General features: G+C 44.0%; 101 protein-coding genes, 6 tRNA genes, 2 pseudogenes and 1 riboswitch (1 of these 110 running past the window's edge). Of the genes and pseudogenes, 73 read left to right on the top strand and 36 right to left on the bottom strand.

The window, feature by feature from the left end; all coding sequences use genetic code 11:
• Both uvrD and CWC29_RS17565 read right to left on the bottom strand, forming a co-directional pair.
• On the bottom strand, positions 1–1,884 hold the 5' portion of the coding sequence (gene uvrD, locus CWC29_RS17560; RefSeq protein ID WP_128725636.1) for a DNA helicase II. 282 nt of this gene lie to the left of the window's left edge; only the first 1,884 of its 2,166 coding nucleotides appear in the window; it begins with the start codon at positions 1,882–1,884; the stop codon falls past the left edge of the window.
• 145 nt (positions 1,885–2,029) lie between these two features.
• On the bottom strand, positions 2,030–2,974 hold the full coding sequence (locus tag CWC29_RS17565) for a chemotaxis protein CheV (RefSeq protein WP_138524618.1): 945 nt from the start codon (positions 2,972–2,974) through the stop codon (positions 2,030–2,032).
• Positions 2,975–3,096: 122 nt separating this feature from the next.
• Here CWC29_RS17565 and CWC29_RS17570 point away from each other — a divergent pair, with 122 nt between their 5' ends.
• Together CWC29_RS17570 and CWC29_RS17575 are read left to right on the top strand one after the other, a co-directional pair.
• Positions 3,097–4,176, top strand: coding sequence for a potassium channel family protein (locus tag CWC29_RS17570; protein ID WP_128725634.1), 1,080 nt, complete (start codon positions 3,097–3,099; stop codon positions 4,174–4,176).
• On the top strand, positions 4,176–4,358 hold the full coding sequence (locus tag CWC29_RS17575; RefSeq protein WP_095728599.1) for a hypothetical protein: 183 nt from the start codon (positions 4,176–4,178) through the stop codon (positions 4,356–4,358). The genes CWC29_RS17570 and CWC29_RS17575 overlap by 1 nt, the downstream gene beginning before the upstream one ends.
• On the opposite strand, the gene CWC29_RS17580 is transcribed toward CWC29_RS17575, so the two are convergent.
• A complete protein-coding gene (locus CWC29_RS17580; protein ID WP_128725633.1) occupies positions 4,355–4,816 on the bottom strand; it encodes an EVE domain-containing protein in 462 nt (153 codons plus the stop codon). The genes CWC29_RS17575 and CWC29_RS17580 overlap by 4 nt on opposite strands.
• 153 nt (positions 4,817–4,969) lie before the next feature.
• On the opposite strand from CWC29_RS17580, the gene tesB reads away from it, so the two are divergent.
• The 5 genes from tesB (at position 4,970) to CWC29_RS17605 (ending at position 8,752) form a co-directional block, all read left to right on the top strand.
• Positions 4,970–5,827, top strand: coding sequence for an acyl-CoA thioesterase II (tesB, locus tag CWC29_RS17585; protein ID WP_128725632.1), 858 nt, complete (start codon positions 4,970–4,972; stop codon positions 5,825–5,827).
• A 337-nt stretch (positions 5,828–6,164) separates the two neighbouring features.
• Complete coding sequence (locus tag CWC29_RS17590; protein WP_128725631.1) at positions 6,165–6,833, top strand: CsgG/HfaB family protein; 669 nt, start codon at positions 6,165–6,167, stop codon at positions 6,831–6,833.
• 35 nt (positions 6,834–6,868) lie between these two features.
• Positions 6,869–7,213, top strand: coding sequence for a DUF4810 domain-containing protein (locus CWC29_RS17595; protein WP_128725630.1), 345 nt, complete (start codon positions 6,869–6,871; stop codon positions 7,211–7,213).
• Between the two features lies 1 nt (position 7,214).
• Positions 7,215–7,874: a DUF799 domain-containing protein gene (locus CWC29_RS17600; protein ID WP_128725629.1), complete on the top strand. Its 660-nt coding sequence runs from the start codon at positions 7,215–7,217 to the stop codon at positions 7,872–7,874.
• 77 nt (positions 7,875–7,951) lie between these two features.
• Entirely contained in the window at positions 7,952–8,752 is an 801-nt protein-coding gene (locus CWC29_RS17605; protein WP_128725628.1) for a VOC family protein, read from the top strand.
• Here CWC29_RS17605 and CWC29_RS23820 read toward each other — a convergent pair.
• Positions 8,749–9,477 (bottom strand): transporter substrate-binding domain-containing protein, encoded by a 729-nt coding sequence (locus CWC29_RS23820; protein ID WP_138524620.1) that lies wholly within the window; start codon positions 9,475–9,477, stop codon positions 8,749–8,751. The genes CWC29_RS17605 and CWC29_RS23820 overlap by 4 nt on opposite strands.
• A 157-nt stretch (positions 9,478–9,634) precedes the next feature.
• Here CWC29_RS23820 and CWC29_RS17615 point away from each other — a divergent pair, with 157 nt between their 5' ends.
• The 3 genes from CWC29_RS17615 (at position 9,635) to CWC29_RS17625 (ending at position 13,092) form a co-directional block, all read left to right on the top strand.
• Positions 9,635–10,300, top strand: a complete 666-nt coding sequence (locus tag CWC29_RS17615) for an SDR family oxidoreductase (protein ID WP_128725626.1) — start codon at positions 9,635–9,637, stop codon at positions 10,298–10,300.
• Positions 10,301–10,386: 86 nt separating this feature from the next.
• Positions 10,387–10,758 (top strand): hypothetical protein, encoded by a 372-nt coding sequence (locus CWC29_RS17620; RefSeq protein WP_010374501.1) that lies wholly within the window; start codon positions 10,387–10,389, stop codon positions 10,756–10,758.
• Complete coding sequence (locus tag CWC29_RS17625) at positions 10,759–13,092, top strand: fatty acid cis/trans isomerase (RefSeq protein ID WP_138524622.1); 2,334 nt, start codon at positions 10,759–10,761, stop codon at positions 13,090–13,092.
• 39 nt (positions 13,093–13,131) lie between these two features.
• Here CWC29_RS17625 and CWC29_RS17630 read toward each other — a convergent pair whose 3' ends face one another.
• The gene (locus tag CWC29_RS17630; protein WP_069023437.1) at positions 13,132–13,758 is read right to left on the bottom strand and encodes a peroxiredoxin-like family protein; all 627 of its coding nucleotides are present in this window, start codon (positions 13,756–13,758) and stop codon (positions 13,132–13,134) included.
• Between the two features lie 114 nt (positions 13,759–13,872).
• Here CWC29_RS17630 and CWC29_RS17635 point away from each other — a divergent pair, with 114 nt between their 5' ends.
• A complete protein-coding gene (locus tag CWC29_RS17635) occupies positions 13,873–14,493 on the top strand; it encodes a dUTP diphosphatase (RefSeq protein WP_017219351.1) in 621 nt (206 codons plus the stop codon).
• Here the strand turns inward: CWC29_RS17635 and yrfG are convergent.
• Complete coding sequence (gene yrfG / locus CWC29_RS17640) at positions 14,490–15,149, bottom strand: GMP/IMP nucleotidase (RefSeq protein ID WP_045989426.1); 660 nt, start codon at positions 15,147–15,149, stop codon at positions 14,490–14,492. The two genes, CWC29_RS17635 and yrfG, sit on opposite strands and share 4 nt — an antisense overlap.
• Positions 15,150–15,210: 61 nt before the next feature.
• Here yrfG and nudE point away from each other — a divergent pair, with 61 nt between their 5' ends.
• The 4 genes from nudE (at position 15,211) to CWC29_RS17660 (ending at position 17,140) form a co-directional block, all read left to right on the top strand.
• Complete coding sequence (gene nudE / locus CWC29_RS17645) at positions 15,211–15,774, top strand: ADP compounds hydrolase NudE (RefSeq protein WP_017219353.1); 564 nt, start codon at positions 15,211–15,213, stop codon at positions 15,772–15,774.
• A 1-nt stretch (position 15,775) separates the two neighbouring features.
• Positions 15,776–16,579, top strand: coding sequence for a 3'(2'),5'-bisphosphate nucleotidase CysQ (gene cysQ, locus CWC29_RS17650; protein WP_128725622.1), 804 nt, complete (start codon positions 15,776–15,778; stop codon positions 16,577–16,579).
• Between the two features lie 241 nt (positions 16,580–16,820).
• Positions 16,821–16,897 (top strand) — tRNA-Met (locus CWC29_RS17655).
• A gap of 166 nt (positions 16,898–17,063) precedes the next feature.
• Positions 17,064–17,140: transfer RNA gene (locus tag CWC29_RS17660), tRNA-Met, on the top strand.
• A gap of 460 nt (positions 17,141–17,600) precedes the next feature.
• Here CWC29_RS17660 and CWC29_RS17665 read toward each other — a convergent pair.
• Positions 17,601–17,813 (bottom strand): hypothetical protein, encoded by a 213-nt coding sequence (locus tag CWC29_RS17665; protein WP_138522513.1) that lies wholly within the window; start codon positions 17,811–17,813, stop codon positions 17,601–17,603.
• Between the two features lie 205 nt (positions 17,814–18,018).
• Here CWC29_RS17665 and CWC29_RS17670 point away from each other — a divergent pair, with 205 nt between their 5' ends.
• Complete coding sequence (locus CWC29_RS17670; protein ID WP_138522515.1) at positions 18,019–19,608, top strand: methyl-accepting chemotaxis protein; 1,590 nt, start codon at positions 18,019–18,021, stop codon at positions 19,606–19,608.
• A 94-nt stretch (positions 19,609–19,702) separates the two neighbouring features.
• On the opposite strand, the gene CWC29_RS17675 is transcribed toward CWC29_RS17670, so the two are convergent.
• The 6 genes from CWC29_RS17675 to CWC29_RS17700 all read right to left on the bottom strand — a co-directional run bounded on the left by CWC29_RS17675 (position 19,703) and on the right by CWC29_RS17700 (position 25,185).
• Positions 19,703–20,887: a dipeptidase gene (locus CWC29_RS17675; RefSeq protein ID WP_138522517.1), complete on the bottom strand. Its 1,185-nt coding sequence runs from the start codon at positions 20,885–20,887 to the stop codon at positions 19,703–19,705.
• Positions 20,888–20,991: 104 nt separating this feature from the next.
• Positions 20,992–21,237, bottom strand: a complete 246-nt coding sequence (locus tag CWC29_RS17680) for a YheU family protein (RefSeq protein WP_010607914.1) — start codon at positions 21,235–21,237, stop codon at positions 20,992–20,994.
• Position 21,238: 1 nt separating this feature from the next.
• Positions 21,239–22,246 carry a hydrolase gene (locus CWC29_RS17685; protein ID WP_128725618.1) on the bottom strand — a complete coding sequence of 336 codons (1,008 nt, stop codon included), beginning with the start codon at positions 22,244–22,246 and terminating at the stop codon, positions 21,239–21,241.
• A gap of 247 nt (positions 22,247–22,493) precedes the next feature.
• On the bottom strand, positions 22,494–22,640 hold the full coding sequence (locus CWC29_RS17690; protein ID WP_010374526.1) for a hypothetical protein: 147 nt from the start codon (positions 22,638–22,640) through the stop codon (positions 22,494–22,496).
• 173 nt (positions 22,641–22,813) lie between these two features.
• A complete protein-coding gene (locus CWC29_RS17695; protein WP_138522519.1) occupies positions 22,814–23,263 on the bottom strand; it encodes a TIGR02444 family protein in 450 nt (149 codons plus the stop codon).
• Positions 23,257–25,185 carry an ATP-binding cassette domain-containing protein gene (locus CWC29_RS17700; RefSeq protein ID WP_138522521.1) on the bottom strand — a complete coding sequence of 643 codons (1,929 nt, stop codon included), beginning with the start codon at positions 25,183–25,185 and terminating at the stop codon, positions 23,257–23,259. Before CWC29_RS17700 ends, CWC29_RS17695 begins: the two co-directional genes overlap by 7 nt.
• Positions 25,186–25,315: 130 nt before the next feature.
• Between CWC29_RS17700 and CWC29_RS17705 the strand changes: the two genes are divergently transcribed.
• Positions 25,316–25,516 carry a YheV family putative zinc ribbon protein gene (locus tag CWC29_RS17705; RefSeq protein WP_010374531.1) on the top strand — a complete coding sequence of 67 codons (201 nt, stop codon included), beginning with the start codon at positions 25,316–25,318 and terminating at the stop codon, positions 25,514–25,516.
• Between the two features lie 28 nt (positions 25,517–25,544).
• Here the strand turns inward: CWC29_RS17705 and CWC29_RS17710 are convergent, their stop codons facing one another.
• Positions 25,545–25,757, bottom strand: coding sequence for a SlyX family protein (locus CWC29_RS17710; protein ID WP_010374533.1), 213 nt, complete (start codon positions 25,755–25,757; stop codon positions 25,545–25,547).
• Entirely contained in the window at positions 25,754–26,767 is a 1,014-nt protein-coding gene (locus CWC29_RS17715; protein WP_128725615.1) for a WD40 repeat domain-containing protein, read from the bottom strand. Before CWC29_RS17715 ends, CWC29_RS17710 begins: the two co-directional genes overlap by 4 nt.
• 268 nt (positions 26,768–27,035) lie before the next feature.
• Here CWC29_RS17715 and fkpA point away from each other — a divergent pair, with 268 nt between their 5' ends.
• On the top strand, positions 27,036–27,788 hold the full coding sequence (fkpA, locus tag CWC29_RS17720; RefSeq protein WP_193554554.1) for an FKBP-type peptidyl-prolyl cis-trans isomerase: 753 nt from the start codon (positions 27,036–27,038) through the stop codon (positions 27,786–27,788).
• 75 nt (positions 27,789–27,863) lie between these two features.
• On the opposite strand, the gene rsd is transcribed toward fkpA, so the two are convergent.
• Positions 27,864–28,334, bottom strand: a complete 471-nt coding sequence (rsd, locus tag CWC29_RS17725) for a sigma D regulator (RefSeq protein WP_138522523.1) — start codon at positions 28,332–28,334, stop codon at positions 27,864–27,866.
• A 466-nt stretch (positions 28,335–28,800) separates the two neighbouring features.
• Between rsd and hemE the strand changes: the two genes are divergently transcribed.
• The gene (gene hemE / locus CWC29_RS17730) at positions 28,801–29,865 is read left to right on the top strand and encodes a uroporphyrinogen decarboxylase (RefSeq protein ID WP_010374544.1); all 1,065 of its coding nucleotides are present in this window, start codon (positions 28,801–28,803) and stop codon (positions 29,863–29,865) included.
• A gap of 71 nt (positions 29,866–29,936) precedes the next feature.
• Here the strand turns inward: hemE and CWC29_RS17735 are convergent, their stop codons facing one another.
• Complete coding sequence (locus tag CWC29_RS17735) at positions 29,937–31,784, bottom strand: M1 family metallopeptidase (protein WP_138522525.1); 1,848 nt, start codon at positions 31,782–31,784, stop codon at positions 29,937–29,939.
• 180 nt (positions 31,785–31,964) lie between these two features.
• On the opposite strand from CWC29_RS17735, the gene murB reads away from it, so the two are divergent.
• The 10 genes from murB to CWC29_RS17785 all read left to right on the top strand — a co-directional run bounded on the left by murB (position 31,965) and on the right by CWC29_RS17785 (position 39,979).
• A complete protein-coding gene (gene murB, locus CWC29_RS17740; protein WP_138522527.1) occupies positions 31,965–32,984 on the top strand; it encodes a UDP-N-acetylmuramate dehydrogenase in 1,020 nt (339 codons plus the stop codon).
• On the top strand, positions 32,971–33,963 hold the full coding sequence (gene birA / locus CWC29_RS17745) for a bifunctional biotin--[acetyl-CoA-carboxylase] ligase/biotin operon repressor BirA (RefSeq protein WP_138522529.1): 993 nt from the start codon (positions 32,971–32,973) through the stop codon (positions 33,961–33,963). The genes murB and birA overlap by 14 nt, the downstream gene beginning before the upstream one ends.
• Positions 33,960–34,652 (top strand): type III pantothenate kinase, encoded by a 693-nt coding sequence (locus CWC29_RS17750; RefSeq protein ID WP_138522531.1) that lies wholly within the window; start codon positions 33,960–33,962, stop codon positions 34,650–34,652. Before birA ends, CWC29_RS17750 begins: the two co-directional genes overlap by 4 nt.
• A gap of 124 nt (positions 34,653–34,776) precedes the next feature.
• A tRNA-Thr gene (locus tag CWC29_RS17755) sits at positions 34,777–34,852 on the top strand.
• Between the two features lie 48 nt (positions 34,853–34,900).
• A tRNA-Tyr gene (locus tag CWC29_RS17760) sits at positions 34,901–34,985 on the top strand.
• 44 nt (positions 34,986–35,029) lie between these two features.
• Positions 35,030–35,104, top strand: a tRNA-Gly gene (locus CWC29_RS17765).
• A 13-nt stretch (positions 35,105–35,117) separates the two neighbouring features.
• A tRNA-Thr gene (locus CWC29_RS17770) sits at positions 35,118–35,193 on the top strand.
• Between the two features lie 137 nt (positions 35,194–35,330).
• Positions 35,331–36,515, top strand: coding sequence for an elongation factor Tu (gene tuf, locus CWC29_RS17775; RefSeq protein ID WP_039494551.1), 1,185 nt, complete (start codon positions 35,331–35,333; stop codon positions 36,513–36,515).
• A gap of 320 nt (positions 36,516–36,835) precedes the next feature.
• Positions 36,836–37,852 carry a TAXI family TRAP transporter solute-binding subunit gene (locus tag CWC29_RS17780; protein ID WP_138522986.1) on the top strand — a complete coding sequence of 339 codons (1,017 nt, stop codon included), beginning with the start codon at positions 36,836–36,838 and terminating at the stop codon, positions 37,850–37,852.
• 36 nt (positions 37,853–37,888) lie between these two features.
• Positions 37,889–39,979 carry a TRAP transporter permease gene (locus CWC29_RS17785; RefSeq protein WP_138522988.1) on the top strand — a complete coding sequence of 697 codons (2,091 nt, stop codon included), beginning with the start codon at positions 37,889–37,891 and terminating at the stop codon, positions 39,977–39,979.
• 49 nt (positions 39,980–40,028) lie between these two features.
• On the opposite strand, the gene plsB is transcribed toward CWC29_RS17785, so the two are convergent.
• The gene (plsB, locus tag CWC29_RS17790; RefSeq protein WP_138522990.1) at positions 40,029–42,455 is read right to left on the bottom strand and encodes a glycerol-3-phosphate 1-O-acyltransferase PlsB; all 2,427 of its coding nucleotides are present in this window, start codon (positions 42,453–42,455) and stop codon (positions 40,029–40,031) included.
• Between the two features lie 471 nt (positions 42,456–42,926).
• Here plsB and rpsJ point away from each other — a divergent pair, with 471 nt between their 5' ends.
• The 16 genes and pseudogenes from rpsJ (at position 42,927) to CWC29_RS17875 (ending at position 56,399) form a co-directional block, all read left to right on the top strand.
• Positions 42,927–43,238 (top strand): 30S ribosomal protein S10, encoded by a 312-nt coding sequence (gene rpsJ / locus CWC29_RS17795; protein ID WP_010376390.1) that lies wholly within the window; start codon positions 42,927–42,929, stop codon positions 43,236–43,238.
• 27 nt (positions 43,239–43,265) lie between these two features.
• A complete protein-coding gene (rplC, locus tag CWC29_RS17800; RefSeq protein ID WP_010376387.1) occupies positions 43,266–43,901 on the top strand; it encodes a 50S ribosomal protein L3 in 636 nt (211 codons plus the stop codon).
• 17 nt (positions 43,902–43,918) lie between these two features.
• Positions 43,919–44,521, top strand: coding sequence for a 50S ribosomal protein L4 (gene rplD, locus CWC29_RS17805; RefSeq protein ID WP_088529602.1), 603 nt, complete (start codon positions 43,919–43,921; stop codon positions 44,519–44,521).
• Complete coding sequence (rplW, locus tag CWC29_RS17810) at positions 44,518–44,820, top strand: 50S ribosomal protein L23 (protein WP_095728987.1); 303 nt, start codon at positions 44,518–44,520, stop codon at positions 44,818–44,820. The genes rplD and rplW overlap by 4 nt, the downstream gene beginning before the upstream one ends.
• 17 nt (positions 44,821–44,837) lie before the next feature.
• Complete coding sequence (rplB, locus tag CWC29_RS17815) at positions 44,838–45,662, top strand: 50S ribosomal protein L2 (protein ID WP_010607737.1); 825 nt, start codon at positions 44,838–44,840, stop codon at positions 45,660–45,662.
• 16 nt (positions 45,663–45,678) lie between these two features.
• Positions 45,679–45,957, top strand: a complete 279-nt coding sequence (gene rpsS, locus CWC29_RS17820; RefSeq protein ID WP_010376377.1) for a 30S ribosomal protein S19 — start codon at positions 45,679–45,681, stop codon at positions 45,955–45,957.
• 12 nt (positions 45,958–45,969) lie between these two features.
• Complete coding sequence (gene rplV / locus CWC29_RS17825) at positions 45,970–46,302, top strand: 50S ribosomal protein L22 (protein ID WP_010376375.1); 333 nt, start codon at positions 45,970–45,972, stop codon at positions 46,300–46,302.
• Between the two features lie 12 nt (positions 46,303–46,314).
• Positions 46,315–47,016 (top strand): 30S ribosomal protein S3, encoded by a 702-nt coding sequence (rpsC, locus tag CWC29_RS17830; RefSeq protein WP_010376374.1) that lies wholly within the window; start codon positions 46,315–46,317, stop codon positions 47,014–47,016.
• Between the two features lie 13 nt (positions 47,017–47,029).
• On the top strand, positions 47,030–47,443 hold the full coding sequence (gene rplP / locus CWC29_RS17835) for a 50S ribosomal protein L16 (RefSeq protein ID WP_010376373.1): 414 nt from the start codon (positions 47,030–47,032) through the stop codon (positions 47,441–47,443).
• Complete coding sequence (gene rpmC, locus CWC29_RS17840) at positions 47,443–47,634, top strand: 50S ribosomal protein L29 (RefSeq protein WP_010376372.1); 192 nt, start codon at positions 47,443–47,445, stop codon at positions 47,632–47,634. The genes rplP and rpmC overlap by 1 nt, the downstream gene beginning before the upstream one ends.
• Complete coding sequence (rpsQ, locus tag CWC29_RS17845; protein ID WP_010607740.1) at positions 47,634–47,891, top strand: 30S ribosomal protein S17; 258 nt, start codon at positions 47,634–47,636, stop codon at positions 47,889–47,891. Before rpmC ends, rpsQ begins: the two co-directional genes overlap by 1 nt.
• 301 nt (positions 47,892–48,192) lie before the next feature.
• Positions 48,193–48,340: pseudogene (locus tag CWC29_RS17850) on the top strand (small ribosomal subunit protein uS17); the annotation flags it as partial.
• A gap of 301 nt (positions 48,341–48,641) precedes the next feature.
• Positions 48,642–48,789, top strand: a pseudogene (locus CWC29_RS17855) (small ribosomal subunit protein uS17); the annotation flags it as partial.
• Between the two features lie 476 nt (positions 48,790–49,265).
• Positions 49,266–50,117: a glycosyltransferase gene (locus tag CWC29_RS17860; RefSeq protein ID WP_128725888.1), complete on the top strand. Its 852-nt coding sequence runs from the start codon at positions 49,266–49,268 to the stop codon at positions 50,115–50,117.
• A 773-nt stretch (positions 50,118–50,890) separates the two neighbouring features.
• Entirely contained in the window at positions 50,891–52,843 is a 1,953-nt protein-coding gene (locus tag CWC29_RS17870) for a HAMP domain-containing methyl-accepting chemotaxis protein (RefSeq protein ID WP_128725887.1), read from the top strand.
• Positions 52,844–52,940: 97 nt separating this feature from the next.
• Complete coding sequence (locus CWC29_RS17875) at positions 52,941–56,399, top strand: PAS domain-containing hybrid sensor histidine kinase/response regulator (protein ID WP_128725886.1); 3,459 nt, start codon at positions 52,941–52,943, stop codon at positions 56,397–56,399.
• On the opposite strand, the gene CWC29_RS17880 is transcribed toward CWC29_RS17875, so the two are convergent.
• Both CWC29_RS17880 and CWC29_RS17885 read right to left on the bottom strand, forming a co-directional pair.
• Complete coding sequence (locus CWC29_RS17880; RefSeq protein ID WP_128725885.1) at positions 56,400–57,065, bottom strand: response regulator; 666 nt, start codon at positions 57,063–57,065, stop codon at positions 56,400–56,402.
• Between the two features lie 97 nt (positions 57,066–57,162).
• Positions 57,163–59,445 carry a TonB-dependent receptor gene (locus CWC29_RS17885; protein WP_128725884.1) on the bottom strand — a complete coding sequence of 761 codons (2,283 nt, stop codon included), beginning with the start codon at positions 59,443–59,445 and terminating at the stop codon, positions 57,163–57,165.
• Positions 59,446–59,693: 248 nt separating this feature from the next.
• Here CWC29_RS17885 and CWC29_RS17890 point away from each other — a divergent pair, with 248 nt between their 5' ends.
• The 6 genes from CWC29_RS17890 (at position 59,694) to CWC29_RS17915 (ending at position 66,568) form a co-directional block, all read left to right on the top strand.
• Positions 59,694–60,998 (top strand): GntP family permease, encoded by a 1,305-nt coding sequence (locus tag CWC29_RS17890; protein ID WP_128725883.1) that lies wholly within the window; start codon positions 59,694–59,696, stop codon positions 60,996–60,998.
• A gap of 15 nt (positions 60,999–61,013) precedes the next feature.
• Positions 61,014–62,192 carry an E22 family MetX-like putative esterase gene (locus CWC29_RS17895; RefSeq protein WP_128725882.1) on the top strand — a complete coding sequence of 393 codons (1,179 nt, stop codon included), beginning with the start codon at positions 61,014–61,016 and terminating at the stop codon, positions 62,190–62,192.
• 13 nt (positions 62,193–62,205) lie between these two features.
• On the top strand, positions 62,206–62,961 hold the full coding sequence (locus CWC29_RS17900) for a 3-hydroxybutyrate dehydrogenase (protein ID WP_039494664.1): 756 nt from the start codon (positions 62,206–62,208) through the stop codon (positions 62,959–62,961).
• Between the two features lie 8 nt (positions 62,962–62,969).
• Entirely contained in the window at positions 62,970–63,674 is a 705-nt protein-coding gene (locus CWC29_RS17905) for a CoA transferase subunit A (protein ID WP_138522992.1), read from the top strand.
• Positions 63,674–64,333, top strand: coding sequence for a 3-oxoacid CoA-transferase subunit B (locus CWC29_RS17910; protein WP_128725880.1), 660 nt, complete (start codon positions 63,674–63,676; stop codon positions 64,331–64,333). The genes CWC29_RS17905 and CWC29_RS17910 overlap by 1 nt, the downstream gene beginning before the upstream one ends.
• 888 nt (positions 64,334–65,221) lie before the next feature.
• Positions 65,222–66,568: an LTA synthase family protein gene (locus tag CWC29_RS17915; RefSeq protein WP_235956606.1), complete on the top strand. Its 1,347-nt coding sequence runs from the start codon at positions 65,222–65,224 to the stop codon at positions 66,566–66,568.
• Between the two features lie 168 nt (positions 66,569–66,736).
• On the opposite strand, the gene CWC29_RS17920 is transcribed toward CWC29_RS17915, so the two are convergent.
• On the bottom strand, positions 66,737–67,384 hold the full coding sequence (locus CWC29_RS17920; RefSeq protein ID WP_095728998.1) for a DUF2959 domain-containing protein: 648 nt from the start codon (positions 67,382–67,384) through the stop codon (positions 66,737–66,739).
• 136 nt (positions 67,385–67,520) lie between these two features.
• On the opposite strand from CWC29_RS17920, the gene CWC29_RS17925 reads away from it, so the two are divergent.
• From CWC29_RS17925 to dtd, 3 genes are read left to right on the top strand one after another with little or no spacing between them, the layout of a single operon-like run.
• Positions 67,521–68,423: a virulence factor BrkB family protein gene (locus tag CWC29_RS17925; RefSeq protein ID WP_442793313.1), complete on the top strand. Its 903-nt coding sequence runs from the start codon at positions 67,521–67,523 to the stop codon at positions 68,421–68,423.
• A gap of 43 nt (positions 68,424–68,466) precedes the next feature.
• The gene (locus CWC29_RS17930; RefSeq protein ID WP_138522994.1) at positions 68,467–69,411 is read left to right on the top strand and encodes an alpha/beta fold hydrolase; all 945 of its coding nucleotides are present in this window, start codon (positions 68,467–68,469) and stop codon (positions 69,409–69,411) included.
• A gap of 19 nt (positions 69,412–69,430) precedes the next feature.
• Positions 69,431–69,871: a D-aminoacyl-tRNA deacylase gene (gene dtd, locus CWC29_RS17935; RefSeq protein ID WP_138522996.1), complete on the top strand. Its 441-nt coding sequence runs from the start codon at positions 69,431–69,433 to the stop codon at positions 69,869–69,871.
• 32 nt (positions 69,872–69,903) lie between these two features.
• Here dtd and CWC29_RS17940 read toward each other — a convergent pair whose 3' ends face one another.
• A complete protein-coding gene (locus CWC29_RS17940; RefSeq protein ID WP_128725876.1) occupies positions 69,904–70,593 on the bottom strand; it encodes a spermidine synthase in 690 nt (229 codons plus the stop codon).
• A gap of 173 nt (positions 70,594–70,766) precedes the next feature.
• On the opposite strand from CWC29_RS17940, the gene CWC29_RS17945 reads away from it, so the two are divergent.
• Complete coding sequence (locus CWC29_RS17945; protein ID WP_010607756.1) at positions 70,767–71,666, top strand: bifunctional GNAT family N-acetyltransferase/hotdog fold thioesterase; 900 nt, start codon at positions 70,767–70,769, stop codon at positions 71,664–71,666.
• A 73-nt stretch (positions 71,667–71,739) separates the two neighbouring features.
• Here CWC29_RS17945 and CWC29_RS17950 read toward each other — a convergent pair whose 3' ends face one another.
• From CWC29_RS17950 to dapA, 5 genes are all read right to left on the bottom strand, one after another.
• Positions 71,740–72,762, bottom strand: coding sequence for a phospholipase A (locus CWC29_RS17950; protein ID WP_128725875.1), 1,023 nt, complete (start codon positions 72,760–72,762; stop codon positions 71,740–71,742).
• 212 nt (positions 72,763–72,974) lie between these two features.
• Positions 72,975–74,087: a succinylglutamate desuccinylase/aspartoacylase family protein gene (locus CWC29_RS17955; protein WP_128725874.1), complete on the bottom strand. Its 1,113-nt coding sequence runs from the start codon at positions 74,085–74,087 to the stop codon at positions 72,975–72,977.
• 2 nt (positions 74,088–74,089) lie between these two features.
• On the bottom strand, positions 74,090–75,295 hold the full coding sequence (locus CWC29_RS17960) for a PLP-dependent decarboxylase (RefSeq protein WP_128725873.1): 1,206 nt from the start codon (positions 75,293–75,295) through the stop codon (positions 74,090–74,092).
• Positions 75,295–76,035, bottom strand: coding sequence for a 2,3,4,5-tetrahydropyridine-2,6-dicarboxylate N-succinyltransferase (locus CWC29_RS17965; RefSeq protein ID WP_128725872.1), 741 nt, complete (start codon positions 76,033–76,035; stop codon positions 75,295–75,297). The genes CWC29_RS17960 and CWC29_RS17965 overlap by 1 nt, the downstream gene beginning before the upstream one ends.
• Before the next feature lie 10 nt (positions 76,036–76,045).
• The gene (gene dapA / locus CWC29_RS17970; protein WP_128725871.1) at positions 76,046–76,930 is read right to left on the bottom strand and encodes a 4-hydroxy-tetrahydrodipicolinate synthase; all 885 of its coding nucleotides are present in this window, start codon (positions 76,928–76,930) and stop codon (positions 76,046–76,048) included.
• A 115-nt stretch (positions 76,931–77,045) separates the two neighbouring features.
• Positions 77,046–77,223: riboswitch (Lysine riboswitch) on the bottom strand.
• A gap of 142 nt (positions 77,224–77,365) precedes the next feature.
• Between dapA and CWC29_RS17975 the strand changes: the two genes are divergently transcribed.
• On the top strand, positions 77,366–79,090 hold the full coding sequence (locus tag CWC29_RS17975; RefSeq protein ID WP_128725870.1) for a response regulator: 1,725 nt from the start codon (positions 77,366–77,368) through the stop codon (positions 79,088–79,090).
• Here CWC29_RS17975 and CWC29_RS17980 read toward each other — a convergent pair.
• Positions 79,076–79,693 (bottom strand): DUF4097 family beta strand repeat-containing protein, encoded by a 618-nt coding sequence (locus CWC29_RS17980; RefSeq protein WP_128725869.1) that lies wholly within the window; start codon positions 79,691–79,693, stop codon positions 79,076–79,078. The genes CWC29_RS17975 and CWC29_RS17980 overlap by 15 nt on opposite strands.
• A gap of 158 nt (positions 79,694–79,851) precedes the next feature.
• On the bottom strand, positions 79,852–80,727 hold the full coding sequence (locus tag CWC29_RS17985) for a TraB/GumN family protein (protein ID WP_128725868.1): 876 nt from the start codon (positions 80,725–80,727) through the stop codon (positions 79,852–79,854).
• A 528-nt stretch (positions 80,728–81,255) separates the two neighbouring features.
• Here CWC29_RS17985 and ilvG point away from each other — a divergent pair.
• From ilvG to can, 8 genes are all read left to right on the top strand, one after another.
• The gene (gene ilvG, locus CWC29_RS17995) at positions 81,256–82,917 is read left to right on the top strand and encodes an acetolactate synthase 2 catalytic subunit (protein ID WP_128725867.1); all 1,662 of its coding nucleotides are present in this window, start codon (positions 81,256–81,258) and stop codon (positions 82,915–82,917) included.
• Entirely contained in the window at positions 82,914–83,156 is a 243-nt protein-coding gene (ilvM, locus tag CWC29_RS18000; protein ID WP_010376329.1) for an acetolactate synthase 2 small subunit, read from the top strand. The genes ilvG and ilvM overlap by 4 nt, the downstream gene beginning before the upstream one ends.
• Positions 83,157–83,176: 20 nt before the next feature.
• Positions 83,177–84,100 (top strand): branched-chain amino acid transaminase, encoded by a 924-nt coding sequence (locus CWC29_RS18005; RefSeq protein ID WP_102055914.1) that lies wholly within the window; start codon positions 83,177–83,179, stop codon positions 84,098–84,100.
• A 92-nt stretch (positions 84,101–84,192) separates the two neighbouring features.
• Positions 84,193–86,049, top strand: coding sequence for a dihydroxy-acid dehydratase (gene ilvD / locus CWC29_RS18010; RefSeq protein WP_128725866.1), 1,857 nt, complete (start codon positions 84,193–84,195; stop codon positions 86,047–86,049).
• A 2-nt stretch (positions 86,050–86,051) separates the two neighbouring features.
• Positions 86,052–87,593 carry a threonine ammonia-lyase, biosynthetic gene (gene ilvA / locus CWC29_RS18015; RefSeq protein WP_128725865.1) on the top strand — a complete coding sequence of 514 codons (1,542 nt, stop codon included), beginning with the start codon at positions 86,052–86,054 and terminating at the stop codon, positions 87,591–87,593.
• 68 nt (positions 87,594–87,661) lie between these two features.
• Positions 87,662–88,714, top strand: coding sequence for an ABC transporter substrate-binding protein (locus tag CWC29_RS18020; protein ID WP_128725891.1), 1,053 nt, complete (start codon positions 87,662–87,664; stop codon positions 88,712–88,714).
• Between the two features lie 27 nt (positions 88,715–88,741).
• The gene (locus CWC29_RS18025) at positions 88,742–89,938 is read left to right on the top strand and encodes a methyltransferase (protein WP_128725864.1); all 1,197 of its coding nucleotides are present in this window, start codon (positions 88,742–88,744) and stop codon (positions 89,936–89,938) included.
• On the top strand, positions 89,938–90,606 hold the full coding sequence (gene can / locus CWC29_RS18030) for a carbonate dehydratase (RefSeq protein ID WP_128725863.1): 669 nt from the start codon (positions 89,938–89,940) through the stop codon (positions 90,604–90,606). The genes CWC29_RS18025 and can overlap by 1 nt, the downstream gene beginning before the upstream one ends.
• A gap of 66 nt (positions 90,607–90,672) precedes the next feature.
• Here can and ubiK read toward each other — a convergent pair whose 3' ends face one another.
• Positions 90,673–90,942: a ubiquinone biosynthesis accessory factor UbiK gene (gene ubiK, locus CWC29_RS18035; RefSeq protein WP_010376312.1), complete on the bottom strand. Its 270-nt coding sequence runs from the start codon at positions 90,940–90,942 to the stop codon at positions 90,673–90,675.
• Between the two features lie 191 nt (positions 90,943–91,133).
• Between ubiK and rep the strand changes: the two genes are divergently transcribed.
• Positions 91,134–93,149: a DNA helicase Rep gene (gene rep, locus CWC29_RS18040; RefSeq protein WP_138522998.1), complete on the top strand. Its 2,016-nt coding sequence runs from the start codon at positions 91,134–91,136 to the stop codon at positions 93,147–93,149.
• On the opposite strand, the gene CWC29_RS18045 is transcribed toward rep, so the two are convergent.
• The 3 genes from CWC29_RS18045 to elbB form a co-directional block, all read right to left on the bottom strand.
• A complete protein-coding gene (locus tag CWC29_RS18045) occupies positions 93,135–95,705 on the bottom strand; it encodes a sensor domain-containing diguanylate cyclase (RefSeq protein WP_128725861.1) in 2,571 nt (856 codons plus the stop codon). The genes rep and CWC29_RS18045 overlap by 15 nt on opposite strands.
• Before the next feature lie 218 nt (positions 95,706–95,923).
• On the bottom strand, positions 95,924–96,316 hold the full coding sequence (locus tag CWC29_RS18050; protein WP_128725860.1) for a c-type cytochrome: 393 nt from the start codon (positions 96,314–96,316) through the stop codon (positions 95,924–95,926).
• 245 nt (positions 96,317–96,561) lie between these two features.
• The gene (gene elbB, locus CWC29_RS18055) at positions 96,562–97,212 is read right to left on the bottom strand and encodes an isoprenoid biosynthesis glyoxalase ElbB (RefSeq protein WP_128725859.1); all 651 of its coding nucleotides are present in this window, start codon (positions 97,210–97,212) and stop codon (positions 96,562–96,564) included.
• Positions 97,213–97,644: 432 nt separating this feature from the next.
• Between elbB and polA the strand changes: the two genes are divergently transcribed.
• The 3 genes from polA to CWC29_RS18070 all read left to right on the top strand — a co-directional run bounded on the left by polA (position 97,645) and on the right by CWC29_RS18070 (position 102,103).
• Positions 97,645–100,401, top strand: a complete 2,757-nt coding sequence (polA, locus tag CWC29_RS18060) for a DNA polymerase I (protein WP_138523000.1) — start codon at positions 97,645–97,647, stop codon at positions 100,399–100,401.
• Positions 100,402–101,016: 615 nt separating this feature from the next.
• The gene (locus tag CWC29_RS18065) at positions 101,017–101,586 is read left to right on the top strand and encodes a YceI family protein (protein WP_128725857.1); all 570 of its coding nucleotides are present in this window, start codon (positions 101,017–101,019) and stop codon (positions 101,584–101,586) included.
• Positions 101,573–102,103 carry a DUF1285 domain-containing protein gene (locus CWC29_RS18070; RefSeq protein ID WP_128725856.1) on the top strand — a complete coding sequence of 177 codons (531 nt, stop codon included), beginning with the start codon at positions 101,573–101,575 and terminating at the stop codon, positions 102,101–102,103. The genes CWC29_RS18065 and CWC29_RS18070 overlap by 14 nt, the downstream gene beginning before the upstream one ends.
• Before the next feature lie 24 nt (positions 102,104–102,127).
• Here the strand turns inward: CWC29_RS18070 and yihA are convergent, their stop codons facing one another.
• Positions 102,128–102,766 carry a ribosome biogenesis GTP-binding protein YihA/YsxC gene (gene yihA, locus CWC29_RS18075; protein WP_128725855.1) on the bottom strand — a complete coding sequence of 213 codons (639 nt, stop codon included), beginning with the start codon at positions 102,764–102,766 and terminating at the stop codon, positions 102,128–102,130.
• A 453-nt stretch (positions 102,767–103,219) separates the two neighbouring features.
• Between yihA and CWC29_RS18080 the strand changes: the two genes are divergently transcribed.
• The 4 genes from CWC29_RS18080 (at position 103,220) to CWC29_RS18095 (ending at position 106,269) form a co-directional block, all read left to right on the top strand.
• Positions 103,220–103,852: a c-type cytochrome gene (locus tag CWC29_RS18080; protein ID WP_128725854.1), complete on the top strand. Its 633-nt coding sequence runs from the start codon at positions 103,220–103,222 to the stop codon at positions 103,850–103,852.
• Between the two features lie 636 nt (positions 103,853–104,488).
• Positions 104,489–105,142: a class I SAM-dependent methyltransferase gene (locus CWC29_RS18085; RefSeq protein ID WP_128725853.1), complete on the top strand. Its 654-nt coding sequence runs from the start codon at positions 104,489–104,491 to the stop codon at positions 105,140–105,142.
• Between the two features lie 24 nt (positions 105,143–105,166).
• Positions 105,167–105,754: a Der GTPase-activating protein YihI gene (yihI, locus tag CWC29_RS18090; protein WP_128725852.1), complete on the top strand. Its 588-nt coding sequence runs from the start codon at positions 105,167–105,169 to the stop codon at positions 105,752–105,754.
• Positions 105,754–106,269, top strand: coding sequence for a DUF2489 domain-containing protein (locus tag CWC29_RS18095; protein WP_138523002.1), 516 nt, complete (start codon positions 105,754–105,756; stop codon positions 106,267–106,269). The genes yihI and CWC29_RS18095 overlap by 1 nt, the downstream gene beginning before the upstream one ends.
• Before the next feature lie 156 nt (positions 106,270–106,425).
• Here the strand turns inward: CWC29_RS18095 and CWC29_RS18100 are convergent, their stop codons facing one another.
• Positions 106,426–107,112 carry a 4'-phosphopantetheinyl transferase family protein gene (locus CWC29_RS18100; protein ID WP_128725850.1) on the bottom strand — a complete coding sequence of 229 codons (687 nt, stop codon included), beginning with the start codon at positions 107,110–107,112 and terminating at the stop codon, positions 106,426–106,428.
• A 121-nt stretch (positions 107,113–107,233) separates the two neighbouring features.
• Positions 107,234–107,800: an NADPH-dependent FMN reductase gene (locus CWC29_RS18105; RefSeq protein ID WP_128725849.1), complete on the bottom strand. Its 567-nt coding sequence runs from the start codon at positions 107,798–107,800 to the stop codon at positions 107,234–107,236.
• Positions 107,801–107,904: 104 nt separating this feature from the next.
• Between CWC29_RS18105 and CWC29_RS18110 the strand changes: the two genes are divergently transcribed.
• The coding region (locus CWC29_RS18110) for a LysR family transcriptional regulator (RefSeq protein ID WP_193554557.1) at positions 107,905–108,794 on the top strand (890 nt) is incomplete at its 3' end.

Here is a 108,794-nt window from a genome sequence, read left to right on the forward strand (position 1 = left end):
TGAAGGGCTGTGATGTTTTTCTTGACCATACAAGCGGCGGCTTTCTGCGTGGCTAATGTAAAGCTTATCCATGGCACGCGTCATACCGACGTAGCACAAGCGGCGCTCTTCTTCCAAGCGGCCCGACTCTTCATTACTTTGCTGCGATGGGAACATGCCTTCTTCCACCCCAACCATAAAGACCAGTGGGAACTCGAGACCTTTGGCTGAGTGCAGCGTCATCATTTGTACTGCGTCTTCATGCTCGTCAGCCTGGCCTTCGCCTGCCTCCAAAGAGGTATAGGCTAAAAAGCCTTGTAATGGTGAGGTAAAGTCTTCATCGATAGGAAGCTCATACTGACCACAAGCACTGATCAATTCTTCCAAGTTCTCCACTCGAGCGCGGCCTTTTTCGCCTTTTTCGGCTTGATACATTGCCATGAGACCTGACTGCTCAATGGCTGTCTGTGCTTGCTGTGCCAGTTCAAGTTCTGCAATTTTATCGTCGAGCTGCTCGACTAGTTCAATAAATTTTGTCACCGCTGTAGCAGCTCTTCCTGCTAAATGCTTTTGTGCAAGCACGGCTTTGGCTGCATCCCAAAGTGAGAGTGATTCGTGACGCGCACAATCGCGAATATGGCTTAACGTTTTATCGCCAATACCACGGGCAGGCGTGTTTATCACACGCTCAAATGCTGCGTCATCATTGCGATTGCTGATTATACGAAGATAAGACAGGGCATCTTTAATCTCTTGGCGTTCGAAGAAACGCATACCGCCATAAATACGGTATTTTAACCCTTCTTGAAGTAGGGCTTCTTCTAATACTCGGGACTGTGCGTTGTTTCTGTAGAGTACCGCGCTGTCGCTGAGCGCATTGCCAGCCTGTAACCAAGATTTAATTTTGCCAACCACAAAGCGTGCTTCATCAAGTTCATTAAAAGCGGCGTAAATTGAAATTGGCTCGCCTTGGTTTCCGTCAGTCCAGAGACTTTTACCCATTCGTTCCGCGTTGTTTTCAATGAGCGCATTGGATGCTTTTAGAATGGTTGCAGTAGAACGATAATTTTGTTCAAGTCGGATCGTCTCGGCGTTAAAGTCGTCCAGAAAACGTTTGATGTTTTCTATTTTTGCACCACGCCAGCCGTAAATACTTTGGTCGTCATCACCTACGATCATGATATTGTTGTCACTACCTGCCAGCAGGCGCAACCACAAATATTGAATGCTATTGGTATCTTGGAACTCGTCCACTAGCATATGGCGGAAGCGTTGTTGATAGTGACGTAGCAAGGTAGGTTGTTGCTGTAATAGCTCGTAGCAGCGCAATAGGATCTCAGCAAAGTCAACAAGACCAGCTCTATCACAGGCATCTTGGTAAGCACTATATACATTCAACATCAGCTGTTCATTGACATCATATGCTTGAATATCTTTGGGTCTTAACCCTTCGTCTTTACGCGCGCTGATGTACCAGCTTAACTGCTTAGGTGGCCACTTTTTCTCATCGATATTCATGGCTTTGAGCAAACGGCGGATCATTCGTTGCTGATCATCGCTATCTAAAATTTGAAATGACTCTGGTAATTTAGCTTCACGGTGATGGGCGCGTAGCATGCGGTGGGCAAGGCCGTGGAAAGTGCCTATCCACATACCACCAACAGGGCCATTGAGCGTCGCTTCAACACGAGCACGCATTTCTTTGGCTGCCTTATTGGTAAAGGTTACCGCGAAAATACTAAATGCAGAGGCCTGCTCAACTTGCATAAGCCAAGCTATACGATGAACGAGTACTCGTGTTTTACCTGATCCCGCACCTGCGAGCACTAGCATGTTTTGCAGAGGTGCGGCGACTGCATCGCGCTGTTTGTCGTTGAGGCCGTCGAGTAATTCTGATACGTCCATTGCTTTGCCTATTTGCTCAAATGATGGCAAGTATACCGAGTCGCTGCCGTAAATCCCAGCATATCGCAAAGCAAACCTAATTGAGTAAAGGTAACATTATGATTTATAAAGAAACATAAACTGGTTTTTTATACAGTATTTATGTTTATTTTTGCAAAACGTCCTTCAACCGGTTTTGTACTTCTGTTACCAATAAATCGGGCTGGAACTTTGATAGAAACGCATTACAGCCCACTTTTTCGACCATGGCATGGTTAAAGCTGCCACTGAGTGAGGTATTGAGAATGACATAAAGGTCTTTCAGGCGACTGTCGTTGCGAATTTCATAGGTCAGTCGGTAGCCATCCATGACGGGCATTTCTGCATCGGTGATCACCGCAAGTAACTCTTTTTGTACGTCTATACCTTCGTCGGCCCAGTGCTTTAATACATTGAGCGCCTCTTGACCGTCAGTTGCCGGGATGATTTCTATGCCCAATTGTGCCAAGGTATCGGCAACTTGACGACGAGCGGTCGGCGAATCATCGGCATGTAAAATTTTACGGCCATGAAACTCATTGATGATATCTTTATCTAGAATGTCTTGCGGGATCTCAACTTTGTATTCAACGATTTCGGCAAGTACCTTTTCTACATCGATGATTTCAACGATGTGTTCAGCGCCGTCACGTTTTATTTTAGTCAGTGCGGTGAGGTAATGGTTACGGCCAACAGACTTAGGAGTTGGCATAATATCGGACCACGTAGTATTGACGATTTGGTCAACTTTACCAACTAAGAAAGCCTGCACTGAGCGGTTGTACTCTGTGATCACTAAGTTACAGTCTTTGTCTCGGTCGCATGGCGGCATGCATATCGCTTGTCGTAAATCGATAACCGGAATAGACTCGCCACGGATGTTGGTTACGCCACACACTTTAGGGTGTGCATTGGGCATTTTGTTAAGATGAGGGAGCTTAACAACTTCTTTTACTTTAAAGACGTTGAGCGCAAAAAAGTGGCGGCTATGAAGATGAAACAATAGCAACTCTAGGCGGTTTTCACCCACCAGTTGTGTGCGTTGATTTACTGAGGCCAATACGCCAGCCATGTTAACCCCTCATTACTTCTTGTAACCTTTTCTAAGACTATATCAAAGAAGTCGATATGTCGTGTTGTTTTTTGGCTAAAATCTGCAGTAAGGTAGCAGTATGTATTTGATAGGGAAGCAATATGCCTATAATTTTTAAGCGTTTAGTTGTTTTGATGCGGGCTCATGTGGATAAGGCCAGCTGGCAACTGTTATTTATGGCAACGCTCATTCATATGTTGGTGACTTGGGGGTTGTTATGGCTCAGCAATGAATCGGCATTATTGCCACTGAGCACGTTCTTTTATTACTACGTGGTGACGACTTCAACAGTTGGCTACGGAGACTTTAGTGCAACAACGGATTTTGGCCGTTTAGTCGTTGCCATTATACAGATCCCATTTGGCCTTGCGCTATTTGGTGTGTTATTGGGAAAAGCTGGACAATTTGTGACGTATTGGGTGAGAAGAGGCATGACAGGGGAAAAAGATTTTGCACATTTGCAAAACCACATCGTAATTTTTGGTTGGCATGATGTGAGAACGAAAAAAATGGTGGATTATATTCTAGGTGACAATAAGCGCGAAGATAGAAAAATCGTATTGGCGGTCACCGAGGCCATGGAGCATCCGCTGTTGAGTTATCCGGAAGTCGCATTTGCGCGTTTAACCAGTTTTACTGATGACGAACAGTTAAGCCGGATCAACATCGAGCGGGCTGACAAAATCATCATTGATGGCGATGATGATAATCAGACATTTACCACCGCGCTAAAGCTTAGCCGAGTAGTAAAACCCGAAGCGCATATTAGCGCGCACTTCTTGGACGATAGCAAAGCACTGCTTTTAAGAGAGCATTGTAAAAATGTTGAATGCTCAGCATCTATGTCTGCTGAAATCTTAGTGCGAGCCATGCAAGATCCTGGCTCAAGCCGAGTACAAGAGGAATTGCTGTCGACGCTACACGGCGATACGCAATTCAGCTTAGCCTTACCAGCAGAGGTAAGCTGTTTAACCTTTGGTGATATTTTTGGTTATTTTAAACAGCATCATGATGCGACGCTGCTCGGTGTTGCGCACGATATAAATGCGCTAAATATGGATCTAAACCCACCTCTGGATTACAACATTACAGGGGGAGATATTTTGCACTATATTGCACCGCAACGGGTGCTTGCATCAGAGGTTGACTGGTCATCACTATGTTCGAAGAACTCTTCTTGATGATTGCAATTGTATGCGCTTACTTACTTCCTGTCGCTTTAGTTGCAGGAAGCAAGCGCAGCAAAGGGCATGAAAAAAACGGCTGGCTGATAGGAACGCTACTATTTTCTTGGGTCGCTTTGCTGCTATATATCAGCATAGTGCCTAAACACGGACGACAAAAAGGCAAAGCAAAACGTTAGCTTTGCCCCGACATCTCTAAAATAATCTGCCACTCAGGTTCGATGATGGGCATGATGGATAATCGCCCCCCTTTTTTTAGAGCCAGTTCGGTGAGCGCAGTGTTGGCTTTTATCGCCTGCAGGGTCACCGGGCGTAGGTGCTGCTCGTATGCTAGAGTGACGCCTACCCAGCGAGGGCTATCGGTGCTTGATTTGGCATCATAATAATCACTACTTAAGTCAAATTGGTGTGGATCTGGCTCTGCTGCTTTCACCACTTTGGCAATACCGACAACCGCAGGCACTTTACAGCTTGAGTGGTAAATAAACACTGAGTCACCCACCTTAACCTCATCGCGCAGGAAGTTTCTTGCCTGATAATTACGAATTCCCTCCCAAAAAGTTTGCTGCTCAGGCGCGTTTTTTAAGTCATCAATGGAAAATGCATCGGGTTCTGTTTTAAACAGCCAATAAGCCATATAGGTTAGTCCAATAGTTTGAGTTATGATGTATTATACTCATTTGAGCAATATACTTGGTTTGCTACCAGTCCGTGTCTTACTTGGATTTGGTAAAAGTATTATCTCATTATAACGACTATCGCCAGTTCTACTAGACGTTCGGAGTGCAACATGAGTCAAGTGTTACAAAATCTGTTGGATTTACTCAGCCTTGAAGAAATTGAGCAAGGGATATACAGAGGTCAAAGCCAAGATCTTGGTTTTCCTCAAGTGTTTGGAGGTCAGGTGATGGGGCAGGCGTTGTCTGCGGCAAAGTACACCTTACCAGAAGGGCGCTTTGTTAACTCGCTGCACTCTTACTTTTTGCGTCCTGGTGATGCGAGTAAGCCCATTGTCTACGATGTTGAAAATATTCGTGATGGTCGAAGTTTTAGCACACGTAGGATCAGTGCCATTCAATATGGTAAGCCGATATTTTACATGACAGCCTCTTTCCAAGGTGACGAGCCTGGCGTTTCTCATCAATCTTTGATGCCGGATGTGCCAGAGCCTGAAACGTTAAAGTCATCACTCCACTTTTATCAAGAACATGCAGACCTCATTCCTGAATCACTTCGAGCTAAATTTACGCAAGAAATGCCGCTGGATATGCGCCCTGTAAACTTTCAAAATCCATTTAAACCCAAAAAACAGGATCCGGTGAGAAATGTTTGGTTTAAAGCCAATGGTGACATGCCAGACGACAGAAGGATCCATAACTATTTACTGGCTTATGCCTCTGATTTTGAATTCTTACCAACGGCACTACAACCACACGGTTTGTCGTTTATGCAGCCTAATATGCAAGTTGCAACAATAGACCATGCGATGTGGTTCCATCGTCCGTTTAGAATGGATGAGTGGATTTTATATAGTGTTGATAGTCCAAGCGCGTCTAATGGCCGGGGCCTAGTACGTGGCCAATTTTTCAACCGCCAAGGTGAGTTGATTGCATCGACCATTCAAGAAGGCGTGATGCGTCAGCGCTAATTTGTTGGAAAGTGTTCGGCGATTTGCTAACGGTGATCTTACCTGCTGCTTCCAGTAGCATTAAGCGAATCACAAGCTTACTGATTTAATAACTTATTGTTAATAAAGGAGCTATAGTTTTTTTGATAGCCACTCCTCTAGTCGTTTACACCACTTTTTCTGATGCGGCGCTCGGTTTGATATTTCAATGTCTTTAACACCCCAGTCTAGATGTAGCGTGATTGTATTGTTCTCAAACAAAAATTAACACTAAAGTCAGCGAAATTAATCTACATTAATATCAACAAAACGACTCGTCGCGTCGCAGACAGACGCTTAAGACTCTAGGAGAATGATAATGAATAAACCGCTCGCCACAGTAATTGCATTGACGTTTGTCGGATTAACCGCGGGTTGCGCAACGGAAGCATCAAGAACGGTAGAAGCGCCAAAAGTGGCCTCATATAACCAGGCTTACAATGGCCCAAAAAGCCAGTTAGCGGTTGGTAAGTTGCAAAACCGTTCAGCTTTTCATAATGGTGTGTTTAGTTCAGGACCGGACCGCTTAGGCTCTCAGGCAAAAACTATTCTGACCACACACTTACAGCAGAGCAATCGCTTTATTGTTTTAGATAGAGAAAACATGACTGAGATCGCCCAAGAAGCTGGGTTTACTGGTACAAAACAAAGCATTAAAGGTGCTAACTTTGTTATTACGGGAGATGTTTCTGAGTTTGGTCGAAAAGAAGTAGGTGATAAACAGCTATTCGGCATTTTAGGTAAAGGAAAATCGCAAATTGCTTACGCTAAGGTAAATCTTAATATCGTTGATGTGACCAGTTCAGAAGTTGTTTTCTCAGTGCAAGGTGCTGGTGAATACAGCTTGTCTAATCGTGAAGTGGTTGGCTTTGGTGGCACTGCTGGGTATGACTCAACGCTTAACGGCAAGGTACTTGATTTAGCCATTCGTGAGGCGGTTAACAACTTGGTTAGCGGCATCGAGAAAGGCGATTGGAAGCCTCTATAAATAATCTCACAGCTAATCTAAATCTTAGGTAAATTATGAAGCAAACGATATTTGTGGCGACTTTACTATTGATATTATCTGGGTGTCAGAGTACGGCACCCCAATATTATTACGGTTCTTACGAACGTAACCTTTATGAGTTCTTTCGAGGTGACGGACAGTCCCTTGAGGAGCAGGTCAGTCAATTAGAGTCAAGCATAACGCGCGCCGAAGCAGCTCAGGTCAGCCCAGCACCAGGCATGTATGCGCATCTCGGTTACTTATACTTGATGCAAGGGGATGACAGAAAAGGGTTTGCCTATTTTGAAAAGGAAAAACAACTGTATCCTGAGTCCAAGCAATATATCGACTTTTTACAAAAAAATGCGCAGGGAGAATAACATGAAATGGATTAAAGCGGGCTTGGTGCTTTTGACTTTTGCCTTATTGAATGGCTGTGCGACGGCACCTAAACAGGATTACAGCGCTTTTATTCAAAGCGATCCTAAGTCGATACTGGTGTTACCGCCTGTCAATAATACCAATGAAGTTGTAGCCCCTTTTGGAGTAATGGCGACAGTGGTGAAGCCACTTGCAGACTCTGGCTATTATGTTTTTCCAGTATCTTTGGTCAATGAGACTTTTAAAAATAACGGCTTAACTGTGGCTCATGATGTTCACAGTGTCGCGATAGACAAGCTCTATGAAATCTTTGCTGCCGACGCTGCTTTATACATTGAGATTCAAGATTATGGTACGTCATACGTTGTATTGGATAGTGACACTACCGTCGCACTATCGGCAAGGTTGGTTGATTTAAAAACTGGCCAAGTAATTTGGCGTGGTAAGTCACAAGCTTCAAGTAGTGAAGACAGAAGTGATCATGATAGCAGTTTGGCTGGAGCATTGATTGGCGCGGTGCTAAACCAAGTGATTGAAAGCACTTCAGATAAAGGATTTGAAGTTTCGCAAAAAGCGTCACAGAGATTGTTATCAGCGGACTCAAGCAATGGTTTGCTTTATGGCGTGCGCTCACCTAAGTATGGGCAAATTGAAAAATAAGCCATATTCTGACTGTGCTTTCTTATCGGCTGATTGCTGCTATATTCAATTAGACTTTGATTGACAGGTGATCCCCTATGGCAATAATTAGTGAATTTAGACTAGGTTACTTTTGTTGGATTGAACTGTGTTCAAGCGACTGGCAGTCAGCTAAGCCTTTCTATAGCCAACTATTTGACTGGCAAATTCTTGACCAACCTATTGGTGAAGATTGTTATTACACCATGTTGCAAAAAGAAGCCGATGATGTCGCTGCTATGTATCAGATGACCGCTGAGCAACAACAAGGGGGCATGCCCAGTCACTGGCTTGCTTATGTGGCGGTAGACAATGTCGATGAATGTCTAAACAAAGCCAACGAACTCGGTGCGGAAGTGCTTGCAGGCCCACATGATGTCCCAGGGGCAGGGCGGATGGTAATGTTAAAGGAGCCAGGTGGAGCGGTTTTTGCGTTATGGCAAGAGGGGGGTCATATTGGCACACAACGTCATCTTGAAGCGAATACTCCTTATTGGTTTGAGCTAGTGAGTAAAAACAGTGACAAAAGTCGTGACTTTTATTCTGCATTATTTGGTTGGCAAATCGAAGTCAAAGACATGGGAAATATGGACTACACTTTGTTCAAAGTAAATGAGCAACCCGTCGCTGGCATGTTAGAAATGACGGCTGAATGGGGTGAAGACATTCCCCCGCACTGGATGATTTATATTGCGGTATTGGACTGCGATAGTAAAGCTGAATATGCCCAAAAGCTTGGCGGAGAAATTTGTGTACCGCCGACAGATATACCAGAAGTTGGTCGCTTTAGCGTGATAACCGATCCTCAAGGGGCGGTATTCTCTATCATAGAATCTGCCATGGATGATATTTCAACTTAATGTATTTCTAATTCAATCACTTTGCCATGGCAAGTGGCAAAGTGATCAGAGAGCCGGTTTAGAATAGTATCGCGCTCGCCACTACTATTTAGATGCTTGATAGACGCTGTTAATTTCGGCAGTAGGTCTTGGTGTTTACGATTGATATAGTGATAAATAGGATAACTCGCATCTCGTAGCCTACGCACATAAACTGTGGCGAGTCCTGACTGGCATAGCGCACCCAGCGCAAATAAGTCATCAGCTAAAATTTGCTCAACATGACCTTTTTTAAGCGCTTGAAACGCAGAAACATCGTTAGAGACCGCGTTACATGTCAACTTTTTTCGTTGGCAAACTTGCTCCGTTATTAAACTGCCTTGTATTACCACATAGTCTTGCTGGGTCGACAAAGTACAATGCTCCTTCTTGAGACAAAACACCGCCATTTGAACGGTTGCAAGTGGTTCGGGTATTTGCAGTAAGTTAGGATAGGCATTTGCAATAGCGCTAGTGCGTCCTGCTTCCGCATCATAAAACCCTTGATCTACATATTCTAATCCGCGCTCACTGGGTAATACGACAAGTGTGGGTGTGATATCCAAAGGTGTGTATATCTTTTGCATGAGTTGTGCGATTTGCTGCTGGCCAAGCTGATAAGCGACCAGCTCACTGACATTGATTTGGTAGGCAAAAGTCGCCTTGTGGATGAAGAAAAGGAAGAAGATGCTAAGTGCGAGTTTCACAACATATCCTTACGGTTGTCAGAGTTATAACTGTAGCAAAGTTGTCAGAAAGTGAAAAAGTACATCATAAAAATGAATTCAGTCAGGATTGACCTTGAGTTTAGTAAACTCATACCAATTGTAATAGTTTGAGCGTATAAATTGTGAGGAGAAGGATATGACACTACATGTTTTGGTGACTGGTGCTAACCGTGGGATCGGATTTGAGTTTTGTAAACAATACTTATCTCTAGGCTGCAAAGTAACGGCGGTTGTGCGCAAAGCATCAGCAGAACTAGAATCTCTAGGCGTGGATATCATTGAAGATATAGATGTTGCAACGGAAAATGGCGCGAAAAAGCTATTGGCGGCATTGGGCTCGGAGAAGATAGACATTCTTATTAATAACGCTGGGGTATTTCACAATGAAACGCTAGCGGAAATGGATTTTGAAAATATCGACCACCAATTTAACGTTAATGCGTTAGGACCAATTCGAGTCACTCATGCACTGCTCGATAACCTCAAAGCAGGCAGCAAAGTTGCCATGATCACAAGTCGTATGGGTTCGATTGCAGATAATGGTTCTGGTGGTTACATTGGCTATAGAATGTCGAAAGCAGCATTAAACGCGGCGAGTGTGAGTATGGCTCACGAGCTGAAAAACCAAGATATCGCTGTTGGACTATTCCATCCTGGCTTTGTGCAAACGCAGATGGTGGGGTTTGCAGGTGATATAGGTCCAGATGTTGCGGCGGAACGTTTAATTAAGAGAATTGAACACCTAACTATCGAAAACAGTGGTGGTTTTTGGCATTCCAATGGTGACACGCTTCCTTGGTAATTAAGGTGGGCGCATCGTCGCCCCTTTTCAGCCATCAGCCATCTAACTGTGCTAATATAAAGCAAATACTCAGATGGTAACCTTTGATGGAATTACAACAAGATACCCCATTATCACTGCCGCTTTTTTTGTTAGACGACAACATCGAGAATCGTGATATCGACTCTCCAGATGCTGAAGTATCAGTGATGTTGAGTGAGAACCTCCTTGCTCATTTGTGCCAAAACCCAAAAGAAGATGAGAATATTAGCTTGCATATTGATGACTATGCGCTCAACAACATTAGTACGACAGTGACTGAGTTGATAGGGGCGGAACATCAGTTGCAATTGCTTATTAATCGAGGGCCTATTCTCAGTGCTGTCCTGAGTACTAGTAGCGATGCATTGTTTGTTTCGCCTCCAGTAGAAATGATGCCGACTTTTGATCTTGGGCTGGATGACGACGAGGGCGAGTAAATGTCTAAACGTGCACTGTTTTGTGCGGTGGTTGTCGCCGTGCTTTCTGGCTGTGTGGCTTTGGGCGTGTCTAAATATGATGATATGTTTGGACCGGAACAACCCCAAGCACGAATCGAACAATATCACCAAGGCGGTGCACGTTACTTGCAAAGCGTGAAGCCCATTTTGGAGTCGCGTTGTGTGGTTTGCCATGGTTGTTATGACGCACCCTGCCAGCTCAAATTGTCATCTCCAGAAGGAATAGATAGGGGATTATCGAAGGAGTTAGTGTATGACGGCACGCGGTTGTTAGCACAAACACCAACCCGGCTGTTATTCGATGCTCAAACCACGACACAGTGGCGCGAGCGTGGTTTTACCCCAGTGCTGAATGAGCGCAATCAATCTGAATACAGCAACCTAGCTGGAAGTGTGCTTTATAATAGCTTGCTGTTAAAAATGTCTCATCGTTTTCCTGAGCAAGGCATCTTGGGTAAAGAGTTTGATTTCTCTTTAGATAGAACGCAGTCTTGCCCAACCATGGACGAGTTTTCTAGCCTTGCGAAACGGCAGCCTCATGCGGGCATGCCCTACGGCTTACCAGCGCTCACGCATGATGAATTCAAAACCTTGGAAGCATGGCTGCAAAGTGGCAGTAAAATGAGCCAGATTGCAAAGCCAAGTGTTGCAGCACAAAAAGAAGTGAAAAAGTGGGAACAATTTCTTAATCAGGACTCCAATAAACACCGCCTTGCCGCGCGTTATATATTTGAGCATTGGTATTTAGCCCATATCCACTTCCCTCATCTGGATGACCCTGCGTTTTTCCAATTGGTACGCTCAAGCACGCCGCCAGGCCAGCCTATTGCGTTGGTGAGTTCGGTGCGTCCATTTGACGATCCTAAGGTCGATAGGGTGTATTATCGATTGATGCAAGTGCGCAGTACTATTTTGTCAAAAACTCACATGCCACTGGCATTGAATGACGCTAAGCTATCACGGTTACATCAGCAATTTTATGCAGCGGATTATCACGTGGATAAACTGCCTGGTTATGAGCCAGAGCTTGCAGCAAACCCATTTAAGGTATTCAAAGATATTCCGGTTAATTCTCGTTATCAATTTATGCTGGATGAGGCCGAGTTAATTGTAAAAGGCTTTATCAAAGGCCCTGTATGCCGAGGCCAAATAGCGCTTAATGTCATTAACGACCACTTTTGGGTGGCGTTTGTTGATCCTGAAAAAAATAGCAATGAAGCGGTGAACCAGCTGCTGCTTAAACATGATGAAGATTTGGTGCTACCTGCGGCTGAGCAAAGTAATGCGTTACCGCTTTCCAGTTGGGCTAAATACGCCACAAAGCAACAGGATTACTTACGTGCTAAAACTGAGCTTGCAGATAAGATGTTTGCCGATGGGCAACGTCTCAATATGGACTTGATTTGGCGTGGTGAGGGAGAAAACCCGAATGCAGCATTAACTATCTTCCGCCATTTTGATAGCGCAACGGTGGTTAAAGGTTTTATTGGCCAGCCTCCCAAAACAGCTTGGGTATTAGACTATGCTTTGTTCGAGCGCATTCACTACTTGCTGGTGGCGGGTTTTGACGTGTATGGCAACATTGGTCATCAGTTGATCACACGCTTATATATGGACTTCTTGAGGCTTGAAGGTGAGCAAAACTTTTTAAATCTGCTGCCACTTAGCCATCGTCAGGAAATTAAACGTTATTGGTATCGTAAGTCACACTTGAGTTTAAGTGAGTTTATCAATCGCAAATCACTAATCGGTGCGCCAACGGGGATAAAATACGAAACGGACGATCCAAAGCAAGAGCTATATGACAAACTACATGCTGTGCTTAAGCCCGTTCTAAATAGGGATTATGACTATAAAGCCGTCGGCAAGCCACTGCAGGCACTCAATAGCATGTCCGTTAGGGCGATTAATTTGCTTCCACAGGTCTCGTTTATTATTACTAAGCAAAGTGACGGTTCACATCAAGCGTTCTCGCTATTACACCATAATGCCCACTACAACATCTCCAGTTTGTTAAATGAAGAAGGGCAAAGAGCGTATACAGAAGACACTGCGACGATTGTGCCAGGCTTTATCGGAGATTACCCAGAGGCAATTTGGTATTTAGAAAGCGAGGCTGCACAAGAGGACTTTGTCTCATCATTTAGCCACATGAATAGTGAGTCTGATTACCGAGCGCTACGAGCGCAATATGGGATCCGCAGGACTCACCCAGAGTTTTGGCGTTACAGTGATTTAATCCACGACATTGCCAAGCAAACACGTGGCGTTGAATATGGTTTATTTGACTATAACCGGTTAGAAAACCGCTAAAAAATGGAGTCTTCGGACTCCATTTTTTATGTGCTTTTCCTATAGTTGACTAGCTGCTTTGACCGCAGCTAGTAGCACGCTTTCATCCAATCTCACTTTGTAATTTGGGTTTGCATATTGAAATTGGATCAAGCCTTTCTTATCGACTACAAATACCGCCGGCACCGGCAAGGCAACTTTATCGTTCCCCTCAAAATCAACGAAATTTACGCCCAACTTGTTGCGATAAGCAAGGGCTGTTTTATCATCAAGGAAATAGGCGAGACCTAACGCTTGGCTCATACGCATTTCGTTATCAGACAACAGTTGGTAGTGAGGGGATTCAATTGTACTTTTTGCCAGCGCCTCAGGTGAGTCTGGTGCGATAGCAATAATTTGTGCCCCCATTTTAACAAGCTGAGGTTCAATTTCTTGGATCCCCGCGAGCTGTCTTGAACAGTATGGACACCAGCCACCACGATAAACCACCAGTACGGTGATATTTTCTTTATAGCGTGTCGCGAGGTCGACAGTTTTACCTGACTTATCTTTGAGTTGTAATGCAGGGGCATCAATGCCTGGAAGGAGTGGACTCACTTGCTCAGGTGCTGCGGCGATATTAGTGATTTCAGCTGCGCTGACAAAGGCTGAACAAGCCAAAGCGAGCGATAAAATAAAATGGCGCATAAAAAGTTCCTAGGGTTTCAAGTTGATATCGACTCAGAAGACCTAAGCGCTGGCGAAAATCTTTCACTTCGGTATGATATCGCTCGTAATTGATTTCCATGAAGAGAGAGCACAATGTCTGCAAACATCACTAAGCTTGTGGTTATGCTAGAAATGCAACATGCCATGAATACCAAAGTACACCAACAATGGTTTGAACAAGGGTTTGAATGGTACCGCGCAATTTGGGTTGAGTGTGCAGAAATGCTAGATCACTACGGCTGGAAATGGTGGAAAAAGCAAACGCCAGATACTGAGCAAGTGATTTTAGAGCTAGTGGATATTTTTCATTTTGGCTTGTCTTTACGTATCGACGGCGAAACGTCATTTGAGCAATTAGCGACTCAGTTAGAAGCTGAATTGGCAAAGCCAACTACCGCAGAGGACTTCAAGGAAACCCTTGAATTGCTTGCAAGTGCGGCTGTGACCAAACGCGAGTTTGATGCCCATGCGTTTGCGGGGTGTATGCAGCAAATCGGGATGTCTATTGATGACCTATACCGTGGATATGTCGGTAAAAACACGCTTAACTTTTTCCGCCAAGACCATGGCTATAAGGATGGTTCTTACATCAAGGTATGGAATGGCCAAGAAGATAACGAACACTTAGTTGAAGTGGTGAAAAGTCTAGACACAGCGCACCCAGACTTCAAAACACATGTGTACGACGGCTTAAAAGCTCGCTACCCAGCTTAATCTATAATAGGTAGCAAGGTACGGTAATCGGAGACTGAAAGATATTCAGTGATCTCTCGCTCTGGTTGCCGACTATCAGGATTAGCAACAGCAAGCAAATGGCCAATACCAAACTCTTGCGCAGCATTTAACACGCTAATGCTATCGTCCACAAATAAAGTGCGGGACTTATCAAAGCCCAAATCACGCTCTACCTGTTGCCACAACATTTGACTTTCCTTACTTACGCCATATTCATGGGTTGAAACCAATTTGTCGAGATACTTATCGAATTGGGTACGCTCAATTTTCAAACTTAGACTGTTTGGGTGCGCGTTGGTCAACAAGATAAGCTGTTTTCCACTCTCTCTTAAGGCCTCTAAAAACGCAGGTACATCCTCACGAATGGAGATCAAGTGTTGTACTTCACGTTTAAGCTCCATAATAGGGAGCTGTAGCTGCTCCTGCCAATAATCTAGGCAATACCATTCTATCTGGCCCATTACCGCGTCATAACGGGCGAGGATGTCGGCCCTTGCAGCCTCAAGGGTTAAGCCTTGACGTTTTGCGTGTGCCTTAGGCACGACGTCGAGAAAAAAGTGATTATCAAAATGGAGGTCGAGTAATGTGCCATCCATATCTAACAAAACGGTATCGATATTTGACCAATTTAGCATAGGCATTTAACTTCAAAGGCTTTATGATTAGGTTATTCGCCATGATAGCAAATAATGATCTATGTCACATAAAAAGCATCCCACACCACCAGAAATTTTAGCTTGCGACGTCGTGGCTAAAAGCAAATTGTTCACGGTAGAAGCACTTTCGTTATCCTTTTCGAATGGCGAGCAACGAGAATACGAAAGAGTTCGTGGCGGTGGGCGTGGCGCAGTAATGATCGTGCCCATAACGGCTGATAATGAGCTATTATTAGTGAGAGAATACTGTGCAGGAACACATGACTATCAACTCGGCTTTCCCAAAGGGCTAATTGACCCAGGCGAAACCCCGGTGGAAGCGGGCAACCGAGAGCTAAAAGAAGAAGTGGGTTTTGGTGCAAATGCTTTCTCTGAACTCAAAGTAGTGTCACTGGCACCGAGTTACTTTAATGCCAAAATGCATATTTTGGTCGCTAGTGAACTTTACCCTGAACAGCTTGAAGGTGATGAACCAGAGCCACTGGTAGTAGTGAAGTGGCCGCTAGATAAATTATATGACCTGTTACACCAAGAGGACTTTACCGAAGCAAGAAGTGTCGCGGCACTACTGTTATTAAAAGCACATTTGAATCTGGAGGCGTAAATTGCGGTCCTATTTAGAGCCTTGCATCGCACTGGCAAAACGTGCCGGTGAAGCCATTATGGCAATTTATCAAGCTGACGATATTGGTAAAAAAGAAAAGTCTGATCACACTCCTGTCACTGCAGCAGATTTGGCATCTAATGAGATCTTAATGGCGGGTCTTGCTGAAATAGCACCAGACATTCCGGTAATGTCTGAAGAAACACCAATTCCACCATTGAGTGAGCGACAAGACTGGCAGCGCTACTGGTTACTCGATCCTATGGATGGCACTGGGGAGTTTATTCTTGAAAGTGGTGACTTTGCCGTCAATATTGCGCTCATCGAAAATAATCATCCTGTGTTAGGCGTCATTTACTGGCCATCTCAAGGGCTAACATATTACGCCAGCAAAGATGAAGGTGCGTTCAAACGTAGTGACTCAGGTGAAAGTAAACGTATTTTCGTCTCGCCACGAGAAACACTGACATTGGCAGTAAGTCGCAGACAAAAGCTTGAAGCGGTAAGTCAGTACTTAAATAGTCAGTTCGACACAGTGGCACTTGGGTCATGTTCATTAAAAGCCTGCATTATCGCAGAAGGTAAGGCGGATTGTTTTTTACGAGTAGGACCAACGGGAGAGTGGGATACTGGCGCGTCACAGATCATCGTGGAAGAAGCCGGAGGTTGTATTACCGATGCTGAGTTTAACCCGCTGACCTACAATCGACGAGAAACCACCGAAAACCCAGACTTTATTGTTATGGGGCACCCCGATTGGCAATGGCAAAAGTTGATCAGCCCACATCATCGAACGATAGAATAAATAACGGCTTAAGTTTAAGGTTGTGGGATTTTTGCGCACTTGAATTGTTTTAAGCATTAAATCCCTTGCAATAAAATTTTAATCCATTATTATAGCGGCCTCTTGAAAAGGAAGTCCTTTTTAAGAATTTACAGGCGCGGGATGGAGCAGAATGATAAATCATTCGTCGGACTCGCTAAACCTGGAAAGAATCGAAGGTCGTCGGTACCCGACGAAGAATAGATTCACAAAAATATACAGGCGCGGGATGGAGCAGCCTGGTAGCTCGTCGGGCTCATAACCCGAAGGTCGTCGGTTCAAATCCGGCTCCCGCAACCAACATCAGTTGGATGTATAAAGTCTCAAGTACAAGACTTAAAATTAAGTATAAATACAGGCGTGGGATGGAGCAGAATGATAAATCATTTGTCGGACTCGCTAAACCTGGAAAAGAATCGAAGGTCGTCGGTCTCCGACGAAGAATAGATTCACAAAAATATACAGGCGCGGGATGGAGCAGCCTGGTAGCTCGTCGGGCTCATAACCCGAAGGTCGTCGGTTCAAATCCGGCTCCCGCAACCAATTCTTGATTGGACTGCACACTCTAAAGAACTCTCCCGAAATTCATCGGTTCACTTTTCATAAATTAGGCTCCTGCAACCAATTCTTAATTGGACTGCACACTCTAAAGAACTGCTCCGAAACTCGTCGGTTCACTCTTCATAAATTAATGGCTCCCGCAACCAATTTTTAATTGGACTGTATAATCTAAAGAACTCTCCAGAAATTCATCGGTTCACTCTTCATAAATTAATAGCTCCCGCAATCAACCTTTTTAGTTCAGTTACCTAAAATCGCCTCAATGGATAGTCAGTTTTTTCGATATATACAGAGAAATAAATCATCCACTTTTTATAACTCAAAGCCTGAGTGTTGCTGTTGTTTGATGCATTTCTTAAATTAGAATTGATCTTAATACTCACACCGTGAGCAACAACCTGTACGCGGGTTATGGAAACCCGCTGTTAAAGGGTGAATAGATTTAGCAAAGGCAGGTAAATCCGATTTGGCAGCTAGCAAGATCTGAGTGATTGCAACAAGCTGAGTTGTCTTGGCGAGATGCACATTTCATCGTGTCCTGACATCCGTAAACTCTCGTGTAATCACCTCCAGCTACTTGAGGCGTTGCTTCCTGAGGTAGTTTGTTATCTTGAGTTAGCTTTTTTAGCTGCTTTTTTTGAAGCTTTATTTTCATTTCCAATATCCTTTTTATAGATTTATTAAGTTTGTTATCACGAAACCGATAGCTTGTTCTGCTTAAAAATAATACAAAGAAGTGTTGTTGTAAAAAAATAATGAAATGTGATTACTTTGTTTTCTTTTGCATGGATGAAGATTATTTGTCTATAAATCTTTATATGGTCTAGGCTTTTACTATCTCTTATTTGAAGTGTATGAAGATGGATTTACATAGTATTAGAGTCAAAAGTTCGTTGCCTACGGCTGTGCTAACGATCGTGCTGTTATTTGTGTTTTTTGGTTTTTCAGTGCTGCTCAATAAAGTGCAATCAGCACTTGAAATACAAACTGAGAACTATTTAAGAGCCGTGTCAGTGGTACTCAATGCGGATAGGGACTTTTATCAAGCTCAGGAAGCTTACCTCAAACTATTAGCTGGTGAAGATAAGTGGGTGGATTTTGAAGAAAACGCCGAACAGGTCAAACAGCGATATCAAAAATATATTCAGTTTATGTCGCTCCACCAAAGTGAGCTTGGTAGTTTTGCAACTTTTGATGTAGATTTCCAAAGCTGGTATCGCGTTACGGTGGCGAGTATCAAAGCCCCGACAGATAAGGCGCTTCAAATTAAGTCTGCCAAGTTATTTAGTGCGGTTCGTGATGTGCTTGATAGAGCAGGTGAATTAGCCGATGAAAAATCTGCTGCAAGTCGTGCGATAGTGGTTTCTGAGGTTATTCAAATAAAGTGGGGGCTTGGTGTTGGTGCTTTACTTCTTCTTGGTATTGCGTGCTGGATTGCCTATCGAATCCCTCGTCAGCTCGCAAAGCAGATAAATTTTGTTTCCGATAGAATCTCTGAAATCGCCTCTGGGGATGGAGATTTAACTGGTCGCATTGAAATCAAAGGAAACGATGAGTTTGCAAAGCTGTCGCTAAACTTTAATCATTTTCTTGATAGTTTACAGGCAATGGTTACAGCCCTTGTTAAAGATGGCGGTGAATTATCGGCTTTGTCGTCAAAACTGAGTCGTTATGCAACGCAGAGTCATGACCTAATCGATTCGCTTGGTAAGTCATCACATACCATTGTTAGCGCGGTGCATCAGCTAAGTCACTCAAGCCAAGAAGTCTCGTCGGTGGCAGAAAACTCATTAAAAGAAGCTGAAGCTTCACATCGCTACGCAGCACAAGGTAAAACGGTGTTGGCAGATTCAAAACAAAAAATCACTCATCTAGCTGATAATATGGAAGCGGCACTTTCCAGTTCGTTAGCCTTACAAAAAAACTCTGAAAACATTACGCAAGTGCTCGATGTTATTCGCGGAATTGCTGAACAAACTAATTTATTAGCGCTCAACGCGGCAATTGAAGCGGCAAGAGCTGGTGAGCAAGGGCGTGGATTCGCGGTGGTAGCGGACGAGGTTAGGTCATTGGCCACTCGAACACAAGACAGCACTAATGATATTCAGAAGATGTTGGAAGCATTCTCACACAGTGTAGAGGACTCACAAAAGACCATTGAAGGCGGTAAGCAATATGTTGATATTGCGGTCGAAAGTTTTGCAAAGGCAACCGAGTTATTGGAATTAATTGCACAAAGTGCGGTTAAAGTGACTGAGCTTTCAGAGCAAACCGCTCATGCAACTCAGCAGCAAAACGCAGTATCTACTGAGATTAGCAGTAGTCTAACCGATTTAAATGACAGAACATTGAATGGCGAGCGGTTGTCTGGAGAAACGCACCAAATTTCGGATGATGTACTGCGAGTCACCAGTAAATTGGTGGATGAATTATCTCAGTTTAAAGTCTAAGGTATTGTAAGGTGCGCTGTGCGGCACACCCTATAAAATCAGTCGTTTGAACGGTTATTTAACCTGAGGTTTGGATAAGGGATGTTCTTACTGGTTATTTAGCAAACTTCTTTGCGTAAGCCTCGGCTTGTTTCCATACGCGCAGGGTATTGCCACCTAAAATCTTTTTTATATCAGCGTCGCTGTAGCCTCTATCTAAGAGACCTTGCACAAGATTTGGATACGTTGACACGTCTTTCAGGCCAACAGGTAGTGAGTCACCCACACCATCGTAATCTGAACCAATGCCTACGTGATCTATCCCTATCAACTTAACGACGTGATCAATGTGATCTAGAACTTGATCAAGTGTGGCAAATGGGAACGGGTTTTTCGCTCTAAATGCTGCCCTAAAGTCGGTGCGATCTTTATCTTTAGCTTCTTTTTGTGCTTCATCACGCTTGTCATACCAAGCACCTGCTTTTGCCGTCACAAAGCTCGAACCAAAGTTAATTTGGATCACGCCGCCATTCTTTGCCAAGGCTTTGAGCATTTCGTCATCCATATTGCGCTCGAAACCAGGCGTGTATTTACGAAGAGATGAGTGTGAAGCGATGACGGGCACTTTTGAAATATCCATTACCTGATAAAACGCGTCATCTGAAATATGTGATACATCAATGAGCATACCAATTTTATTCATCTCAACCACAAGCTCTTTACCAAATGGGCTTAAGCCTTTCCATTTACGGCGTACGTCATAAGATGAGTCAGAAATATGGTTGCTTTGCGAGTGTGCTAAGGTGATATAACGGACACCACGATCATAAAAATGCTTAAGGTTTTTCATCTCACCTTCAATGGGTGAGCCATTTTCCATACCCATCGCGATAGACATAATACCATTGTCAAATTGCGTATATAAGTCGTCGGTAGTGTATGCCATCGCAAATTTATCTGGTGCGCGGTGCGCTAAGGCTTCCATACCGTCAATCAGTTGATTAGCGAGTTGATAGCTTTTACCTTTACCTTCAAACTCTAAATTAGCAGGAATATAAATAGACATAAATGGCGCATTAAGACCGCCTTTTACCGCGCGAGGGTAATCAAAATCACCGCTTTCGGTTGCTTGGCTAACATCATCCCATTTACTTTGGATGCGATATGGAACGTCGATGTGTGTATCAATTAGGATGTTATCGTGAGCGAGTTTAACTGCGCGCTCAGAGGCTGTGTATTCAGTTGCATAGGCGGCAGAAACAGCCAGCGCTAGGGCGCAAAGAGCAGTGCCAAGCTTCATAAGATTACCTTTCCTTTATAGTTATAGAATTTTGATTGTAACAACTATTGTCACTTCGACAACTCTTTACGATTAGCGATAACTATAAGGAATAAAAGGTTTTCCTAATACTCGTAATCCTCCTGTGCTTGCATTGCTTGAAACTGTTGTTTGCTAACTATATTCACCGATTCATGCAATTCCGAGAAAACGATCAGCGCTTCTCCGGATTTTAGTTGTGCTTTCACTTGCGCTACTTTGCTCTCGGTGCTGACTTCAGTATCGCCATAGTCTGTTCCTTCACGAAGCACATAGTGCTCAATAAGGTTGTCCAGTGTCTCTTGTGGAAGTTGTTGATAAGGAATGAGCATACTACTTAGCCTTACTATAAATTTGTTGTAAATACTGTGGAATAACGCTTTCTAGCCAAAACCTAGGTTTAAAGGGGTTACTTCCCGAAATAAACCCTACGTGACCACCGTGTGGGCTCACTGCGAGCGTCACTGGTGAGTTAACCTGAGCGGCTGTAGGCACGGCTTGCGATGATAGCATGGGGTCATCTTCGGCGTGTATTAGGAGTGTTGGTGTTGTGATCTGGGTTAAGTAAGGCTGCGAACTTGCTTGCGCGTAATAATCTTCCGCACCGTTAAAGCCATGTAGTGGTGCAGTTATCTTGTCGTCAAATTGCCATAGGTCATTAATGGCATAAAGAGCAGGCTTGTCTATCCTAATTTGCGATTGGATGGTGTCTAGCTTACGTGAAAAAGACTTCTTCATCCTGTCTAGCAAGTATTTTTGATAGAGCTTAAAGCAGCTCTTTCTGATCACCTGACAAGAGGAAGAAAGGTGATAAGGCGCAGAGACGACGACACCAGCCTCAAGACCGCTTTGCGATTTGGTTTCTCCCAAGTATTTGGCAAGTACATTACCACCGAGCGAGAAACCAACCGCAAATAATGGCCGTTTAGGAAAGCGGGCTTTTAGCGTGTCTATAAAAAAGCCAAGATCTGAGGTTTCACCGCTATGATAAGCTCTGGCTTGGCGATTCACTTCACGTGAGCAGTTGCGAAAGTGCATCAGTACGGCATCAAAACCATGGTGTACCAACGCTTTTAATAGGCCTTTTGCATAAAAGCTGTTGATATTGCCTTCTAGCCCATGCAACACAACAACCAACGGTGCCGATTTATCCCCGTGTTTTGCCCATGCAAGTTCTAAAAAATCATCGTCTGGTGTGTCTAGTGTTTCATAGTCGACGGGCACCTGTAATCTCGGCCTAAAGAATCGCGGAAGTATGGTTTGGGCATGGCGGTTGCGCATCCACCAAGCGGGTTTAAATTCGTAATTATTGGCTGTTATTGTTTTCATGGCTTGATTCATAATAGAAACTGCGTCTTTTTGAAGATTGCTCGCAAAGCAAAGAAAGGAAGCTATCCAGTTGCAAAACAGGTTTTGGCCAGTTTAACGTATTATCAGGTGAGGGTTAAGCAAATAAAAAGCACCCGACCAGTAAACTGATAAGGTGCTTTGTGCGTCGTGCTTAATTCTGCAAGTTGGGGAACTACATCGAGCCGATCTTCTACTACTTATTCTTCAATCGCCCCAAGGTAATACATTTAAATCTGTTCTATTGTTCGTTAGGTACTTCAGCGTCCATGACTTTTTTAATGAAAAAGTAGACGTAATAACAGCACAGCAAAATTACAATCCCTAAAAAGCCAAAAGACAGAAACAACACAGGGTCGGAAAAAAAGTCTCTAAAGAATACGTTCATGGCTGTGCCTCCTAATTTGTCGATGAGTAAATAGTAGTGGAGGTCTGAGGGGCTTGATATGATCAAGATCAAGTTTCAATCCTGAGTGAAATTAAACCTAGGCAAAGGCTTGATCTCGATCAGGTTTTATATCTGAGTTGGGTAAATAACAGGGCTTATATTGATTTAATGGCTTAGAAGTCAGTCGTATTGAATAAAGCGTCGTACTCACTCTGGCTCAAATAGAGCAGCACATTGCTACTTGATTGCAGTGGCGCAATCGAAAAGCGCTTTAATGTCTCCAACAATAGCGCTTGTTGACGCTTTTCAAGCTCAAGCTCTGCAGTCAGCATCGCAGCTCGTAACTTTTTATAGTTTTGGTAGTCTTGATGATGTGTTTTTAGGGTATGGCGGATCGCGCGTTGAGGTTGTAACACCGCTTGGTCAAACTGCTTAGCAGTCTTTACCAGTGCGGCTAGGGTGTCGGGGGTAATTGTCAGTGCTAAAGTGTCGAGGTAACAAAGTAACAAACAGAGGTTGATATTTTTGTCTGCAGCATCTTGCAAATTCAGCAGCCGCGATTGCATCCGCGGGCGGCTGTAGAATTCACAGGCAAACTGCCAAAAGTCTTCACGACTTAGCATATCTCTCCAGTCCCATCGAAATGGTTTTGCTTTTCTTCTAACTCTTCCAGTGCCATTAATAAGTTTTCTTCTGTGTCATTAAGCTCAGGGGTTATCTTGGCTTGTTTTGCCAGTAAGTCACTTAATTTTGCTTTGTTCTCGTCCGTGTATAGGCTGTTTTCAGCCAAAGCTTGCTCAATTTCATCTGCTTGCTCAGTGAGCTTGTCGAGCTGTTTTTCGAGCTTTTCAATCGACTTTTTCAACGGTTGAATGGCTTTTCTGAACTCGGCTTCAAGACGCTTTTGCTCTTTACGATTGGCATTAGAGTTTTGCTTTGTTTCAGCCTCTGAGGCGCTTGGTTTCGCTTGCTCTTTATTGGCATTCATAAGCCATTGGTAGTAGGCATCTAAGTCATAGCCGAACTGAGAAACGGTCCCATTATCAACTAAATAGTACTCGTCAGCGGTATTTTTCAGCATGTGGCGATCGTGGGAAACCGTTACCATTGCGCCCTCAAAACCTTGCAAGGCCATTACAAGTGCGTGTCGCATTTCTAAATCTAGGTGGTTAGTCGGCTCATCGAGTAACAGCAGATTAGGCTTTTGATATACTAGCATTGCAAGTACGAGTCGTGCTTTTTCGCCACCAGAAAACGGCGCAACGGGTTCGAGGGCCTTATCACCATGAAAAGCAAAACCGCCCAAGAAATCGCGAATAAGCTGCTCTGGTACTTTAGGGTCTAGACGTTGAATATGGGTAACCGCACTGGCCTCAAGATCGAGAGATTCAAGCTGATGCTGAGCAAAATAGCCTACATTTAATCCTTGGTGTTGAAACACTTCACCAGCTTGTGGAGTTAAATCGCCGGCAAGTAACTTGATTAGGGTCGATTTACCTGCGCCGTTACGGCCAAGTAACGCAATACGGCTACCTGGGACGAGGTTAAGCTTGATGTCATGCAAAATGGTAACGTCACTATAGCCCGCTTTGGCTTGCTCTAGTGTCATCAATGGATTAGGTAAGCTTGTTGGATCTGCAAATTCAAAATTAAATGGTGAATCTGCATGAGCGGGCGCGAGCATTTCCATGCGTTCAAGGGCCTTCACACGACTTTGCGCTTGTTTTGCTTTACTCGCTTTCGCTTTAAAGCGGGTAATAAACTTCTCTAAATGTGCAATCGTTTCTTGTTGCTTTTCGTAAAGCGCTTGGTGCTGTGCCATGCGCTCTGCTTTTTGACGCTCAAACTGAGAATAGTGACCTTTATAGACGTTGATCTGCTGTTGGTCGATATGCCAAATCTCACCAACAACAGCATCTAAAAATTCGCGGTCGTGAGAAATAAGCACTAATGTACCCTGATAGGCGCGCAAAAAGCGTTCTAGCCAATAAACAGCATCCAAGTCCAAGTGGTTGGTTGGCTCATCCAAAAGCAATAAATCAGCATCGCGGATCAGCGCTTGCGCAAGGTTCAAGCGCATGCGCCAACCTCCAGAAAAGTCGCTAACGGCAAACTCTATCTGTTCATTGCTAAAACCAAGGCCATGGAGTAGTTCACCCGCTTTGGCTTCAATACTGTACCCTTTGATGTTTTCTAGCTGTTGGTGTGCTTTTGCTTGTAGTTCACCATCACCATCCCGCTCCGCTTGTTGTAGCTGCGTTCTCAATACATAGTATTCAGGGTGTCCCTGTAGTACATATTCGAGTGCGCTAATGGAGAGTGCTGGGGTTTCTTGTTTTACCGATGCAATAGACCAATCTTTTGGAATAGAAAAATCACCAGAATCGAGTTGCAGCTCGCCTTTTAGCAGCGCAAAGAGAGAAGATTTACCACAACCATTGGCACCGACAAGACCCGCCTTATGTTGTGGGTAAAGCGTTGCATTAGCTTGTTTTAGCAGTGTTTTACTGCCACGAAGTAGCTCGATATCAGAAAGTTGGATCATAATTCTAAAAGTCTGTCTAAATTGCGCGCATCATAACATGGATCCAATCACTTACTCCAAGCGTATCATGACAAATAAAATTAGGATAAAATGACAAACCTTAGACTCAGTGTTCATTAGAGGTGTCGAGTTGAAAGTTAAGAAGCGTTTTATTGCAGGGGCGAGTTGTCCAGAATGCCAAAAAATCGACGTAATGATGCTCTACAAAGAGCATGATGTTGAAAAAGTTGAATGTGTTGAGTGTGGCCATGTAATGTCACAGCCGAAAGACGCGGTACAGGCTTCTACACGCCAGTTTGAGCAAGTCATTGGGGTGTTCAAACCGGAGTGAGTTTTCATCCCGGTTTTCAATTAGTCTGTTAGTAGTGCGGTGGTGGTGGCTCTTGATGTTGAGGCATTAAACCCGGATCGCGGCCTTCTTTCATTTTCTCAGCCAATAGCTCAATTTGACGTTGCATTTTAGCCAAGCGCTGCTGATGTGCCTTTAACTCTTCATTTAAGGTTTCGATTGTATCTTCTTGAAAGGCAAGCTTAGCCTCAAGCTCAGTAATTCTGTTTTCGATTTCATTCATGGCTTTTTCACCTGCGCAAATTTTTCCAGTAGTCCGCTGGAACTTTCGGTTAACAGTGCAGTGTCTCGGTCTTGAAAAGCAACGTCAAATACAACCGCAGACTTGGGGCGGCTCCCCTCCCGGGGTTGTACACGCCAAGTTTGCAGTCGTTCGCCATCACTTACTCGCCATAAAATAAGCTCACGGTTAGGTGAGCCGGTAGCCAAGAGCGTAGCGTCTTGATTAAAGCGCACTGCACTGAAAATTTTCTGGCGAGCAATATACTGTAATTGTGCTTTGAGATCACCAGAAGTTAGTTGCCAAATACTCGCTTTTTTCATGCTATCTGCGGTAAAAGCAAATCTTCCTTGGTCATCTAATGCAACTTTGGTCACGCGACTTGGGTGATTAAAGCGATGGATCACTTGCCCCGTTCTAGTATCCCAAAAGTAAGCGGTATAGTCGTTGCCTCCGGTTAAGGCAAAGTGGCCATTGGGAGACATGGCAATAGAATTGATATTTTCTTGATGTCCAAGGAACTCTATTCGCCTTCCGCTTTCTAAGTCGAGATGAACGACAACGTTATCGCTACGGGCGTAGAGTAAATATCGGCCCGCATTGCTAATAGTGATATCTCGGATAGTGCCAGACTCGATCTCGAAATACCCTAGATTTTGACCGTTTTCGACACTCCAGATAGCGAATGTCTTATCAGTGGCTGTAACGGCTGTGGAGTTATCATTGGCTAAAGCTAGTGAGTGAATAAGGTCGTCGGGCGCATCAGAGTGACGCCATTGAAATTTGAGGCCTTGCTCTTGATTATCCCAAAGTACGGCCCCATGCTCTATGGAAGAAACTAGGCTGTAGTGACCATCCACAGAGATCGCAGCAGAAAATGCGCCTCTGCTGGCATGTTCTACGGTCATAACGGCTTTTGAAGTATCAGGGCCACAGCCGGTTAAGGTGAAGCAACTGAGCATCGCGCATGCAAAGAGGAGGCTTGTCCACTTAATGTTGACGAGTTTGACCATAAATTAGGTAAATCCTCCTTAACTCCGAAGTCTACAACAGGTAGACTAAAGGCACTAAAAACAAGATATTATTTTGATATTAGCGTATTAAAAGCGTAATGTCGTTACGCGATAATGGCAAGCAAATGCATATTGGCATTCTGATCAGAGAATGTTAATGTGGCTAGCACCTTTTCTTATTAATATAAAATTAACAATGGCACCGCATATCAAGCTCTCTTGCGCGAGCATTGGTGTTTTGATAGTAGGGACTGTCGGAGAGTTGAGAATGAAACAGACGATTAAATTGTCACTCGTTGCTGCTTCAGTGTTAGCACTAGTAGCGTGTAATAAAAAAGCTGAAGAGCAAAAGCCTGCTGAAGTTAAGTTGGATACTGAAATGCAACAGCAAGCATACGGTATCGGTGCTTCAGTTGGTAACTTCTTGCAAAAAGATTTAGCAGACAAAAAAGAGCTAGGTATCGAACTAGATCAAGAGCTGCTGATGCGTGGCTTTAAAGATGCACTTGCTGGTGAGGCCAAGTTAGACGAAGCTAAAATTCGTGAAGTGCTAACTGCGCTAGATTCTTCTGTTCGTGAAAAGCAGACAGCAAAAGCTGAAGCTGACGCGAAGAAAAATAAAGAAGAAGGTGATAAGTTCCTAGCCGAGAATGCGAAAAAAGAAGGCGTTACAGTAACTGATTCAGGCTTACAATATGAAGTGCTAAGCGAAGGCGATGGTGAAAAGCCAGTTGCAACTGACATGGTTAAAGTACACTACAAGGGAACTTTACTAGATGGCTCTGAGTTCGATAGCTCTTATGCGCGTAATGAACCTGCAAGCTTCCGCCTAAACCAAGTTATCGCTGGTTGGACTGAAGGTCTACAGCTAATGAATGTTGGCGCTAAGTATAAGTTTACTATTCCAGCGGATCTTGCATACGGCACTCGTGACCTTGGTAAAATTCCAGCTAATTCAACATTGGTATTTGAAGTTGAGCTGCTAGATATTGAAGGTGAAGCTGAAGAAGCTGCTGAGTAATTTGATATTGCTTGCAACGAAAAAGGTGAGATAGCTATCTCACCTTTTTTGTATGCTGGTTCCCGCAAATGTAGACTATTCTGTGTGATTAGAATAAAGGTTATCGATAAGTTCATCTTCCAATTGGAAGCGTAACTCAAGCGTTTCACCTAACACAGACAGGTCGTTATCGAAGTTTGTTAATTCTTGCGTTTCTTGATTTACTTCAGCGTATTTGTCGTTGAAATCAAGTGCGGTATCAGTCGTATCTGTGATCCGAGGGTACAGTGACTGAGCCAGTTTTGCGCTTTCAGGGCCTTTTTCTTGGCAGGCCTCAACAATGTTGTCATAAATTTCAAAATGACCAGCTGAAAGATAGTCCATCAAAATCTGGCAGAATGACTGAATGTCAACTTGCTCAGGAAGTGCTTTACCATTTCGAGTTGGTGAGCATCCTGCAACTTTATAATATAAAACCAATAGTTCCTGACGCTCTGCTAACCATGCATCAATTACACTATGGCTGCCTCCCCATTTCTGTTGGGCTTGTTCTAACTGCGAAAGCATAGTGATTCTCCTTAAGCGGGTTACCTACCTCTATGGAAAGGGAAACGGGGCAAAAGGTCAACCAATTTTTTCTGTAAAAGCGTAAAAAGATCAAAAGATTATTGGTTTGATTATCGGGAATGTTAACAAATTCAGGAGGATAAAAATAAAAAAACCACCGAGAGAAACTCAAGGTGGTTCAAAATAGCAGTTTAGCTTGTTGCGTAATGTTGTTATTTTTCTAATTGAAGGTGTTTTGTTGTTATTTTTCTAACGCGGTAATTTTATACCAACCTTTTAATCGTGTTGCAAACAGTTTAATCGCTTGTTTCGGTAATTTTTACACAAGCTTATGAATTTGTTCCTAATAAAGTGAGGTTTAATCTAGATCATAACGAGGCGTTGGCAAGGATAGTTTAGATAGTGCCCATGTGCACTTAGTGATACAATCCGCACAATTGAATTTAAGTATTGGAATAGAGACGCTATGAGCGAATTAAAAAACGATCGTTATTTACGAGCGCTATTAAAACAACCAGTTGACGTCACACCAGTATGGATGATGCGCCAAGCTGGTCGTTATCTACCAGAGTATCGTGCCACCAGAGCACAAGCTGGTGACTTTATGAGCCTTTGTAAAAATGCAGAACTGGCATGTGAAGTGACATTACAGCCGCTGCGTCGTTATCCATTAGATGCGGCGATTCTGTTTAGCGATATTTTGACTATTCCAGATGCAATGGGACTTGGACTTTACTTTGAAACTGGTGAAGGTCCAAAGTTTGAGCGCCCTATCCAATCGTTAGACGATGTTAAAAAGCTACCAAAATTAGATCCAACCGATGAGCTTGGTTATGTAATGAATGCAGTGAGCACAATTCGTCGTGAGCTTAAAGGTGAAGTACCACTTATTGGTTTCTCCGGCTCACCATGGACGCTAGCGACTTACATGATTGAAGGCGGTAGCAGCAAAACATTCGGTAAGATTAAAAAGATGGCGTTTGCAGAGCCGCAGACACTGCACTTACTGCTAGATAAAGTGGCCGATTCGGTTATCGACTACCTAAATGCGCAAGTAAAAGCGGGTGCTCAGTCGCTAATGATCTTCGACTCATGGGGCGGGGTGTTAAGCCCACGTGACTACAAAGAGTTTTCACTACAATATATGCACAAAATTGTAGATGGCCTGATCCGTGAAAATGACGGTCGCAAAGTACCCGTGACATTATTCACGAAGAACGGCGGTCAATGGATTGAAGCAATTGCAGCTACTGGATGTGATGCAGTTGGCCTTGATTGGACGATTGATATCGCCGATGCAAAACGTCGTGTAGGCGATAAAGTTGCACTACAAGGTAATATGGATCCTTCAATGCTACACGGTACCCATGAGCGTATTCGTGAAGAAGTTCAGCATATCTTAGCTGGTTTTGGCGAAGGTAATGGTCATGTCTTTAACTTAGGCCATGGCATTACGCCTGATGTTGACCCTGAAAATGCAGGTGTTTTCATCAATGCGGTTCACGAATTTAGCCGTCAATATCACAAGTAATTTAAGTTTGAACTTAAACTTAAAATAGTAAAGAGCGCTTATTGAAGCGCTCTTTTTGTTTTTGAAATGTATTATTCAAATAAGGCGTCGATGGTGCCTTGAGCAAGTGGGTGGTATCCCGGACGTGCTTGTTGATAAACACGGTAAGCCCAGTCACGTTTGCCATTCTTAATGAGAGACTTGTATAAATTCACAATAAGCTTGCGACGACCAATACTTACTAGATGCTTTTCAAGGTCTGGGTAAATAGCTTGGTAGCCGTTACCTACTGCTAGCATATACCAAGCAAATGCGCGTTCAGCGTTGGTCGATTGCGTCAGCTTAAATGCCTTGTCCAATGCTTCCATACGCTCGATGGCGAGATCTCTTGGTAGGTTATTAATAAAGTGCAGCCATTCATGTACCGTCCAAGCGTCGGTCGGTAAATCTGCAAGTGTTTTCTCGTCCTTTAACCAAGCTTGAGTTAGCGCATCCACTTTTTCAAAGGCATCAGAAGTTGGGGTCGGTGCGTCGCTTGGCAAGCCAGGCTCATAAATCCACTCTTTGGCTTTTTCTAAGCTCACGATACCAGGATATTGCTGTAGCAAGTTTTTGTCTAAGTACGCGACGAATTCATCAGTAGTCAGAGATTTAAAAGAGAAAGTTTTAAAGTAGGTTTTAACAAACTTGTCGAACCTGTCACGACCAAACTTTTCTTCTAGATAAATAAGGAATAGTTGACCTTTAGTGTAAGGTACAGAGCTAAACGCATCGTCAGGATCGCGGCCATTAAGCTCTAAATTCATGCGTGTATCAGGAGCGGCAATAGTTTTAAGTTGTGCGCGTAGGCCTGCAGCGTCAAGTGCTTGCTCCATCACCGCGCGATCACGACCAAACACTTCTTCCATAATACGGTTTTCAACGTAAGAGGTGAAACCTTCATTTAGCCATAGGTCTTCCCACGTCGCGTTGGTCACTAAGTTGCCAGACCAAGAGTGTGCTAACTCATGGGCGATTAGGTTTACTAAACTTTTGTCACCGGCAACTACAGTTGGCGTGATAAATGACAGGCGTGGATTTTCCATACCACCAAACGGGAAGCTAGGCGGCAACATGAGCAGGTCGTATCTACCCCAAGCGTATTCACCATACATGGCATTGGTTTTATCGATCATCGCTTGCGTATCATTAAACTCAGCAACAGAGGCATCGAGGATTTGCGGTTCTGCAAAAATTGCAGTTTGGTGCGACATCTCTTTATATTCAAGGTTACCTGCACCAATTGCAATTAGGTACGGTGGGATAGCTTGCGGCATATCAAACCAATAATCGCCATCTTTGATCAATGCGCCGGTATTGTCCGCACTCATTACCGCACGTACATCTTTAGGTGTATGTACGCGAGCAGAGTAAGTCACACGCATTGCTGGCGTATCCTGCACGGGGATCCAACTACGAGCATGAATCGCTTGAGACTGGCTATACATAAATGGGTGAGATTTACTTGCGGTTTGCTGTGGTGTTAACCACTGTAGACCTGATGCTACTGGCAAGCTGTTGTAATAAATACGTGCTTTTTTTGCTTGCTCTTTAAAGTGAATAGTTAACTTAGCACCTTTCACATCATCGCGCTTGGCAAGATCAAACTTGGCGGTATGCCATTTATCATCTTTACCTTGATACATCACTTTGTCGATTTCGAGGTCACGCGTATCTAGTACCAGCGTTCTTGCTTGGCGATTCTGCCAATCTAGTGTGTGTTCAACAAAACCTTCTAGTTGCTTATCTTCAAAGTCAACGTCTAGGTCTAAATGCAAGTGTGTGGTAATAACATCGTTAAGATTGGCGTAAGTGTGTTGGTCAACGGCTGCGTTTACATCAGCAGTGTGGACAAGGCCAGCCATGGCAAGGCTGAGCGTAAGTGCCGAAAGTTTAATCATAATGCTGCTCTTATAAAAAGAATATTCCCAATTAGAACGGCTAACATAACTAATTTCTGACCATTTAAACAGTATAAGCCGATGGGTTACATAAAATGGTGGGCAAGATGACGTTAATGCGTAAGTCAGGGCAATGCGCTACACTAGCGCCAGTTTAGTTAATATTGGCAAGGTGCTGCAGTGACTAGTTTGCAGTCTTATCACACTTTTTCGCTGCCGTCGGGTTGCGAGTCCCTTATCGTTATCACAGATCCACATACGCTGGTTGAGCTCGATTTCAGTCGTCCTTTCTTTTTAATTGGGGAGGGGAGTAATACCATTTTTCTGGAAGACTATGCTGGAACCGTTATTAAGCTTGCAACCTTAGGTGTCGATATCGAGCAACAAGATGATGATTACATCGTTACAGTCGCTGCTGGAGAAAACTGGCACCAGCTCGTTACAAAGCTGCTTGATAACGGAATTGACGGGTTAGAAAATCTCGCGTTGATCCCTGGTACCGTTGGCGCGGCGCCGGTACAAAATATCGGCGCCTACGGTGTTGAAGTATCTCAATTTATCACTGCCGTTAGAGGATTTGATATCGCCGAGCGGCGCTTCACGACATTAACAAATGCAGAGTGTGAATTTGGCTATCGAGATTCAGTCTTTAAACACCGCCTAAAAGATAAGTTCGTGATTACAGAAGTGACATTTACACTGCCTAAACGTTGGCAGCCAACGTTAAGTTATGGCCCACTACAAAGCTTGAGTGATACAGCAACCGCACAAGAGATTTGTGAAGCGGTGATAGTTACCAGAAACAGTAAATTGCCCGATCCTGCGACGCTTGCAAATGCCGGGAGCTTTTTTAAAAACCCAGTAGTTGATAGGGCGTTTGCAGCTCAGTTGCAAAGTAAATTTCCAGAGGTGCCAGCGTTTGATGTGGACAATGACCATGTAAAACTTGCGGCTGGCTGGTTAATTGACAAAGCGGGTCTAAAAGGCTGTCACCGTGGAGCCATTCGTGTGTATGAGAAACAAGCGCTGGTACTTGTTCATAGTGGTGGCAGCACCGGCGAAGATCTAACACAGTTAGTGAGCCATATTCAGCAAACCGTTTGGCAAAAATTTGCTGTGTTACTCGAGCATGAAGTGCGCCTTATAACAAAGCATGGTGAATGTCAGTTGCAAAGTGTGGAATGCCATGAAAACGCCTGATCATAAAAAGCAAACGATTTTAGCAGCCTTGAATAAAGGAGAATTTGTCTCAGGGCAAGAACTTGGCGAACAATTAGGTATTAGTCGCGCGGCTATTGCGAAGCATATAGCGGCGTTGCAAGAGATGGGCGTGGATATTTTTCGAGTCAATGGCCGCGGCTATAAACTCAATTATAGCTTACCGCTTATTCATCAAAGTAAGTTGAATACTCTATGGCAACAGCAGTTTCAAAGTGAGTGTCCAATCGAATATCACGCAATTATAGACTCAACGAATAGCGAGCTAATGCGTCGTTTGCAGGACAAACAGAATATGGGCTCAGGTCATGTCTTGGTGGCTGAAATGCAGCAAGCTGGCAGAGGGCGCAGAGGTCGGGTATGGCAATCGCCCTTTGGTGCTAACCTTTATTACAGTTATTACTGGCAGTTTGACGCTGGTATGCAAGCCGCGATGGGCTTATCTATTGCTGTAGGACTTGCGGTATATGATGCGTTAAAGGTTCTTTATGGTATTTCCGTTGAACTAAAATGGCCAAACGACATTTATCTCAACCAGCAAAAATTGGCGGGGATCTTGGTTGAGCTAGAGGGGCAGGTGGAAGGGCCTTGCCATCTCGTGATTGGGATTGGGCTAAATATATGCATGCCAGAATCTGCCTCTAAACACATCGATCAAGCTTGGACAGATCTGCAAACGCACTTAGGCCAAATTGATAAAAATCAGTTAGTGGTGCAGCTCACTCACTCCTTGTCTGAGCGTCTTGCCCAGTATAAAGAGTCTGGACTGAGCGAAATGGTGACCGAATGGAATAGTCTAAATGCCTTTAAAGGTGACGCAGTGACCTTGAGTACAGGACAAAGAGAATGGCGCGGGATCTGTGAAGGCATCGATATGCAAGGAGGCTTATTGCTTAGGCAAGATGGTGAGCTTAAAGCTTTTTATGGCGGTGAAATTTCGTTAAGAAAGGTGATATCGTGAAACTGCTAATCGACGTAGGTAATACTGCAGTTAAATATGCGCTTGAGCATGAAGGCCGTATTAGTCCAGTAAAAGAAAGTGATATTGAATGGCAAAAGCTAACTGCAATTGTCTGCTCTCAGGTTGGTAAGGGAGCGGGATTACAGTGGGTGGAAAGTCGCGCCTCTGAGTTTGGTCTTGTGTTAGAGCAAGCACAAGTATCGCCAAGGCGAGCTGGGGTAACTTGCGCCTATCCTAGTTTTAAAAATTTGGGGATTGATAGGTGGCTCGCGGTACTTGCCGCGCATGCTCTATATCCAACACAAGATATTATCGTAATTGATTCTGGCACTGCGACCACGGTTGATGTAGTGACTGCACAAGGGATACACATGGGAGGGTGGATTTTACCAGGTATCGATCTCATGATTTCCAGTATTACCGCGCGTGCAGAGCGGGTATTTTGTGATGACAACACGCCGTTTGCCGCAGAATTTGCTAAAAATACACCAGAAGCGGTGAAAAATGGTGCGTTAGCCGCAACACTTGGGCTCGTATATAGTGCAAAACAGCAACTTAATAATGAGTCTGCGTTGGTATTGTGCGCAGGTGGATATGGCGAGTTAATAAAAAACCATATTGCGTCAGCGGTTTTTGATGACCTTTTGGTATTCAAAGGGCTGTCAGTTTGGTGGAAAAACCCACAATAACTGTAAAAATGTCATAGGATTGGCTTAAAACTGAGCGTTTGAACGATAAATTTAAATTTTTTTGCATATTCCTGTTGCATCAAGTCAATGGTTGCTCTAATATCTCGCCCCGTACTAAAGCAGTGCCGACTTAGCTCAGTTGGTAGAGCAACTGACTTGTAATCAGTAGGTCATCCGTTCGACTCGGATAGTCGGCACCATCTTTTTACCCTATCTTGTATAGGATGCTTTAGGAAAGAATTTTACGTGGAGGGGTTCCCGAGCGGCCAAAGGGATCAGACTGTAAATCTGACGGCTCAGCCTTCGCTGGTTCGAATCCAGCTCCCTCCACCACTTTATTCTTGACGGTTAGAGGTAGTTAAGAACAGGTTCCTAAAGCGGGCATCGTATAATGGCTATTACCTCAGCCTTCCAAGCTGATGATGCGGGTTCGATTCCCGCTGCCCGCTCCAGTTCGTCTGGCGTGCTGATATAGCTCAGTTGGTAGAGCGCACCCTTGGTAAGGGTGAGGTCGGCAGTTCAAATCTGCCTATCAGCACCAGTCTCCGAAGAATCTTCTCAAATACTTCCTTTGAATTGTCGAAAAAATATTTATAATAGACTGAATAATTCTAATCCACACTCGTCGTGGATTATTTTTATATGTAATCTAGATACACAAAACTTATAGGTTTCGTCATGGCAAAAGAAAAGTTTGAACGCGTAAAACCGCACGTAAACGTTGGTACTATCGGCCACGTTGACCACGGTAAAACAACTCTAACTGCAGCAATCACTAACGTACTTGCAAAAGTATACGGTGGTACAGCAAAAGACTTCGCATCAATCGATAACGCTCCAGAAGAGCGTGAGCGTGGTATCACAATCTCAACTTCACACGTTGAGTATGACACACCAACTCGTCACTATGCACACGTAGACTGTCCAGGACACGCTGACTATGTTAAAAACATGATCACTGGTGCTGCACAGATGGACGGCGCGATCCTAGTAGTTGCTGCTACTGACGGTCCTATGCCTCAAACACGTGAGCACATCCTACTTTCTCGTCAGGTTGGTGTACCTTACATCATCGTATTCATGAACAAATGTGACATGGTTGACGACGAAGAGCTACTAGAGCTAGTAGAGATGGAAGTTCGTGAACTACTTTCAGAGTACGACTTCCCAGGTGATGACCTACCACTAATCCAAGGTTCAGCGCTTAAAGCACTAGAAGGCGAAGAGCAGTGGGAAGCGAAGATCATTGAGCTTGCAGAAGCACTAGATTCTTACATCCCAGAGCCAGAGCGTGACATCGATAAGCCATTCATCATGCCTATCGAAGACGTATTCTCAATCCAGGGTCGTGGTACAGTAGTAACAGGCCGTGTAGAAGCTGGTATCATCAACGTGAACGACGAAGTAGAAATCGTAGGTATCAAAGAAACTACGAAGACAACTTGTACGGGTGTTGAGATGTTCCGTAAGCTTCTAGACGAAGGTCGTGCGGGTGAGAACATCGGTGCACTACTACGTGGTACTAAGCGTGACGAAGTTGAGCGTGGTCAGGTTCTATGTAAGCCTGGTTCAATCAAGCCGCACACTAAGTTCACTTCAGAAGTATACGTACTATCTAAAGATGAAGGTGGTCGTCACACTCCATTCTTCAAAGGTTACCGTCCACAGTTCTACTTCCGTACAACAGACGTAACTGGTGACATCCAGCTACCAGACGGCGTAGAAATGGTAATGCCAGGCGACAACATCAAGATGACTGTTGAGCTAATCGTACCAATCGCGATGGACGAAGGTCTACGTTTCGCTATCCGTGAAGGTGGCCGTACAGTAGGTGCTGGTGTTGTAGCAACAATCGAAGAGTAATCTGTAGATTGTCGTAACACACATAAAAAAGGTCGCTTTGGCGGCCTTTTTTAATGCCTTTGTTGATACGATTTTATATCGCGACCAGTGAAAATACCGTTCTCCATTAAAAGTACTTCTTTTGCCTCATTAACGTTTATAACGAATAACCTGATAATACTCCAATATTTGGCTCTGGCGGCTTAAACTCCATATTCTCACCATATAATCTCCCTAATTTATATTCTGATATCCAGCCACCAGTTACGTAAAAATTTGGTTAATTACGTAAAGGTGTGCACAATAAGCTCATATAAAACCTAAAACTAGGGAGTATAAAGATGTTAGGTCTTTCAGCTCGAACAATTTCCGCTGTGCTCAGTATTACAATGTCGCTATGTACCTTTGCAAGTTTTGCTAATGTAGATAAAGACAGATCCTATATTTTGGCAACAGCCTCATCTGGCGGCACTTTTTATCCAGTAGGTGTCGCGATTGCGACACTAACTAAGCTAAAAGTCACACCGCAGCATGGCATGAGTGTCTCGGCCATTACCTCTGCTGGTTCTGGTGATAACCTTAAACTCATGCGTAATAAAGAAGCTGAACTGGCAATTCTACAGGGCCTTTATGGTGCATGGGCGACGCAGGGGACGGGCGCAATGGCAACCGTTGGCAAACAAGATTATCTACGTTCTGTAACGATGTTGTGGCAAAACGTAGAGCATTTTGTCATTGCTAAGAAATATGCCACAACTGGTAATGTCTCTGATTTAAAAAACCTATATTCACAGGGGTTTGGCATTGGCAAGCGTAACTCTGGAACGGAAGGATCTGGAAAGCATATTATGGCAGCACTGGGCGTTGAGAGTGACAAATTCACTTTGGTGCATAAAGGTTATGCGGGCTCTTCTAGCGCTTTACAAAATGGTCAAATTGCGGGAATGAATATTCCGGCAGGAGTACCTGTCAGCGCTATTACAAGTGCTTATGCAGCCGATGCCAATGGCATCACTGTGCTGGATTTCACTGATGAGCAGCTACATAAAGTCAACGCTGAGGTAGAACTATGGTCACGCTTCGAGATCCCAGCTAACACCTACCCCGGCCAGACTAACGCAATCAAAACGATTGCGCAGCCAAACTTTCTTGCTGCACATAAAGACATGAGTGAGGAGGATGTATACCTTCTCACTAAGGCAATTTATGAAAATTTAGTTTTCCTTCAAACCATTCATAAAGCGACTAAAGCCATGGCGATAGAAAAGGCACTTATTGGACTGCCTGCCAAGCTACATCCTGGTGCGCTGAAGTACTACAGAGAAATAGGTATTGCTGTACCTGATCATCTGCAGTAATGCCTTCAATTTAGCAAAACGGGATGATATCTATCAATGAGTAATATCAGTAGTGAGCAGAGTGCGTCACTAGCATCAACGTCAACAGCAGCTCGTAATAGGGTCGCTTTTTATTTAGCGATACTCACGAGTCTGTTGCACCTCTATTTTAACTTGGTCGCCACTTGGCCGGATAACTATATTTCAGCCATTCATTTCATGCTATTTGGTAGCATTATCTTGCTCACCTTGCCACTTAGAGTTGGCAAATTAGCAGTGCTTTCTAGCGTTATTGATATCGGGCTGTTTATCGGTTTAACCGTGAGCTGTGGCTATCTTGTTCTGTACAGTGATGCGTTGGCTGCGCGTAATTATGAATTTGCTACGGCTGACTGGATAGCATCTTCCACCGCTGTACTCCTCGCGCTTGAGTTGGTCCGGCGCTGTATGGGCTGGTTTATCCCGATGATGATCCTACTGGCGATGAGTTATGTACTGTTTTTGGGACAGTATATCGATGGCGTGTTTCATTTTGCGGGTTTAAGCGCAGAAACTATTTTGTTTCGCAATTACTTTGATGACGGCTTGTTTGGACCTATTGCTAAAATTTCTTGGACGTTTGTTTTTATGTTTATCCTGTTTGGCGCATTTCTAGTCCAAGCAGGAACAGGGGATTTTATCATTCGCTTTGCCAATGCGCTTGTTGGTCGCATGGTTGGCGGACAAGGACTTGTTGCTGTCGTGAGCTCGGGTATGATGGGCTCAGTATCAGGCTCTGCTATCGCGAATACAGCGGCGACTGGGGTGATCACCATTCCATTAATGAAAAAAGCAGGCTTTCCTGCAAAGTTTGCGGCAGCAGTTGAAGCCGGAGCATCGACGGGAGGTCAGCTGATCCCGCCGATTATGGGGGCCGGTGTATTTGTGATGGCCTCTTATACTCAAATTCCTTATCTTACGATAATTGCGGCGGCCTTTGTTCCCGCTCTGCTTTATTTCGCATCTATCGCCATCTTTGTACGTATTCAAGCTAAGCGTTTGAATATCCAGCCAGCATTAGAATCAGAGCAATTGAGTGCTTGGCGAGAGCTGAAGTCCGGTTGGCATCATTTATTACCTATCGTGTTGCTCGTAACATTGATGATTTATGGCTTTACGCCAACTTATGCAGTCAGTATTGCGACGCTCAGTGTGTGTCTATTTTCTTTGTTTTCACATTCGCCGATGAAGTGGTCAAAGGTTTTGGCTGCGCTTGCAAATGCAACTGAAAACAGCGCTAAGACAGCAATATTATTGGTGGCCATTGGCATGCTGGTGAATTGTATTTCGATCAGCTCCTTAGGGGTTACTTTTTCTCTAATGATAAATGAATGGGCGGGAGCAAGCTTGATACTGTTGTTGGTATTGATTGCATTGGCCTCGCTAATTATCGGTATGGGACTGCCTGTTACGGCATCATATATTGTGTTGGCAACGCTTTCTGCACCGGCTTTGTATGGCTTGATCAGCCAGTCAGCACTGGTAGAGATCATAGTAAATGGTCAACTCAATGACACTGCGACGATGATGATGAGTATGATGGCACCAGCACTAGGTGAGATATATAACCAGCCAAATATTACAGCGGCTCAAGTGTTTACTATTTTGGCAAGCTTGCCGCCAGAGGCTATTGATATTATTCGCAGTAGCCAATTTGATGCCACGCATTTGGCCATGATGCTACTTTCTGCCCATATGATTATTTTTTGGTTATCGCAAGATAGCAATGTGACACCGCCGGTATGCTTGGTCGCTTTTACCGCCGCGGGAATTGCCAAAACACCGCCGATGGCAACAGGAATAGAAGCATGGAAAACGGCCAAAGCGCTATACATCGTTCCCTTACTGTTTGCTTATACGCCGTTTATCGGGGGGAGTAATTTCGAGATCATGCAGGTTTTTTTCACCGCGCTTGTGGGGATGTACGCTTTGGCAGCAGCGATATATGGCTATGCGGAGGCGAAGCTCAATAAACCTATCAGGATGGTGTTAGCACTTTTAGGTATCGCTTTAGTTTGGCCGCATCAAATAATCTCTGTAGATATTGCAGCGGCACTATGTGTTGTTGCTGTTGTTATAAAGCAAGTGATAGATAATCGTCTAACTTAAGCTTTGCTATGCTCCATAAAGTAGGCCCCTAAATTGGGGCCTTTTGATATTAAACGATATGTTGGATAGACTGATGTATTCGAGCAGGTAGCAGGGCTTTTAAATACTGCTCTAAGATATGCAGTGATTCTGTGCCACGAATGCCAGCAGCTTCATCTTGCTCTATAAAGCCTTGCTCTTTTAGGCTAGTGACAAATGCACTGAGTACTTTTTTATCAAAAAACTCAGGGCTTTTGATGCCATGCAAAGTTCCTAGTCGGTCAGCAAGAAGTGCACTTTCTTTTTCAAGCTCGCTACGACTTAATCCTTGATGACGCTTAACGAGGTTAATCGTAATTGCATAGCGCTCAAGCGTTAAGTGAATCACTTTACCTAGCATTTCTAATTGTGCCAATGCGCTACCATCTTTGTTAACTGAGGCAAGGTGACCATCAAAGGTGATCAGATCCTTAGCCGCAAAGTATTCGAAAATAGACTCTATATATCCTGTCTTAAGATCTGTTAAGAACCACTCTTTTGCAAACAAGGGATACAACAGCGCTACCTCTTTACGGCACTCATCAACAGTCAAGCTGTAGCGGTTGAAGAGCTGTTGAGCGATTAAGCTTGGTACGGCAAACAGGTGCAGAATATTGTTACGGTAATAATTAAGCAGAGCGCGTTCTTTTTCCTTAACACTAATGATGCTGCCGAAACTGTCTTCAATAATATCGAACTTATCAAGCTTAAGTGCATGATCGAGTAAGCCCTCAGAGCTCGAATCTGGCACCGTCGCATTGTCGTGATAAGGTGCATGTCTGTGTAGTCCAAGATACAAATCGAGCTGTTGTAGCAGTTGTGATTTAGGCAATGCAAATTGCTCGTTACTCAGCAAAATTGTCGCAAGCAAATTAACTGAGTTCAGTGCTGCTGAGTTATTTATCTCAGTCATGATGACATCAGCGAGATCGGCAACTTGCTTGTTCAGCCAAGCAGGTTTTTGAGTTTCGGTGGGGTGGATAGAATCACGCCAATCTGGTTGATGCTCATTTAAAAATTGGTTGACTGATATCGGATCGCCAAAATTTAAATACCCTCTACCATAGTTTTTAAGGTTCTTAATCGCCTTAAAAATACCAAAGATAGACTCATTTTTCTTACTGTTACCAGCCAGCTCTTTGAGGTAAGTGTTGATCTCCATAACATGTTCATAACCGAGGTAAACAGGCACCAGTGAGATAGGCCTGTCTATGCCACGCAACATAGATTGTAGTGTCATTGCCAACATACCCGTTTTTGGTGGTAAAAGGCGACCGGTACGACTGCGACCGCCTTCGGTATAAAACTTAACAGAATACCCTTTGATAAATAACTGACTCAAATACTCCTTGAATACCGCGGAATAGAGTTTGTTACCAGAGAAGGAGCGGCGAATAAAGAAGGCGCCACTACGACGGAAAATCGGCCCCGCAGGGAAAAAGTTGAGATTAACGCCAGCTGCGATGTGCGGTGGTACCAAACCCTGATGGTAAATCACATAAGTGAGAAGCAAGTAATCCATATGGCTACGATGACATGGCACGTAAATGATCTCATGTCCTTTGTCCGCAAGCGCTTGTACTTTGTCTGAGTTATTAACTTCAATACCATTATAAAGCTTGTTCCACAGCCAAGTTAGGGCTCTATCAGCCACGCGTACCATGGCGTCTGAATAGTTTGCGGCTATTTCGTCTAATAACCTAAGTGCTTGTAGCCTTGCTTCTTCCTGACTTAGACCTTTTGCCTTTGCTTCGTCAGCAATAGCTTTTTTAATGCTTTGTGACGCTAAGATAGAATTAAATAGCTGTTCACGTGATGGCAATTTGGGACCCGTTGCAGCCAACTTTTGACGGCGGAAATGCACGCGTGCAACGCGCAGCAGCTTATGTGGTAGCTCCTCAACGTCTGCTTTATCGTTTAACAATTGATTAAGTTCAATCGGGCGGGAAAATCGAACGAAGTTGTCCCTGCCTGAAAACAAGACCACAAAGCATTTGCGTAGCCAGCTCGGCGTCAATGAATTGGATAATAAGGTTCCCACACCTGGCTTTTCTTTACCTGGATTACGACCCCATAATATGGTGACCGGAATAACCTGTGCATCGGTATTGTCATCGTCTTTAAAGGCTTCAAAAATCGCTTTACTGTGCTGTAGAGCATCACTTGGTTTATGACTATTACCAAAGACACTCGGCGGAGCCTGGATCCCAACAAAGCGACTGAGCTCTTTATTACCAATTCGCTCTTTTTGCGATGGTCTAGGTAAACCAAGCTTTTTACACATAACGTCTAGCGCGACCATGTCTGATACCGAGTCGAGTCTCGCTACATAAAATGTGGGAATGCTGGGATCTAGCTCGTAATCCTCAATGGGATGCTCTGGCAATACTTTACTTTTAACAAAAAGCCAGTTGCTACAGCGAGCGATGGTTGTAAGCAAATAAGAAAAAATCTGCATGGGAATACCGAACAATTATCATTAGCCATAGAATACCAAGATTTAACTGGACTGACCATTTACAAAGGCGTCATCCATGTTTTCTTGTCGCAATATTTCACTATTGAAGGTTAACAGAAGCGAATGCTTGAGTAGAGTGAATTTTGTTCTATGTGCTTTGTGTGAGTGAAATATTATGTATGTTCAATGCACTGTATCTGCGTGACAGCGTCTACGGATCCCAACGATAAAATTACTTTGTATTAGTTGTTGCATTTATCACCAATATAACTATAATGTGCAGACTTTCTTGACCGTAGTGTCTAGAAAAGTAAATGAAAGGTCTGGATTTCAGGCCCTATGAACAGGAACTCCAATTGTGAGTTCAATGGTAGAAATAAATTAACAACCGACTTCTCAGGAATTATTGAGCTAGTCTCGGTCGTTTTTTTATGCTCTTTTTAAATGCTCTTTTTATTTTGAGGTTTAAGAATGTCAAATCAACGCATTCGTATTCGCCTAAAAGCTTTTGACCACCGTTTGATTGACCAATCAACGGCGGAAATCGTGGAAACAGCGAAGCGCACTGGTGCACAGGTTCGTGGTCCAATCCCACTACCTACGCGCAAAGAACGTTTCACAGTATTGATCTCTCCGCACGTAAACAAAGACGCGCGTGATCAGTATGAAATCCGCACCCACAAACGTCTGATCGACATCGTAGAACCAACTGACAAGACTGTAGACGCTCTAATGCGCCTAGACCTTGCTGCTGGTGTTGATGTTCAAATCAGCCTGGGTTAATCGGAAGATTAGAGAGGTTTTAGGAAAATGGCATTAGGTCTAGTCGGTCGTAAAGTGGGTATGACACGTATCTTCACTGAAGATGGTGTATCTATCCCTGTGACAGTTATCGAAGCGACTCCTAACCGTGTTACGCAGATCAAATCTGACGCAACTGACGGTTATAACGCGCTTCAAGTTACTGCAGGCGAGAAAAAAGCAAGCCGTGTAAACAAACCAGCAGCGGGTCACTTCGCTAAAGCTGGCGTTGAAGCGGGTCGCGGCCTGTGGGAATTCCGTCTTAACGGCGGTGAAGGTGAATTTGAAGTAGGTTCAGAGCTAACTGTTGAACTTTTCACTGAAGTGAAAAAAGTAGACGTTACTGGTACTTCAAAAGGTAAAGGTTTCCAAGGTGGTGTTAAGCGCTGGAACTTCAGCATGCAAGACGCAACTCACGGTAACTCTCTATCTCACCGTGCTCCTGGTTCAATCGGTCAAAACCAGTCTCCTGGTAAAGTTTTCAAAGGTAAGAAAATGGCCGGTCAAATGGGTAATGTTCGTTCAACGACACAGAACCTTGAACTAGTACGTGTTGACGCAGAGCGTAACTTGCTTTTAGTTAAAGGTGCAGTACCTGGCGCTATCGGCGGTGACGTTATCGTTAAACCAGCTGTTAAAGCATAAGTCCTGGAGATTTAGTGATGGAATTAGCAATTAAAGGCGCTGGCGCGCTTGAAGTTTCCGAAGCTACTTTTGGACGTGAGTTTAACGAAGCATTAGTACACCAAGTAGTTGTTGCTTATGCAGCAGGTGCTCGTCAAGGTACTAAAGCTCAACTGACACGTTCTGAAGTACGCGGTGGTGGTAAGAAACCATTCCGCCAAAAAGGTACTGGCCGTGCACGTGCTGGTACAATCCGCAGCCCAATCTGGCGCAGCGGTGGTGTGAGCTTTGCAGCTAAGCCGCAAGATCACAGCCAAAAAGTTAACCGTAAGATGTATCGCGGTGCGATCAAGAGCATTCTTTCTGAGCTTGTTCGTCAAGATCGTCTAGTAGTTGTTGAAAACTTTGGTCTAGAAGCACCAAAGACTAAAGAACTAGTAGCTAAGCTTAAAGAACTTGAGCTTAAAGACGTACTAATCGTGACTGAAGAAGTAGATGAGAATCTATTCCTTTCTGCACGTAACCTGTACAAGGTTGACACGCGTGACGTAGCTGGCATCGACCCAGTAAGCCTAATCGCTTTCGATAAGGTTCTGATTACTGCTGCTGCTGTTAAGCAACTTGAGGAGGCGCTAGCATGATCCGTGAAGAACGTCTTTTAAAAGTAATCCTTGCTCCACACATCTCTGAGAAGAGCACTGTATCTGCTGAAGAAAACAACACTATCGTTTTCAAAGTAGCTAAAGATGCAAACAAAGCAGAAATTAAAGCTGCTATTGAAAAGCTTTTCGAAGTAGAAGTAACTGGTGTTCGCACTCTAAATGTTAAGGGTAAGACAAAGCGTACTGGTATGCGTTTTGGCCGTCGTAGCGATTGGAAAAAAGCATACGTTACTCTTAAAGAAGGTAGCGAGCTAGACTTTGTCGGCGGCGCCGAGTAATAAGGGGAGTTAGAATTATGGCACTTCAAAAGTGTAAACCAACTTCTGCGGGTCGTCGTCACGTCGTTAAAGTGGTTAACCCTGATCTACACAAGGGTAAGCCTTACGCTCCGCTACTAGAGAAAAACTCTAAATCAGGCGGTCGTAACAACAACGGTCGTATCACGGTTCGTCACATCGGTGGTGGTCATAAGCAACACTACCGTGTAATCGACTTTACACGCACAAAAGATGGCATTCCAGCTAAAGTTGAGCGTCTAGAGTACGATCCAAACCGTAGCGCAAACATCGCTCTTGTATTATATGCAGACGGTGAGCGTCGTTACATTATTGCACCTAAGGGTCTTAAAGCAGGTGATGCAATCCAATCTGGTGTTGATGCACCAATCAAGGTTGGTAACACACTACCTATGCGTAACATCCCTGTAGGTTCTACTGTACACAACGTTGAACTTAAACCTGGCAAAGGTGCGCAAATTGCACGTTCTGCTGGTGCTTACGTACAGATCCTTGCTCGTGAAGGTCAATACGTAACACTACGTCTTCGCTCTGGCGAAGTTCGTAAGGTTGAGTCTGATTGTCGTGCGACTCTTGGCGAAGTAGGTAACGCAGAACACATGCTACGTTCACTAGGTAAAGCTGGTGCAAATCGTTGGCGTGGTATCCGTCCTACAGTTCGTGGTGTTGCCATGAACCCGATTGACCACCCACACGGTGGTGGTGAAGGTCGTACTTCTGGTGGTCGTCACCCTGTATCTCCATGGGGCGTACCTACTAAAGGTTACAAGACTCGTAAGAACAAGCGTACTGATAAGTTTATCGTACGTCGTCGTACTAAATAATAGTTGAGGAATTGCCATGCCACGTTCTCTCAAGAAAGGTCCATTTATTGACCTACACTTGCTGAAGAAGGTAGAGAAAGCGTTGGAAAGCGGTGACAAGAAGCCAATTAAAACTTGGAGCCGTCGTTCAATGATCATACCTAACATGATCGGATTGACCATCGCTGTCCATAATGGTCGTCAGCACGTTCCTGTGTTCATCACAGACGAAATGATCGGTCACAAACTAGGTGAATTTGCACCTACACGTACTTACCGCGGTCACGCTGCGGATAAGAAAGCTAAGAAGCGTTAATCGGAGGGTATGATGGAAGCATTAGCTAAACACAAATTCGCCTCTGGTTCGGCGCAGAAAGCACGTCTAGTGGCAGATCAGATCCGTGGACTTCCGGTTGATCGCGCGCTAGAAATCCTGGCGTACAGCCCGAAGAAAGCGGCTGTATTAGTTAAGAAAGTACTTGAGTCTGCTATCGCGAACGCGGAGCACAACGAAGGTGCTGACATTGATGAGCTTAAAGTGGCTAAAGTATTTGTAGACGAAGGTCCTACAATGAAACGTATTATGCCACGTGCTAAAGGACGCGCAGACCGCATCCTTAAGCGTACAAGCCACATCACTGTTGTGGTATCGGATAGCTAGGAGATATAAGTAATGGGACAAAAAGTTCATCCTACTGGTATTCGCCTAGGTATCTCAAAGCCTTGGGTATCTACTTGGTACGCGAATACAAAAGATTTCTCTGAACAGCTTTTTGGCGATCACAAAGTACGTCAATACCTTACTAAGGAATTGAAAAGTGCTTCTGTAGCTAAGATCGTTATCGAGCGTCCAGCTAAATCAATCCGTGTAACAATTCACACAGCTCGTCCTGGTGTTGTTATCGGTAAAAAAGGTGAAGATGTTGAAAAGCTTCGCCAAGCTGTAACTAAGCTTGCTGGTGTACCTGCGCAAATCAACATCGCAGAAGTACGCAAGCCAGAGCTAGATGCACAATTAGTTGCTGACGGTATTTCTTCTCAGCTAGAGCGTCGTGTTATGTTCCGTCGTGCTATGAAGCGCGCAGTACAGAACGCAATGCGTCTAGGTGCTAAGGGTATCAAAGTTGAAGTAAGCGGCCGTCTAGGCGGTGCTGAAATCGCACGTTCTGAGTGGTACCGTGAAGGTCGTGTACCTCTACACACTCTACGTGCTGATATCGACTACGCAACTTCAGAAGCTTTGACCACTTACGGTATCATCGGTGTTAAGGTTTGGATCTTCAAAGGCGAAGTAATTGGTGGTCTTCCACTAGTTCAAGAGCAAGAGAAGCCAGCTAAACGTGCGCCGAAGAAAGCTAAAAAAAGTGCTAAGTAAGAGGTAGCGACTAATGTTACAGCCAAAACGTACAAAATTCCGTAAGGTACACAAAGGCCGCAACCGTGGTCTGGCTACCAGCGGTAACAAAGTTAGCTTCGGTTCTTTCGGCTTGAAAGCGACTGGCCGTGGCCGTATGACTGCTCGTCAAATCGAAGCAGCTCGTCGTGCTATGACACGTCACGTCAAGCGTCAAGGTAAAATCTGGATCCGTGTATTCCCAGATAAGCCAATTACAGAGAAACCGCTTGAAGTTCGTATGGGTAAAGGTAAAGGTTCTGTTGAATACTGGGTTGCTGAAATTCAGCCTGGTAAAGTACTTTACGAGATGGAAGGTGTTTCAGAAGAGCTTGCTCGTGAAGCATTCGACCTAGCTGCTCGTAAATTACCTTTCAAAACAACATTTGTAACTCGGACGGTAATGTAATGAAAGCTAGCGAACTTAAAGACAAAAGCGTAGAAGAGCTAAATGCTGAACTTCTAGAGCTTCTTCGTGAGCAGTTCAACCTGCGCATGCAAGCGAGCACTGGTCAGCTAGCTCAAACTCACGAGCTTAAGAAAGTACGTCGCAATATTGCGCGTGTGAAAACGGTTATCAACCAGAAGGCAGGTGCATAATGAGCGATAAGATCCGTACTGTACAAGGTCGTGTAATTAGCGACAAAATGGACAAGTCAATCGTTGTTGCTATCGAGCGTCAGGTTAAACACCCGATCTACGGTAAGTTCATCAAGCGTACAACTAAGTTGCACGCACACGATGAAAACAACACAGCACTAGCAGGTGACGTCGTGACTATTCGCGAATGTGCGCCAATCTCTAAGAAAAAATCTTGGACGCTAGTTGACGTGATTGAACGTCCTAAGAAAGCTTAATTTTAGTTTTTAACTAAATTAGACTTTTATAAAGCCCCGGCATTAGCTGGGGCTTTTGCGTTTCTGGATAATTTTTATAAATAGCTATCGAGCGTCAGATTAATACCAATTGTATTAGGTAAATGAGCAATTTGAAGCGGAGAAATAGCTTTAGTAGCTAGGCAAAAATTTTGCTATTTAGTTGTTCTAAATGAGAAATTTTTAACGACGCTAATATGGTATTTCACCCTTCAAATTGATTGGAGACTTAGTGTAATTGGTATAACCACCCTATCTACGGTACTCTTTATAGAAAGAAAGCATCAAGCGTACAACTAAGTTGCACGCACACGATGAAAACAACACAGCTACTCACAGGTGACGTCGTGACTATTCGCGAATGTGCGCCAATCTCTAAGAAAAAATCTTGGACGCTAGTTGACGTGATTGAACGTCCTAAGAAAGCTTAATTTTAGTTTTTAACTAAATTAGACTTTTATAAAGCCCCGGCATTAGCTGGGGCTTTTGCGTTTCTGGATAATTTTTATAAATAGCTATCGAGCGTCAGATTAATACCAATTGTATTAGGTAAATGAGCAATTTGAAGCGGAGAAATAGCTTTAGTAGCTAGGCAAAAATTTTGCTATTTAGTTGTTCTAAATGAGAAATTTTTAACGACGCTAATATGGTATTTCACCCTTCAAATTGATTGGAGACTTAGTGTAATTGGTATAACCACCCTATCTACGGTACTCTTTATAGAAAGAAAGCATCAAGCGTACAACTAAGTTGCACGCACACGATGAAAACAACACAGCTACTCACAGGTGACGTCGTGACTATTCGCGAATGTGCGCCAATCTCTAAGAAAAAATCTTGGACGCTAGTTGACGTGATTGAACGTCCTAAGAAAGCTTAATTTTAGTTTTTAACTAAATTAGACTTTTATAAAGCCCCGGCATTAGCTGGGGCTTTTGCGTTTCTGGATAATTTTTATAAATAGCTATCGAGCGTCAGATTAACCACCCTATCTACGGTACTCTTTATAAAAAGCATTAAGGGGATAAATGAGCGTCAGACATTAGCTAAAGAAGATAGCGTTACCTTTGCGATATTAACAATTACCAAGCACGACGTATATTTTTGAGCGATATGTTTTGCGGCTTAGTATGGTTGAAACTTAGGGTGTTTGGTGTTAGTTTCTATGTCCGTTTATCTGGTGTGAAGAAGGATACTTAGGCGATCTTTTTAGTTAGCCTTAACCAGCAATCAATAGCAATTCACATCTTATTTAGTTAGTGGATCTATCTGACAATTTTCGCGGAGTATTTTCTATATTCTGGTTTTGTATGCTTTTTAGTTACAGATATATTCTCCAATTTCCAGAGTTTATACATGTTCCAACACTTTGTACTAACCCGTTTTAATTTGCGTAAGAAAGATTGGCTAGAAACGAAATCTAAAACACAAGTCCTAACCGATGAGTGGATGAGAAATCGGTTAGAGCTATTTGAACACTATTGTTTCTCTTCAGTGAAAGCACAAACGGAGCAAAATTTTAATTGGCTCGTCTTCTTTGACGTATCGACTGCTCCTGAGTTTCGCGAAACCATAGATCGTTTAGCTTCTGAGTTCCGAGCATTCATACCTATTTATGCTGATGGAATGGAGGATTTTTTACCAGCAATACAACGAGAGTTAAATGCACGATTAACCCAGCCATATTTGATTACTTCACGTCTGGATAATGATGACTGTTTACATCAGGACTATATAAAGGAAGTACAGGCACAGTTTGATCAACAGAGCTTTTTGGCTGTAGATTTTATTGATGGCTTTACACTTCAAGTAGCCCCAAAAGTGAGATTTGCCAAACATGCGCACGTGCATAATCCATTTTTAAGTCTAATTGAGACAAGTAAAGAGTATAAAACGATTTGGTGTAATGAGCGCCATGGTTATTGGTCGGAAATTAAGCAAGTGAAGACTGTACGAAAAAAACCAATGTGGATGTCTGTGATTCATATTGAGAACAAGATTAATGCATTCAAGGGTTTTGGTGATGTGAACCTAGAGCAACTTCAGGCATTCAATATTTGTCCGAAAGCTTGGAATTACATAGAGACACATATCGAGCCATATAGAGCCTGGCGTACCCAGGGTGTATATCATCAACTTCGAACGGGTTGGAAAGTCAACGCTAAAATACTGAAAAGGAAATTATTTCATGGAGACTCGACTACTTAGCTGCCTGAGTTGAGTCGTGTTTATTTATAGTTTGTGTAAAAGTTGCCAGAAGGCTGGCTACGGTGAGTGGTTAGACCTGTGCTGTACGATGTAGTGTTGTTAGCGGATAAAGTGGATAAGTCAATCACTGTTGTTATTGAACATAATAGAGCTGCGTTACCTTCCATTAGAAAAGCAAGCGTCAAGTGTACAAATAGGTTGCACACACATGATGAAAACAACACTGCTACTCACAGGTGACGTCGTGGCTATTCGCGAATGTGCGCTAATCTTTAATAACAATTTGCCTTGATACTTATTCAATTTGAGGGAATAAGTCAGGCGCTAACTGCGTAAAAACTTTTTATTTAGAACAACTAACTAGCAAAATTTTTGCCTCAAAATAGATCTCTTAATTAAGCAAATTGGTATAAGAAAAAATCTTGGACGCTAGTTGACGTGATTGAACGTCCTAAGAAAGCTTAATTTTAGTTTTTAACGAAATTAGACTTTTGTGTTTTAAAGAGAATAAATAATAGCATTCTCTCGGTCATAACGAATTTTTGTCGTGTAACATACGCTATCCCGCTCTAACTAATATTAACCATCAACAAATTACTGCTCCTTTTAAATGCGATAAGTGCGATATATCGGCGTTCCCCTAAGTTGTTTTTTAATCGGTACATACCTTTACTAAATGATGATTCACGTCAATGATTATTGTATTAAATACAAGTAGCGTCTGCTCGAGTTGCTACTAGTCTATCCGTGAATACGATGTTTAGGGTTGTTATATGCTTACAAAGTTAAAGTTAGGTCAGCAATTATCGGTTTCATTTGGAATCATGATCGCTCTAATGATAATGCTCTCTGGAGTGGCTTATGTCGGGTTGAGCGGTGGTTTTAGTAATTTTGTCGAATATCGGAGTTTAGCTAGGGCAAGTAATCTTGCAAGTAGTTTGGAGGCAAACTTGTTGTCAACCAGAGTCAATGTCTTAAATTTTCTCAAACAACAGTCTCAAGAAGATGTACGCCAATTTGAACAAAAAACTGAGCAATTACATAAAGACTTCCTTGAAGCTAGAGAGGTCCTAACTACACCTGAATTAGTCTCGCTAGTAGAGAAAAGTGAGGAGGCTTTAACTGAATATGAAGCTAACTTTAAACAAATCCTAACGCTTTACCGTCGCAGAGATTCAGTGGTTAACAATACACTGGATCAAATAGGTCCTCAAATGCGCAAAAATGTTACTCAGCTGATGGATTTAAGTGTCGAACGCAATGATTTTAAAGGGTTGGATATTGCGGCTCATATGCAAGAAAAGCTGTTATTAGGGCGATTATTTGTCAGTAAATTCTTAGTGAGTAACCTACCTGAAGACTATGAAAGAGCAATGAAAGAACTTAAGCAAGAGAAGGATTTACTAAACCAATCTAAGTCAGAGTTTACCGACGACGTATCCAAACGTCTGCTTGCAAGTACAGGATCACTGGGTGAGCGTTACTCTCAGGGGGTAAACGAAGTTCAGCGAATTATCACTGAGAGGAACCAGTTAATAGCTGGCTCACTTAACAAAAATGGTCAAAGTATTGCGGACTATTTAGGGCGTATTAAAGAGTCGATTAAAAACAAGCAAGACAAACTGGGGCCAGTTGCTCAAGCACAAAGTGAAAACACAGTGAATTCTATTATTGTTGTTGCATGTATTGTGATCCTGCTAGGCTGTTTTTTAAGCTGGTATATTACGCGTTTAATTAAAACTCCGATTGGCGGAGAGCCAAAAGAAATTGCAGAAGTGGCATCAAGGATTGCCAGTGGAGACCTTACTATTCAATTTGACAGGGGAGAGTCGGTCAGTGGTATTTATTTGGCGATGCGCAATATGGCTGACAAACTCAAAGTCATCATTGCAGAAATTCAAAGCTCCACGCATGCATTATCTTCCTCGTCGGAAACACTTAGTGCTATCACTGCCCAGTCCAAACAAGGGGCGGACAACCAAATGGAGCAACTCAGTCATAGTGCTGTTTCGATGAATGAAATGGCTGCTACGATTGCTGAAATAACCCAAAGTGCTCAACTCGCAGCGGATGCTGCGACCGATGCGGATTCTCAATCTAATTCAGGTGTTCAAGTTGTCGTTGCAACACAGCAAGCAATGGAAGGTCTAGTTGGTAAAATAGAAAATGTTAGCAAAACCATTGAGAATCTTGAACAAGAAACAGAATCGGTTGGTTCTATTTTGGATGTTATCAGGGGTATCGCGGAGCAAACTAATCTGTTGGCGCTCAACGCAGCAATTGAAGCTGCAAGGGCTGGTGAACAAGGGCGAGGTTTTGCAGTAGTGGCCGATGAAGTGAGAAGTCTTGCGAGTCGCACCCAAAAGAGTACGGACGAAATTCAAGAGATGATCTCTAAGTTGCAAAATGAAGCGAAGCGCTCCGTTGGTATGATGCGAGAAAACGTGAAAGACGCGAAAGATACAGCGGACAAGTCAGCGAAAACGGATGAAGTGTTACAAGCGATTTCTTCATCTGTGAGTACGATTAAAGATATGAATCTACAAATTGCCAGTGCTTCTGAGGAGCAAAACACGGTTACACAGCAAATTTCGCAAAGTGTGACCGAAATTAGTGAAACCGCGCAAGAGACTGCAACGGGAGCGGAGCGGGCGTCAGAGGAAGCGTTATCGCTGTTGTCGTTGTCCCGCGCACTAGATAAGTCGGTGAGCAGTTTTAGGTTATAAGTGATGATACTAAGCATTGGGGGATAGCACTAAAGTGTGCTGTCTTTTTACAGTACAGCCGCTATGCTAGAGCAAACAATAAAAAATCATCACAGTTATGTTTTCTATCGGGCTGATAAGTCTTATTGCGCTGCTGTATTTAGCGCTTTTATTTACCATTGCATGGGGCGCAGATAGGGCGAGTACAAAATTTCGGTCTTATCATGCCAAGCAAGTTACTTATGCCTTGTCACTTGGGGTATATTGCACCTCTTGGGCGTTTTTTGGTACTACCGCGCAAGCTGCAAATAATGGCTGGTGGCTTGCCCCAACTTATGTTGGCACGATTTTACTGTTTATATTTGGTTGGCAAGTCTACACACGAATTGCTGAAATATGCCGCCAGCAGCAGCTCACTTCCATGGCGGACTTTATTGCCACGCGTTATGGTAATTCTTCTAGTTTGTCTGGACTCATTTCTCTGATCTCTGTTATTGCGGTCGTGCCCTATATTGCTCTTCAGCTCAATGCTACCAGCGCCAGTATCGGTATGCTAACAAGTGACACCCAGCGGGTGAGTGTCGCGTTTTGGCAGGATAGTACTTTTTATATCACCTTACTGTTAGCTCTATTCGCAATTTTATTTGGCACGCGTAGGCTGAGACCGAGTGAGCATAACCCAGGGTTGATGACTGCAATCGCCTTTGAGTCATTAGTTAAGTTGCTGGCGTTTATTGCCGTTGGTGTCTACGTCTGTTTTGTACTCTTTGAATCGCCCACTCACTTATTTAGCCAGGCGGATCAGCAGGGAATTACCAAGCAAATAGAGGCAACTGCTAGCCCAACCTATGTTTATTTAGTCCATGTTCTCTTAGGGGTATTGGCAACGCTTTGTTTGCCGAGGCAGTTTCATACCTCTTTTATTGAATATGATGAACAAAACCAATTTAAGACCGCACGCTGGTTATTTCCCGTTTATTTGTTGCTAATTAATTTGTTTATTTTGCCAATCGCCTACGCCGGACTGGTGTATTTTAATGGTCAAGATGTTGGCTACGATACGTTTGTGCTCGCCTTACCACTGGGTTCTGATGCGCCTCTAGTTGCTTTGACAGCCTTTCTGGGAGGGTTTTCTGCGGCGACGAGCATGGTGATAGTTTCAGCCATCGTGCTATCTATTATGATCACCAACGACTTTATCAATCAATTTTTGTTGCGCCGCTCGCAGTTAAATTCAAGCCATCGGGGCTTATCTAAGTTTAATCTGCTCAATGCTCGACGGGTGGTTATTGTTGGCATTTTATTATTGAGTTACGCCAGTCATCGAGTGCTTGCTGAGGGCAACACGTTGGCCAATATGGGACTCATGTCATTTGCCTTGGTTGCGCAGTTTGCGCCTGCAATGGTGGTTGGTTTATGGTGGCGAGGGGCTTCATGTTTAGGCGCGCAATTGGGGATTGTGACGGGTTTTGCTATTTGGTTTTACACGCTGTTATTACCGAGCTTGATCAGTGGCTTTAACTTCGAAAGTCACTGGCTGAGCGCGGGACCCATGAATATCACATGGTTAGCACCTTTAGACTTTTTGGGTCTGGGATTAGATAGTACGAGCCAGTCCGTCTTGATCTCTTTAAGTGCAAATCTGCTGGTTTATTTGCTGGTGCCGTTTATTTCATCTGCACGTCTTGCTGAGCGATTACAAAGCAATAAATTTGTAATGCCGTCCAAATCTGCACAGTCCGCTAACACGGTATTGAGTTACCAAGACTTGGCAACATTACTGCAGCGCTTTAGCGAACAAGCGCGTGCGCAGCAGCTTGTAGAGCTTCATTTCCCTAAAGAGCCTGCAAACTGGAAGTTGCCAGCGCCATTGCAAGTTGAAAATATGATCGAGCGGGAGATGTCGACTCTCGTTGGCGGGGCATCTGCGAAACTGATTTTAGATGTCGCCAAAGATGAAAAACGCCAACCTTTAGAGCAAGTTGCAGAATTTGTCGATGAAGCGTCACAGGTGCTACGTTTTAATCGCGATTTACTACAGTCGACGATAGAAAACGTCAGTCAGGGGATAAGTGTAGTGGATAGTCAACTGCAATTGGTTGCTTGGAACCAGCGCTACGCAGAAATGTTTAATTATCCAGACAATGCGCTGTTTATTGGGCGTCCTGTGGCTGAGCTTATTCGTTACAATGCGCAGCGTGGACTATTTGGTGATGCTGATGTCGAGCAGCAAGTAGAGAAGCGTCTATCACATTTACGACGAGGCAATGCGTATCGCTACCGCCGCGAGCATCACGATGGCCGAGTGTTTGAAATGCAAGGTAACCCACTGCCTGGAGGTGGATTTGTAACGACCTATACGGATATCACCGAGTTTGTAAAACAACAATCCTTACTAGAGCAAGCTAATGTAAATCTAGAAGAAACGGTCGCGGCGAGGACCAAAGACTTGATAGACGCTAACCGTGCTTTATCTTCTGCGAAACGCCAAGCGGAACATGCAACGGAGAGTAAGACCCGTTTTTTCGCCGCAGCAAGTCATGACCTGTTACAGCCATTCAATGCAGCTAGCCTGTTTTGCTCATTAATGAGTGAAAAGGCCCAAGGGACTGAACTAGCTGAGCTTTCGCAAAGCATCAAAAGCTCATTGGCTAGTGCTGAAGAGCTTTTGTCGAGCATTCTTGAGCTAACAAAGTTAGAGGCTGGAGCGTTTAAGGTTAATCGCTCGCGCTTTGCGTTGTCGTCACTGTTGGAACCATTGGAAAACGAATATGGGGCGGTTGCGAAAGACAAAGGGTTAGCGTTTGCGGTGCGGGTTTGCGATGTCATGCTCTACACTGATAAAGCACTGCTAAAAAGGGTATTAGGAAACTTACTGAGTAACGCTATCCGTTACACTGAGTCTGGTACGGTAAGGCTTATCGCTGAATGTCAGGGGGAGAGTGTTTCTATCATTGTTGAAGACACTGGCGTGGGCATTGCAAAGCAAGATCAGGACGCCATATTTCAAGAGTTCAAACAGCTCCATAGTAAAGAGCTAGCGCAGGGGTTAGGACTCGGGCTTGCTATCAGCAAACGAATATGCGAAGTGTTGGAAATTCCCATCACCCTCGGCTCACAACTTAATAAAGGCACACAATTTACCTTAACATTGCCAAGCCTTGGGGGGCAGACGGATAAAAAGGCTGAAGTAACCGCTGACAAGCTCAGCGGTGATTCGCAATTATCGGGTCTGTCTATTTGGCTACTCGATAATGATGCCAACGCACTGGATGCACTATCACAAGTATTGCTAAGTTGGGGGTGTAAGGTGGCCGTAGCGCGAGATGAAGCAGCGCTTAGTGCACTGCAAGCAACGAGTCGGGCTGATATGTTGATCGCGGATTATCAGCTTGATCATGGTGTCACCGGACTTGAGGTAATTACGGCGCTTGCGCTGGACAATATGCCAATCATTATCAACACAGCTAACCACGACGAGGCTATTCGCGAGCAAGTAAGTGATGCCGGGATCCCATTACTTTATAAACCGCTTAAAATACCAGCCCTAAAGCGCATGATTAAACGATTAATTTAGTTAAGCACTCGCTTCATCGTCGAGGTGTACATCCGTAGCCAGCTGATTAAAGAGGATCCCAGCTTGGGTGCGGTTATACACATTGAGCTTTTTTAAAATTGCTGAAACATGCTGTTTGATGGTGGTCTCTTGAATCGACATTGCATATGCAATCTGCTTATTCAAAAGGCCGTCGGCAATCATCGTTAACACGCGATATTGCTGCGGTGTTAGCTTTTCTAAATTACGTGCAAATTGCGCTTGTTCGCTGTCACTTTCTGGCGCGATATCCACGATTTCAGGCAACCAAGTTTCTCCTTCAATAACGAGCTTGATAGCATCACTAATCACTTCTAGTGAGGAAGACTTGGGAATATAAGCGCTTGCCCCGAGGGCAACACATTGACTAATAATGGCTGCCGATTCGTTGGCTGAAACCATGATCACTAGTATGTCTGGATACTGATTTCTTAACCGGGCAAGACCTTCGAGACCTTTCGCGCCTGGAATAGATAAGTCCAAAAATACTAGCTCTGTTTCAGGATGCGCGAGCAACATCTCGAATAAGCTGTCTAAGGTACTGGCTTCTTTGATAGGATCATGACCAATCGCTTGTGCAGCGGCTTGTTTGAGAGCGCTGCGAAATAATGGGTGATCATCAGCGATGATTGCTTGCACCTGAGACATCCTTAACTAACTCCTAGTATCCGTTGTTATAGGGTATTTCCAAAACTACATCAAGTGATTGAGATAGCGAGGCTTCCTTGCAGCCTCGCTTTCGATGCTAAAAACGATAACCTACGGTAAGCGAAACGGTTCTTGGGTCGCCAAAGTAGCCTATCAAAGTATTATCACCACCAAGCCCCGGCGTATATTTACTCACATTACTCGGATCGCTCGGATCTGGTGTCACGAACTGATAGCCTCCTATCATATATTCTTCATCGGTCAGGTTTTTCCCATGAAGACCAACACGCCAATTGCCATCTGTGCTATACCAATTAATACTCAGATTGACTAAACCATAGCTATCCTGCGTCAGTAGGCTATCTTCCTCAAATAAGACATAATCACCACGATGGTAGTAGCTGGCATTGAATACCCAATCGCCAATATCGCTGTAGAGTTTATATGTCGCCCCAAGGTTAAAAGTTAAATCAGGGGTGTTAGAAATACTAAAGCGGTCTGATTTATCAAATGTCGCACCCGTGTCTGGGTTAGTATCGAGTACCTCTTCAAAGTCGCTGTCGATATATCCTATCGCGGCGTCAAAACTCAGCGCCTCTGTGGCGACATAGCTCAGCTCGGCTTCAATACCATTTGCTGTAGACTTACCGATGTTGCCAAGTCGTTGGTTTAGATCGGCAGAAGTTGCACCGGGCAATACGGAAATATATTGGCGGTCTTTGTGATCTAATGTGAATAGCGTGATATTGGCTCTTAGATTGTCGTTCCATTCGCTTTTCATACCGATTTCGAATGAATCTACGATTTCAGGGTCTGCAGCAGGCTCTGCGGTGCTAGCTCTGGGGTTGAAGGTGCCGGATTTAAATCCTTGAGCATAGCTGGCAAAGAACATGATATCGCGGTTGTATTGATATTCCACTCCCACTCTTGGCGTAAACCGTGACCAATCTTCTTCATCATCAAGCACTGACGGTACGAGCTCACCGGCAGGGCGTGTATAACCTGGGATCCAATTTGATTCGGGATACACGACATCAAAGACCAAACCATTACTGACTTGTGCTTCTTTGCTGTCTTTAGTGTAACGAGCGCCCAATGTGAGCGACCACTGCTCTGCTAAATCAATGGTGCCTTGAATATACGCGGCTTTACTATTTGAGTTGTTACAACCACTCACTTCTCGCGTAAGACCGGGAGCGCCCAAGCTTTGTCCTAATACCTCCAAAATTGCTTGGAATTGGCCGCATGACTCGCCATCGTAATAATATAGACCTGAGACAAATTTGTAGCCGTTACCTGCATGGCTTAGCTGTATCTCATGCGTGGTTTGTTCATCATCATAAATGGCGGGTACATCAAAGATCCGCAATGGCGTATTATCAAAGTCGATATTGGTCGGGGAATAACTATCTCGGCTAGCGCCGATGTATTTTATTGTGGTGGCGTCAGAAAAGTCCCAGCGAGCGGTCAAACTATATCCCTCAAGTTCGACTTTATTCCACGTTGGCATACTGGTGTAAGAATCAAATACGCTGTCAGGCACGGGAGCGTCAGTCAGTAAGCTCGGCAACAAGCGATAACCCCCTTTAGAGTTAGAGTCATCGTCGGTTTTATCCCATGCTAAACGGAAGAACAAGTCGTCGCTTGGACGATATTCCAAGGTTAACCGTGCAGCTTGAATTTCTTTATTGTAGTTTTCCTTATCTTGGCCGGGTAGCGTTGAAACCTTGAACTCGCCAAAACCATCTCGATTTAAAGTAGCAAAGCCATAACCTAAGTAGAGTGTGTCTTCCACGAGCGGCAATTGACCTGTGATCTTAAGATCGCGTTGATTATAACTACCAACAGTCCCTTCCACGTTAAAAGTCGCATCGCCAGACATTTCCTTAGTGACATATTTTATAGCGCCACCAATGGTGTTTTTGCCATATAGCGTTCCTTGCGGTCCTCGTAATACTTCAATCTGTTGTACATCAAGGAGGTCGAGTACAGCCCCTTGCGGCCTTGCCAAATAAATGTCATCGACGTAAATGCCGACACCGGGTTCATAACCCCATAATGGGTCTTGTTGCCCGACACCACGAATAAAGGCTGTGAGGGTAGAGTTAGTGCCTCGGCTAGCTTGAAGCGTGGTATTGGGTGAAAACTGCTGGACTTCAGAGAGTACCGAGATGCCATTTTCGAGTAGATCGGTTTCACCGATAGAAGTCACTGCAACTGGAACGGTTTGAAGGTTTTCTACCGTCTTACGCGCCGTGACTTCAATGCGTTCTAGCTTGCCTTCTGATTGTGTTGCTTGTTCTGCTGCCGCTGGGTTGACTTGAGTTGCGAGTGTAATAGCCAACGCGATAGCTGAATATCTAGGTTGGTAAATGTTCATCCTGTGGTCCCTATTATTGTCATTTTGGGTGCTTGTTGTCACACCAAAGCATAGGGGAGTTGTAAAGTTTTTCTATTAGTACCTTAGTACTAATACCTTGATACGCTAGGATTAACACGGGGTGTAGAGCTTCTATAACCTTAGTACTATGGTTTTTATTGCGCCTGCACGCCACACTGATATTCATCAACAGCATGCCCAACACATCAACTTATAACGGGCATTAATAACAATAAAAGGAAGCCCTTATGCTCAGTATGCTTGGACTGGCAGGAGGACTTGGCCTGCTTATTTGGCTAACTCTCCGTGGCGTAAACTTGTTTATCGCAGCTCCACTTTGCGCTTTATTGGTCGCATTAACGAGTGGCGTTGCGCTATTTCCCACAGAAGCTGTAGAAAGCAGCTTTCTTACACTTTATATGGATGGCTTTGCTGGCTTTTTGAGTGCTTGGTTTTTCATGTTCTTGCTTGGCTCTTTGTTCGGTAAGTTCATGGAAGACAGTGGTGCTGCCGACAGCGTCGCACGCTATATTGTCGACAAGTTAGGTATGAAACATGCGGTATTAGCGGTGGTGATTGCCTGTGCGGTACTAACGTATGGCGGCGTCAGTGTTTTTATTGTTGCTTTCTCTGTCTATCCTATGGCGCTTAGCTTATTTAAAGATGCCAATTTACCAAGGCGCTTTATTCCCGCAACTCTGGCTTTCGGCTCAGTCACCTTTACCATGACTTCGGCAGGCTCTCCTGAAATCCAAAACTGGATCCCAATAAAATATTTAGGCACGTCGCCTTATGCAGCTTGGGAAGTCAGTCTAGTGGTTGCCACGTTTATGGCTATTACTGGCTATTGGTGGTTGAAAAAGATGATAGCCAAAGCGGTGGCAAATGGTGAGCACTTTGAGGCGAAAGAAGACGACCCTGAAATCCATGAACGTAACTATCCTCATCCAATCACTGGCGTACTGCCTCTAATCGTGGTGTTGATTTTATCTTTTACACTTCATGATGTGCTGCAGCAAAGTGCACTTATTGTAGCTCTACTTGGCGGTGTACTCAGTATTGTTGCGATTAATTTTAAGTATTTTCACAATATGGGGGCCGCGATTAACTTGGGTACAACAGGTGCGCTAGTTGCTATCGGTAATACCAGTGCGGTAGTGGGTTTTGGTGCGGTAGCAAAAAACACCGAGGCATTTCAATTAGCGGTCGAGTTGATGACACAAATGCCGGGTAATGAGCTACTTGGCGCCGCTGTGGCGGTAAGTGTGATAGCCGGTTTAACCGGCTCTGCATCCGGTGGGCAAGCTATTGCGTTACCTTTAGTGGCACCGCACTACATTGATGCGGGTGTCAATCCAGAACAATTACATCGTGTTGTCGCTATTAGCTCAGGCGCTTTGGATACCTTACCGCACAACGGTTATGTGGTCACAACCATTCGCGCCATCTGTAAAGAAACACATCAACGAGCATACTGGTCCATGGCTGCGTTGACTGCGGTCGTGCCGCTGGTGGGCGTTGCCCTCGCATTAACCCTATTCATCTTATTTTAACGGAGAGATACAGCAATGAAGCGGATTTTCCTGTTACTTTTGTTCGTTGCCAGCCATATCGTCTATAGCAGTGAGACAAACAAATCTATGCTGGTTGAAAAGCGGGCATTTACACTCGCGCATTTTACTACAGAGTCTGGAGTCAGCATTCCTGACGTTAAGGTCGGCTGGGAAAGCTATGGCAAATTAAATGCCGACAAAAGCAATGCAATTTTGATCACGCATTTCTTTTCAGGCACATCTCACGCTGCGGGTAAGTATCGAGAGTCTGACGTATTGGCAGGTTACTGGGATGCCATTATCGGCCCGGGCAAAGCGATAGATACTAACAAATACTTCGTGATAAGTTCAGATACTTTGGTCAACGCAAATTGGCATAATAAAGATGTGATCACAACGGGCCCTGCATCCATTAATCCAAAGACGGGCAAACCTTATGGCTTGGATTTTCCCGTGGTGACCATCGGTGATTTTGTTGAAGTACAAAAGCAACTATTGGATAGCTTAGGTATCGACAAACTACATGCGGTGATGGGCGCGTCTATGGGATCTTTCCAAGCGTTAGAATGGTCGGTGCGCTACCCCGAAAAAGTGTCACGTTTAATTCATGTGATTGGCGCGGCAAAGATGGATGCTTGGACCGTTGCGGCGTTAGAGAAATGGGCTTTACCCATCCGCCTTGATCCAAATTGGCAGGGCGGGGACTACTACGACGGGGAAAGGCCACTTGCTGGACTCACGGCCACGATGCTTAATATCACTCAAGACGCGATGCACCCCGCTATTTATAACGCCAGTTTTCCAGACTTTATTGTGCTTGATCCCAAAGCAAAGCAAGATATTCGTCAGCTTCCTAAACTCAGCCAAACGCTAGCCACGCGCGCACGAGCAAGGGCCGAAACGCAAGACGCGAATTCTATCTTGTATTTAGTCCGCGCCTCGCAACTATACACCGCAGGCATGCAAGGTAATTTTGATAGTGCTATCGATAAAATCACAGCAAAGGTTTTATTGATGCCTGCAAGCAATGACTTGTTATTAAGGCCTGAGCCCATTCGTAAGTTAGCAGAAACCCTTAAAGCCAAAAATAAAGACGTGCAAATTACAGAGATAGAAGGCGTTTGGGGGCATTTAGACGGTATTTTTTCAATTCAATCACAGGCTGACACTATTGCTCAGTTCTTAGCAAAATAATCAAGGAGTGACGATGAAGACGGCGTTGATCACAGGGGCTGCAAGTGGCATTGGTCGCTATATCGCGATGGCCTTGAGCAAACAAGGTTACAGTTTATTGCTTGTAGATTTGAACTTAGCGCAAGCACAGACGGTGGCTGAGTCTATCGTCAGTGACGGAGGAAATGCACAAGCGTTTGCGCTCAATATCGCTAATAAGCAAGACATCGCTGACTTTGTCCGTCAGCACGATAACATTGATGTGCTTATCAATAACGCAGGTGTGCAACATGTTGAAGCACTGGAGCATTATCCAGAAGATAAATGGCAATTGCTGCAAGACGTGATGCTAACAGGCCCAGCCATGTTGTGTAAGGCAGTATTGCCGCATATGCGCAGAGGAGGCTTTGGCCGTATCGTCAATATTGGTTCTATCCATGCTTTAGTCGCTTCTAAGTATAAGTCTGCTTATGTCGCTGCAAAACATGGGTTGATGGGATTTGGTAAAGTATTGGCGCTGGAAACCGCAGACTGCGATATCACTGTGAACACCATTTGCCCCGCTTATGTAAAAACCCCATTGGTAGAACAGCAAATTACCGCGCAAGCGAAACAGCATGGGATCAGCGAAGATGAAGTGATAAACAATATCATGTTGGCACCAATGCCGAAAAAGGCGTTTATAGGGTTGGATGAGATTGCCCACGCTGTTAATTTTTTACTCGCAAATGAGTCACGCAACATTACTGGCCAAGCCATTGTGCTTGACGGCGGCTGGACAGTGCAATAGGAGGAATGATGGCTGGTTTTGATAAGGTAGTCGTAAGCTACGACGAAGCAATGGCAGGACTGTGTGATGGCATGACCGTGATTGCAGGGGGCTTTGGTTTGTGCGGGATCCCTGAAGGTTTGATAAACCAAATACGCCACATGGGCACAAAGGACTTAACCGTGGTTTCTAATAACTGCGGAGTAGACGGGTTTGGTTTAGGGGTTTTGCTTGAGGACAAGCAGATCCGCAAAATGGTGGCTTCCTACGTGGGAGAAAACGCCTTGTTTGAGCAGCAGTTATTGAGCGGTGTATTGGAAGTTGAATTAACCCCGCAAGGGACACTTGCAGAAAAAATGCGCGCAGGTGGAGCCGGGATCCCCGCTTTTTATACCGTGACAGGCGTTGGTACACCCGTCGCTGAGGGTAAAGAGGTAAAAACGTTTGGTGACAGAGAATATATTTTAGAGCCGAGTATTACGGGAGACTTTGCTATTGTAAAAGCGTGGAAAGCAGACCGTTTTGGCAATTGTGTTTATCGCCACACCGCCATGAACTTTAATCCAATGGCTGCAACAGCTGGAAAAATTACCGTTGTTGAAGTGGAAGAAATTGTAGAGCCCGGCGAAATCGAACCGAGCCAAATTCATACTCCTGGAATTTATATCGATAGAGTGATTTTAGGACAGTTCGAAAAACGCATCGAAAAACGTACCGTGAAGGAGCAGGCATAATGGCATTAACCAGAGAGCAAATGGCCATGCGAGTGGCACAGGAATTAAGAGATGGGTTTTATGTCAATCTTGGTATTGGGATCCCCACGCTGGTGGCCAATTATGTACCACAGGGCATGGATGTTATACTGCAATCGGAAAACGGCTTATTAGGAATGGGGGCTTATCCAACCGAGCAGGAAGTGGATGCGGATATGATCAATGCGGGTAAGGAAACCGTTACGGCCCGCACGGGAGCTGCCATTTTTAGTTCTGCAGAAAGCTTTGCAATGATCCGTGGCGGTCATGTGGACCTGACAGTGCTTGGCGCTTTTGAAGTGGATCAACAAGGTAATCTCGCCAGCTGGATGATCCCAGGTAAGCTTATCAAGGGCATGGGTGGCGCGATGGACCTGGTCGCTGGGGCTAAAAATATAATTTGCACTATGACGCATGCGAATAAACAAGGTGAGTCCAAGCTGCTACAGCACTGTAGTTTACCGCTCACCGGCGTAAACTGTATCAATAAGATAGTAACCGATCTTGCGCTGCTTGAAGTCAAAGGTGGCGCGTTTCATTTACTTGAGCGAGCTCCAGGTGTTAGCGTCGCGGAAATTCAAGCAAAAACAGCTGGTATATTGATCTGCCCAGATGACGTACCGGAGATGGCGTTTAGCTAGGGTTGAACTAAAGCTAAGCTTCCATGCTATGCACGCAGCTGGCTTTAACGCGAGCTGCGCTACATTTGTTATTCTGCGCCGCTTCCACAAAGTGGCTTGTAATCAACATACCTTCTCAGTTATCTAAAAGTCCTATTTTTCCCTTAATTATCCTTCCCCTGCTATAGCTTCTCATCGTAGTCATAAAATTGTAAAAAATAGTAAACACTTACCTATAAAGCCTCCCATATAAACCTGAAATTGGTACAATTGTTTATTACAATTTGCAAAGGACATTCAATGCAAGCTTCTTTTAGCGCACCAAAGGTGGGGCGGTGGTACCTTTTTATTACTGAGAGTTGGAAGATACTTTTATTATGGCTGAGTGGGGTATTTCTACTTATGTCATTTAGGCTATTTTATCTATTTCATTTCAGCGAGAACATTTCGTTAAATATCACGGCTAAGCAAATATTTGATGCCTTAGCCACTGGTTTTAAATTTGACTCCTCCGCTGCTGGAGTTTGTCTCGCTATTCCTTTTTTGCTGAATTGTTTCCTACAACCTTTGCGATTAGATAATTGGGTTAGACGAGTACGCAATATGATAGGGCTAATTTATCTGAGTGTTTTTGTATTATTAGGAATCTGCGGGATAACTTATATCAGCGAGTATGGAACTCAATACAATTATTTTATGCTGGAAGGGTTATATGATGATCAGCAGGCTATACTGAGCACGGCCATTCAGCAGTATAAGCCCTGGGGGAGTTTGTTGAGCATAGGTATACTGCTATCTTGCGTAGTCGTATGGACTCGTTTTGTGGATAAGAGAAGTTATCGCTTACTGATAAACATTTGTCCGAAGAGCAGAATCAAGCAAGCAATTATTTCGATATTGGTGTTCGTTATGTTTGTTTGCGCCGCTAGAGGCTCATTTGACTCTCGTCCTGCATCAAGAAAGTGGTCGGCCGTCACTACAGATCCATTTGTAAACAACTTAGTTATTAACCCGTTCCGTAGTTTCTTTTACGCGATACAAGACTATGGTGAATTAAATCAGCTCACCACGTTAAGTACTAATCCTTATTTGGCCGATAAGCATGAGATCGATGATGCGCTGCTAAATAATGAAACCCGTAGTATGGGGCCCTTAATTCAAAAACCTTCGCGCATTTTTTACATTGTAATGGAAAGCTTTGATTCTTGGCCTCTGCAGGATAAATATAGGGATTTAGCGCTAACAGAAAATTTTCATCGACTAAAAGCAAAGGGGATTTATGTTGAACAAGCGTTGCCTGCTGCTTCTAGTACAATGAACTCATTGTCCAGTCTAGTTACAGGGATTCCATTTAGTGGTATTAACATGAGCCGTCTCACGAGTAAGGCTCAAACATACTCGCTAATCCATTTGATGGAGGATCAAGGTTATACATCACAATTTTTTTATGGTGGCTTATTGTCTTGGCAAACGGTAGGTGAGTTTATGAGTAGACATGGCGTCGATCACGTCTATTCTGCTGCAAATGCTGGAGGCAAGGGGAGCGCTGGTGTATGGGGGGTTGATGATGGGCAATTATTTGATCTCGTTAGCCAGTCAGTGCCAGAAAATAGCTTTAATTTGATTATGACGACTAGCTACCATGGCCCATTTAATTTAGATTTGTCAGCTAGCGATTACCCTTGGAAAAACGGTGACTACCCAGTTCAGTTTCAGCGGATGGGTGATGAAGTGTTATCAGCTAACACTCTTGGACACTTATGGTATTCAGATCAAATGATGGGACAGTTTGTGGATAATATGCAACGCAAATACCCTGACGCGCTATTTATCATTACTGGAGATCACTACAGCCGCCGCTATTTTCATGCTAAGCCTAACTTGTACGAACTCACCCATGTCCCAATCCTTATACTGGGGCAAGGGGTTTCACCTAAATTGAGTAACCGAACAATTGCTTCACATATGGATATCACAGCAACGATTATGGACTTGATAGCAAGGTCCAACACATCGTTTTCTAGTTTTGGCTATTCACTTGTTGGTTCTGAAGCTCCAGAAAATGTTTTTGGTTATAAAACAATTCGAGATACGGAGCGAGTTTGGAAACAAGGTGATGGTGAGCAGTTTTATAGCTATCAGGTTAACCCCAAACAGGGTGATAAAGGTGTTGAGCAGCCAGCACCAACCCTTGAATATCAAACTTATATGGCTGCTGCATGGCAATTACTAATGGGGAGTCCTACACCTCATTAAACTGCGACGTGGGCCAATATAGACTGTTAAACCCGAGGGCCATACTAATCTTTTGATTAGCATGGCCTGTAATCGTATTCTTATAAGTGCAAATCACTATAGCAGTGAGGTATGCTTTTTGGATGATACTATTTAGTCTTATTTATTAACTGTTAATGACTAAGATACTCACGCGCTACGTGCATTCATCTCAGCAATAAACTTGTTCGAATCTTCAATAGAGCGGTTCATATCAGCGATTAGGGCGCTAATATCACGCTTTAACCCCGTAAACTCACCTTTAATAGCGCTTACCGCTTGTGCATTTAGGTTATGTTTAAGATACAGCACATTATCTTGTAGCGAGTCGAGCACGGGCTGCATTTTGGCTTCACTGCTGCGCATTGAGCGAAGTAAGCGTTCAAATTGGCGCTGTGTTTGGCTTAATTGCTTAGCACTCTCGCGTTTTAGGTTTGCACTTGAATATTGCTCAAGTTCATCTTGCCACTCGTCAAATAGCGCATTGGCTACGTCTTCCACTTTGTCTATATTGCTACTTACTTCAGCTGCAGCGGCAAGGGATGACTGGTAGTCATCGTTAAGCAGGTTATAGGCTTCTTGTAATTCACCACCATCAAAGTTAATTAACGTGGTGAGTCTTTCCAACGCCGATTGAAACTCTTTTTGTGATTCCTCTTGGGACTCCTTTGTTTCTTCGACACGATCAACCAATATCTCGCGTTTATGCACACCAAACTTTTCCATAGTGGCGTAATAGGCACTCTGGCAGCCAGTAACGAGTAAAAGTAACACTGCGCTTAAGGTGAGTTTCTTCATTTGCACTCCCGGGCTCTAGAAGGTCAATAATTAGTAAGTGGCCACGTGACCGTCGTTATATATTACTATTTAGCGTTATAAATTATGGCGGGGATTGTTATGATATGTAAAGTGATCCATGAATATTAACTTGATTATGATGCAAAGAATAACCGAAATGAAGGTCGTAGCACTGCGATTCTTACATTCTCAGCCTAGCTGGTGGCGCCGCTATAGTAAGCGTTGTATTGAGGACCAGATCACGGTCAACGCGGGCTATTTAGCGTATGTCACACTACTTTCGTTAGTCCCCTTAGTTGCGGTGGGTGTGGCAATTTTTTCGGCGTTTCCTGGATTTGAAGATACGCGTTTTGCTATTGAAAACTTTGTGTTTAATAACTTTGTGCCAACATCTACGGACACCATTAAAGAGCACATTAGTGCGTTTACTGGCAATGCGAATAAGATGACAGCTGTGGGGGTGAGCTTTTTGGCCGTTGTGGCTTTGTTACTTATTCGCAATGTTGACACCACACTCAACCGAATTTGGCGAGTGAAGCAAAAGCGCCCATTGATGATTTCGTTTGCGATTTACTGGATGGTGCTCACGCTTGGTCCTGTGCTATTAGGCGCGAGTATTGGTATGACATCTTATATCGTTTCTTTAGTGACATTTGCCGATCAAGGGATCCCGGGATTTAGTGGTGCACTGATTAAGATGTTGCCTTATTTAATTTCTATGGTTGGCTTCATTATGCTCTATACTTTAGTACCAAATACCAGTGTGTCATTTCGAGCCGCGGTTCCGGGTGCTTTGTTTGCAGCTTTGTTATTTGAGCTAACGAAAAAAGGCTTTGCATTATACATCAGCCATTTTCCCTCATACGAAGTTATCTATGGCGCGCTCGCGACAGTTCCTATTCTTTTTGTTTGGGTATATTTATCTTGGATAGTGGTGTTGTTAGGTGCGGAGTTTACCGTGTGCTTAACCCAAGATATGGAAGCCGCAGGATTAGATGCAAGCTCGGAGTTTGACCCACCAGACGCGCAGGGACTTTAGCTTTTACCAATAACGGTTAGCTTAAGACCCTTTAGGTGGAATTATGAGCTTATTGTATCGACATGGCGATGCATTGCGTCGCTTTCATCTCGCGGTGGGTGAAGGGCATCAATTGGGCATAGAGGAATATGGCTGCAGTGATGGCACACCGCTTATCATGCTGCATGGTGGCCCAGGTCAGGGCCATTCTCGTAATGTGCTTGGTTACTTCAATCCGCAAAAATACCGTATCATACTGTTTAGTCAGCGAGGCTGTGGTAACTCAACGCCGACTGATTTTAGCAATATAAATACCGCGAACCTGCTGAAAGATATTCATACCATTCGTGCGCATTTAGGACTGCAAAAGGTTGTACTCGTCGGAGAATCTTTCGGTGCCATGCTGGCACTTCTTTATGCTGAGCAACATCGTGAAAATGTCTTGGGGATGGTGTTGTGGTCGAGTTTTTTGGGCAATGAGGCGGATCTTCATTGGCTTTATGGTAGCCAAGGTGCCCCCGCACAAATTTATCCAGAGCAGTATCTTGCCTTTGCACAAGGTGCACAAACTGTGGAATCCTTACTAGACCATTATCATTCGGCACTCTTTGGCGAGGATGAGTTACTCAAAAGAAAAGCAGCACAGCGCTGGTGTGAGTGGGATAACCTGATCACAACAGATAGCGATACACAAGGTATTAGGCTCTGCAAAGCAGACAAACAGCTCAGTAAAGCACAGCATATGGTGCATTTTTTTAGTCATCAGTGCTTTATCAAAACACAACAAATTACAGCAGATGCACATCAGCTCAATCACTTACCTATCTGGTTTATTCACAGTCGGCATGATTTAATGTGTCGATACGCACCGGTTTATCAGTTAGCACAAAGCATTAAGGCGCAGTTACTGATTTTGAATGGGGTTGGGCATTGTAGTGCTAACCCCATTTACGCAGAAGCAATAAGGCGAGCGGCTGATCTATTGCTGTGCAAAATTCAGCATCATTAGAAGTCACAAGAGGTAGGTAGTGCAAGGATTAATTCAAAGAGTCAGCGAAGCAAAGGTAGAAGTAGAAGGTGAGATTGTAGGCCAAATCCGTCAGGGGATATTGTTACTTTTAGGCGTTGAAAAGTCGGATACCGAGCAAACGGCGGATAAGTTGCTGCATAAGGTAAGTAACTACCGTATTTTTACCGACGACAAGGGGAAAATGAATTTAAGTTTAAAAGACATTGAAGGCGAATTATTAGTTGTATCGCAATTCACCTTGGCGGCAGACACCAAAAAAGGCATGAGGCCAAGCTTTTCGAGCGCAGGAACACCTGAGCAAGCGAATACACTCTACGAATACTTTGTGGCTCAAGCCAAGGCAGCAGGGTTGAAAGTCGCGACGGGACAATTTGCCGCGGATATGAAGGTGAGTTTACTCAATGACGGCCCTGTGACTTTTAATTTTAATGTTGAGTAGTGATTTGACTAAAAGCTTAAGACCAACAAATGCTAGCGTTTAACTTCGATAATCATATTGGCGTAGTCCGGCACCTTTTCGATAAAGGGCTTTTTACCAAAGTTGGTAATTAGTAAGTGTTGAAGTTGCTTGAGCTGCGACTCATGCTCAGTTAAAAAGTTGATATACAGTCGGCCCCCATCATTAATAGCAGCTCTGAGCAGGCGATAAAACTGATGCTGAAACAAGAAGATTGGAGGCTCAAGTTCGCTAAATAAATCGAGCACAATCCAATCGTAGCGTTTGCCTTGTTGCAACGCTTTAAATACATCAACACAATTAACATCGCACAAAGGGTCGCCACCAAAATAGCGTTTGTAACAATGGATCACATCTGGGTTGTTATCTACAGTGGTTATGTGACAATTTGGATAAGTGGCATTGAGGTAATCACGGATTGCACCTGCGCCAAGACCCAGCTCCAGTACGCTGGTTGGCGGGGTGACTTGCTGCCAGCGACTCGCGAATGTTTTTAAATGAGGAAATAACAAGTGCTCCGGGTGGTTTAACTCCACAACGGATTGTAATGTGTTGTTTATCAGAAGCCATCTTAACGATTTCTCTTGTCGCACTTGGATGCTATTTCTGCCTTGTTTATGCCAATATAGCAAGTGTCCTAGCTGGTGGCTCCGGTCCACAAAATCGTTGCTGATAGTGCCTGAATGCGTGATAAATTCTCCCATGATAACATCAGCATAGACGAGGATTTTGTGAATGCCAGCTTGTCCACCAGTTTTTACACCAAAGGATAAGTGTTTTGGCGCATTTTATTCCCTACACTGAGCTTATCTTGTAGGGTGTATCCGTACTAGATTTAAAGTCGTTTAACAGGCTAATAACAAAACAGGAGTCAGTGATGTTTGAGGTAACTTCACCACAAAGCAGCGAAGATTGGCAAGCTTATTACCAGTTACGCTGGCAGGTGTTAAGAGCGCCATGGGATCAACCTCGTGGCAGCGAACAGGATGATTTAGAACAAGAAGCTGAACATCGCTACATTAAAAATAATGATGGTGAAGTGCTAGGCGTAGCTAGGCTCCATTTTAACAATCATAAGCAAGCACAAGTACGCTATATGGCCGTTGCAGAGGGGCATCGAGGTCATCATTTAGGTAGCCGTTTGCTTCATGAGCTGGAAGTTATTGCGTGGACGCAAAAAGCAGAAGAGCTGGTTTTGTACGCTCGTGAGCGTGCGTTATCATTTTACGAGCGCCATGGCTATCAAGTGGTTGAAAAGGCACACTTAGCCTATGGTGATGTGCAGCACTGGAAAATGGTAAAACAACGTCCTACGGAGCCGGGCTGGTTTAGGCAGCCAGATTGGACCCATGTATTACAAAATACTTGGCGGGAGTCTATTCCAATCAGTGATGCGATGGGGATTAAAGTAGAAAGTTATACAGACTGGCAGTTTTCCACTAAGGCTGACTTAAAAGCGAACCTTAACTTACACAACTCGATGTTTGCAGGCTCTATATATAGCATGGCGACGTTAACGGGTTGGGGAGCGACTTATTTAGCACTTAAGGAACTCGGGTTAGAGGGAGATATTGTGTTAGCTGATGCCAATATTAAATATCTAAAGCCGTTAACCACGGCTCCAGCGGCAACGGTTACCATTGCGGACTGCGAAGGTGAATTACAAGCGCTAGAGACGGCAGGCAAAGCAAAATATGTGGTGCCAGTGAATGTTTATGATGGTGACATGTTAGTTGCTAAATTTGAGGGGCAGTTTGTGGTGATTAAACCGCAATAAGTAGAGAATTATTTTCAGCTTCCCAAATGAAAAAGCTCTGAGTGTTCAGAGCTTTTTTCGTATTTGAATGTGCTTAAAGAATATCAGTGAGCAGCACGCCAATACCGAGCCTTTGGGTATGTGTATTGTAGTCTATTAAGCTTTCGCCGTAGCCGTTAAAGTATTGTGCATAACCACGCAGTCTTCCCCAAATTGGGAATGACCAGTCTAACTGAATTGCTCCACGATTATCGCTGCTTAAGTTATTGCGCCACATAAAGCCAAACTCATGCTCTTCATGACGATATACGCCACTAAACTCGAAGTTACCTAAATATTTGTCTATGTTTGGGTTGTCGTCTCCTCGCGGATCTAACGCATCATCTTTGTCATCTTCAGGTAAGCGATACCAAGGCTTAAAGCTGAATACAAAACCTCGGTTTTCCCAGATAAAATTCGCATAGATACGATTCCAAGAGCGGGAGTTTGGTTGACTGCGTCCGTTCGATTGGTGGGAAACCCCAAGTACAAAGGCCATCTCATCGCCCCACAGCACGTTTTCATCATCTAAAAAATTAATCCAAAAGATTTCTGGTTCATAGTTGGTTTCACGAAATGGCGAAGACACATCTTTGTTGTACAGCTGCCAATACGATTGCAGTGTAAAAGCAAAATAGATTGCCTGATCTTTATCCGAAAAGCTTTTATAAATAGGTGCTTTTAACGAGATTTGGTATTTGGCTTCAAAGTTGTCGATTGGCTCGCCGTCTTCATCGTCAATAGCTTTTAGACCGTCGAATGGTCTGCTGTTGACGTTGGTCATATAAGAAACTGGCAAAATATAGTTACGCTTATGTGGTGTTAATACGTTACGGTTTTTTTCTGTTACGCGTTCACGCGCCATGCGTTTATCTAATTGGCTTAGGGTTTTATCTGCATCAGCCTCGGCACACTCTGTACGGACTTGCTCAATGGTTTTATCTTTTTCTCCAGTCAATACTGCGTTTAGTACGCACTGTTTGACTAAATCGATTTCATCTTCCTGTTGGGCTTCTTGAGCGTAAAGTGGCAAGGTAAGCAAGGCTAAAGCCGGTATTGATAAGTGTGTAAGTTTCATCCTGTATGCGCCGAGAGTAAGTACAATTGATTACATTATTAACTAATGATAATGAAAGGGAAATGAATCTCGAAGGTCAAAAATGTCAGAAAGAAAAATAGGTACAAATAAAAAAAGGTGGCGGCTATCGCCGCCATACCTTAGTAAGCGTTAAGCTAAATAAGTAGAGCTTATTTGCTTTGACTTACTCTCACGCAACTTAAGTACTCAAGTTAAAGCGTTTCAACTTGAGTAAAAAACTTATAAAGCTCAGTGCCTTGATTCACGCTAGCAGACGCAAAGTGCAAAATGGCGATGGCATCTTCGTCTAACTTGATCTCATTTAAGGGAGCTTCTGATAAATAGCGCTCCATTCTGAGAATTTTAGCAATGGTTTGACCCGCCTTAATATGTTCTCCAAGCTTTGCTGTATATTCCACCATACCACCCATTGGGGCATAAAAGGCGCGATAATTTTCTAGTCGACAGACGTAACGGGTGATGTCTTGCGGCATAAAGTGTGCATCTTGAAAGGCCTCTTTATGGTTCAGGTAGCTCAAAATGCTATTAGCGTCATTCAATGCTTCCGCTAAATCAATTTTTTCTTGAGAGCCAAGCTCAACCGTAAACGCTTCAGTTAATACTGGGATCTCTCGGCCTATAGCCTGATAGGCTTGCTGCAAGTTCCACCATGGACAAAAACTGGCTTCATCCATGGCTCCATCAAAGTCACTCGGAATAAGCAACACATGTGGAATATCAAAATATCGAGCGCTGTTTTTTGCATACTCAGGGCAATACAGGTGTTTTGCTGAAATTGGCCCCGTATGAAGGTCTAAAACAATGTCAGCCTCGTGAGCTAGACGCTGTAAATTCAAGGCGATGCGCTTACCTGTCGTCAACCTATCTAAGGGCCCATCAAGTAGTGTTTGGGTGCGCTCAACTAATCGTTGGCGAAATTGCTGAGCGATTTCTGTGATTGAAAGCGTCGGGTTTTGCTCCACAAACTCGGTAACCAACGCGGAATGGTTGATGTACATCCGATTCCAATTCGTGCCCGTAATTGGATCGAAACGACCTAAGGTAAACTCACCAGACTTCTGATTACAACCAATCGGGTTTGCGTAAGGCACTAGGGTGATGTCCGCTTTTAATGACAATTGCTTCAACTGTTCCAGCAGTTGATAAATCACTGCATTACCTTGCACCTCGGCGCCATGCATATTCGCTTGAATATACACCTTAGGCCCACTGCCATCGCCTTTGATGCGATAGACTGGAATAGTCAAAGGCAGACCATTGGCAATTTCACCAACCTGAATATGTTGTTGTGTAATGGTATTCATGTTTACCTCAAATAACTTGAAGCGGGCTCAGCTTCACGGACACAGCTGATTTCTCCAGCTGAGATGATGTACTCTGCTGGGAGCTCATGACATAAAAAGAACGGCATACTTTCGGTGTAGCCGTAGGCACCACATTGACTGAAAACAAGCCAATCGCCCTCGCTACTGTCGCTTGGTAAGTGTAGGGTGCCTAATTTATCCAGCGCCGTACAAAGTGGGCCATGAATATGAAAGTCTGTGACCTCAGCTTGAGACTGGCGTAACAATTCAGCTGGGAACGCTTGTCCGGTAACGGCTGGACGCAACAGATGGTTGACACCGCCTGCGACAATCAGTTGTTGTTCACCGTAGTTTTGCTTTTGTTCCACCACAGGGTTGAGATAAAAACCACATTCGCCAACCGCATAGCGGCCTAATTCCATCCATAATTCTTCCACTTGCGTGGCGGATTTTATCGATGCGAGCGTGTCTAATAATTTCTGCCAATCGAGAGAAGGACTTTGCCTATCATAGGGGATGCCAAGACCACCACCTAAGTCGAGTACCTTTAGAGTAATATCTAAATCAGCAGCGAGCTGAACTAAAGGTGCAACCATAGCCTGCCAAAGTTCAGCGAGTGTATCGCTACAGAGCATATTGCCCCACTGGAAAATATGCAGTCCGACAAAATCTAGGTGGGTGTAGTCACTTAAAGTTAGGGCTTGCCATTGCTCAGCACCGAGACCAAAAGGAGTCAGTGTATTGCCACCAAGTGGATTGTGCTCTGCTTTATCAAAGCGTAACTGCACCCGCAGTAAAACTTCAAATTGAAGCTCAAACTCTTCGGCTACTTGATTTAACCAGCGTACTTGATTGTGACTTTCAGCCACGAAAATACGTACGCCTTGTGTTGCAAAATGACGGATCTGCTTAAGTGATTTGGCAGGGCCGGTGTTGAGCACGCGCTCAGGTGCGATCCCTTGAGATAACACCTGATCAAGCTCGCCGCTAGATGCCACATCAAAGTTAAACCCAGCGTCATCTAGGGTTTGAATGATATGTGATAGCGGATTCGCTTTTACGGCATACCAAAGCCTAACGATTTGCTGATCAACTAAGGGCTTAACATGCGCACTTAGCTTATCTAAATCGTAGCAAAAGAGAGGCGTGTCCTGTTGCTGGATCAATGCCTCAGCTGCGGTTCGCTGTGACGTGCTCAACCAAGTCATTAGCGTAAAACCTCTTCCAGCGCCAGTGATGCATCACTTTGTTCATCACGGTATTTTACGATAAGTGCGCATGACATACTTAGTTCTTGCTTTCGTGCCCACTCACTTGAGGCTGGACGGGAGCCCGGGATCACTATCGCGTTTTCAGGGATGGCTTCACCTTTGTCAAGTAAGCGCTCGTTCACGCAGTCATAGACAGGAATACTTGCTGAAAGGCGCACACCCGGTGCTAATACGGCACCGCGTTTAACAACAACTCCTTCAACCAATACACAGCCGGCACCAATAAAGGCATCGTCTTCAACAACAACAGGGCTTGCTCCAACTGGTTCTAATACACCACCCACTTGCACCGCTGCGCTAAGGTGGACATTTTTACCAATTTGCGCGCAAGAACCAACCAACGCATGACTATCTACCATAGTACCTGAATCAATATAGGCACCAATGTTGACATAAGCCGGTGGCATAATGATTGTGCCCGCTGCGACGTAAGCGCCACGTCTTACACTGCTTCCGCCAGGAACCATACGAACGCCATCTTGGGCAGCAAATCCGCGTGGTGCTAAGTTATCCTTATCAACAAATCCACCTGGGAATTCCGTATTTACGCCATTTCTAAATGCCTCAAGGATCCCTTGTTTGACTTCTACGTTAGCATGCCAATGGCCTTGCTCATCCTGTGTTGCAGCACGTACTGTGCCATTTTCTAAATCGTTTAGTAGAGTTAACCAGCTCATATTTACTGCCTTAGTTCCAAGATAAAATCGTTTCGTTCGCGCGAGTGATCGCATCGGTATGGGTGAGTTCTAAATGTGTCAGTGGCGGGCGCAAGTTAGGACTTGTGAGCTTGCCCTGTAAATGCATTAACACTTTGACCGGAATAGGATTTGCCACTGCAAATAAGCTATTTGCAGCTTCTGACCAGATGGTAAATAAATTAGGAGAAGTGCCGCTTAACGAGCGCCTTACAAATTCCGCGGTTTGCTGCGGCCATGCGTTTGCTGCGACAGACACTAGACCCGTTGCACCAGCTTGTGCAAAGTAGGGCATTAAGCCATCTTCGCCGCTATAGATTGCGACATCAGGCGCTGCCTGACGAAATGCTTCAAAGGTGGCAATATCACCACTGGCTTCTTTTAGTGCCCACAGATTAGGGTGGCAAGCTAGCTCGCCGAGTAGTTCAGGAGCGATAGCAACGGCACTGCGACCAGGTACGTTGTAGAGCATGCAAGGATTGTGACTTTCATCAAGTAGTGTGCTAAACCAATGTGCCAGACCGACTTTGCCGGGCTTTGCGTAGATTGGTGAGCCAAGCAAAAGTGCATGAATGGGCTGCGTATTACAGAAGCGCACCCACTGTACCTGCTGCTCAAGATTACTGCCGCCAACGGCAATCATGAGTGGTACGCTTGGCGCGAGCTGGCAAACAAACTCAACGATTTGTTGCTGCTCTTGCTGGGTGAGCGCCAAGCCTTCGCCGGTACTGCCAAGTAAAAGAATGCCGTTACGAGCCCGCTCTTGATCGCGTACAAGCGCCGTTAACACGTGAAAATCAACCTGATTTTCAGCATCAAAAGGTGTTACTAAGGCCGTCCACAGTGGATAGTCAGATAAGTTGAATTGTGATTTCATCTCTACCGAACTTAAATCATGTTCGGAGTTAGGAGGGTGTCCAAACTTCGAACCGTTAAAATTCGAAGAGCAATGGACTTAAAAAGGATAAGGCAGCCAATGGCCTTATTTTTCTAAGACCAGAAGCTCTCCACCAAGTATGTTGGTGACAGTCGCTGGGATTCAGCCCAGTCGCCCGAAACGAGTATTAGCAAAAAGTACTCAATTTCTCGGCGTGTATTCCCCTCACTAAGCTGCAACGGAGTTTGCTCTCCTTCACTTAGTTACCTGAATAACGCACCTCTTCCAGCCCTCAGTTTGACGCCGTAGCATCAAACTATCTAAATAGGGTGAGCGCGCATTGAAACATTTTGGCCGTCTAGGTGTCAAGTATTGGGCTGTAAATAATGCGATTGTTAACTACACTTAAGATTGCGGCTGAGACAACGCTATGAGATGAAAAACAAAAATATGTCGTTAATAAATAAAGTTAAAAATCGTTATATCGGGGCATTATTAGCTATGGCTATTTTGTTATCGATGGCGATGGGGGTAATGCAGTATCTACTGTATCAACAGAGCCAAGACGCACGGGTAATTAATATTGCAGGTATGCAGCGGATGTTGTCTCAGCGTATCGCACTTTTTAGTGCACAAGAGGATAAAAGAGATAGTGAAGCACTGCGCCAAGCGATTGACAAATTTGAGAGTAATCATGACTTTTTAACCAAAATAGAGCGTGGTGAGGCGGTTTATTTAAATGAAGCCCTCGAAGTATTTTACTATCAAGGACCTGTGCAGTTAGATGTTCAGAGTAAAGCTTTTATTACCTTGGCAAGGTCACAATTACAGCAACCAGCTCCTCAATTAGTGGCGCAAATTTTTATCGCATCTCAGCACTTACTTCCAAATCTTGATAATGCCGTTACACTGTTCGAGCAGCACGCGCGAAGTAAAACAGAGATGGTGAGGAAAATAGAGCTGTTAATTTGGCTGCTTGGACTGTTGCTATTGCTTATCGAAGCCAAGTTTATATTTCGCCCAATGGCGCGAGAAATAGCTGAAGCACTTGACAAATTAGAGGCGGCAAGAAAGCTTGCCGACGATGCATTACACTCAAAATCACGATTTTTAGCGCGTGTCAGTCACGAGCTAAGAACGCCATTGCAGGCCATTCAGGGGTATCTGGATGAATACCTAAATAATAAAGATTCTCAGCAATTACAACATGTGAAAAATGCAGCAAATCAATTGGACGTATTACTTTATTCCGTTCAAGACTTTAATAACCTTTCCGAGCAAGAGGTTGTAATTGAGCGCCATCGGGTCGCGTTGCGCGCACTAATAAAGTCAGCCTGTATTGCCTTTCAATTAACCGCACACAAGAAATCTCTCGCTTTTAATCTGGCGTTAAGTAACGAGTTAGATGTGACTTGTTACTGTGACGGTAAGCGTGTTAGTTGGTTAATCAGTGAATTGGTCAATAATGCAACTAAGTTTACCGAATATGGCAGTATTCAGGTGTTTGCAGATCTCATTGTGGATGAAAATGTGTCATTTTTAGAGTTTGTAGTTGAAGATACTGGACCTGGGTTTGACTATCAGCTGTTACGAGAATCTATGCATAGCGAGCACTTTCAAGGCACGCAATTAGGGCTTAAGCGTTGCCAATTACTTTCATCAGCGCTTGGCGGCCGATTAGATTTTATTGCGAAAGAGCCTGCTGGCACGAGAGCAACTCTGAGAGTCCCCATTGAAATTGACAGTCAACAAGCACCTGCTCGTAAGGCGGAGCAGGTGTCAGCTCATATTTTATTGGTGGAAGATAATTTACTAAATGCTCGCGTGATTGAAAAAATGCTTCAGCCCGTAGCTAAACGAGTAACGCATGTTGAACACGGTGGGCATGCCCTTGAAGTATATGAAGTGGGTAAGTTCGATATTGTGCTAATGGATTTAAATATGCCAGTAATGAGTGGCTTTGAAGCCACTCAGCGTATAAGAGCGCTAGATCCAATCGTTCCTATTCTGGTTGTTACAGCAAATACTAATGTAGAGGATTTGGATAAAATTTATGCACTTGGGGCAACGGCTCATTTGTATAAGCCGTTGCAGCCTGATGTGCTGCATAACAAAGTGACGTTGTTATTGGACGAGTGTGGAGACTTAGTCTCGTCTTAACCGGATATTTCCTACACCGACTTCTGCATCGATAGAATACGGACCCTGACCACGATAGTCTGTTGTTGAACCAATCATACTTTTTTCGGAGGTTTCTACGTTGCCAAAACCTGACATTTTCGTTTTACCAACACCTGAATCTAACGACACCTTTTTGAAGTCGCTGGCGGTAGTCTCAATCTTTATTTTCCCTACGCCTACCTCTAAATCAGCAGAATTATTAAGATCTTGAATATCAATTCTGCCAACACCAACCTCTACATCTAAGGCCAGACTGACCGGTACCTTAACTTGCCAAGATAGTTCGTAATCATCAGACTTGATCTCGAGTGATAATTTGTCCCCAGATGTGTCGCTGGTCAGGGTGGCCTCACTCACATCTGGTTTACCAAACCAACTGTCTGATTCTTTCGGTTCAACCAAAATGTCGACCTCTATGGTGTTGCCATTGTAGGTTTGTAGGTCGATTTTGCCCACGGCAATATCCACTTCCAACTCGGCTAGGTTATTACTTGGAAATGAGGCTGTAATGGTTTTTGACTCTTGTGCTTGTGCAGTGATTGCCACAGCAGTTAATGCTACAACTAACGCTAATTTTTTCATTATTTTTTACCTTCAACGAGAGTGTTTGAAAGGTAAGTCGCAAATAACAATGAAAAGGTTTAAAAAGATTTTTATTTTTTAGGGCGTGTTGATGGAAGTACCTGTTTTCCACGCCCATAAAGTAAACTACTTACCTTTTGGTAAGTTAGTGCTGAGCGTTATAGCCGGGTGACTGAGTAGCCATTATTTTTAAGCTGCTCAACAAGGCCATATTTTTCAACGAGATGTAATGCACCAACGGCAATAAATGTTGATTCATTAGGGAGTTGTTTTTTTAGCATTTCGATCCAGTTATTGTTGCGCTCAATGATCATCAATTGTTCAGCTAATTTGCCGTACTTATCATCCGCAAAGCTTACCTGATAGTAATGGGATAACTTTTCTAAATCGCCGCTTCGCCATGCGGAAACTAAATCCAAGAAGTAGGTATTCAAATCTGACATCTGTGCAAATGTTTCCTTGAGCATAGCGTCACTATGAATACTCAGCTGACTGAACATTTCAAGCTGATATTCTAAGGTTTCAAATTCACCAATTGGGATCTTCTTTTCGTTTGCATAGGCTATTACTTGTTTATCGATGCCATTGGTATCGGTAAATCCAAGTTTTTGATATTCCAGTTGTAGCATAGTTATCATAACAGCCCATGGCTTGTAGCGTTCAAATAAGGCGATATCTATTTGCTTTTTGGAAAAGTAATCTTGTAGTTTCTGATAGACTTCTGCAGAGAGTTGGTCTTTTAGTGTTTGGTTGCTTTTTAACAACATAAATGGCATTGAGCGCTGTTGGATTGCAAATGGAGAAAGTGCCTCTAAGTTCACTTCAACCATGACCCTATCACTGCTCGCAATGGCGCTTTTTACCTTGGTCGGTAAACCTTGCATATGTTTGTCACCGACGTGCACGGTACCAAATAAGTACGACGTTTTGTTGTTTTTTTCTATTTTCCATAGGCCAACTTCTGCGTTGGCGAGATTACTGAAAAAGCTTAAGCAAAGATAAACAAATAACAATGGTGAAAATACTTTAACCATAGTAATGATCCAAATTGGTTGTAAAGGGTCAGTCTGCGATATCGAAATGTGAATGTCACTAAAAAATGAAGTACGTGTAGGCGGTAGAAAAAATTTCATATAGGCAAATCGAGAAAGTAAATTTTTCGTTATATCGAAGCTGAACCAATAGAAAATTCGCATTTTAAAATGTGTGGTTGTTTTGATTCTATAAATTGTGGTTATTTGGTTTTTTTATGCGTTAAACTCAGGTTTTTAATTTTAAATAGCATAGTTTTTTGTATTGACTTAAGTGTGCAAGGCGCGGTATTAATAGAAAAAGAGGCAGCGCAGTACTTACACTGGATGATTGCCAAGTTTAAATTTACGGAATTCAAGCAATGTTACTAACAGCAACTCTACTAGTCGTGATTATCAACGTGGTGATTATTATTACCGCGGGGGCTAGTTAGTGCTGTAAGAAAAGTATCAGCATAAGCGCCCCCCGCACCAAAAGGTTCGGGGGGCGTTTTCGTTTTAGGGCATAAAAAAGGCAACTGAGAGCAGATCATGAGCAATTCAACAACCGGCGCACAACTTGTTATCAAGGTGCTAGAAGAGCAAGGCGTTAAACACGTATTTGGTTATCCTGGTGGTGCCATCATGCCCATTTATGACGCTTTGTATGGCGCGCCAGTTAAGCACTACTTGACTCGCCATGAGCAAGGTGCTGGTTTTGCTGCTGTTGGGTATGCTCGCAGTACAGGTAAGCTTGGGGTTTGTTTTGCCACATCTGGACCTGGCGCTACAAATCTTATCACCGCACTTGCTGATGCCATGATGGATTCAGTTCCGCTACTGGCTATCACTGGGCAAGTGCCGACCGCTGCTATCGGTTCGGATGCCTTTCAAGAGGTGGATGTACTGGGCATGTCTTTGTCGTGTACAAAGCACAGCTACATGGTTGAGCGAGCGGAAGACTTGGCTGAAGTATTACAAGAAGCCATGTACTTAGCGCAGTCTGGGCGACCCGGTCCGGTGTTGGTCGATATTCCTAAAGATATCCAGTTAGCTAAAGTACCTTTTCATCCTTTTGCTGCGCCACAAGACGAACAGCCGAAGGTTTCGCAAACTGAAGTAGCAAAAGCCAATCAACTATTATGTGACGCTAAACGACCGGTTGCTTACATTGGCGGTGGCGTGCAAAGCGCTGATGCACAGTCACAGCTGATGCAATTTTTAGAAAAAACCCATATGCCGGCCGTATCGACGCTAAAAGCTTTGGGCAGCGTAACGCCAGATTATGATTATGACTTAGGAATGCTAGGTATGCACGGTACTCAAGCGGCGAACCTGGCGGTTCAGCAATGTGACTTGTTGGTATGTATCGGGGCGCGATTTGATGACCGTGTAACGGGGAATTTGGCAAAGTTTGCTGCAGGGGCAAAGGTGATCCATTTAGATATCGACCCTGCAGAAGTGGGTAAACGAAAACCCGCAGCCGCTTCGCTTATTGCAGACTTAAAACAGTCATTGCCGCAACTTGAGTGCGTGGTTACGAATAGCGAATGGCTAGAGACCATCGAAGCACTGCAACGTCAACATGCGTGGCGTTATGACTACCCTGGCGAAAAAGTATTTGCACCGTATTTGTTAAATCAACTGAGCCAAAAGCTACCCAATACAGCGGTAGTTTGCTGCGATGTAGGCCAACATCAAATGTGGGTAGCGCAGCACATGAAATTCAGTCATCCAAGCAATCACTTAAGTAGTGGTGGTGCAGGCACGATGGGATTTGGCTTACCAGCTGCAATCGGTGCACAGATAGCACGTCCAGATAACACTGTGATCACGGTATCTGGCGATGGCTCCATCATGATGAATATTCAAGAGTTGGCAACCATCCGCCGTAATAACCTGCCCGTTAAGATATTGATATTAGACAACCAAAGGCTGGGCATGGTGAGGCAGTGGCAGCAACTCTTTTTTGACGGTCGTTACAGTGAAACCGACCTATCAGACAATCCTGATTTTGTCTCATTGGCTGCCGTGTTCGGTATTCCTGGACAGACAATTACTCATGCAAACCAAGTAGATGATGCCGTTGACGCCATAGTGAATGCGCAAGGGCCCTATATTTTACATGCTTGTATCGACGATAAAGAAAACGTATGGCCGCTTGTTCCACCTGGTGCTGCCAATGATGAAATGATGACGGAGAGCCTTTCATGAAACACCATTTAACCGTTGCAGTAAAACAACAGAGCATCGCAGTGGAGCGCTTTTTACGCGTAGCCAGACATCGCGGATTTCGCTTAACGAATTTGGAATTACAAGGTCAAGATGACTTATTCCACGTCAAAATGACGGTAGATAGTGACAAACCTATCTATTTATTAACCTCACAACTGAGTAAGCTAGTAGAAGTGCAAGCGGTTGACTTGCATACACTACAGAAACAGGCAATTTAGAAGAATTAAGGTAGTTAACAATGACACAAACATCAGAAGTAATTTGGCATAACGGTGAAATGGTTCCTTATTTTCAAGCGACCACTCATGTGCTTAGTCATGCTTTACATTATGGCAGCTCAGTTTTTGAAGGGATCCGTGCTTACGATACGCCAAATGGTCCAGCTGTTTTCCGCTTAACCGATCATATTCAGCGCCTCTTTGATTCTGCGAAGATCTACCGTATGGAAATTCCTTTTACCCAAGAGGAAGTAATTGCAGCGTGTAAAGAGACGATCCGTGCAAATGACTTTACCAATGCTTACCTTCGTCCATTTGCATTTTTGGGTCATGTAGGCCTTGGTTTAAATCCGAAATCACACCGTGCAGACATGACTGTCGCTGCGATGGAATGGGGGGCGTACCTTGGTGAAGAAGGCTTAGCGCAAGGTGTTGATGTGTGTGTTTCTTCTTGGAGCCGCCTTGCACCAAACACCATGCCTACAGCGGCTAAAGCGGGTGGTAACTATTTATCTTCACAGCTTATTTCAGGTGAGGCGAAGCGTAATGGTTATGTCGAAGGGATCGCGCTTGATGTTAATGGTTATCTGAGCGAAGGTGCTGGTGAGAACTTATTCGTTGTGAAAAAAGGCGTGCTTTACACCCCGCCAACCACAGCTTGTATTCTACCTGGTCTTACGCGCGACACTATCATCCATTTGGCGAAAAAACGCGGTTATGAAGTACGTGAAGAGCCGATCGCTCGCGAAGCGCTTTATCTTGCTGATGAGTTCTTTATGGTTGGTACCGCAGCGGAAGTAGTACCTGTTCGCAGCGTAGATAAAATTACGGTGGGTAATGGTGGTAGAGGTCCAATTACGGAAGAGTTACAGCAGGCATATTTCGCTTTGGTTAAAGGTCAAGCTGATGATGAAAATGGCTGGTTAGAGTACGTAAACGAATAATTTTATTGGTCTCGGGGCCAAGCGCCCCGAACAAAAAAGTATTGTAAATTGTGGGAATGAGGAACTCGGCATGACCGAGAAAAAGGTGAAACATGGCTAAATTACGGAGCAAGACAACTACTGAGGGCAGGCAACGCGCGGGCGCTCGTGCATTGTGGCGAGCAACAGGAATGACGGACAGTGACTTCCATAAACCGATCGTTGCGGTCGTGAATTCATATACCCAATTTGTTCCGGGTCATGTTCACCTCAATCAACTTAGCGCATTGATGGCTGATGCGATAACAGAAGCAGGCGGCGTACCTCGCGAATTTAATACTATTGCTATTGATGATGGTATCGCCATGGGTCACGGCGGTATGCTTTACTCGCTTCCGTCTCGAGACTTAATTGCTGATTCGGTAGAGTACATGGTTAACGCTCATTGTGCCGATGCTATGGTCTGTATTTCTAACTGCGACAAGATCACCCCTGGTATGCTACTTGCGGCACTGCGGTTGAATATTCCGGTGATCTTTGTTTCCGGCGGCCCGATGGAAGCGGGAAAAACCCGTTTAGCGGATATCGATTTAAAGTTGGATCTTGTCGACGCTATGGTGAAAGGTGCAGATCCGACGGTGAGTGATGAAGACTCTGAGCAAGTAGAGCGCTCTGCTTGTCCTACTTGTGGTTCGTGTTCAGGCATGTTTACTGCCAATTCCATGAACTGTCTTTTAGAAGCGCTGGGCTTAGCCTTGCCTGGTAACGGTACAACACTAGCGACACACAAAGACCGCCAACAGCTGTATTTAGGCGCAGCAAAGCGCATCATGGCTTTATGTGATGAGTACTATGGTAAAGACAATGAGCAAGTGCTGCCACGCAACATTGCTAACCAAGCCGCATTTATGAACGCCATGACATTAGATATCGCGATGGGCGGTTCATCCAATACCGTACTGCATTTATTGGCGGCAGCACAAGAGGGCTTTGTCGATTTTGATATGAATGACATAGACCGCTTATCTCGTAGTACACCCTTTTTATGTAAAGTTGCTCCGGCAACACAACAGTATCACATTGAAGATGTTCACCGTGCTGGCGGCATTATGGCCATCCTTAACGAGCTGGCCAGAGGCGATAAATTAGACTTGTCGGTAGGGCATGTGGCTGGCGGAAATCTAGGTGAAGTTATCGCGCGCTGGAATGCCGCAGACCGTGATAACGAACGGGCACAAACTTTCTATCGTGCGGGGCCTGCAGGGATCCGCACCACCCAAGCTATGAGCCAAGAGTATCGCTGGGATGAGCTCGATTTAGACCGTGAAGGCGGCTGTATTCGCTCCATTGAGCATGCCTTTAGGCAAGATGGCGGCCTTGCAGTATTGAAAGGTAACTTAGCGCCTGATGGTTGTATCGTGAAAAGTGCCGGGGTGGCCGATGAAATGCTGCGCTTTACAGGGCCTGCTGTAGTATTTGAATCTCAAGACGATGCCGTCGAGGGAATACTGGGTGGTCAAGTTAAGAAAGGTGATGTAGTGATCATTCGCTACGAAGGGCCTAAAGGTGGTCCAGGTATGCAAGAAATGCTGTACCCAACTAGCTATCTTAAATCGATGGGGCTAGATAAAGACTGCGCTTTACTTACCGATGGTCGTTTTTCTGGCGGTACTTCAGGACTTTCTATTGGCCATGCGTCACCAGAGGCTGCCAGTGGTGGCAATCTGGCGCTGGTTGAAAACGGCGATGTTGTCGCTATCGACATCTATAACCGCAGTATTGACGTTAAACTGGACGACACCGAGTTGGCGCTGCGCCATGAAAAGCAACTAGCCCGAGGTAAAGACGCGTACAAACCAGTTAACAGAGAACGTTATGTGAGTCCCGCGCTAAAAGCTTATGCACTGCTTGCAACGAGTGCAGACAAAGGCGCGGTACGTGACTTACAAAAACTAGAGGAGTTAGGCTAGCGATGGTTTCCCAAGAGCTTGATTACTTTAGAGCCATTATTCAGGCGAATGTGGCACCGCTCGTCGAGATTACGCAAGTGAATCAATTAGAGCAAATGTCAGCCCAGCTTGGTAACCAAATTTGGCTGAAAAGAGAGGACCAACAGCCGGTCTATTCTTTCAAATTGCGCGGTGCGTATAACAAGCTCCGCCAGTTGCCGAAAGGATCGCGGGTGTATACCGCTTCTGCGGGTAATCATGCTCAAGGGGTTGCACTAAGTGCGACACATCTAGGTCAGCACGCTACCATTGTAATGCCTGTGACTACGCCAGAGATCAAGGTCAACGCGGTTCGTAAGCTCGGTGGTGAGGTGATCTTACACGGCCATCACTTTGATGCGGCAAAGCAGTACGCGCTAGATCTTTGTGAAGCGCAAAATGGTGTTTTTGTCCCGCCATTTGATGATAAAGATGTGATTATCGGCCAAGGTACGGTGGCGCGAGAGTTAATTCAGCAACTTGATGAACTAGACGTCGTATTTATTCCCGTAGGAGGTGGTGGTTTGCTTGCGGGAATGGCAGTGTATTTGAAGTCACTTCGTCCTGATATCCGTATTATTGGAGTAGAAGCTGAGGACAGCGCATGCCTTAAAGCCGCGCTTGAAGCTGGAAAGCCCGTGGAACTTGAGCGAGTCGGTGGTTTTGCGGACGGCGTGGCGGTAAAGCTTATTGGTACAGAAACTTTTCGGTTAGCACAAAAGTTTTGCGACGAAGTCGTTACGGTTAATGCCGATGAAATTTGTGCGGCGGTTCAAGATATTTTTGTTGAGACGAGAGCAACTGCAGAGCCTTCCGGTGCGTTATCAACCGCGGGTTTGAAGAAATGGCTCACGCAAACGGGTGAAAAGGGGCTGAGTGTTGCGGCTATCTTGTCAGGCGCTAATTTAAACTTCGATCGGTTGAGGTATATCGCCGAAAGAACGGCGCTAGGTGCTAAACATGAAGCATTGCTCGGGGTGACTATCCCTGAAGAGAAAGGCAGCTTTAAGCGTTTTTGTCACTCTCTTGGTGGTAGAGCAATCACTGAGTTTAACTACCGCTATGCCGGCTGTGGCGAAGCGCAAATTTTTGTTGGTGTTGGGCTTAGAAATGGTCAGCAAGAGCTAACTGAGTTGACTGCCTCGTTGCATCAAAATGGCTACCTGTTTGATGACTTATCAGATAACGAGTTGGCAAAGTTACATGTGAGGTATATGGTAGGCGGCAAACCGCCGAGCGTCATGAATGAACGTTTGTTACGGTTTGAATTTCCTGAATACCCAGGCGCATTAGCGCGCTTTTTAGACATGTTAGGCTGTAATTGGAATATTACTTTATTTCATTATCGCAATCACGGCGCGGCACAAGGTAATGTGTTGGCCGCTTTTGAAGTAGAGCTTAGTGATTATGAGCGCTTTGATGAACATCTTGCAAAGTTAGCGTATCAGTTTCAAGAAGAAACAGATAACCCGTGTTTTACGCGTTTTTTGCATGGTGAGCAACTGCAAAAGCAAAAGGCTGGATGAAAATCTAATGGCAGCCTGAGTGCCTTAAACTATAGTTAGATATTATCAGCTAAAAACGCAAGGATATGATGTTTCACTACTATGCTGCGTTATCGCTTCTCTTATTTAGCATACAGGCTGCTGCCCTTGAAAAAGTCACCTTACAGTTAAAGTGGACGCATCAATTTCAGTTTGCGGGCTACTATATGGCAAAAGAAAAGGGGTTTTACCATAAGGAAGGATTAGATGTTCATATTCTTCCTGCCGATCCCAATAACCCTAATGTTGATTTTCGTGTGTTATATGGCCAAGCACAGTTTGGTGTGTTTCACTCGGGCCTACTTAAACAAAGACTTAGTGGCAAACCCTTTGTAGCGCTTGCAGCCATATTGCAGTCTTCTCCTTATTGCTGGATGGTGAAGGCGGACAGTGATATTTATGTTCCCCGTGATTTTCAGGGGAAACGCCTCAGTCATTTAGGTCACACAGAAAACGGCGAGTTGCTCATGATGTTGCAACGCGCTGGCGTCAATACACAAAATATGCGCTTATATTCAGGTGATGAACCTCTTAAGGACTTTATCGCGGGTAAATTTGATGCGATGCAGGTCTATAGCACTAATGAGCCTTATGCAGTGCAGCAAAGTGGTATAGCAACTCGTGAAATTTGCCCAAAGCAATTTGCTCTAAATGTTTATGCGGACATTTTGTTCACAACCGAAGCCATACTAGAAAACCGTCCTGACTTGGTTAAACGATTTCGCCGAGCAAGTTTGAAAGGGTGGCGATACGCAATGTTGCATTTAGAAGAGTCACTCGCAGTGACTAAGGCGCGTTATGCTACCCAAAAATCGATGGCACAGTTGGCGTTTGAAGCCGAGAAGCTGAGGGAGTTCATAAAGGTGGCTAATATTCCAATTGGAAAAATGTCGACGGCAAAATGGCAATGGATAGCGCAGCTATATCACTTAAATATCAGTCAATTTCATGAACATAAGGCGCGTTTTATTTATTCTGAAGTGAAGAATGAACAATCCAATTTATCTTGGGCGCTGATTATTGCTGCCATTCTGACGTTGGTCTGTATCCCCATGTATATCCACTTAATTTTTTCTCGTAAATATCACCAACAATTACGCTAGAATAAGGGTATTGTTTCCCTGACAACTGTGGCTATTGTGGAATCGAGCAAACGCTTTCAACTTTTAGATAAATTATTATTCGATACTCGGAAATATTGGCAGATCGTTGCCTTTGAGCACCTCTCTATTCCTTGGCCACAACTGCAGTCCGAACTTCTGCAGTTAAGCGATGACGCAGTATCCGTATTGGACAATGACACTGATGCCCTCTTTGCTTTTTTTAGCCAACACATTCCAGAACTCGAACAACTGAATGCTCTAAGCGTTTTACCGCAAAAAACGGGTCACAGAGACGAGTTACCATTTTGGTTAAGTAATGGTATAAAAGGACGCAAATTGGAGCAGTTGCAAGATTTTGTTGCTGCAGTAAACGAAACCAAAGCATCGGTATTAGAGTGGTGCGCAGGTAAAGGTCATTTGGGTCGGCTACTTTCTTATCATGGTGCGCCAGAAGTAAACAGTATTGAGCTTCAAGCGGATCTATGCCGACAAGGAGAAGAAAGCGCAAAGCGGCAAAATCTAAACCTTCATTTCCATTGTGCTGATGTGTTGAAAGATGACACTCATCACCATTTTGTTGAAAATCGTCATGGTATTGCACTGCATGCATGTGGCGAATTGCATCGTGTATTTATGTCCCAAGCTGTGGCGAATGGCATGAAAAAGTTATCGCTTTCACCATGTTGCTATCACTTATTTACACCACCTAATTATCAAGCTATGAGCGTTGAAGCGCAGCAGAGTCAACTCAATTTATCTCATCACGATATGAAATTGGCGCTGCAAGAGACAGTTACAGCGCCTGGAAGAGTGGCACAAGTACGTAAAAAAGAAGTGAGTTGGCGCTTAGGATTTGATGCGCTGCGCAGAGAACTTACCGCAGATAAACATTATGTGAGTGTGCCTTCGGTCAATAAGGCTATTTTTTCGGGGGCATTTAGTGATTTCTGTTATTGGGCTGCTGAGCAGAAACAACTAATCTTGCCTGATGGAATCGATTTTGACCGATATGAACGTATTGGACGTGAACGAAAACAAGTAACAGATAGAATTGAGTTAGTACGACACGTGTTTCGCCGTGCGATTGAGATCTGGTTGGTCCTGGATAGGGTTTTATATCTGCAAGCAGCTGGGTATGATGTCACCCTTAGTACTTTTTGTGAAAAGTCACTCACCCCAAGGAATATTTTGATACAGGCTGAACGTCAGTCGGAGAACCATTAATGTGTAATACGAGCCCAAGTCCGCTGAGTCACTTACTCGATAATAATAAACAGTGGGCAGATCGCACCAATGCCAGTGATCCTGAGTTTTTCAAAAAGTTATCGCAACAACAGAACCCAGATTACCTGTGGATTGGCTGCTCTGACTCTCGTGTGCCTGCCAACGAGATTGTTGACTTAATGCCTGGAGAGTTGTTTGTTCACCGCAATGTTGCCAATGTCGTTGTGCATACTGATCACAACTGCTTGTCGGTCATGCAGTATGCGGTAGAGGTGCTCAAAGTAGATCACATTATGGTTGTCGGTCACTACGGTTGCGGTGGCGTGCAAGCGGTGCTCGATAATGCTAAGTTTGGTCTTATCGATAATTGGCTGCGTCATGTTGCGGATGTGAAAGAGAAACACCAAGCGATTATCGAACAAGTGAACAAAGAAAAGCAGTGTGCGGCGCTTTGCGAGCTAAATGTGATAGAACAGGTACGTAACGTATGTCAGAGCAATATCGTTCAAGATGCTTGGCAGCGAGGTCAAACTTTGACGGTACACGGATGGGTCTATGGTCTAGCTGATGGTCTCTTGAATGAGGTGGTGAACGCTGTAGAAGATATGGAGCAATTGTCTCTTTGCTATGAAAAGTCTCTGCTTGGCGTGAATCAGCGCTATTGCTAGGGTCAACAGAGCTGAGAGTTTGCGTGCGCCAAAAGCGCACGCTTTACTATCCGAAGCTTTGGTTGCTTATTCCTGCGAGTCGGATGCTTGGCTGGCAAGTTGTGCTTCTAACTGCGCCACTTTTTCTTCAAGTTCAACCAGCTTTTCACGCGTGCGGATCAGCACTTTGCTTTGAATATCAAACTCTTCTCTGCTAACAAAATCCATTTCTGATAATTTGCTCTGGATCGCCTGTTTCGTTCTTGCTTCAAATGTTTCAGCAAGATTCTTTACGCCCTGAGGCATGTTACTGGAAATTTGCTTAGCAATTTCTTCAATTTTGGCTGGATTAATCATCTTCTTACCTTAGCTTGCGAGTCAGTATACACAGTTCATCTTACCTTATGCGTCGCAGACGGAAAAGGTTCGCTTCATAGTTTTACATGGATACGATAAACTAGGGCCTGTTTATAAGAATTCCTCAACCCCTCAGCACTGACAGTTGTTGCCAACATTGTGCCAAGCGAGAAGATAACCGGATTAGTTGCATGAAGCTCAACCCAAAACAAGACGAAGCGGTAAAATATATCAGTGGTCCATGCCTTGTATTGGCAGGGGCGGGCTCAGGTAAAACCCGGGTTATTACCAATAAAATTGCCTACCTAGTGCAGCAGTGTGAATACAAAGCAAAGAATATCGCAGCGGTCACCTTTACCAACAAAGCGGCGAAAGAAATGCGTGAACGGGTGGCACAAACTTTGGGCAAGCAAGAAGCTAAGGGTTTGTGGGTGTCGACATTCCATACATTAGGGCTGGAAATCATTAAAAAAGAGGTCAAGACCTTAGGTTATAAACCCGGCTTTTCCTTGTTTGATGATCAAGACACCAATCAGTTGTTGAGTGAACTCACTGAAAAAGAACTTGAGCGTGATAAAGACTTACTCAACTTGCTAAAGATGCAGATTGGTAACTGGAAGAATGAGCTTATTTTGCCAGAGCGCGCTATTCGAGAAGCGCGAGAGCCACAAAAAGCGCTATTCGCTCAGCTTTATGCGCGTTATCAAACGCAGTTGCGTGCTTACAATGCGTTAGACTTTGACGATCTTATTATGATCCCAACTTTGCTTTTGAATCAGTCGGTTGATGTGAGAGAGCGCTGGCAGCAACGTTTCCGCTATTTGCTGGTGGATGAGTATCAAGATACCAATACCAGCCAGTATCAGTTAGTGAAGCTGCTAGTTGGTGAGCGCGCACGTTTTACTGTGGTTGGCGACGATGATCAGTCTATCTATTCATGGCGTGGCGCTAAACCGCAAAACTTGGTGCTGCTGAGCAAAGACTTTCCGGGTTTGAGGCTTATCAAGCTAGAGCAGAACTATCGTAGTGCAGGTCGTATCCTAAAGGCCGCAAATATTCTTATTGCTAATAATCCCCATGAATTTGATAAACAGCTGTTTAGTGAGCTGGGGTATGGCGACCCGATCCGGGTGATAGCGACTCGTGACGAAGAACATGAAGCAGAGCGTGTGGTCGCAGAGATCATTTCACACAAGTTTATGAAACGTACCAGCTATCGCGACTATGCATTGCTCTATCGCGGTAATCACCAAGCTCGAGTGTTTGAAAAGGCACTCATGACCAACCGTATTCCATACAAAATTAGTGGCGGTATGTCGTTCTTTGCACGCAGTGAAATAAAAGACATCATGGCTTATTTACGATTCCTAGTGAACCAAGATGATGACAACGCATTTTTACGTATCGTCAATACCCCAAGGCGTGAGATTGGTCCTGTGACATTAGAAAAGCTAGGTAGCTTTGCCAACGAACGCCATATCAGTCTATTTGCTGCGTGTTTTGAGTCAGAGCTCGCGGAACGTTTGGCGGGTCGTGGCTTAAATGCATTGATGGGGTTTGCGCGCTGGGTGGTTGAGCTTTCCGACCGAGCAACCCGCGGAGATACCTTGGAAGCGGTAAAAGATATGATCCGAGAAATTAATTACGAAGCGTATCTTTACGAGTCATCACCAAGTGCAAAAGCTGCGGAAATGCGGATGAAAAACGTATCAGAATTATATCGTTGGATAAGTGATATGCTCACGGGAGACGCAGATAACCCCGCTATGACACTGCCAGAAGTGGTAAGCAAACTCACATTAAGAGATATGCTTGAGCGCAATGAAGAGGAAGATGACTCAGACGCAGTACAGTTATTGACGCTGCATGCGTCTAAAGGTCTCGAGTATCCACACGTATTTATGGTGGGGATGGAAGAAGGCTTGTTACCTCATCAAACGAGTATTGATGAAGACAATGTCGAAGAAGAGCGGCGTTTGGCTTACGTTGGCATAACTCGCGCTCAGCAAACCTTAACTTTGACCTATACCAAGAGTCGTCGTCAATTTGGCGAGCAGATCACCCCTGAGTTAAGTCGTTTTGTACAAGAGTTGCCTCAAGATGATTTACAAATTGAAGGAAAAAAGCCTGTGGCGACACAGGCAGAGCGAATGGAAAAAGGTAAGTCTAACGTTGCGAATTTACGGGCTATGCTAAGACGGGACTGATTCGTTATCGAGGTTTTGGATAAAGGCTTTACGTCCTTTGTTTTTGTCCAGCATCTGCTGTTTACCAAAGAACAACTGCAAGCCGTGCTTTTCCAGTAAGCTTCTAAAGTTTAAAATCGCAGGACCTCTGGCGATGACTTTAACACTTTTCACCTTAGTAACGGCTAAGATCCCTTGTAATTGAACTTCATAGCTCGTTTGCTGTAAGACGCGTTTACTAAACGTCGAGCTTAATAATAGATAAGTAAAATCGACTTGACTGATCAGGGTGAGATCGCAGCGATCTTTACCAAAATTATTCAAGCCAATAGGGATCCCCATATCGGCTAAGGTTCTGAGGTTTAATATCTGCTGGCTAGACGCAAAGCGAATTTCGCTCTCTTCGAAGAGCAAGCAAAGAGCTTTTTCTTGTCGTTTAAGTTGCTGCTTTAGCGCGTCAAAATGTGCGCTTTCTAATAACATTGCAGAGCAACCAAATAGCATATCTTCATCACGGCTATGAGTTATTTCTTGGGCTTTGTTAAGCAGGTGCAGCTCAATTTCAAGCAGCTGAGATTTTTCCGCTGCAAACTTTTTCAGAATATCAAAACTCGTACTACCTAATACCGGATGTTCGCCAAAGGCTTCCAAAAATCCAATTGGCTGAGCGTTATCTGACCAGTTTACGATTTCTGTGCAGCGGAAGTGGGTAGGGAGCTTATCTAAGTGATGCTGCTCTTGCTGTTTATGACCGTTTGAGCTCGCGGTAAGTAGCGGGTGATAAAATTCATATCTGCCACGACCTGCATTCTTGGCATAGTACATTGCAGCATCGGCATCTCTGATAATTTCATCGGTGTTACGATATAATTTATTACTATAGGTAATGCCAATACTGGCACCACTTTGCATACACACACCCTTTAAACAGAAAGGTTGTTGCATGACTTTAATGATACGTTTAGCGACATCTTCCGCCTGCTGACGATCAGTTAGGTGATCGAGTAGGATCACAAACTCATCACCAGCAAGTCTTGCTAGTAAGTCGTGTTCACGAATACATTCGGAGAATGACTGAGCGACCCATACTAGAAATTGATCACCAGCTTGGTGGCCTAGTTCATCATTAATGTCTTTAAACTTATCTAAATCGATAAAAAGAACGGCAAAATTATCTTCGGGATATCGGTGATGCTTTTTCAGCGTTTTTTCGAGCTGAGTTAAAAACAAACTGCGATTGGGTAGACCTGTGAGCGAGTCGTGATGGGCATCATGATAAAGCTGCTGTTCAATTTTTTTACGTTCCTCCATCTGCATCTGCAGATGTAAGTTGGTTTGTTGTAGCTCTTTCGTTTTCTCTGCCACACGGTGTTCTAACTGTTGATGACTAATCTTGAGTGCTTGATTTGCCAAATGGGTTTGCAATACGGTAGCGATCTGATTCGATACAAAAGAGATAAGCTCGACATCATCATAATTAAACTCGTATTTATGATCATAAGCCTGACATGCGATCAAACCAATGACGCCAGTGGCCGTTTTTAATGGGGCACCAAGCCAACTTGTTGCTGCGAGTTTGTGGTTATAGCCAGCTGGGCGCTCTACCGTACCATCGAGTGCAAGGGCTTTGGCGCGTATACTGTCTATTAGCTGGCTTTGTTCTGTTCGAATAACTAGCTCACTATATCCTTTTGCAAAAGGACGAGGCTTATAGCTCGTTTTTTCATCAATGTGATATGGAAAGGTAAGCCAATTCTTTTCTGTATCGTATAAAGCGATATAAAGGTTGTCAGCAAAGGTGATGGAGCGAATAATATCATGAACTTGCTGGTAAACGTCGTCAATATCAGAGAACTGAGTTGCTAGCTCTGAGATTTTAAATAAGATTTGCTGTCTTTCTAAAGCACGCTTGCGATTTTCTATTTCTTTATTTAGTGCTTCATTGCTTTGCATTAGCGCTCGAGTACGGATTTTCACTTCAGACTCTAACAACTCACGCTTTTTAACCCGCTCAATAGCGGTCGCTAAATACAGTGACATGACCTCAAGTAATTCAATTTGGTCATCGCTGTAGGCCTGATCTGCAAGATAGCTTTGTGACACCATAACGCCAATAATCGCACCATCGCGATAGATAGGTACTCCCACCCAGTGCTCTGCTTGGCTACCCATTATTTTAAAGTCACCAGCTTTCGCCCGAGCTAGCATATTGTCTTTGGTGAGGTATACGGTTTCACCGGACTTAAATACAAAGCCCGTCACACCATCTTTAAAGTGATGTGCTTCATGAAGTGGAACAGATATTCCGTCTTTTTCATCGACAAAATAAGATAACTCTAGTGCCTGAGTAAAACGATTTTGTAATACCACATAAAAGCTTTTACTAGGCAAATATTGAGAGAGAATATTATGAATTGCTGGGTACAACAGGGTTAACTCAGCAACAGTGCTCGCCTGTTCTGATAATTGAATTAATGTGTATTGAAGTTGAGACTTTCTTTTATACTTTTTAAGTAAAGACTCTAATCTGGCGGTTCGCCGAGATAGTCTCCTAACCTGTTGTGATGGCTCTTCCAATGACGAAACCAGTTCTTATTGTTGTTTAATTATTGAGCTTAATAGTTTCACTTTTAGCTGTAGTGGTCAAGTGTAAATTTTTCTTTCTTCGTAGGTGAACAAGACAGAATTTTCGCCATGTTAAAGGCGCTTTTATATGTCTATGAAAGAGGTGAAAATGCAGCGTTTTACGCTGCATTTTCAATAACCATTTCGGTTTCAGTCTGTAACCAAAATATTTATTGCTTCGTCATGAAGTCAATTGCTGCTGCAATCTCATCATCAGAACAGTCCATGCACGTACCACGAGGAGGCATCGCATTGAAGCCGTTAATAGCATGGTCTAATAGCACGTCAGAGCCTTTTGCTAGACGAGGAGCCCAATCGTCAGCTGTTTTTGGTGCGCCCAGTGCGCCTGTGCCGTGACAAGCAAAACATGCTGCTTGATAAACCTGCTCACCTGAGCGAGGACCTGATGGTTCGGCTTCTGCTGCACTTTCAGCGCCAGCTAAATATACTGAGCCGATAGGCTGAAGACGTTTTTTAATCGCTTCTTCAGTTAGAGAATTGTCGTATGGTTGCGCAACTGCGGCTGTTGATAGCAATAAAAGTGCTGCTGAAAGTTTTTTCATTTACCTTGCTCACTTCGTTTGAACGTGTTCAATCACGATAATGGATGACGGAATTATCGGGATTATAACGCCACCTGTTCATTTATAAAACGTAAACTTGAGTATAAATGGTTAAAACCATTAATTTATTGCGTTAGGGCAAGCTTTTTTGCCTAAATTTGCATTAGCGCAAGGCCGAGATGTGAGTCAGTCGACCTTGACGCATTTTCCTTAATAATACGAGGAAAAACTTGTATCGATCGCTTTTATGCCATTTCGATTAACTTAACTACTGCTTTTTCGATGCCGGTCGCAGCTTCAAGGATTGATGATGCCAGCATATATGCAGGTGTACTAATCACTTTTTCATTGTCATCAACGACGATCTCGGTTACTTCACAATCCACGTGTTTTGCACCAAGCGTATTAATTGCCGCTGCAGTATCAACATCATTACCTATGGTTGCGAGTGTACCTGGTGTATGGATATGGGCGATAAGTGCCGGCGCAATACATAAATAGGCAATAGGTTTTTGCTGGTGATTAAACTCACGACATACGCGTTTTACGCATTCAAGAATCGTAGAGTCTGCGCCTTTAAAGGCAAAATCGGAAAGGTTTTTTGCTACGCCAAACCCGCCCGGTAGGACCAAAGCGTCGAATTCATCGGCATTTAATGTTTCCAGATCTGCAATTTCTCCGCGAGCAATACGGGCTGCTTCAACGAGAACATTACGGCGTTCATCTTGTTCTTCACCGCTGATGTGATTGATCACATGGAATTGATCAATATTCGGCGCAAAGCATTGATAGCTAGCTCCAGCTTTTTCAAGATTGAGTAGAGTCAACACTGACTCGTGGATCTCGGCACCGTCGAAGACACCACAGCCACTTAAAATTACCGCTACTTTTTTCATTCACTTCTCCTTTCAATGTCACATCATACGCGCTATATGCATAAAAAGAATTATGCACGAATTAAAAAATTATAAAGGATCTTCTATGATCTTTGATCAATTGTGTTAGTATACTCCTCCGCTTGAGAAAATCAGGCTATTTTTTACTCACCCAGTTTGTTAAGCGTGACTAAAAAAATTCTTTATCCACAAAGTGATAAAGATAATAACAAAAAAAAAGGCACAAAAAACGCAAGTAAATCAAGGTTTTAATTCTTACTCTGACTTTTCAATCAAAGTTTCGGAGCGATTTTTTGTGTTTGTCTACAAAGTTATCCACAGGTGCAGCACGATTTATCTAAATGATGAGATAACGCGAAACTCGTTTTATCATGTGCCTTGTGGCATCCTTACATTCTACTCCACAAAAGACTAATTTAGGATCCAATATTTATGTCTCAGATCCCTCAAAATCCGTTGATCTTGGTTGATGGTTCTTCCTATCTATTTCGTGCTTATCATGCGCCACCGCATTTAACAAATTCAAGAGGTGAGGCAACTGGTGCGATCTACGGTGTGATAAATATGCTTAAGAGTTTGCTCAAGCAATATCAACCCAGTCATATGGTAGTAGTCTTCGATGCCAAAGGGCCGACTTTTCGCAACGAAATGTATAGCGAGTATAAAGCACACCGCCCACCTATGCCGGATGATCTGAGAACGCAAATTGAGCCCATCCACGAAATAATTAAAGCAATGGGTTTGCCACTGGTAAGTATAAGTGGTGTCGAGGCCGATGACGTGATCGGTACATTCTCTAAAATAGCGTCGGAGCAGAGTCGCCATGTGCTTATCAGCACTGGGGATAAGGATATGGCGCAATTGGTCAATGAACATGTCACGTTGATCAATACAATGACGAATACGATCTTAGACCCTGAAGGGGTAGTGGATAAGTTTGGTATTGGTCCTGACTTGATCATCGACTATCTCGCGTTAATGGGAGATAAGGTCGATAACATTCCGGGTGTACCTGGCGTTGGTGAAAAAACGGCATTGGCGATGCTTCAGGGGTTAGGCTCAATTGATTCGCTTTACGAAAACTTAGACAAAATTGCTGACTTAGGTTTTCGTGGCTCGAAAACCATGGCGAAAAAATTAGAGGAACATCAAGAGCAGCTAAGGCTGTCGTACGAGTTAGCCACCATTAAGCTGGATTGTGAAGTAGAGCAAGACTTAGAGCAATTTAAGATAGCTGAGATGGATAAAGATCGCTTAATCGAGCTATATGGTCAGTGTGAATTTAAGCGTTGGTTAGCTGAACTGCTGGATGGTCAGTCACAAGCTGACATCGTTGATGTGGAGGCTGAAGGGTCGGCTCCAGCAGCGGCACAGGTCGACACCCAATACGAGACCATTTTAACAAAAGCGCAGCTTGATGACTGGGTAAATAAGTTAAAAGCGGCCCAGCTCATCGCTTTTGATACTGAAACCACCAGTGTTAACTATATGCAGGCAGATTTAGTTGGAATGAGCTTTGCCGTTGCACCGGGCGAAGCGGCTTACTTACCAATCAATCACGACTATGTGGGGGCACCTGAGCAGCTTTCTCAAGATATGGTGTTTGAAGTCATGGCACCGCTACTTGCAGATCCTCAGATCAAAAAAGTGGGTCAAAATTTAAAATATGATCAAAGTGTGCTTGCTCGTGCAGGCTTAGAGCTGCAGGGGATCGCTTTTGATACTATGTTAGAGTCTTACGTATTTAACAGCGTAGGTACTCGCCACGATATGGACTCCTTGGCGCTCAAATATTTAGGCCATAAAACCATTAGCTTTGAAGATATCGCAGGCAAAGGTAAAAACCAACTGACCTTTAACCAAATTGAGCTAGAAAAGGCGGCTCCTTACGCTGCGGAGGATGCTGATATCACGCTGAGACTGCATCAACACCTCTGGCCGTTAATTGAAAAGGAGAATAGCCTTAAGCAGGTGTTTACGGAGATTGAATTACCGCTGCTGAGCGTACTTTCTCGCATTGAACGCACAGGTGTGCACATCGATGGCGATATGCTAGCGAAACAAAGTATCGAGATTGAAAAACGCTTAGGTGAGCTTGAACAACAAGCTTTTGAAATTGCAGGTGAGGAGTTCAACCTGAGTTCAACAAAGCAATTACAAGCGATATTGTTCGACAAACTTGAGTTGCCAGTGATTAAGAAAACGCCAAAAGGTGCGCCGTCAACGGCTGAAGAAGTGCTACAAGAGTTGGCGCATGATTATCCACTGCCAAAACTTATTATTGAACACCGTGGCTTGGCTAAGCTGAAATCAACCTATACAGACAAATTACCAAAATTGGTTAATGCGGATACTGGTCGTGTACACACTTCTTATCATCAAGCTGTTACGGCAACGGGCCGCCTAAGCTCAAGCGATCCAAACTTGCAGAACATTCCGATCCGTAATGAAGCCGGACGTCGTATTCGTCAGGCATTTGTTGCTGACAATAATAAACAAATTGTCGCGGCGGATTACAGCCAAATCGAGCTTAGGATCATGGCACATTTGTCACAAGATAAAGGGTTGTTGAGTGCCTTTGCTGAAGGTAAAGATGTACACAGTGCAACGGCATCAGAAGTGTTTTCCGTGCCGCTTGAGGAAGTAACTTCTGATATGCGCCGCAAAGCCAAAGCAGTTAACTTTGGTTTGATCTATGGCATGAGTGCGTTTGGTCTGTCACGTCAGTTAGATATTCCAAGAAATGAAGCGCAACATTATATGGATATGTACTTTGAACGCTTCCCAGGTGTATTAGAGTATATGGAGCGCACGCGTGAAGAAGCTGCAGATAAAGGGTATGTTGAAACCTTATTCGGTCGCCGCTTGTATCTACCGGATATCAATGCGCGTAATGGCGCTCGCAGAAAAGCAGCTGAGCGTGCTGCCATCAACGCACCGATGCAGGGCACTGCGGCGGATATCATCAAAAAAGCGATGATTAAAGTGGATGAATGGCTACAAGGCTGTGATAGCAATGATATCCAGTTGCTTATGCAAGTGCACGATGAATTAGTGTTTGAAGTACACAGCGACAAAGTTGCTGAATACAGTGAAAAGATCTGTGAGTTAATGAGCGCAGCGGCAACACTTGATGTACCGTTATTAGTTGAAGCCGACAGTGGTGACAACTGGGAACAAGCGCACTAGTTGAAATAAAAATCTACCCGAGTTGCACTAATCAATTAGACTAGTGCAACTTTATTCATTTTTGTTTGCAAGTATACACTAGCAGCATAGCGTCTTAATTTTGTAGCTCCTGTTAATCTCTAGTAACAAAAAACAAATTAACGTTGAAAGTTTATCAAATTGGCTTAAGTTTTGCTTTTTGGTGTTTATTTCTGGACGTCTATTTGTTAGAGTTCGCGCCGTCCTCATCCTGTAGGACATCCTGTTGATGATGTATCTCTCGAAAGAGGATACAGTGTATTGATAGCTTCTCCCCAGATTGCTATAGCGGCTCGTAATTTTTACGGGCCGTCTTTTTCTTTTCTCCCCAAAGATGATACCAATTGATGTAACTACCCAATCAATCTACAGGTGAAACTGTTATTAGCTTCGCTAAAAATTTTTCGTCTAGGATAACTAAATCACAAAATTTTTGCTTGGCTACTAAAGCTATTTTCCCGCTGTAAAATGAATATCATGAGCATAAAAGTATTCCAACATAACGACGAGTTTATGATTAAAGGTTTATTTAATTTGCACTGCGTTTTACACTGAGCGCTCAAATGCAATTCACTCTCATTTCATAAGGAAGTCGTCATGCTAAAGTACCTTCTTTTAGGTAGTGCACTTATTTCTTCTCAGGCGTTTGCTGCTTGGCAATTCAATCAACAACAAAGCGATGTTAGCTTTGTGTCTGTGAAACAGACTAGTGTTGCAGAAGTACATCATTTTAAAACGATAGATAGCACACTATCTGCTAAAGGCGAACTTGAGGTTAATATTGACTTGGCAAGCGTTGAAACGATGATCCCGATCCGTAATGAACGCATGCAAAAGATGCTGTTCAACGTAGCGCAACACCCAAAGGCTAAAGTTAATGCTGATGTTTCAGAGGTACTTGCTAAACTTAAAGTTGGTACACAAAAAATCAATGATGTAACAGCAACATTGACACTGCATGGTCAGATCCAAAAGATCAGCTTAGACTTATTGATAACGAAAAGTGCTAATGGCTTGGTGGTTACGCCAGTACATGCGTTTATTCTCGATTCTAAGCAGTTTGGGTTAGATAAGGGGATTGAAGCGCTACGAGAAATTGCGGGTCTGAAGACTATCGCGACTAGCGTGCCTGTTAGCTTCAACTTGGTTTTTGATGAACAAAATTGATGCGTTAATCAAACAGTATGTTACGACTCATGCGCCGACCGAAAATTGGTCGGCGCCGTCGTGCGGTTTTTCTGATATCAAAATTGCAGCGGATGGTCGTTGGTTTCATCAAGGGCGTGAAATTAAACGGCAATCGCTAGTAGCCTTGTTTGCAAGTGTCTTAACCTTTGATGGTCAACAGTACTGGTTAAAAACCCCAGCAGAAAGTTGTGAGGTTGAAGTACTTGCTCATCCTTTTATTATCGAGCAATGGCGTTACTGCGATGAAGCATCGGCTTTGGGGTTATCACCTTGTATTATTGCGATAGACAATTTAGGTCGTGAGTGGCCCATCTGTGATGTGTTTCCATTGGCGCTTGAGCAAGTTAATGGGGGAGATATTCCATTTCTCACACTCAATTATGGTTTAACTGCTAGAGTTTCACGAAATGTCTATTATCAGTGGGCTGAATTGCTCGAGGAAGATGAAAAAGGCTTTTATCTGATGTCGGCCAAGACGCGCTTTTATCTTAGCTAAGCGCGCCCTGTGTTTACGTTTTGATTATTCGCTCGCTTCCTCTTGAGCTTCTTTCACAAACGGACCTAAGTACCAATCATCCAATTTCCACGCCAGTTCGTTTAATCCAATGCCCTTTAAAGAAGAAAACGCATGAACGGTGATGTCACCGTCGATTTCAGATAGAGCACGACGTACTTGTAGTACTTCTGCTTTACGTTTACCTTGCTTTAGCTTATCGGCTTTAGTCAACAAGGCCAATACCGGTATATTACTGCTGGTTGCCCAATTGATGAGATCCATATCGAGATCTTTGAGAGGGTGACGAATATCCATCAATACCACAATTCCTTTTAGGCATTTGCGGCGTTGTAAATATTCACCTAGCGCTTTTTGCCATTTCTTCTTCATCTCTAATGGGACTTTCGCAAAGCCATAGCCCGGTAAATCAATCAAACGCTGATCTTCGCCTAGAGAAAAAGTATTTATAAGTTGAGTTCGACCAGGTGTTTTACTGGTGCGTGCCAGTTTTTGGTCTGTAAGCGTATTGAGTGCGCTCGACTTACCAGCATTAGAACGACCCGCAAAAGCAACTTCAATTCCAGTGTCTGGTGGCAGTTTACTGATATCTGGGGCACTTGTGATAAATTGTGCCTGATTGTATTTTACGCGAGATTTTAGCACGCTGACTCCTAACTGATTAAACTTTCGCGGATGGAATTGCGTATTTTATAACAGTATGGCGGAAACCAAAAGTACTGTGGGGTTTGTTCTAAACGCTGCTTTTATCGCAAATTGGCCGAAGCCTCGCCCTAATATTAATTAATCTAGGTCAAGTCCCTATAAATTATAAGCTTAATATGGGCAGAAAACGTGCCAGAGAAAGTAATATCGTGTAGAATGTAGGAATTGCAATGTCAATCTAAAGTGTATACCTATCAGTAGTCACTACTGAGCAAGGCGTATTTAGATGGATCGGTGCTGTTTGGCGTTATATTTGCTAAGTTTGCATGTATGATTCATCTGATTAACATAACAACCTAATTAGTACTGATTGGTATTATTTGCCCGAGCAATAAAGAGAGCGACTTTGTTCGCGAGGGTACAAATTACAGGGTCGGAAACAGAGAATTTACCATGAAAAAAATAGCATTAACTTTAACAATGTTGCTTGGTACGTTGTCAGCAAGCAACGCATCGGCATTCGATGGTGACGCAGAAGCAGGTAAAGCAAAGTCTGCAACGTGTGCAGCATGTCACGGTCCAGATGGCAATGCCCCTGTGACTATGTATCCTAAAATCGCAGGTCAGCATGCAGATTATATCTACAAGCAGCTACAAGAGTTTAAGCTAGGTATGACGTCTGGTGGTAAAGAAGGGCGCATGGATCCTGTGATGAGTGGTATGGCTATGCCGCTATCAGATCAAGATATGAAAGACTTAGCTGCGTATTTCTCTTCTTTATCTATGTCTGCGGGTTCAACGCCTGAAGATGTTGTTGCTGCGGGTCAGCAGCTTTATAAAGCTGGTGATGCAGAACGTGGCATTCCATCTTGTGCTGCATGTCACGGTCCTCGTGGTAACGGTACTTCTTTAGCTAAATTCCCTAAAGTGTCATTCCAGCATCCAGAATACATCAAGGCACAGCTTGAAAAGTTCCGTGATGGTACTCGCAACAATGATATGAACGGTATGATGCGTGATATCGCGAAGAAGCTGACAGACAAAGACATCGAAGTATTATCTAAGTACTTAGGTGGTCTACACTAAAGTCGTATAGTGAGTTTACCTCTCTCAGGGTAAACTCTTACTATTGAAAAAAGGGCAGCATAGGCTGCCTTTTTTTGTTGTTACCTTTGTGAGATATATCTCACTTTTCTTGTAAGATATCTGCTTGGGCTATATGTGAGTTTTAGCTTATTTTTAAGTTTTTGTTCAGTGTAAGTTTATGTAATTCATCTTTTTTCTGTTTAATTAAAAAAATTAAGGTAAGAAATTTGTTATTAAACAGTTGTAACTCAAGCTCAGGAGCGTAGATTATTCGTTGTCGCCAAGCAATACAAAAAAAGGGACAATTCGATACGGAAGCGTAGGTGGCAAAGTTATGTATCTAGTTGGATACAAAGGATTATCAAGAAAGAGTCAGGAAGACCGAGAATAAGAAAATCACGGAAGTCTCATAATAAAAACAATATGGAAAGTGTCACGGAAGTCTAAAATAAAAACAATACGGACGACAATAAAATAAAAAGAATAATAATAAGACTTAAAAGTCGAAGGGAGAAGTGTCCAGTTGTGACGCTCAGATTAGTAGGCGGTAGAGAGTGATCTCTGCCGCCTTTTTATTTGGTTGCCTCTATTATACCTGATACAATAGCCGCCTTATTAAACAATCACTGTTGACCGTTGCAAGATTCAACTCTATTCAGTTGTGGCCTGTGCCAAGGTAATCAGCTTGAAACCTACCATCAAGACAAATATCGACTGTACTGGCAATGTCAAACCTGCCAGTTGGTGATGGTTGATCCCAAGTCGAGATTAACACCAGCTCAAGAAAAGGCTATTTATGATAGCCATGAAAACGACCTGGCCGATGAAGGCTATCGTCGCTTTCTAGCACGAGTGGCGGATCCACTGTTGGCACGTTTGGTGACACCAAGCCAAGGCTTAGACTTTGGCTGTGGGCCTGGGCCGCTGCTTGCAAAAATGCTTGAAGAAGCAGGACATCAGGTAGCTTTGTTTGACCTGTACTATGCTAATGATGCCAGTGTACTGAGTCGTCAGTATGACTTTATCGTGAGCACAGAAGTGGTAGAACATTTAGCAGAGCCTGCAAAAGTATTAGCGCAATTGTTAGCACTCTTAAAAGTGGGTAAACCGCTGGCCTTGATGACCAAACTTGTCATCGATAAAGCACGCTTTGCGAATTGGCACTATAAAAATGACCTAACGCACATTTCATTTTTTAGCCGGGAAAGTTTTGCGTATTTTGCCGCGCAGCAGGATTGTGATTTAGAATTTATTGGGAATGATGTCATCATTCTCACCAAGCGTAGTTAACGCGAGAATTTTGGATAACCAATTATGACTAGAAAGAAAAAGACACGTAAAGTTGCAGCCAATGGAACACCAAGGCTGAGTAAAGAAAAGCTACAAGCGTTACGTGCACTAAAAGAGCAGCGTAGCAAAAAAACCAAAGGTAAAAAGCCAGGTTCTAGAAATGCACCTGAGATCCTAGCGAAAGAGCAACCAAACACGTCGACCAATAAAGATCCGCGTGTTGGTAGCAAAAAGCCAATTTCTTTGGTTGCAGAGCCACAACCGGCTAAGTCGAATACCCAGCCTGAGATGAAGCGTCATCTGCAACCACAAGTTCAGTTAACTACGGCGATAGAAACGCTTACTCCAGAACAAGAGCTAGAGCAGTTAGAAAATGATGAACGTTTGATGGCGCTACTTGAACGCCATGAGCGCGGTGAACTGCTAACAGGAAAAGACGCCAAGTATTTTAATCGCGGCATTGCGCGTCATCAGGAGCTGTGTGAGATCTTAGGTATTGATGATGAGTTTGAAGAAGGCGAGATGTTAGAAAATGATCCAATGGATCAGTTTATGAGTAATGATCTAGCAAATGAATGGTTAGACGACGACTTTGAGGAAGATGATAAGTAATGAATACTGCATGGATCATCGCAATCATTATTGGTGCCCTGATTATTGCTGGACTGGCGTTTTACGCGGGTAAATTACTATGGCAGCTGAAGGTGCAAAAAGAGCAGATTGCCAAACATCGCGAGCAAAAAGCTGCTGAGCTCCAAAAGTCACGCCAGAAGCGCAACGAAAAAATTGCGGATAGCGTTAACTTACTCGCGCGCGCGATGAAAGAAAAACAATGTGAATATTCTGAAGGATGCTTACGAGTTTGGGTGCTTATTTCGCAATATAGTTTTGATGAGGAAGTTGACTTACAGCAGAGTTACCCTGGTGTTTATCAGATGTATGATGAAGTCAAAGAAATGCCAACTCATGATGCGCGTAAGAAGTATTCTAAAAAAGAGATTTTCAAAATGGATAGCCAGCGTTGGCGTGCTGAAGAGCGCCTAGAAGCGGAGATCTTACAGGACTGCGAAAAGCTGATAGCGCGCTTTAAAGCGGCTGCTGGTAGTGAAAACGTTGTGTTTCAGTAAGCTGGCTTGTGAAAATGGGTAAGTGAATCCCTATTCAAACTTCAGATTAAACGCCCCAAGTGGGCGTTTTTAGTTATAAATGAGAAATTTTTAACCCAATTAGCGTCAGATTTACTTCTTCAAATCGTGTAAGTATTAAGTCAAATAGGTATGATTTTACTGTGCGATATATTCACATTCGGTCAGCACTAAGGCGTTTTTGCATTGGTAATATACTTCCACTTGTTGTCCTTCGCTTAAATCATCGTGTAGCGTTTTCATCAAAGTGAAAATAAGTTTCTTGTCATCAAACTGACTCAGTTTGACTGCATCAAAGCCAAAGAACTTTTGTACCGTACTATAAAGTGCCTTAAATATGCTTTCCTTGGCTGAGAAAATAACCGTCAATGGACAGTGCACTTGCTCGCCAAAAAGCGCAAAAACTTCAACTTCTTCAGGATGTAAAATTTGTCGTTGTAGTTCGATTTCCTGCTTCGGTTTCATATCTCTTTCGATATCAATGCCTAAGCCTTTCACGGCGATATCATCTGTAGCAATCGCAGCCGCAATCCCTCGAGTATGCGTGATACTGGCAACAATATTAGCAGGCCAGATAGGGGCACGATCGGAGCCGTTAAGCAGCGTAAAGTCACCTTGTCCAAATTGTGCTAGGCAGGTTTTGGCGCATATTCGTCCCGCTAAAAACTCGGCTCGCCTTTTCGCTACCGCTTTATCAAGTGAAGCGGGCAGCAGTATATTTTGCTGTTCAAAGGAAAGCGCGTCAAAGCTGTCAGGATCAAACTGAATACAATGAAAATGGTGTGAGAGGTAGGGGGTAAATAGGTGACTCTGAGTACTTTGCAAAGCTGACTCCCGTTATTCATATCCATTATTAAAAGGCTGGTATTGCGCCTCTAATTCGCTTTGGACGCTTAGTGTGCATGAGCTAAGCGTCCATAGCAAGATATGAACGAGAGATTGAAAGTTATTTTAACTTACTCGCAACTGACACCAGTTGCAGAGCGAGGCTTGATACTTTTTCAGCAAGTTCTGGGTCTTTAATTTTACCTTGATCATCAAACGCATTAAATGCGCTAGGAACAGCCAATTGGTCTGCGAGTACTAAACTGCCAATGCCAGACAACACATCACGGACATGGTTTAGGCCGCGTAACCCACCTAAACCGCCTGGTGAGGCTGCATAGAGTGCGACTACTTTGTTTCTAAATGCGGGCACCGCACCTTGTTCTGTTCTAGATGCCCAGTCTATTGCGTTCTTGAGCACAGCAGTGAAAGAACCATTGTATTCTGGGCTTGCTAATAGAATACCATCGGCATCGCGTAGCTTGTCTTTTAAAAGCTGGGCACCTTTTGGTGTGCCTTGTGCTTCAAGATCTTCATCAAACATTGGAATATCTATATCTTGTAACTTGATCACTTCTACTTCTGCACCACTTTCTAGTGCAAAGTTTGCCGCGGCTTGGATGAGTAATTGGTTGTAGCTGTCTTTTCTTAAACTGCCTGCTAGTGCGATAATTTTTGCTGTAGTCATCTTGCTGATACCTTATTTTGTTTCGTTAAAATGATAGTAGCAAAATTTTACTTGCACAAAACCGAAATAAACGCAAAGCTTTTGTGCATATATGCACAGAGGTAATTATGGATAAATTCACAGATTGGCAGGATCTTAAGGTCGCCTATATGGTTGCTAAGCTTGGCACCTTATCAGCGGCGGCTGAGCACTTAGAGATCCACCACAGTACGGTACTGAGGCGAATAAATAGCCTAGAGGAAGCCTTGGGGACGCGGTTATTTCACCGCCATGCCCGAGGTTACCAAGTAACACAGGCAGGAGAAAAGCTGCTTACGACTGCGAGTCAAATAGACGAGCGTTTGATGGAGTTGAGTACTTCTATTGTTGCTTCGGACAGCCAGCTCAGAGGTAAGCTATTAGTTACGACGGTCAGTGGTTTTATGGATATGCTGTCGGAGCCTTGTTTGACTTTTCAACAATTACACCCACAAGTGCAACTTGAAGTCATTCTCGACCAAAAGCGTTTACGCTTAGATCATGGGCAGGCGCATGTTGCGGTGAGGGCAGGGCCAAAGCCCGATGAGCCTGACTACATAGTGCAGCATCTAAATACCTTGGAAGCTGGTTTGTACGCGTCTTCTAGTTATATCAAGCGTATGGGGAGTCCCAGAACACTTGAAGCGTTACAAGCACATTACTTTGTCTCTGGTGTGGCCGGGTTTAATGCAAGAGTGCCATATTTCGCTTGGGTAGATGAGCATATTCCTGAGACGCAAGTGACGCTTAGGGTGTCTGAAACGTCAGACGCGTCGCGTGCCATAGTTAATGGTTTAGGTATTGGTGGGCTACAGCACGATGTAGCAAAACGTTACCCAGATTTACAGCCAGTGTTGCGTGATGAGTTAAAATGGTTAAGCCAAGTTTGGCTAGTTACCCATGTACTGGTTCACCGAACGGCCAAAGTACAGGCATTATGTGACGTGTTAAAGCGCCATTTTGCTAACCTGAACTG

The sequence above is a fragment of the Pseudoalteromonas galatheae genome (genome assembly GCF_005886105.2).
Classification (GTDB): Bacteria; Pseudomonadota; Gammaproteobacteria; order Enterobacterales; family Alteromonadaceae; genus Pseudoalteromonas; species Pseudoalteromonas galatheae.

What these genes read in the sequence shown, in the direction of transcription:
- rplP (WP_010376373.1), top strand. Translation starts at nt 47,030, where the DNA reads ATGTTACAGCCAAAACGTACAAAATTCCGTAAGGTACACAAAGGCCGC.
- CWC29_RS17565 (WP_138524618.1), bottom strand. Translation starts at nt 2,974, where the DNA reads ATGGCTGGCGTATTGGCCTCAGTAAATCAACGCACACAACTGGTGGGT.
- CWC29_RS17625 (WP_138524622.1), top strand. Translation starts at nt 10,759, where the DNA reads ATGTCTAAACGTGCACTGTTTTGTGCGGTGGTTGTCGCCGTGCTTTCT.
- CWC29_RS17580 (WP_128725633.1), bottom strand. Translation starts at nt 4,816, where the DNA reads ATGGCTTATTGGCTGTTTAAAACAGAACCCGATGCATTTTCCATTGAT.
- CWC29_RS17915 (WP_235956606.1), top strand. Translation starts at nt 65,222, where the DNA reads ATGTTTGTTTGCGCCGCTAGAGGCTCATTTGACTCTCGTCCTGCATCA.
- CWC29_RS17955 (WP_128725874.1), bottom strand. Translation starts at nt 74,087, where the DNA reads ATGAATACCATTACACAACAACATATTCAGGTTGGTGAAATTGCCAAT.
- CWC29_RS17985 (WP_128725868.1), bottom strand. Translation starts at nt 80,727, where the DNA reads ATGGTTAAAGTATTTTCACCATTGTTATTTGTTTATCTTTGCTTAAGC.
- rplC (WP_010376387.1), top strand. Translation starts at nt 43,266, where the DNA reads ATGGCATTAGGTCTAGTCGGTCGTAAAGTGGGTATGACACGTATCTTC.
- CWC29_RS17575 (WP_095728599.1), top strand. Translation starts at nt 4,176, where the DNA reads ATGATTGCAATTGTATGCGCTTACTTACTTCCTGTCGCTTTAGTTGCA.
- CWC29_RS17880 (WP_128725885.1), bottom strand. Translation starts at nt 57,065, where the DNA reads ATGTCTCAGGTGCAAGCAATCATCGCTGATGATCACCCATTATTTCGC.
- CWC29_RS17965 (WP_128725872.1), bottom strand. Translation starts at nt 76,035, where the DNA reads ATGAGCTGGTTAACTCTACTAAACGATTTAGAAAATGGCACAGTACGT.
- polA (WP_138523000.1), top strand. Translation starts at nt 97,645, where the DNA reads ATGTCTCAGATCCCTCAAAATCCGTTGATCTTGGTTGATGGTTCTTCC.
- ubiK (WP_010376312.1), bottom strand. Translation starts at nt 90,942, where the DNA reads ATGATTAATCCAGCCAAAATTGAAGAAATTGCTAAGCAAATTTCCAGT.
- CWC29_RS18105 (WP_128725849.1), bottom strand. Translation starts at nt 107,800, where the DNA reads ATGACTACAGCAAAAATTATCGCACTAGCAGGCAGTTTAAGAAAAGAC.
- birA (WP_138522529.1), top strand. Translation starts at nt 32,971, where the DNA reads ATGAAAACGCCTGATCATAAAAAGCAAACGATTTTAGCAGCCTTGAAT.
- CWC29_RS18050 (WP_128725860.1), bottom strand. Translation starts at nt 96,316, where the DNA reads ATGAAAAAACTTTCAGCAGCACTTTTATTGCTATCAACAGCCGCAGTT.
- CWC29_RS17695 (WP_138522519.1), bottom strand. Translation starts at nt 23,263, where the DNA reads ATGCTAAGTCGTGAAGACTTTTGGCAGTTTGCCTGTGAATTCTACAGC.
- CWC29_RS17595 (WP_128725630.1), top strand. Translation starts at nt 6,869, where the DNA reads ATGAAGCAAACGATATTTGTGGCGACTTTACTATTGATATTATCTGGG.
- CWC29_RS17950 (WP_128725875.1), bottom strand. Translation starts at nt 72,762, where the DNA reads ATGAAACTTACACACTTATCAATACCGGCTTTAGCCTTGCTTACCTTG.
- CWC29_RS17910 (WP_128725880.1), top strand. Translation starts at nt 63,674, where the DNA reads ATGGCATTAACCAGAGAGCAAATGGCCATGCGAGTGGCACAGGAATTA.
- hemE (WP_010374544.1), top strand. Translation starts at nt 28,801, where the DNA reads ATGAGCGAATTAAAAAACGATCGTTATTTACGAGCGCTATTAAAACAA.
- CWC29_RS17690 (WP_010374526.1), bottom strand. Translation starts at nt 22,640, where the DNA reads ATGAACGTATTCTTTAGAGACTTTTTTTCCGACCCTGTGTTGTTTCTG.
- ilvD (WP_128725866.1), top strand. Translation starts at nt 84,193, where the DNA reads ATGGCTAAATTACGGAGCAAGACAACTACTGAGGGCAGGCAACGCGCG.
- CWC29_RS17925 (WP_442793313.1), top strand. Translation starts at nt 67,521, where the DNA reads ATGATGCAAAGAATAACCGAAATGAAGGTCGTAGCACTGCGATTCTTA.
- tuf (WP_039494551.1), top strand. Translation starts at nt 35,331, where the DNA reads ATGGCAAAAGAAAAGTTTGAACGCGTAAAACCGCACGTAAACGTTGGT.
- CWC29_RS17675 (WP_138522517.1), bottom strand. Translation starts at nt 20,887, where the DNA reads ATGAAGCTTGGCACTGCTCTTTGCGCCCTAGCGCTGGCTGTTTCTGCC.
- CWC29_RS17715 (WP_128725615.1), bottom strand. Translation starts at nt 26,767, where the DNA reads ATGGTCAAACTCGTCAACATTAAGTGGACAAGCCTCCTCTTTGCATGC.
- CWC29_RS17570 (WP_128725634.1), top strand. Translation starts at nt 3,097, where the DNA reads ATGCCTATAATTTTTAAGCGTTTAGTTGTTTTGATGCGGGCTCATGTG.
- nudE (WP_017219353.1), top strand. Translation starts at nt 15,211, where the DNA reads ATGTCACATAAAAAGCATCCCACACCACCAGAAATTTTAGCTTGCGAC.
- rpsJ (WP_010376390.1), top strand. Translation starts at nt 42,927, where the DNA reads ATGTCAAATCAACGCATTCGTATTCGCCTAAAAGCTTTTGACCACCGT.
- CWC29_RS17630 (WP_069023437.1), bottom strand. Translation starts at nt 13,758, where the DNA reads ATGCGCCATTTTATTTTATCGCTCGCTTTGGCTTGTTCAGCCTTTGTC.
- rep (WP_138522998.1), top strand. Translation starts at nt 91,134, where the DNA reads ATGAAGCTCAACCCAAAACAAGACGAAGCGGTAAAATATATCAGTGGT.
- fkpA (WP_193554554.1), top strand. Translation starts at nt 27,036, where the DNA reads ATGAAACAGACGATTAAATTGTCACTCGTTGCTGCTTCAGTGTTAGCA.
- plsB (WP_138522990.1), bottom strand. Translation starts at nt 42,455, where the DNA reads ATGCAGATTTTTTCTTATTTGCTTACAACCATCGCTCGCTGTAGCAAC.
- CWC29_RS17960 (WP_128725873.1), bottom strand. Translation starts at nt 75,295, where the DNA reads ATGACTTGGTTGAGCACGTCACAGCGAACCGCAGCTGAGGCATTGATC.
- rsd (WP_138522523.1), bottom strand. Translation starts at nt 28,334, where the DNA reads ATGCTTTCGCAGTTAGAACAAGCCCAACAGAAATGGGGAGGCAGCCAT.
- CWC29_RS17890 (WP_128725883.1), top strand. Translation starts at nt 59,694, where the DNA reads ATGCTCAGTATGCTTGGACTGGCAGGAGGACTTGGCCTGCTTATTTGG.
- CWC29_RS17875 (WP_128725886.1), top strand. Translation starts at nt 52,941, where the DNA reads ATGTTTTCTATCGGGCTGATAAGTCTTATTGCGCTGCTGTATTTAGCG.
- rplV (WP_010376375.1), top strand. Translation starts at nt 45,970, where the DNA reads ATGGAAGCATTAGCTAAACACAAATTCGCCTCTGGTTCGGCGCAGAAA.
- CWC29_RS17620 (WP_010374501.1), top strand. Translation starts at nt 10,387, where the DNA reads ATGGAATTACAACAAGATACCCCATTATCACTGCCGCTTTTTTTGTTA.
- CWC29_RS17615 (WP_128725626.1), top strand. Translation starts at nt 9,635, where the DNA reads ATGACACTACATGTTTTGGTGACTGGTGCTAACCGTGGGATCGGATTT.
- rplD (WP_088529602.1), top strand. Translation starts at nt 43,919, where the DNA reads ATGGAATTAGCAATTAAAGGCGCTGGCGCGCTTGAAGTTTCCGAAGCT.
- CWC29_RS17680 (WP_010607914.1), bottom strand. Translation starts at nt 21,237, where the DNA reads ATGCTCATTCCTTATCAACAACTTCCACAAGAGACACTGGACAACCTT.
- CWC29_RS18005 (WP_102055914.1), top strand. Translation starts at nt 83,177, where the DNA reads ATGACACAAACATCAGAAGTAATTTGGCATAACGGTGAAATGGTTCCT.
- CWC29_RS18065 (WP_128725857.1), top strand. Translation starts at nt 101,017, where the DNA reads ATGCTAAAGTACCTTCTTTTAGGTAGTGCACTTATTTCTTCTCAGGCG.
- CWC29_RS17600 (WP_128725629.1), top strand. Translation starts at nt 7,215, where the DNA reads ATGAAATGGATTAAAGCGGGCTTGGTGCTTTTGACTTTTGCCTTATTG.
- CWC29_RS17735 (WP_138522525.1), bottom strand. Translation starts at nt 31,784, where the DNA reads ATGATTAAACTTTCGGCACTTACGCTCAGCCTTGCCATGGCTGGCCTT.
- CWC29_RS17945 (WP_010607756.1), top strand. Translation starts at nt 70,767, where the DNA reads ATGTTTGAGGTAACTTCACCACAAAGCAGCGAAGATTGGCAAGCTTAT.
- rpsC (WP_010376374.1), top strand. Translation starts at nt 46,315, where the DNA reads ATGGGACAAAAAGTTCATCCTACTGGTATTCGCCTAGGTATCTCAAAG.
- CWC29_RS18095 (WP_138523002.1), top strand. Translation starts at nt 105,754, where the DNA reads ATGAATACTGCATGGATCATCGCAATCATTATTGGTGCCCTGATTATT.
- yrfG (WP_045989426.1), bottom strand. Translation starts at nt 15,149, where the DNA reads ATGCTAAATTGGTCAAATATCGATACCGTTTTGTTAGATATGGATGGC.
- can (WP_128725863.1), top strand. Translation starts at nt 89,938, where the DNA reads ATGTGTAATACGAGCCCAAGTCCGCTGAGTCACTTACTCGATAATAAT.
- CWC29_RS17700 (WP_138522521.1), bottom strand. Translation starts at nt 25,185, where the DNA reads ATGATCCAACTTTCTGATATCGAGCTACTTCGTGGCAGTAAAACACTG.
- CWC29_RS17665 (WP_138522513.1), bottom strand. Translation starts at nt 17,813, where the DNA reads ATGAAAATAAAGCTTCAAAAAAAGCAGCTAAAAAAGCTAACTCAAGAT.
- CWC29_RS17860 (WP_128725888.1), top strand. Translation starts at nt 49,266, where the DNA reads ATGTTCCAACACTTTGTACTAACCCGTTTTAATTTGCGTAAGAAAGAT.
- yihI (WP_128725852.1), top strand. Translation starts at nt 105,167, where the DNA reads ATGACTAGAAAGAAAAAGACACGTAAAGTTGCAGCCAATGGAACACCA.
- CWC29_RS17710 (WP_010374533.1), bottom strand. Translation starts at nt 25,757, where the DNA reads ATGAATGAAATCGAAAACAGAATTACTGAGCTTGAGGCTAAGCTTGCC.
- rpsQ (WP_010607740.1), top strand. Translation starts at nt 47,634, where the DNA reads ATGAGCGATAAGATCCGTACTGTACAAGGTCGTGTAATTAGCGACAAA.
- CWC29_RS17635 (WP_017219351.1), top strand. Translation starts at nt 13,873, where the DNA reads ATGTCTGCAAACATCACTAAGCTTGTGGTTATGCTAGAAATGCAACAT.
- rpmC (WP_010376372.1), top strand. Translation starts at nt 47,443, where the DNA reads ATGAAAGCTAGCGAACTTAAAGACAAAAGCGTAGAAGAGCTAAATGCT.
- CWC29_RS17785 (WP_138522988.1), top strand. Translation starts at nt 37,889, where the DNA reads ATGAGTAATATCAGTAGTGAGCAGAGTGCGTCACTAGCATCAACGTCA.
- CWC29_RS17895 (WP_128725882.1), top strand. Translation starts at nt 61,014, where the DNA reads ATGAAGCGGATTTTCCTGTTACTTTTGTTCGTTGCCAGCCATATCGTC.
- CWC29_RS18020 (WP_128725891.1), top strand. Translation starts at nt 87,662, where the DNA reads ATGTTTCACTACTATGCTGCGTTATCGCTTCTCTTATTTAGCATACAG.
- CWC29_RS17780 (WP_138522986.1), top strand. Translation starts at nt 36,836, where the DNA reads ATGTTAGGTCTTTCAGCTCGAACAATTTCCGCTGTGCTCAGTATTACA.
- elbB (WP_128725859.1), bottom strand. Translation starts at nt 97,212, where the DNA reads ATGAAAAAAGTAGCGGTAATTTTAAGTGGCTGTGGTGTCTTCGACGGT.
- tesB (WP_128725632.1), top strand. Translation starts at nt 4,970, where the DNA reads ATGAGTCAAGTGTTACAAAATCTGTTGGATTTACTCAGCCTTGAAGAA.
- CWC29_RS18070 (WP_128725856.1), top strand. Translation starts at nt 101,573, where the DNA reads ATGAACAAAATTGATGCGTTAATCAAACAGTATGTTACGACTCATGCG.
- ilvM (WP_010376329.1), top strand. Translation starts at nt 82,914, where the DNA reads ATGAAACACCATTTAACCGTTGCAGTAAAACAACAGAGCATCGCAGTG.
- ilvG (WP_128725867.1), top strand. Translation starts at nt 81,256, where the DNA reads ATGAGCAATTCAACAACCGGCGCACAACTTGTTATCAAGGTGCTAGAA.
- CWC29_RS17900 (WP_039494664.1), top strand. Translation starts at nt 62,206, where the DNA reads ATGAAGACGGCGTTGATCACAGGGGCTGCAAGTGGCATTGGTCGCTAT.
- CWC29_RS17885 (WP_128725884.1), bottom strand. Translation starts at nt 59,445, where the DNA reads ATGAACATTTACCAACCTAGATATTCAGCTATCGCGTTGGCTATTACA.
- rpsS (WP_010376377.1), top strand. Translation starts at nt 45,679, where the DNA reads ATGCCACGTTCTCTCAAGAAAGGTCCATTTATTGACCTACACTTGCTG.
- CWC29_RS17590 (WP_128725631.1), top strand. Translation starts at nt 6,165, where the DNA reads ATGAATAAACCGCTCGCCACAGTAATTGCATTGACGTTTGTCGGATTA.
- dapA (WP_128725871.1), bottom strand. Translation starts at nt 76,930, where the DNA reads ATGAAATCACAATTCAACTTATCTGACTATCCACTGTGGACGGCCTTA.
- CWC29_RS17980 (WP_128725869.1), bottom strand. Translation starts at nt 79,693, where the DNA reads ATGAAAAAATTAGCGTTAGTTGTAGCATTAACTGCTGTGGCAATCACT.
- CWC29_RS17605 (WP_128725628.1), top strand. Translation starts at nt 7,952, where the DNA reads ATGGCAATAATTAGTGAATTTAGACTAGGTTACTTTTGTTGGATTGAA.
- CWC29_RS17685 (WP_128725618.1), bottom strand. Translation starts at nt 22,246, where the DNA reads ATGAATCAAGCCATGAAAACAATAACAGCCAATAATTACGAATTTAAA.
- CWC29_RS17905 (WP_138522992.1), top strand. Translation starts at nt 62,970, where the DNA reads ATGGCTGGTTTTGATAAGGTAGTCGTAAGCTACGACGAAGCAATGGCA.
- CWC29_RS17670 (WP_138522515.1), top strand. Translation starts at nt 18,019, where the DNA reads ATGGATTTACATAGTATTAGAGTCAAAAGTTCGTTGCCTACGGCTGTG.
- CWC29_RS17930 (WP_138522994.1), top strand. Translation starts at nt 68,467, where the DNA reads ATGAGCTTATTGTATCGACATGGCGATGCATTGCGTCGCTTTCATCTC.
- CWC29_RS17975 (WP_128725870.1), top strand. Translation starts at nt 77,366, where the DNA reads ATGAAAAACAAAAATATGTCGTTAATAAATAAAGTTAAAAATCGTTAT.
- ilvA (WP_128725865.1), top strand. Translation starts at nt 86,052, where the DNA reads ATGGTTTCCCAAGAGCTTGATTACTTTAGAGCCATTATTCAGGCGAAT.
- CWC29_RS17920 (WP_095728998.1), bottom strand. Translation starts at nt 67,384, where the DNA reads ATGAAGAAACTCACCTTAAGCGCAGTGTTACTTTTACTCGTTACTGGC.
- rplW (WP_095728987.1), top strand. Translation starts at nt 44,518, where the DNA reads ATGATCCGTGAAGAACGTCTTTTAAAAGTAATCCTTGCTCCACACATC.
- CWC29_RS17940 (WP_128725876.1), bottom strand. Translation starts at nt 70,593, where the DNA reads ATGGGAGAATTTATCACGCATTCAGGCACTATCAGCAACGATTTTGTG.
- CWC29_RS18080 (WP_128725854.1), top strand. Translation starts at nt 103,220, where the DNA reads ATGAAAAAAATAGCATTAACTTTAACAATGTTGCTTGGTACGTTGTCA.
- CWC29_RS17870 (WP_128725887.1), top strand. Translation starts at nt 50,891, where the DNA reads ATGCTTACAAAGTTAAAGTTAGGTCAGCAATTATCGGTTTCATTTGGA.
- rplB (WP_010607737.1), top strand. Translation starts at nt 44,838, where the DNA reads ATGGCACTTCAAAAGTGTAAACCAACTTCTGCGGGTCGTCGTCACGTC.